Genomic DNA, 113,348 nt, shown 5'->3' on the forward strand with positions numbered 1-113,348 from the left:
CGCGAGCGCCGCCTCCAGGTCGGCGACCCGACGCCGCAACGCGTCACGCTCGGCACGCACCCGGTGTTGCTCTGCACGCAACAGCTCCATCTCGGCACCGCCGGCTGCCTGGGCCGCCACGGCATCGGCGAGCTGCCGGCGCTCGTCCTCCAGCCCCGCCACCCGCTGCCGTTCCGCGTACAGCTGCGTCGCCACCGCGTCGGCCTGAGTCCTCGCCACCTGGGCGTCGTGGTGCGCCGCGGCCAGCCGGTCCTCGAGCTCCTGCACCTTCCAGGCGCGGGGATTGCCCGCCCGCAGCGCGGCTCGCTGCATGCCCGTGATGCGGCTGCGGGCCTCCGCCGAGAGGGGACGGCCCATGGTCCTGCCGACGTCGTCCATCAAGGTGGCGACGAAGTGGTCCGGGGCGACGGTGTGGCCGCTCAGGTAACGGCTGACGCTGCTCGCGCTGTGGTGCCGCAGGACCGAGTAGCGGCGCACGGACAGGCCGAGGGCCAGGAACAGCTGACGCAGCTCGACCGCGAGGGCCCGGCGCTCGTCCGCGATGTCGTCCGCGATGGCCTGCAGTCCGAACCTCGAAGCGGCCCCTTGTGCCGCGTCTTCGAGCGGGAGCAGTTCCCCGGACAGCGCGTCGCCGGGCTCCTCGTCACCGGATCCGGCGCCCGGCCCCCGCGTTCCGAGTGCGTCGGCGATGTCGGGTTCTTCGTCCACGCGTGCATGCTCCCCAGCGTCGCTCCGGCAGTGTTCCAAAGCATCCGCAACGCGTAGCCCTTCGCGCAACACGTCCGCGCCGTCCCAGAGTTGAGTGACGCATTCACGGCCACGGAAGGTGACGACGATGACCCGCAGGCAATCCCTCAAAGCAGCGCTCGCCGTGTTCGCCGCTGCCGTCTCCGGCGCGGTACGCGCCGTCGTGTCGTGGCTCCTGCAGCAGGGCTCCGACGGCTCGTGAGGACGGCCCGGCACGGCCGTCCCGGTCGGCGCCTCGGGCCCGGACCCAAAATCGGGTGCTGTGTGCCGGACGGCCCGTCAGGATGAGGGTCATGAGTGGCGAGAAGCACCTGGAAGGGCGACAGGACGGGGAAGACTCGGGGCGCCCGCTCGCCCTGGTCACGGGCGCGGGGCGTACGGCGGGAATCGCGGCGTCCGTGGTCGTGGATCTGGCCCGGGACGGCTGGGACGTGGCCTTCACGTACTGGACCCCGTACGACGCGCGGATGCAGTGGGGCACGGAGCCCGAGGCGCCCGAAGAGCTGCGCAAGCAGGTGGAGGCCCTCGGGGCGAGGACGTACGCGATCGAGGCCGACCTGAGCGATCCGGCGGTGCCGGCCCGGCTCTTCGACGGCGTCGAGCGAGAGCTGGGGAACGTCACCGCCTTGGTGCTCTGCCACTGCGAGTCCGTCGACTCGGGCCTGCTGGACACCACGGTGGAGAGCTTCGACCTGCATTTCGCGGTCAACGCGCGGGCGACCTGGCTGCTGATCCGGGAGTACGGACTGCGGTTCCGCGGGCGGCACGGCAGCGGGCGGATCGTCAGCCTGACGAGCGACCACACCGCGGGCAACCTGCCCTACGGTGCGAGCAAGGGCGCGATGGACCGGATCACGCTGGCCGCCACCCGTGAACTCGCCCATCTGGGAGTGACCTGCAACGCGATCAACCCCGGCCCGACCGACACCGGCTGGATGACCGAGGAGCAGAAGACGGACACGGCCCGCTTCACGCCCCTGGGGCGCCTCGGTGTGCCACAGGACTGCGCGAACCTGGTCACGTTCCTCTGCTCGGCAGAGGGCGGGTGGATCAACGGCCAGCTCCTCCGGAGCAACGGCGGTCTCGGCATGTGAGGCTCCCTCGCGAGGAGGGCGGGTGGAGCGGCGGCGAGCCGCCGCTGTCAGTGCCCGGTGGCAGGATCACCGGCATGACACCGTTGCTTCTCACCGACATCGAGCAGGCCGTCCGCAGCAGCTGGAGCGCCGAGACGTGCACTCCTGAGTTCCGTTCACGCTGGAGCGAGGACAACCCCGCCAGGGACCAGTGCGGCGTGACGGCCATGGTCCTCAACGACCTGCTGGGAGGCGAGCTGATCAGGGGGGAGGTCCACGTCGACGGGGAGCGTGTGGACTACCACTGGTGGAACCGCCTGGGGATGGGCATCGAGATCGACCTCACCCGTGAGCAGTTCGGGCCGGAGGAAGTCGTCACCGGCGGCGTCGTCATACCCCGCCCGCCCGTGACGGAGTGGCGCAGGCTGCGCGAGGAGTACGAGCTGCTTCGCGACCGGGTTCTGGAGAAGCTGAACAGGCGGCAGGCGACGGCCCCTGCCGCCGCGCCCCGGCATCCCTACTGACGGTCGGTCCTCGTGACGGGCGGGGCGTGGCCGGGCCAGGCGATGTCGTCCACCGCCAGAAACGGTTCGTCGGCCAGTGTGACAGGCGTGACTCCGGTGAACGCCTGGACGTTCCGGTGGAGATGGGACTGGTCGTAGTAGCCGGACTCGGCCGCTGCCAGGGCGGGGCTGTGGCCTGCGGCCAACCGGTGCGCCGCATGGTGGAAGCGGACCAGCTTCGCCGCCCGATGGGGCGTCAGCCCGATGTGCGACCGGAACCGGGACCACAGCCGCTTGCGGCTCCAGCCGACCTCGGCCGCCAGCGTCTCGACCTGTATGCGCCCGCAGCTCCGCATGATCCTGTCCCAGGCCCGGGCCACCTCGGGCGGCACGGACCGTCCCGGCCGTTCTGCCTCGCGCCGCCGGGCGAGCACGTCGTCCGTCAGCGCGAACCGGTCCTGCCACGAACGGGCCTCGCTCAGCCGCTCCAGGATCCGCTCCGCGTCCCGGCCCCACAGGTCGTCGAGGGCGACCACGGCGCCCTGAAGGTCTGCCGGGGAGGCGCCCAGCACCGAGTACGCGACGACCGGGGACAGGCGTACCTGCACCACTTCGACGTCCCGGCCGCTGACGCGCAGGTCCTCGAAGGCCAGCCCGGCCACGAGACTTCCCCGTCGGCGGCCGGTCGCGTCGTCGGCGACGATCCTGCCGGGCCCGAAGTCGAGCGCCAGGGTCACGGCCGGATGCGGGATCGCCCGCATGGCCTTCGGCACGGGACCGTGATCGTGGAATCCAGCCATGCTGACGCCCCTCGACCGGCTGGGCCGCGACGGCGGCACGACCTCGAAGACAGCGTGCTTGTACCCGGCAGACCGCATGACCTCATGCTACGAGCATCCCCTCCCCCGGCGGACCGATGTGAGACGCGGCGGCCGCCCGCGACATTCGTGCAAGACGGGCCCCGAACCGCCTCTCCAGGGTGGGCACATGGTCAAGAACCCGCGGACTCCGCTCCGCCTCCGATTCCACGATGCCCCGGCAGCGGGGAAGCCGGCCCCGGGGAACCCGGCCCCGTCCGCCGTCGACGGAGAACTCCACGTCGCACAGGACGGCCCGGCCGGCGCCCCGGCACTCGTCCTGATTCACGGGTTCGCCGCCTCGGGCAGGTTCTGGGACCCGCTGGTCCCGGCGCTGGCCGACAGCCGACGCGTCATCCGCGTCGACCTGCTCGGGCACGGCCGGTCCGCGAAGCCGGCGGGTGCCGACTACCGGATCCCCGAACAGGGGCGCCGGGTCGGCGAGGTGCTGGACCGGCTCGGTGTCCGCCACGCGGTCGTGGCCGGCCACTCCACCGGCGGCTCGGTCGCCACCGCACTCACCGAGCGACGGCCCGACCTGGTGACCGCCCTGGCCCTCATCAACACCGGTCCCCGTCTCGACGCCCACACTCCGCAGGGTCCGGTCAACCGGCTCCTGCCGATGCCCGTCGTCGGGCGACTGCTGTGGCGGCTGCGCACCGACTCCCTGATCCGCAGGGCGGCGGCCACCGCCGTCACCCGTGACGTCGCCATCCCTCAGGCGGTCGTCGACGACGTGCGCGGCATGACCCACCACGCGTTCACCGCCGCGTCGGGGGCGGCCGTCGACTACCTCCGGCAGCGGCCCCTGCCCGACCGGCTCGCCACGCTCGGCAAGCCCCTGTTGGTGATCTTCGGTGACCAGGACCGGCGATGGCGCTCCTCCTCCGCCGCCGACTACCGCGTCGTCCCCGGCGCCAGGATCGAGATGCTCGCCGGTGTCGGCCACTCACCCCCGCTGGAGGAGCCACTGCGGACCGCCGAGCTGCTCCTGGCGTTCGCCGCGGCCCACACACCGCACACGGCCCCGTGACCGGCAGGAAGGCGGGCCCGGTCATGACGAGACCGACGAAGACGGGAGATCGATGAACGCCACCGACCTCGCCGAGGCGAGCGCACAGTCCGCGCCGCCGTCGGACGCCGGTTCCCCGGCGGGAGAGGGTGTTTCCGGACTGCTGCGCCCTTACGGCCGGACCTTCGCCGCCGTGGTCGTCCTCCAGGTGATCGGCGCCGTCGCGGGCCTGGCGCCGCTGCTGGCGGTCGTCGAACTGGGCCGTGCGCTGCTGGCGCCCGGGCCGGTCGATCGCGGTCACGTCTGGACCGTCGTGATCGCGGGGGCGGCCGGCTTGGCGGTCCGACTGCTGTTCACGGCCGCGTCGTCCGGCATCGGGCACGTACTCGACGGACGGGTGCAACTGTCCTTGCGCCGGCAACTGGCGGCGCGGCTGGGACGGGTACCGCTCGGCTGGTTCTCCCGGCGCCGGACCGGTGAGCTGGCGAAGGTCGTCGGGGAAGACGTCGGCGCCGTACACCCGTTCATCGCCCACACACCCGGCGAACTCGTCTCCGCGTTCGTGGTGCCGCTGGTGTCCCTGGTCTACCTGCTCACCGTCGACTGGCGGCTGACGCTGATCACCCTGATACCGGTGGCCCTGGCCGTGGCGCTGGTTCCCTTGCTGATGACCCCGGCCCGGCAGCGCGAGCAGAGCGAGTTCGACGGGGCCATGGGACGGATCGCGCATTCCGTCGTCGAGTTCGTGCAGGGCATTTCGGTGGTCAAGGCGTTCGGCGGATCCGGGCGCGCCCACCGGAGATTCCTCACGGCCGCGGACGATTTCGTCGACACCTTCTCCCGGTGGGTGCGTGGTGTCTCCGGGATCGCCGCGGGCATGCAGCTGGCGCTGTCGCCGCCGTTCGTGCTGCTGGCCGTGCTGACCGGCGGTGCGGCTCTGATCACGAACGGTGGCATGGCCCCGGCCGACCTCCTGCCCTTCCTCCTGCTCGGACTTGGCCTGACCGCTCCCGTGGCGGCCCTCGGCCACGGCTTCGACGACATGCAGGCCGCCCGGCGCGCGGTCGGCCGGATCCGGGACGTACTGGAGGTGGAGTCGCTGCCGGAGCCCGAGCATCCGGTGGCACCGCAGGGCCATCGGGTGGAACTGCGGGGCGTCCGCTTCGGCTACGAAGCCGATCACGAGGTGCTGCGCGGGATCGACCTGGTGCTGGAGCCGGGCACGGTCACCGCGGTCGTCGGGCCTTCGGGCAGCGGGAAGTCGACGCTGGTTCAGCTGCTGCCGCGGTTCTTCGACCCGACCCACGGTTCGGTCACGCTGGGAGGTGTCGATCTGCGCGAGCTCGACAGCCGGGAGCTCTACCGCACGGTCTCCTTCGTCTTCCAGGACGTTCGCCTGCTGCGCGCGTCGGTCGCGGACAACATCGCGCTGGCGGTACCGCATGCCGGCCTCGACGACGTGGTCCGCGCCGCCCGGCTGGCGCACGTGCACGACCGGATTCTCGAACTGCCCCGCGGGTACGAGTCGGTGATCGGTGAAGACGCGGGACTGTCGGGCGGGGAGGCGCAGCGGATCGCGCTGGCGCGCGCGCTGCTCGCCGACACCCCCGTTCTGGTGCTGGACGAGGCGACCGCCTTCGCCGACCCGCAGACCGAACGGGCGGTGCGCCGAACCCTGGCCTCGCTGGAGGGCGACCGGACGATTCTGCTCATCGCCCATCGCCCGGAGACGGTCGCCGGCGCCGACACCGTCGTGATGCTGGAGAACGGGTCGGTCGTCGAGCGCGGCAGCCCCGCCGAACTGTCGGCGCGGAACGGGAGGTTCGCCGCGTTCTGGCACGCCCACCGGCCGGCGGTCGCCGACCGGACCGAAACCCACGCCGGCGCGTCACGAGGAGACGAGACCCGATGATTCGCATGCTGCTGCGCGTGCTGGGCCGCGAGTACGCCCGGCCGCTGCGTCGCACCGTGGCCCTGATGACGACGACCGCGATCGCCGAGGGACTGTCCTACGCGCTGCTCGTACCGGTGCTGAACGCGCTGTTCGGGAGTACGCCCGGGGATGCCTGGCCCTGGCTGGCCGCGTTCGGAGCCGCCGTCGCCGCCTACGCGGCGCTGCGGTACATCAGCGATCTGTCCGGTTTCCGCGTGGGGGCCGCGCTGCTGCGGGGTCTGTACCACCGTCTCGGCGATCATCTGGCCCGACTGCCCGTCGGGTGGTACGAGTCGGGTCGCGTCGGGGAGGTGTCCGTGCTGGCCAGCCGTGGCGTGCTGCAGGCGATGAGCGTGATCGCGCATCTGCTGGCACCCTTCGTCTCCGCCTGCGTCACTCCCCTGACGATCACCGTCGTGATCCTGGCCTTCAACTGGCAGCTGGGACTGGCGGCGTTGGCCGCCGCCCCGGTCGTGGCGGCGATACAGATCCGGACGGCACGCTCGACGGCGGCGGGCGACGCGGAACGCACCGAACGCGACCAGGAGGCCACCGCACGGGTCGTCGAATACCTGCAGGCCCAGCCGGTGCTGCGAGCCGGCGGCCGGACCGCCGAACGCTTCCGGTTGCTCGACGACTCGTTGCGGGACGTCGAGCGCGCGTCCCGGCGTTCGACCCGGTCGGCGCTGCCCGGCGTCCTGGGCTTGACGCTCACGGTGCAGGCGATGTTCACGGTGTTGCTGGTTCTCGGCACCCACCTGGCGCTCGGCGGGAGCATCGGCGCCGCGGAGACGTTGACGATCCTGGTGCTGGCCGCGCGCTGTGCCGATCCGCTGCTGTCGCTGTCGGACATCGGTGGCAGCCTGCGCGGTGCCCGCACCGTGCTGGCGGGGCTGGACACGGTGCTGCGCACCGAGCCGCTGCCGGAGGCTGCCGAACCGGTCCAGCCGGTGGGCCGCGACGTGCGGTTCGAGTCCGTCACCTTCCACCGCGGTGGGCGCACGGTGATCGACGACGTGTCGTTGTCCGTGCCCGAGGGACAGCGGCTGGCCGTGGTCGGGCCGTCGGGTGCCGGCAAGAGCACACTGCTGCAGTTGCTCGCACGCTTCCACGACGTGGACACGGGCGCGGTGCGTGTGGGTGGCGTGGACGTACGCGCCATCGACCCGGAGGTGCTGATGGCGCAGATCGCCATCGTCTTCCAGGACGTCTGGCTCTTCGACGGGACGATCGAGGAGAACGTGCGCCTCGGCCGTCCCGATGCCGGCGCGGCCGAGGTGCGGGCGGCGGCGACCGCGGCGCGGCTGGACGAGGTGATCGAGCGACTGCCCGGCGGATGGGCGACGAACGTCGGCGAGGGCGGCGCACTGCTGTCGGGGGGTGAGCGCCAGCGCGTCTCGATCGCGCGAGCGCTGCTGAAGAATGCGCCCATCGTGCTGTTGGACGAGGTGACCTCCGCTCTGGACCCGGTGAACGAGGCGGCCGTCCACGAGGGCATCGAGCGGCTGATGGCCGGACGGACGGTGGTGATGGTCGCGCATCGGATGCGGACCGTCCGACGCGCCGACCGCGTCGTCTTCCTGGACGGCGGCCGGATCGTGGAGGACGGCAGCCACGACGAACTGCTCCAGGCCGGTGGCCGCTACGCCGAGTACTGGGACCTCTCCCTGACACCGGCGGCGAGTGACTGAGCCGGTGTCCTGATCCGGTGCCGCTGCCGTCCGCCGTACGGCGGACGCCACGAGCGGCCGGTCGGCCCACAGGTGACAGTGAGAACCATGAACCGTCACCGACGTCCGCCCCGCCGGGCCCCGTGGATCGCCGGCGGCGCCGCCGTGCTGGTCCTCGGCGGCCTCGGCGTGTGGACGTTGGTCGCCCCGGACGGCGAAGAGCCCGCCCCGATACCGTCGCCCTCGACCGACCTGTCGCTGCCGACGTTGGCCCCGCTACCGCCCCTGTCCCTTTCGCCGACCGCGTCAAGTACGGCACACCCCAGGCCGACCCGCACTCCCCTGGAGCCCCCGCAGCCTGAAACGCCCGGTCACCGGCAACCGGCGCCGCCGAGCGATCGTCCGCCGCGCCCCCGGACGCCACCCGCTCCGCCGGCCGCGCGGACGCCCGGGACGACACCCGAACGTCCCGCTCCCACCAGGACGGCGCCCGAACGTCCCGCGGCCACGAAGACGGCACCCGAACGTCTTTCTGCCACCAAGACGACGCCAAGACATCCCACTGCCACCAAGAGGACGCCCGAACCGGCACCGAGACCGCCCCACGCCCGCGCCACGACCACACCACCCGTGCTGCGGCCGCCCAGAACCACGCCCGAACCCCACCCACCGCCCAAGGCGACTCCCAAACCACCCACACACACCAAGAAGGCACCCGAACCGGCACCGTCACGGTCTCGTGCGCCGGACAAGCGGATGCCGACGGCGACGCCGACGCCGACGCCGACCCCGAGGTTCACCTCGACCCCTGTGCCGGAACCGAGCAGCAGCGGACCGGCGACCACGACGTGGTACACGTCGTCGGCCGCGGTGGCCGCCGCTCGGCGGATGGCTGCCGCGAAGGTGGTGGGTGACCCGGCCTGCTCGATGGCGGCCGTCGGCCGGCCTGACCCGGACCTGATTCCACGGGCCGCTCGTATCGGCGTCGGAACGAGCGGAGCGTACACCTGCCTCATCGCCCCTTCGGAGCGATGATGGAGGGGAGGTGCTGAACGATGGCGCGCATACTCGTCGCCGGTGATCAACTGGTCGTACGCCTGGTGTGGTGGGAACGGGCCGCCGCCCGCCGGAGCGGTGTGCGTGTGCCGCTGGCGGCGGTGCGCCGGGTGACGGTCGAACCCGACTGGTGGCGCGCCCTGCGGGGAACCCAGCAGCGCGGCATCACCGTTCCCGGCGCCGTGTGCCTCGGGGTGCGCGGCCATCAGGCCGGTGAGGACTTCGTCGCCGTACGGCCCGGCAGACCCGTGGTGTGCGTCGAACTCCGGGCCTCCGCTCCCTTCCGGCTCCTCGCCGTCTCATCTCGCTCCGCTGCGGAGGCCGATGCTACGGCGCGGAGGCTCCGTGGGGCGGCACCGGAGATCGACACGTCCACGCCGTGGCGGCAGCCCCTCCCCGTGCCCGGCGAATCGGAGTGAGCGCGGCCCGGTCTCATCGCGCGCAACCGACGTCCAGCACTTCGACCACGTCACCGTGAGTGGTGTACACCAGCCAGCACCAGTCACCGAACGCCGCGGCCAGGTCGGAGACCTGCGCTGCCGGCACCGTCGCCACGGTGTCGATGAGGGTGATGATCTCCTCGTGCATGGCGTCCGGGACGTCGAACAGCACGCTGGCAGCCAATTGACGCAGTTCGATCTTCACGTCGCCCCCAAACGGCAGGAGCGGCACTCCGGCGAAGCTGTGCACCCCGGTGGGCCCATGAATGACTGCGCCGGAGTTCCCTCGACCAAGATAAGTCGACCAGCCGTCCTCCGGGCGAAGTCCGTGATATTCGCCTGACACATTCTGCCGGAGCCGTTCGCCACCGGCAGAGTTGTGTCCGCCCTCCCTCCCAACGACCTTCCGTCGGCGCTCCGTTGAGCTACTGACGGCCCGTGGAAGCCCGCTCCCGACAGACTTTGAACTTATTCATGACAAAGTATGGACGCGCCCGTGAGAAGTCCCTAGCGTATCGGCGAAAGCGCAGGAGTACTCGCCTCCCCGCGCACCCGCGGAGAGGCGCGCAGCTCGACCGGAGTGCGATCCGGCGGCCTCCGGTCCCGTTCTGGAGGACCGATGCATCAACGGCTGTTCCAGCGTGCCCGAAGACGGCTCACCCCCCTGCTCGTCGGAGCCTTCCTCGCCGGGGGCGTGTGGGCGGCGCCGCCGTCCGCCGCGGCCCCCGACGACATCCCGCCCCAGGAACCCGGCGTCACCCTGCGGGTCTTCGACACCCAGGTGCCGCTCAGCAAGCTGTGCACGCTCAAGCCGGGCCAGACGCCCAACCACGACAAGCTGATGCCGACCGTCGACTGGTCCACGGCCGGCGACTTCGGCGGCTTCGCCGACAACTTCGTCGCCGAGGTCTCCGGCTACCTCGTCGTCCCCGAAGACGGGACGTACACCTTCCGCCTCACCAGCGACGACGGCTCACGGCTCACCGTCGACGACCGCACGGTCATCGATCACGACGGACTGCACGCAGCGGAACCCAAGGACGGCACCGTCCAACTCACCGCCGGACGGCACCCGTTCCGCATCGACTACTTCGAGCGGGGCGGCGAGCAGCGCCTCTCGCTCGCCTGGCGGCCGCCGGGCGCGGACGCCTTCGGCATCGTGCCGAGCGAGGCCCTGAGCACCGACGCCGGTGTCGTCCGGGTCACCGCTCCGGGACGCAAGGAGTGCGAGGGCGGAGCGGACAGCCCGGGCGACGGCCTGCCGCTGACCGGCGTGCGCCCCGATCTCGACCTCACCGACCTGCGCCCGGACGGCTTCGAGCCCCAGGTCACCGGCATGGACTGGCTGCCCGACGGACGCCTGGCGATCAGCACCTGGGGCGGGTCCCAGACCACGGCGGGTGAGGTGTACCTCCTGGACCACGTCACCGGAGACACCAGTCGCGAAAAGGTGACGGTGAAGAAGGTGGCGAGCGGGCTGCGCGAGCCGATGGGCATCAAGTACGTCGACGGTTCGCTCTACGTCTCGCAGAAGCACGAGCTGACCGAACTCGTCGACAAGAACCGGGACTTCGTCACCGACGAGTACCGTACGGTCGCCACCTGGCCGTACAGCGGCAACTTCCACGAGTTCGCCTTCGGGCTGCTCTACCGGGACGGCCACTTCTACGTGAACCTGTCCGTCGCCATCAACTACGGCGGCGCGACCACCACTCCGCAGCCGGCGCCGGGCCGCGGCACCACGTACAAGATCAACAAGAAGACGGGCAGGATCCACCCGGTCGCGGGCGGCCTGCGCACCCCGAACGGCATCGGCTGGGGCCCCGGCGGCACCATCTTCACCACCGACAACCAAGGGGGCTGGCTGCCCGCCTCGAAGCTCGTCCAGATCAAGCAGGACCGCTTCTTCAACCACTACACCGAGCCGGCGGGCCCGTTCGACGACCGTTCCGTCACCCAGCCGGTGCTGTGGCTGCCCCAGAACGAGATCGCCAACTCCCCCAGCACACCGCTGTACTTGACCAAGGGACGCTTCGCCGGACAGATGCTGCTCGGGGACGTCACCTACGGCGGACTCCAGCGCGCGTACCTGGAGAAGGTCAAGGGGCAGTACCAGGGCGCCGTGTTCCGCTACACGCAGGGACTCGAAGCCGGCGTCAACCGGATCACCATGGGCCCCGACGGCGCGATCTACGCGGGCGGCCTCGGCGCCGACGGCAACTGGGGCCAGGAAGGCAAGCTGAAGTTCGGGCTGCAGAAGCTCACGCCGAACGGCGGCAACACCTTCGACATCAAGGAGATGCGGGCCGTCCCCGGCGGCTTCGACCTTGAGTACACCCAGCCGCTGTCGCAGGCCACCGCGGAGCAACTGGCCTCCCGCTACCAGGCCGAGCAGTGGCGCTACACCCCGACGCGGGACTACGGAGGGCCGAAGATCGCGGAGGAGCGGCTCGCCGTTCGCTCGGCGACGCTCGCCGACGACGGGCGCACGGTCCGGCTGCGCCTCGACGGGCTCGAGCCCGGCCGCGTCGTGCACCTGCGTTCACCGCGGCCGTTCGCGTCCGCGTCCGGCGAGGCGCTGTGGAGCACCGAGGCCTGGTACACGCTCAACGCGCTGCCGGGGAAGCAGCCCCCGCCCGCCACGCTGTACGAGGCCGAGGAGGCGCGGCTCACCGGGACGGCCGGTGTCAACACCGACCACTCGGGCTACTCGGGCAGCGGCTTCGTCGACCGCTACAACACCGAGGGCAAGGTCGCGACGACCTTCGACGTGACCGTCCCCGAGGCCGGCGACTACGACGTCAACCTGCGCTACTCCAACGGGCCCAATCCCTACCAGGGCACCAAGTCCCTGTCGCTGTACGTCAACGGGGAGAAGCTGAGACAGACGAAACTCGCCTCGACCGGCACGTGGGAAGCCTGGTCGACGCAGACCGAGCGCGTGACTCTGCGCGAGGGGACGAACACCATCGCGTACCGGTACGATCCGGGCGACTCCGGCCACGTCAATCTCGACCTGATCACCGTGCGCCCGCACGGCACCGCCGTCGCCCTCTTCGACGGCACCGCCGGTTCCCAGGAGCAGTGGCAGCACACGGACGGACGGCCGGTCGAGTGGCCGCTCACCGCCGAGGAGTCCATGGAGGTGTGCTGCGGTGACATCCGCACCAAGGACGCCTACCAGGACTTCAAGCTGCACGTGGAGTTCCGGGTCCCGCTCCTGCCCGACGACGTGACCGGCCAGGATCGGGGCAACAGCGGAATCTATCTCCAGGACCGGTACGAGCTGCAGATCCTCGATTCGTACGGTGACCCGACGCTCGACACGAACGAGGCCGGGGCGATCTACCTGAAGAAGGCTCCGGACGTCAATGCGGCCACGGCGCCGGAGACCTGGCAGACGTACGACATCACCTTCCGCGCGGCGCGATTCGACGACAGCGGCAACAAGACCGCCGATGCGCGGGTGACCGTGGTGTGGAACGGCCGGAAGATCCACGACGACGTCGTGATCGACGGCCCGACCGGCGCGGGCGCGCCCGAGGGCCCGTCGGCCGGGGCCATCCGCCTCCAGGACCACGGGAACAAGGTCCGGTTCCGTGACATCCGGGTGCAGCCGCTGAGCTGAGCCCGGCGGACGGTTTCCGGGAAAACCGTGGGCGCGTCTACGGCACTGTAGGCGCGCCCACGGAGGTCATCGGCGTGACAGGGGTCACATGTCCGCGGCGTCGTCCTGCCGGACGTCGGCGAACTCCCACCAGGCGAGAGGCAGCCAGTCGCCGTTGACGAAACCGTCGACGGAGCCACCGGTGCCGCGGATGGCGACACGGGTCCCCACCGGATACGTGGTCCCGGACAGGCCCGGTACCGGGACGAGCAGTGTGCCGAGACGTCGCGACAAGATTCTGCACCTTCCGGAATGCGTGTGACAGGACCCCAGCGGCCCTGGTGCAAATCCTCTCATCATGGACGAGTCTGGAGTATGAGGTGCAACACAGAAAACTGCTGTACCCGACTGTGAGCGATCAGGCACGTCTAGTGGAGGTGCTGGAGCATGAGGGCCGTCGTGTACAAGGGACCGTTCGAAGTGGCGGTCGAGCAAGTGGAGGATCCCCGGATCCAGCACCCGAGCGATGTGATCGTCCGTGTCACGTCCACCGCCATCTGCGGCTCCGACCTGCACATGTACGAGGGACGCACCGCCGCCGAGCCGGGCATCGTGTTCGGCCACGAGAACCTCGGAGTCATCGAGGAGACCGGTGACGGTGTGACGTCGCTCAGCCGCGGGGACCGGGTCGTCATGCCCTTCAACGTCGCCTGCGGCTTCTGCAAGAACTGCACGGCGGGTTACACGGGGTTCTGTCTGACGGTGAACCCGGGGTTCGCCGGCGGTGCCTACGGTTATGTGGCGATGGGCCCGTTCACCGGCGGCCAGGCCGAGTACGTACGGGTGCCGTACGCCGACTTCAACTGCCTGAAGCTGCCCGAGGGCACCGAGATGGAGACCGACTTCGTCCTGCTCGCCGACATCTTCCCGACCGGCTACCACGGCAACGAGCTGGCGGACGTACGGCCCGGTGAGAGCGTCGCCGTGTACGGCGGCGGCCCGGTCGGTCTGATGGCGGCCTACTCGGCGATGCTGCGCGGTGCGAGCAAGGTGTTCGTGGTGGACCGGGTGGCCGAGCGCCTGCAGAAGGCCGCGGAGATCGGTGCCGTGCCCATCGACTTCACCGCGGGCAACGCGGCGGAGCAGATCAAGGAGCAGACCGCGGGCCAGGGCACGGACAAGGGCATCGACGCCGTCGGCTACCAGGCGCAGGCCCAGGCACGCGGTGAGGATCGCGAGGAGCCGGCGACCGTCCTGAACTCGCTCGTCGAGACGGTACGGCCGACGGGCGCCCTCGGCGTGCCGGGGCTGTACGTCCCGAGTGATCCCGGCGGACCGGACGAGCAGGCCAGGCAGGGCATGCTGGTGGTCGCCATCGGCCGTCTCTTCGAGAAGGGACTGCGCATGGGCACCGGGCAGTGCAACGTCAAGCGGTACAACCGTCAGCTCCGGGACCTGATCATCGAGGGCCGTGCGAAGCCCAGCTTCGTCGTGTCGCACGAGCTGCCCCTCGACCAGGCTCCGACGGCGTACGAGAAGTTCGACAAGCGGGTCGAGGGCTACACCAAGGTCGTACTCCACCCGCACGCATGACGCCATGGCCCCGGCGCGGATGCGGCACGGGCGCTGAGGCAGGCCGGAGGCGGACGTGTCGGTGAGTCGCATCGGCCTGGTCGTGCACGGCGGACGTGCGGAGGCCGTCCAGGCCGCGCACGTCGTACGGGCGTGGTGCCACGAACACACGGTCCGGTGCAAGGACATCGACGTGTGGAACGACGGCGGACGGCACAGCGCCCGCGAGGAGATGGCGGCGGCAGGCGACCCGGACCTCATCGTCACCCTGGGCGGTGACGGCACGTTCCTGCGCGGTGCCCGGCTCGCCGCCGCCGTCGACGCACTGGTCCTCGGGGTCGACCTCGGGCGGGTGGGCTTCCTGACGGAGGTTCCCGCCGCGGGGGTGCGCGCCGCGCTGGACGCCGTGGGCGAGGACCGGATGGAGGTCGAGCAGCGCATGCTGCTCACCATGCGGTCCTCGCGCCGCCTGGTCGTGCCCTCCGACATGGAGTCGCTGATGCGCTATGGGCGCGGGCCTCTCCTGCCGCCGCCGCATGTGCGTACGGACTGCGAAGCCGGCCATGAGTGGGGCATCCCGCTGGATGTGGCCGCGCTGAACGACGTGGTGCTGGAAAAGCTGGTCAGGGACCGGCAGGTGTCGGTCGGGGTCTATCTCGCCGGCCGTCTGCTGGCCTCGTACTCCGCCGACGCACTGCTCGTCGCCACGCCCACCGGCTCGACCGCCTACAGTTTCGCGGCCGGCGGGCCCGTGGTCTCGCCGAGGGCCGACGCCGTGATCTTCACACCGGTGGCACCCCACATGACGTTCAACCGCTCCGTCGTGGCCGCCCCGGACGAACCCGTCGGGCTGCGTGTCCTCGAACGCTCGGGCAGGGCCGCCATCAGCATCGACGGCCAACTGCGCGGCGTCCTCGACCCGGGTGACTGGATCGGCGTCTACCCGGCCCCGCGCAGACTTCGCGCCGTACGCCTGGGACCCATGGACTTCTACGGCCGGCTGCGCGAACGGATGCACCTGACCGACGCTCCCGCCGCCATCGCGGACGGCACCCCGGCGCCGCTGTGGCCCGTCACCACCCCTCCCCCGCGGGACCTCGCCCATCTCGCCATGCCCGAGCGGCCCGGCCTCGGCCCAGGCGACCAGACGCGGTGATCCCCGGCTCGTGGCAGCCGCCGCCCGCACCGGCGAACCAGCCCCGACCGCGAGGCCCGCACATGACCGGAGCACACGACGATGAAACTCTCGTTCCTGGACCCTCTGTTCGCCGAGCCGGGCCCCTGGGCCAGCGTGTGCGTCGACACGTCCCAGGACGTCGACGATCCCGGCAGGGCGATCGACCTGCGCCGGCGACACCTGCGGGACGCCCTGTTCGAGCAGGGCGCCGACGCCGGCACCGTCTCCGCGCTGGACGCCGCGGTGGGAACCGACCACGAGGTGCCCGGCCGGCACGGGCAGGCCCTGTTCGCCGCGCACGGCCGCCTCGTCCTGGCGGCGGCGCTGCCCGAGCCTCCCGCACGGGACACGGCCCGGTTCGGCGCGCTCCCGGACGCCATGCCGCCGGCCGTGCAGCGCGCGCCCGACATCCCGTACATGGCCGTCCTGCTGTTCCACGACGAGCGTGCGCCCCGTGACGACGAGCCGGGCGAGGACCGGCCACCGGACCACATCTGCGCCATCGCCGAGACGGGTCACTGGCCGCTCGCCCGGGTCAGTCCGGGTCCGCGGCTCAGCCACCAGGTGCCGGTGGACGAATGGCCGCAGACGGCCCGGCGCATCGCACAGGAACTGGGCGACCTCGCCGCTCGTCACCGGACCGAGGTGCTCGTCCTGGGCCGGCACGAGGACGACGGCTGGGCGGCCGGAGTGCTGGTCAACCGGATGCCGATCCATCTGCACAACCGCGTGGCGCTCGTCGACAGCGACAGTGGTGCGGCGGACGGCACGGCACCCGGCCGCGCCCTGCTGGAAGCGGAAGCGGGCCGGGTCCTGGAGCGGCGGCTGAGCGACGAGGACCAGCGCCAGGTGGACACCTTCCAGGCCCAGCGGGCCCGCCACCCCCACAGGTCGGAAGGCATCACGGCTGCCGTCACCGCACTGCAGCGCGCCCAGGCCCGGTCCCTGCTGCTCACCCGCTCCCCCGCACTGCCCGACGAGCTGTGGACGGCCGAGGAGCCGCCCTGGATCGCGCTGTCGTACGAGGAGCTCACGGCCTTCGGCGTGACGTCGGCCCATCCGGAACCCGCCTCGGCCGTCCTGTTGTACGCCGCCGTCCGTACGGGTGCCGAACTGATCGTCCTGCCCGGCGACCACGTGTCCCCGGCGGACGGGGTGGCGGTCCTGCTGCGCTACCGCGACGCCGCCGACATGGCACCGGCATGAGGAGCCGTTTCGTCGCCGTTTCGTCCGTGCCTGGCATGGAACCTGGCTGGGCAGCGAGAACAGAGAAGGGAAAGACCATGCCCGCCACACGCCCACCCGATTTCGAACACGCCATCCATACCGCGAACATCTGGCTGAAAGCGGTGTCGGAGGCCCTGGGAACGGAGGACCGTCACTTCGCCCACCGGGTCCTGCGCGCCTGGCTGCACACGTTCCGTGACAGGCTCACCGTCGACGTGACCGCCCACTTCGCCGCACAGCTTCCGGAACTGCTGCGGGGCGTCTACTACGACGGCTGGAACCCGAGCGCCGTGCCGATCAAGTACGACCGCGACGGCTACGTGAACCGCTTCGCCCAGGAGGCCAAGGTCAAGGCCGAGGACGTCCCGGAGATCGCCTCCGTCGTCACCGCCGTCGTACGCCGGCAGGTCTCCCCCGGGACGGTGGAGTCGGCTGTCGAGCAGATCCCCCACGAGATCCGCGGCCTGCTCCTCCAGCCGGCCACGTGACCGTCCCGGTCAGACCGTGACCATCCCTGTCGGACCGTGACCGTCCTGGTCACACGGCGTTGCAGATGCGCTCGGCCTCGGCGCGGGCCGTGGCGCGCGCGACATCGGCGTCCGCGAGTGCCTGGCGCTGGGAGGCGTCGGGATGGCCGCCGTCGGCGATCTGGGCCAGGTACTCGCTCTTCATCGCCTCGAACTCGCTTTCCGCCCTGTCGGCCGCCGCCTGGGCGGCGTCGCAGTCGGCGGGTGTGGCCAGCGGCGCAGCCGTGGCCGCCGCGGGCAGACCCAGGACCGTCGCGGCGCAGGCGGCCGCCGCGAGGGTACGGATGGACATCATGAGAGAACCTCCGGGCTGGGAGCCGGGTGCCCCGGCTACGACGTCAGGGTGACCCATCGGCTGCTGTCGCCGGTGTCGGTGCACTGCTGGTAGGGGTTCGGGGAGCCCTGCCGCTCGCCGCAGCTCCACGTGGAGCCGGCGGCGTCCACGGTCGCGGCCGCGCCGCCGCCCGTGTCGTTCCAGACCCGGGTGTAGGCGCCCGCGACCTGGAGGGCGGCCGAGCAGTCCCCGGCCCGGCCGGCCGACACCGCGAGTCCCGAGGCGGCGTCGGTGCCGCACACCACGCCGGCCGCCGTGCCCTCGCCGTTGTCGGCGGACATCGCCGGCGGGGGCGTGAGGGCCAGTGCGGCGGTTGCGGCCAGTGCCGGCAGTGCGGTGTTCCTCAACACATGCATGCGCTCTCCCTCGTCCGTGCCGGTGCCTTGGTGGAGACGCCGCCGTGGTGGTTCGACCGGCGGACACGATGTTCCGGGATGTGGATGCCGTAACCCTGTGCTGGGACTACCTGGCACCACCATCTCCGAAAGAGCACGACGCCGCCACTCGAACGGACGCCTCCTCGTCGCCGCACGCCCCGCGGCCAGCGAGGGTGGTGCGAGGGGGCCGGCCGAGCCGTTGGAGAGGACTGATCCCTTGCTGAGGATCGCCGTCGACCTGAACCGCTGTCAGGGGTACGCGCAGTGCGCCTTCCTGGCACCCGAGGTCTTCGCCATGCACGGCGAGGAGTCGTTGCTGTACAGCCCGGAGGCCGACGAGGAACAGCGCGAGAAGGTGATGCAGGCCGCGGCGGCATGTCCCGTGCAGGCCATCCTCGTCGACACGGTGGACGCACCGGCCGAGGCGGTGTCCGGTGCTCGGTGACGGTTCCCTGGAACGGTTCAGGCGCGAGGGGCGCATCGTCGTCGTGGGTGCCTCGCTGGCGGGACTGCGGGCCGCGGAGACCCTGCGCGACCAGGGCTTCGCCGGCTCCCTGACGATGATCGGAGCCGAGCCCCACGAGCCGTACGACCGCCCGCCGCTGTCCAAGCAGGTGCTGCTGGGCAGGGCGAGCGCCGACCGTACCGCCCTGCCCAGACGCCGGTCCGTCGATGCGAACTGGCGGCTCGGCGTCCCGGCCACCGGACTGGACATGGCCGCCAAGCGGGTGCGGCTGGCCGACGGGGACGAGGTGCCGTACGACCGGCTGCTGATCTCCACCGGCGTGCGCTCGCGGCCGTGGCCGCACGAGGACCAGGCCGAACTCGACGGCGTCTTCGTGCTGCGGACCCGCGACGACGGCGCCGCGCTCGCGCGCAGGCTGGCCGAGGGGCCGAGGCGGGTCCTGGTCATCGGGGCCGGCTTCACCGGCTCGGAGATCGCCTCCGCCTGCTGCGAACGCGGCCTCGCCGTCACCGTCGCCGAGCGGGGCGCGTCGCCCCTGGTCGGCGCACTCGGCGGGGTGGTCGGCGCGGTCGCCGCCGAACTCCAGCGCGAGCACGGCGTGGACCTGCGGTGCGGGGTCATGGTGACCGCGCTGGAGGGTGATGCCTCGGGGCGGGTGCGCGCCGCGCAGCTGTCCGACGGCTCCACCGTGGAGGCCGACGTGGTGATCGTCTCGCTGGGCGCCACCCGCAACACCGAATGGCTCGCCGGGTCCGGACTGGCGGCGGGTCCCCGCGGCATCGCCTGTGACGCCGGCTGCCGGGCCTTCGACATCCGTGGCATCGTGACCGACGACGTCTACGCGGCGGGCGATGTCGCCCGCTGCCCGCACCCCCTGTTCGGCTACCAGTTCCTGTCCCTGGAGCACTGGGGCAACGCCGTCTCCCAGGCCGGGATCGCGGCACACAACATGCTCAGCGAGAGCACCGACCGGCTCCCCCACATGGACGTACCGGCCTTCTGGTCCGCGCAGTTCGGGGTCAACATCAAGTCGGTCGGGGCTCCGTCGCTGGGGACGGAGATCCTCGTCGCGCAGGGGTCGCTGAAGGAGCACCGCTTCGTCGGCGTGTACGGGTACCAGGGGCGTGTCATCGGCGCGGTCGCCTTCGACCAGGCCCGGTGGCTGCCGTTCTACCAGGAGCTGATCGAGAGGACCGCGCCGTTTCCGCCGCCGTTCCCCACGGTCGACCGGCGCTCGGACGGGCAGCGGCCGGTCGACGCGGACTTCCCCGACCCGTCGGTCCCCACCCACGGTCCCACCGTGACCCTCAGCGGGTACTCGCCGGCCGACCGGCGGATGACGTTCACCCCCGCGCACTGACCCCCGCACGGCCCCGAGGACTCGCCATGACGCAATCCCCGCTGCACCGCATCCTGGACTTCGCCAACCGAGCCGATCCGTACCCGGTCTACGAGGAGCTGCGGAAGACGCCGGTGTACCACGAGGACGACGGGCCGTACGTCATCAGCACCTACTACGAGATCCGCAGTCTCCTCCACGATCCCCGGATCAGCTCCGACGCCCGCAACCTGTCCTCGGCCACCCGTGACCCGCTGGCCGGGCCCGACCAGGAGGACATGGCCCTGCCGCCGAGCTTCCTGCGGCTCGACCCGCCCGAGCACGACCGGCTGCGCCGCATGACGAACCGGCACTTCGGCCCGCCGCACTCCCCGCACCGGGTCGACGGGATGCGCGCGGAGCTGCACGGCATCGTCTCCGGCCTCGTCGACGGCATCGGCGACCCGGGGCGGATCGACCTGGTGGAGCAGTTCTCGTACCCGTTCCCGGTGACCGTGATCTGCCGGCTGCTCGGGGTGCCGCGCGAGGACGAGGCGCGCTTCCACACCTGGGCGGACACCATCGCCGCGAGCCTGGACCCCGACCCGGACGCGGATCCCGCCGAGCGGGGCAGGGGCGCCCACGACGCCCGTACGCAGCTCGGCATGTACCTGGCCGGTCTGATCGAGGAGCGCCGCAGGAATCCCGGCGACGACATGCTCTCCGAGCTGGCCACGGCCAAGGGCCCGGACGGCACGATGAGCACGATGGAACTGCTCAGCACGGCGGCGCTGCTGCTGATCGCGGGGCACGAGACCACCGTCAACCTCGTCACCAACGGAATGCTGACCCTGCTGCGCCACCCGGAGGTCCTGCAGCGACTGCGCGCGGACCCGCGGCTGGCCGTGCCGGTCGTCGAGGAGCTGCTGCGCTTCGAGCCGCCGGTGCAACTGCTGCCCCAGCGCACCACTCTCGCCGACGTCGAGGTCCACGGCGTGAACATCCCCAAGGGCGCGTCCCTCTGGCTGGTCCTGGCGTCCGGCAACCGCGACCCCCGGCGCTTCGGCGACCCGGACCGCTTCGACCCGGACCGCGAGGACATCCAGCACCTCGGCTTCGGCAGCGGCATCCACAGCTGCTTCGGCGCACCGCTCGCCCGGCTGGAGGCCCAGCTGGCCCTGTCGGAACTGGCCCGGAGGCTGGAGAACCCACGTCTGCTGGAGGACCCGCCGCCGTACCGGCGGAACGCCGTGCTGCGCGGGCCGCGGCATCTGCACATCGCCTGCGACGGGATCCGTGCCTGAGACCGGGCCGGGCGGGCACGCGCAGGGCCATCGGGGTGGCCTCCGGCCGTGTCGGGCGGCCGGAGGCGGCCGTACTGGCCATGCTGGACAAGAAACGGCACCCACCCTTCCGGCGACAAGGAGCACGGCATGCCGACGGACCCGGTCGGACGATTCCTGGCGGCCCTGGGCCCGGACCACCGGGAGGCCGTCCGCGCCAAGCCGCGCGAGGAGCAGGAGCGGCTCGCGCAGGCATGGGAACGGGAACTGGCGACGGACGACGAACTCGACACTCTCGACGAGTTGTCCCCGCCGTCCGCGGAGGCCGAGGCCGCCCGCCGCGTCCTGGACCGCCAGACCGGCTAGGGGTCACTGCACGACGGCCGTGGGGGAAGGGGCCGGTGCCGGTCAGTGCTGTGGCGCGGGATTGTCCGGGTCCACGTGTTTGGGGCGGTTCTCGAAGACCTTGGCGATCACCCATCGCTGCCCCCGCCGGCCGGCCTGTCTGCCGGGGTGGATCCGAAGGTCGTAGTCGTCCGTGAGGTAGGCGGGCTCGAGCGCCCCCGCGTGGAAGACGGCCTCGGTCCGGCCCTCGTCCCCGCGGAACCTGCGGGAGCAGTTGCCGGTGATGCGGGGGCTGTCCTCGAAGACGTCGGGCATCACGCTGTCGCAGAGCCCGGTCATGAAGTCCGGCGACGGCGGCCTCTTCCCCTCCACCAGCACGATCACATGGACCAGCGGCTTGTTGAGGCGTTCGGTCTGGGCGGAGTGCCGGCGTCCGTTGGGCGCGGGGACCGGGTCCAGGTGCCGGCCGCAGCGCGGGCAGCCGAGGCCGAGGGCGGCGGGTCGCGCATGTCTCCTGCAGACGGTGACGGCGCAGACGTCGCAGCGTCCGCCCATCGGGTTGCTGATCGATACGCCACCGCCGTGGTCGCCCAGCAGGTGGTGGGCGCTCACCCAGGACACACCGCACCCCGGTGCCTCGCAGGCGCAGAAGACCGCGTTCAGGCGGGTGTCGAACAGCTGCCTGGGGCCGAGCTGTTCCTCGGGAGCGGCCTCACTCGTCGTCCGTGCCCCGATGTAGATCAACTCGCCGGCCAGCCGCTGCACCTCCGGCAGGCCGGGGTAGACATCGAGGACCATCAGCAGACGTCCCAGAGCCGATCGGTAGCGTTTCTCCGTCGTGAGGGCGGTCGCCTCGTCGAGCAGTTGCCGCGTCCATCTCGTCACCATGGGGCTTGCTCCTTGCTGCGGGGGCTCACAGGGAATCCGGCGGTGGAGCGGGAGGAGGTATGTACAACGCGCGGGTGAGAGCGTCACCGAGGTCCGGGGTGAGCGGTGTCGGCGCGGTGCCGTCCACGCCGTCCGGCGACGGGGCGGGACCCGGCAGGGTGGCGGTGTGCAGCCTGCTCGCGGTCGTCGGGGATGCGGGGGTCAGGCCGAGGCGGACGGCGAGTTCACCGCCGTGGAGCCGGACCGCGGCCTCCAGCAGCAGGGCGTAGTCGTCGGCCGCCGCACGGGTGCGGGACCGGCCGGCGAGCAGCAGGGCGAGGCCGATCAGGACGGCGGGCCACCACCATCCGGCGACCGGAAGGTACAGCAGGGCCCACGCGGTGAGCGTGTTGCCGCGGTACAGCGACTGACGTGCCGCGGTGATCTCCGTGCGGGTGGTGTCGGGCAGGGTGAGCCACAGGTACGGCCACACCGTGGCAAGGTCGAGCTGGTGCACCCGGTCCAGGCGGGCGGAGACGCCGTGGATGCGGTCGCCGCTCCAGGTGGGCCGGTCGGGGCGCTCCGCCGCGATTCTGGTCATGGCGAGGTGGGCCGCCCACCGCTCGGCCGGATCGCTGCGCTCGCCGCGGCCGCGGGCCGCCCGGGCCTGGGCCGTCAGCCGGTCGTAGCGGCCGGCAGCCGTCGTCCAGCGGTCCCGGCGGCGGTCGACGCGCAGTTGGGCCAGGGCACGCAGCGGGCGTGGCCAGGTGCGCCAGGCGGCTGCCAGGCACCCGCGTTCGACGAGTGACCCCAGCGCCTGCGCGGCCAGCCCCACCCCGGCCGACGAGGCCAGGACGGCGCCGAGGACCACGATCTGGCCGCCGGTGGTGCGCAGCGTACGGGCTTCGGCCGTCGCGGAGATCCGGTGGGTGAGGTGGTTCAGGTCGAAGGGGTGGCCGTGGCCGAGCAGCACCGCCGTGCCCAGGACGGCGAGGTAGAGGGCGCCCGGCAGGACGAGGAGGGACAGCCAGCGTTCGGCGAGCTTCTTCCCGAGTTCCGAGAGCAGGCCGCCCATGGTCACAGACGGTCCCGTCGCAGCGGTCGGCCGGTGATGGCGCAGCGTGCCAGGGGCATGGTGGGGTGCGGAGCCCAGAAGCGCGCGCACCGGCGCGCCGGGCACAGGTAGACGATGTCGGCCGGCCCCGGCGCCCCGCCGCGGGACAGACCGGTCACCTGGTGCGGTCCGGGGCCGCCGGGCGGCTCACCGCCCGTGAGGCCGCGGGAGGAGCCCGGCGCGTCGTGGAGCCCGTGAACGCCCCGGGCGTCGCCGTCCGCCTGGAGCAGCAGGTGCAGGTCCTCCAGTGCCCCGTCGACGTCGCCGCCCGAGCGCACGGCCGCCACGACCCGCTCCAGGGGCGCGTCGTCGCCGAGCTGCCCGTCGAGGAGCTGGGCGCGGAGCGGCTCCAGGTTCTGGCAGACGTACGCCACGGCGTTCGCTCTGCGAACGGTCGTCTGGTCGAGGTCCCTCACGCGCCCTCCCTATAGTGATGCAGCACACCTGTGGCTCCAACTGTGCAGTGTGGCAGGGGTATTCGGAAACGAGGTACCGGATGCGGTGGAATTCGTTCACCGGCGGTCACGATCGAAAAGAAGCGGAGTTCTGGTCCCGGCGCGGGAGCGAGGCGTGGGAGAGGTTCCACCGGACCGGCGCCACGGACGACCTGGAGGAGGCCGTCGGCGCCTACCGCACGGCGGTGGCGCGCATGCCCCGGCGGCACGAGGACCGGGCGAGCGTCCTGTACGACCTGCAAGCCGCGCTGCACGCGCGCAGCGAGCTGACCGGCGCCGGGCCGGCCGATCTCGACGACGCGGTCGCCGCCGGGCGCGAGGCCGTGGCCCTGGAACCCGCGAACGCCGGCTTCCTCGCGGCCCTCGGTGCCGTCCTGGCGGAGCGCTTCGGCCGGACCGGGGAGCCCGCCGATCTGGAAGAGGCCGTCGCACTGGGCCGCAGGGCCGTCACGCTCCCGCCCGCCGGCCCGTTCGACGTCGAGGCCGCGCTGACGAACCTGGGCTCGGCGCTGCACCGGCGATTCCAGTGGACGGGGTCCATGGCGGACCTGGAGGAGTCGATCGACCTGGAACGCACGGCGCTCGCCGTGAGCCGGCCCGGGTCCGGCGGGCGCAAGGGGAGCCTGAGCAACCTCAGCGGCCGGCTGGTCTCGCTCTACCACCGCACCGGCCGGCCCCAGGTCCTGGAGGAGGCCGTCGCCCTCGCCCGGCGAGCCGTCGGGGCGGGACCGGCCGGCCACGCCCACCAGCTCGCCTGCCTGACCAGTCTGGGCAACGCCCTGCATCTGCGGTACGAACGGTACGGTGCACACGCGGACCTGGACGAGTCGATCGCGCTGGCGCGCCAGGCCCTCGCCCTGACACCGGGTCACCCCGCGGCGCGGGCACCGTTCCTGGTCAATCTCGCGAACCGGCTGGTACTCCGTTACGAACAGGGCGGTGCCGACGCGGACATCGAGGAGGCGCTCGCCCTGGGCCGCGAGGCGGTCGCCGTGACACCCCACAGCGACCCGGAGGGCCCGGGATACCTCGCCCACCTGGTGAACGCCCTGGCCATGGTGTCCATGCAGAGCCGCAGCACGGCCTTCCTCGACGAGGCGGTCGCCCTCGCCCGCGCCGCCGCCGCGGCGTCCTCCCCCGCCCGGCCCGAGGTCACGGGTGCCTACCGCACGACCCTCCTCCACGCCCTCCAGAGCCGCTTCCAGCAAGCGGGCGGCCTGGCCGACCTGGACGAGGCGATCACCGTCGGCCGCGACGCCGTCACGCTCTTCCCCGAGGGCACCCTCGGCGCGGTACGGCACGGCGTGGCCCTGGCGGAGGCACTGTTCGTACGGTTCCGGGACACCGCCTCTACGGACGACCTGGAAGAGGCGATCGCCCTCTCCCGGGCGGGCCTGGCGGCCGCCTCCGGCGCGCCCGCGGACCGGGCGCGTGCGCTCGCGTTCCTCGGCATGCTGCTGTGGAGCCGTCACGAGCGCACGCACGACGAGTCCGACCTGGACGAAGCGGTCCGGTTCTGCCGCGAGGCGGTGGAGTCCGCCGTCCACGAGGACGAGTCGGCGGTGCCCCTGGCCAACCTCGCGGCCGCGCTGGTCACGCGTTTCCGGCGGACCGACGCGACGTCCGACATCGACGACGCCGTCGACGCGGCCTCCCGCGCCGTCCGCAGCACCTCCTGGCGCGACACCGAACTCCCGCGCTACCTGTCGAATCTCTCCTACGCCCTCACCCTGCGGTTCCGGCGGACCGGCCGGAGAGCGGACCTGGACGAGGCCGTCGCCGTCGGCCGGGACGGTGTGACGCTGGCTCCCGCCCACCATCCCGAGCGCTCGAAGGTCCTCGGCAACCACGGCGTCGCGCTCAGGACCAGGTACGAACGCTTCGGAGACCCGGCCGACCTCGACGCGGCCGTCGCCGCCCTCACGGAGGCGGCTGGTGCCGATTCCGCACCCGCCTCCCATCGCATCGGCGCGGCACGGGCAGCGGCCGATCTCGTCGCCCCGACGGACCCGGCCCGGGCCGCGGACCTCCTCGAAGCCGCGGTGCTGCTGCTCCCGCAGGTCAGCCCCCGCCGCCTCGCACGCGGCGACCAGCAGCACGCGCTCGGCGAGGCCCGCCGGCTGGCGAGCGACGCCGCGGCCCTCGTCCTCGCCGCCGCACACCGGGCCGGCAGCGGCCCGGACCCGGCCGCGCGCGCACTGCGCCTGCTGGAGGCGGGGCGGACCGTCCTGATCGGCCAGGCCCTCGAAGCCCGGGACGATCTGTCGGAACTCCGCGGGCGGCACCCCGGACTCGCCGACCGCTTCCTCCGCCTGCGCGACCTGCTCGACCAGCCCACACCCGGACTCCTCGTACCGTCGCCCGCCGAGGGCGGATCCTCGCTGCCCGGCCACTGCGCGGCCCCGGCGCCGGGAGCGCACGCCGGAGTGCCGCACGCGCGCGCCGCGGCGAACAGGCCCGCGCTCGCCGCCGAGTTCGCCGCCACGCTCGCCGAGATCCGCGGCAAGGACGGATTCGCCTCCTTCGGCCTGCCGCCCGCCGAGGAGGACCTGGTGAGCGTGGCGGAGCACGGCCCGCTGGCGGTGCTCAACGTCAGCACCTACGGCAGTCACGCGCTCCTGCTCACCCGCGACGGCGTGTCCGCGCTCCCGCTCCCCGCGCTCGGTTTCGAGAGCGTGACCGCCCGGACGGACGCCTTCCTCGGCGCCCTGCACGCGGCGGTGGCGGGCGGCGACGGCACCGAGCGGCGCGCCGCCCAGGCACGCCTGCGTGAGGTACTGGAGTGGCTGTGGGACGCGGCAGCCGGACCGGTCCTGGACCGGCTGGGCCTTCGGCACCGGCCGGCCGGTGAGGCGGGGACCTGGCCACGGCTGTGGTGGGTGCCGAGCGGCCTGCTCAGCCTGCTGCCGCTGCACGCCGCCGGGCACCGGACCGGGGCCGCGGACAGCGACGCGCCGCGGACGGTGATGGACCGGGTGGTCTCCTCGTACACGCCCAGCGTCCGTGCGCTCCACCACGCCCGCCGGCGCGTCCCCGCCGCGGACCCGTCACCGGCCGGCATCCCCCGCGCCCTGGGCGTCGCGATGCCCGTCACCCCCGGGCTGCCCGGTGGCGGCCGCCTGCACCACGCGAGCGACGAGGTGGCCGCGCTGCGCGGGCATCTGCCCGGGCTCGTGGTCCTCGACGGCGGTGAGGACCCGGCGGTGCCGGTCAAGGCAGAGGTGCTGACACGGCTGCGGGACTGTCCCGTCGCGCACTTCGCCTGCCACGGGCACAGCGACGCCACGGACCCGTCCCTCAGCCGCCTGCTGCTCCAGGACCACGAGCGCGACCCGCTCACCGTCGCCGCCCTCGCTCCGGTCGTCCTCGACCACGCCCAACTCGCCTATCTCTCGGCCTGCCGCACCGCCTCCGTCGTCCACGGGGCCTTCCTCGACGAGGCCATCCACCTCGCCTCGGCGTTCCAGATCGCCGGCTTCCCGCAGGTCGTCGGCACCCTCTGGGAGGTCGACGACCGGCTCTGCGTCACCATCGCCGACCGCTTCTACGCCCACCTGCGCACCGCGGAGGGCGGCCTCGACACCCGTCGCGCGGCGCACGCGCTGCACCGCGCCCTCGTCGCCGTGCGCGACGGGCACGACCTGCCGGGTCCCGTCACCCGTGCGGGAAATCCGTTCCTGTGGGCGGCCCACATCCACGTCGGGGCGTGAACACGCGAGGCCGTCAGGGCCGAAAGGGGAGATCGCGATGCTGTTCGAACGCTTCCGGAGGAAACCGGCCGGGAGAACACCCACGCCGCCACCGGCGCACGAGCCGGAGGAGCGGCGGTGGAGCACGGTGCGGGACGGGCCCGACAGCGACGGGATGGTCACGCTCTCCGGCAAGGGCTGGGCAGGCGACCTGTGGCGCGAGAGGCCCGTACGCGTGCCCTGGCGCGTCGACGTCGGCGAGTTCCTCGGCCGGCGGCCGCTGCCCTACCTCTGGCCGGACGACGCCGAGTACCGGGCGTACGTCGACGCCGACGAGGATCCGGGGCGGCTGCTGAGGACCGGCTGGATCGACGCCTTCCTCCACCACCCCGACGACAGGGTCGTCGTCCAGTGCCTGCAGATCTTCACCGGCGAGAACGCGGTGAACCTCACCAGCATCGCCGACATCCTCGGCCACGCCTCGGCGCCGCAGGTGAAGCAGGAGGCCGCGAAGGCGGTCTGGCGCGCCGGCGACGCGGGCGTGCACTGGGTCTTCAACGTGCTGCTCTCCCGGGGGCTCATCCCCTCCGACTACGACGCGCTGTCGGTGCACGAGGCGATCGGGCATCTGCGCAGGGCCTGTCCCGCGGAGAGGATGCGGACACTCGAATCGGAACTCGGCGGTTCCGACGAGGAGGACTGAGGTGCCCGTCCGCTCCGTGCGCGTGCGGACGGAGCGGACGGGCACCCGGCCGGTCCCTAACGCTGCAGGACCGCCTGCATGACACTGCGTGCGATGGGCGCTCCGAGGCGGCCACCGGAGATGTCCTCGCGCGAGATGTCCATGTCGGTCGGGTCGATGAAGACGGCCACGGCGACGGAGGATCCGTCCTGCTTCTTGCCGTAGGAGACGAACCAGCCGTACGGCACCTGCTGGGCCACGTCGACGCCGCGCTGCGCGGTACCGGTCTTGCCGCCGACCGTGATGCCGTCGATCTGGGCCCGGCGGGCGCTGCCCTCCTTGGCGGTGAACTCCATCATCTGCTGGACCTTCTGAGCGGTGGCGGCGGAGACCGCCTGGCTCATCATCGCGGGCTGCGTCTTGTCCAGGGTGCTGAGGTCCGGGCCGCGGACCTCGTCGACGATGTAGGGCTGCATCAGCTTGCCGTCGTTGGCCAGCGCGGCGGTGACCATGGCCATCTGCATGGGCGTGCTGGTGAGGCTGCCCTGTCCCATACCGGTCAGCGCCGTACCCGGCTTGTCGAGGTTGTCCGGGTAGAGGCTCTTGGTGGCGAGCAGGTCGCCGAAGTCGTCGGAGTAGACGTCCTCGTTGAAGCCGAACTTCTCGGCCGTCTCCCGCAGCTTCTCCTGACCGAGTTTGGCCGCCGCGTCGAGGAAGACGTTGTTGCACGAGTACTGCATGGCCGTCTTCATCGACGCCTTGCCGCAGATCGCGTCGCCGGCCTCACTGCCGATCCTGTTGGTGGACTGCGGCAGGGGGTAGGGGGAGACGGCGTCCGAGGGTGCGTCGATGTCGGTGACGATCCCGTGCTCCAGCGCCGCCGCCGCGGTGAGGATCTTGAAGGTCGACCCCGGAGGGTACGTCTCGCGCAGGGCGCGGTTGGCCAGCGGCTTGCGCTTGTCCTTGTCGAGCGCGACGAACTTGTCGGACTCCTTGAACGTGTTGCCGGCGAACACCGACGGGTCGTAGGAGGGGGCCGTCACCAGGGCCAGCACCTTCCCCGTCCGCGGGTCCAGGGCGACCACGGCGCCCCGCGCACCCTTCAGATCGGTCAGCCCGTCGTAGGCGGCCTTCTGCGCCTTCGGGTCGATGGTCGTGACCACCGACCCGGGACGCCGCCCCTCTCCGGTGACGACGTCGGCGAACCGCTGGAAGGCCAGCCGGTCGTCCTGCCCGGTCAGGATGCCATCGTACGTCCGCTCCAGCAGGGTCATGCCCTGTGCCTGCGACGCGTACCCCGTCACGGGCGCGTACATGGGCCCGTCGACGTAGGTCCGCTTGTACTTGAGGTCGGTGCTCGGGGCTTCGGCGGAGCCGGTGACGGCCCGGCCGCCCACGATGATGTCCCCGCGGGGAGCGGCGAACCGCTCGATCTGGACCCGTCGGTTGTTCTGGTCGGTGGCGAGTTCCGGGGCCTTGAAGTGCTGCAGCCAGTTCGCACGCAGCAGCAGACCGAGCATCAGCAGCCCGCAGAAGATCGCCACAGCCCTCAGCGGCCTGTTCACCGGCGTCCTCCGCGAGCAGACGGAACCTCAACTGCCCTGGCCGGCACGGCTTCCGGTCTGCTGAGTCCGACGGATATGGAGAGGCGTCGTAGCAACATGTGCACACCCTAGACGACCGGTGAGTGCCCCTCCGCCGCCCCGGCGGTCGGCCACCGGCCGGGACCCGTGCCTCGAGTCGGTTCCTCGAAGGCCGCGGTCCGGCTAGTCCAGGCCGATGTGGACGGGGCCCGCGGTGGCCGACACTCCCCGGAGCAGGCCAAAGGGGACGCGGAAGACACGGCCGGGGGCCGCGGGCCGGGCGAGTGTGCGCCGGGTGAGGATCCGTCCGTCCTGGCGGACGGTCACGACGGGGAAGCGGACGAACTCCTCCGTCCACAGCAGCAGGCGGCCTCGTGGGGGCGCCGGGTCACCGGGGCGCAGGATCTGCGGGGCGACCCAGCGGAAGGGGGCGTCGGCGAGGAGACGGACGCCGCCGGCCGGCTGTCCGCCGCCGTTCAGGTGGGCCATGACGTGCCGGGCGACGTGTCTGCCGTCGAGGGCGGCCACGTCGGCGGTGTCGACCGGGTGCAGCAGGTTTCCGGCGGCGAAGACGCCGGGCCGGCTGGTGCGCAGCGCGGTGTCGGTCAGGGGGCCGAGGGTGCCCGGGTCGAGGGTGATGCCGGCGGTGCGGGCGAGTTCGTGGTCGGGGACCCAGTCGCCGGTGAAGACGACGGTGTCGCAGGCGACGGTGCGGCGGCGGCCGGTGTCGAGGTGTTCGATCTCGACGGCCTGGCAGCGGCCTTTGCCGAGGACGCGGGTGATGCGGGTGCGGGTGGCGACGGGGACGCGCAGCAGGGCGCGTCCGGCCGCGGTGAGGGCTGCGTGGGACTCCGCTTTCGGGTAACGGCTGATCATGAGCGCGGGGGTGCAGCCGGCCGCGCGGAGGGTGACGGCCGCGGACCAGCTGACGGGTTCGGCGCCGACGATGACGGCCCGTTCGCCGACGGGCCGGTGGTGGAGGTGGACGAGGTTCTGGAGCAGGCCGGTGGTGTAGACGCCCTGGGGGCGGTCGCCGGGGATGCGGCGTGCGGCACGGGGCCGTTCCCGGGCGCCGGTGGCGAGGACCACGCAGCGCGCGCGGATCTGCCGGCGGCCCTCAGGGCCGGTGATGTCGACGGTGCGGTCGCCGGCCCAGCCGGTGACCATGGTGCGGGTGCGGATCTCCGCCCCGGCCCGGGTGGCCTGCCGGACCAGGTGGCGGGCGTAGGCGGGGCCGGACATGACACGGCGCAGGTCGCGCAGACCGTAGCCGGTGTGGTCGCTGTGGCGTGGGATGCCGCCGGCGGTCTCCTCCCGGTCGACGACCAGGACGTGTCCGGCGCCGAGTCGGGCGAGTTCGGTGGCGGCGGTCAGGCCCGCGGGTCCGCCGCCGATGACGAGGACGTCGGGCGTGATCAGGGGCGGCTGGGTCATGGGCGGTCCTTCGGCCGGCTGCTGCAGACGTCGTGGGCGTGGTGCCGTTCGCGCAGGGCCGCGACGGTCGCGCCGCACAGGGAGCCCTGGCAGCGGCCGTTCATGGCGCGGGTGCGCCGGCGCAGTCCCTCCAGGCTGCGCGCGGGCACGGGGGCGTGGCAGGCGTCGCGGATCTCGCCCTCGGTGACCCGTTCGCAGAAGCAGACGATGGTGCCGTAGGCGGGGTCGCGGGCGATGAGGCCGGCGTCCTGGTAGGGGCGCGGGAAGGCTTCTCCGATGTTGGGCATCCGCGGGGGGTCGGGCAGGTCGTCGCGGGCGGTCAGGGCGAGGCCGGCCTCCTCCAGGAGGGCGCGGGCGTGTTCGGCGATGGCGAGTCCCGCGCTCAGGCCGGTGGACCGGATGCCGCCGGCGAGGAGGTAGCGCCGGTGCGGGTCGGCCTCGATGAGGTAGTCGGGGTGGTCGGTCGCGGCGCGCAGGCCCGCGTAGCCGGCGGTGACCTCCTCGGCCGTCAGACACGGCATGAGGCGTTCGCCCTTGGCGAGGAGGAACTCGTAGCCGTCTTCGGAGGTGGCGGTGTCGGTGCGGTCGGTGAGGTCCTCGGCGGTCGGACCGAGCATGACGTTGCCGTAGACGGTCGGGGCGATCAGGACGCCCTTGCCGCGGGAGGTCGGCACCGGAAGGACGATCCTGTCGGCCAGGGGCCGGGCGAGTTTGTCGAAGACCAGCAGCTCGCCCCGGCGGGGTGTGACGGTGAAACGGTCGTGGCCGAAGAGGCGGTCGATGCGGTCGGCTCCGAGGCCGGCGGCGTTGACGGTCCAGCGGGCCCGTACGTCACCGGCCGACGTGTGCAGGGTGGTCGTCCCCTCCCCTTGCTCGACGGCGGTGACCCGGTGGTTGAGGAGGAGGGTGGTGCCGCGCTGCCGGGCGTCGGTGGCCAGGGCGAGGTTGGTGGTCCAGGTGCAGATGATGGACTCGCCGGGGACGGTCAGTCCGCCCAGCACGCCCTCCGCGAGGTCGGGCAGGTCGCGGTAGACCTCCTCGGGTCCGATGACGCGGCAGAGCCCGTAGCCGTTGGCCTCGGCCTTGTCCTTCAGGCCGGGCAGGGCCCGGAGTTCTTCGTCGTTCCAGGCCACCAGCACGGCGCCGGTGTGTTCGACGGGGATGCCGGTGGCTTCGGCGTAGGCGTTGAGCAGGTGGTGTCCGCGGGCGACGAGCCGGGATTCGAGGGTGCCGGGCCGGGCGTCGAAGCCGGTGTGGAGGATCGCGGTGTTGGCCTTGCTCGTTCCGTCGCCCACGTCGTCGCGGGCTTCGAGGAGCGCCACGGAGACGTCGCAGCCGGACAGTTCGCGTGCGATCGCCGCCCCGACGATGCCCGCGCCGATCACGGCGACGTCGAAGACGCCCTGGTCCGGTCGTCCGGGGCCGGCGGTCATGAGTGCGCCCCCTCGGTGACGCGGGCCGCGGCGGCCTTCGCCCACCTGGCTCGGAACTCCTCGGCCCTGTCCTTGGACCAGCGGGGTTCGTGAACGGCGGCCGGCTGCCAGTCGCCGACCGCCTCTTTCAGCCCGAGCGTGGGGTCGAGGGCGCAGCGGGCCAGGGCTGCCGCGCCCAGGGCGGTGGCGTGGGCGTGGGGGTAGACGTCGACGGGGATCTGGGCGATGTCGGCCTGGGCCTGCATGAGAGCGGCGGAGCGGGTCAGCCCGCCGTCCGCGCGCAGCCGGGTCAGGGGGCGGCCGAGGTCGTGGGCGACCCGTGCGCCCAGCTCGGCGACCTGCGCGGCGATGCCCTGGAGCACGGCCAGAACTAGGTGTCCGCGGCGGGTGGCGAGGGTCATGCCGGTGAAGGACGCGGTGGCCTCCGGGTCCCACCAGGGGGCCGCGAGGCCGGCGAGGGCCGGTACGCACAGGACGCCTTCGCTGTCCGCGGCGGCCGACCGGTCCAGGTCGGAGGCGCTGTGCAGGAGGCCGAGGTCCTGGAGCCAGCGCACCGCGGAGGCGGCGGTGTAGACCTGGCCGTCGACGCAGTAGGGGGTCTGCCCGGCCGCCTGCCAGGCCACCGAGGTCGTCAGTCCGGCGCTGGAGCGCACAGGGTTCAGACCGGTGTTCGCCAGCAGGAACGCACCGGTGCCGTACGTGCACTTGGCGGTGCCCTGTTCCAGGCAGCCCTCCGCGACCAGGGCCGCCTGCTGGTCGACGACCAGCCCGGCCACCGGCGTCTCGCGGCCGAACGCCCGGGTGGTGCCCACGATCTCGTCGCAGGCGGCGATGCGGGGCAGCCGCTCCGCGCCGAGTCCGAACAGGTCCGCGAGCTCCGGGTCCCAGGCGGCGGTGTCCAGGTCCAGGAGCAGCGAGCGGCTGGCGGTGGCGGCGTCGGTGACGAACTCGCCCGTCAGGTGGTGCACCAGCCATGTGTCGGTGGTGGTCACCACTCCGTCGCGGGTGAGATTCCGGCGCAGCCAGGCCATCTTGGGCGCGGAGAAGTACGGGTCGAGGACGAGTCCGGTGCGCCGGGCGATGTCCTGGGCGTCGTCGGCGAGTTCCCGGCAGATGGTCTCCGCGCGCCTGTCCTGCCACACGATCGCCGGTGTCAGGGGTCTTCCGGTGGCCGGGTCCCAGGCCAGGACCGTCTCGCCCTGGTTGGCCAGGGCGACGCCCGCGACCGGACGGCCCGCCGCGCTCAGGGCGCGGCGGCCGGCGCCGAGGACGGAGTCGAGCAGTTCGTACGGGTCCTGTTCGACGCCTCCCCCGGTGAGGTAGGTGGGGCGGACGGTCTCCTCCGCGACGGCGACGGTTCCCTCGTCGTCGTCGACGACGAGGGCCTTGGTGCCGGAGGTGCCCTGGTCGATGGCGAGGACGGCGGTCATCGTGCACTCCCTCCCGTTGAGACGTCGGCGGGCCGGTCGGCGGCGTCGATCACGCACAGAACCATGGCGTACATCCGCCTGGCTCGGAAGGAGGCCTCGGGCCGGCTACCAGACGACGGGCAGGGACCTCGGTCCGCGGATCAGTCCCTGGCGCTGGAACTCGACCTCTTCGGCGGGTACGGCGAGGCGCAGCCCGGGGAAACGGCCGAGGACGGTCCCGATCATGACCTCCGCCTCCATGCGGGCCATGAGCGCGGCCAGGCAGAAGTGCGGTCCGTGCCCGAAGGCGAGATGCCCGGGACCGTCCCGGTCGAAGTCCAGCACATCGGGGTCGGGGAAGACGCCGGGATCGCGGTTGGCGGCGACGTAGGCGTTGTAGACGGCGTCGCCCTTGCGGATGATGTGGCCGCCGATCTCCACGTCCTCGGTGGCGATGCGCGGAATGCCGACTCCGTTGCGGTGGGGAACGTAGCGGAAGAGCTCCTCGACGGCCCTGGGCAGCAGGTGCGGTTCGCGGCGCAGCCGCTCGGCGTGCTCCGGGTGGGTGAGCAGCGCGTACATCATGGAACCGCTGTTGTTGCGCACCGCGTGACCGCCGCTGACGTAGATGGCCATGGCGAGGGAGACGGCCTCGTCGTCGCTGATCTCGCCGGCGGCGGTGGCCTGCGCCAGCACCCCCGCCAGGTCGTCACGGGGTTCGGCCCGGCGCCTGTCGAGGAGATCGACGACCCGGCCGCGTGTCACCTCCCGCGCCGCCCGGTTCCGTTCCTCCTCGTCCGCTTTGGACAGCAGCGCCTCGGAGTTGCCTGCCCAGCTGCGCCAGTCGTCCTCGTCGGCGCCGAGGAAGTAGCAGTCGACGGCGATGGGCAGGGGGGTGTGCAGATGTTCCATGAGGTCGCCCGGTGGGCCGGTCTCCTCCATGGCGTCGAGCAGTCGGTGCGCGGTGCGCTCGGCCAGGGGGCGCAGCCTGTCCATGCTCCGGGCGGTGAACGCCCGGGCCACGACCCGGCGCAGCCGGCTGTGCCGGGGCGGGTCGGTGTACTGCAGCCCCGCCGTCTGGGACGCCACGGGATGCGGGGCCATGCTGGTCACCCCGCACCCGACGACCTGCTCCCGGGAGAAGCGGGGGTCGGAGGTGACGAAGCGGACGTCCTCGTAGCGGGTGACGAGCCATGCGTCGCCGGATCCGTAGGGCAGCGTGATGCGGGTGACCGGCTCTTCGCGCAGGACCTCGTCCAGGAAGGGGTCGGGGTCGAGGGCGGGCACGTCGTCGACGGCCCACGGTCTCACTTCGGGTGGAGGCAGCGCGGACGCGGGCTCGGAGCAGGTCATCTCGCATCACTCCCGAATGTCTCGAATGCCGAGGCGAATGTCTCGCACACCGAGGGCGCACAGTGCTCGGCCGGGGACACCGGCACCCGCAATACCCTGCGGCCCGTCGCTCCTCGCTCGCGCTCTTCACCTTCCCTGACACCTTGTCGTAGCTTGTCCCGGCCTCCGGCGCGCCGCACGCCGGGTGCGTCCGGCCGAGGTCGCTCACGTGCCGACTGCGGTGGTGGCCGTGCGCGCCTTGGCCACCGGGCCCCCGCACTGGCATCATGACCAAGTGGAACCCTGCTCCGAAACAACCACGGGACGTCGTTCCGTTCGGCAGATCCGGCAGTGGAGGGAGCGGCAGGTGAAGGACAGCGGCGAGGGCACGGGGCAGGCGGCCCGGTCCAAGCGAGCGGACGCCCGGCGCAACGAGAAGACGCTGCTCGACGCGGCCGCCGCGGTATTCGTCACGTCGGGCGTGGAAGCGCCGGTACGTGACATCGCGGCCAAGGCCGGCGTCGGGATGGGCACCATCTACCGCCACTTCCCGACCCGGGCGGATCTCATCATCGCCGTCTACCGGCACCAGGTGGAGGCCTGCGCGGAGGCCGGTCCCGCCCTGCTGGCGAGCAGCGCCACTCCGCACGCCGCGCTGGGGCGGTGGATCGACCTCTTCGTCGATTTCCTGGTCACCAAGCACGGACTCGCCGCGGTGCTGCAGTCCGACAACGCCGGTTTCGAGACCCTGCACGCCTACTTCCTCGACCGCCTCGTGCCCGTGTGCGCCCAGCTGCTCGACGCCGCGGCCGATTCCGGCGAGATCCGGTCCGGCCTGGACGCCTACGAGCTCATGCGCGGTGTCGGCAACCTCTGCATCGGCGCGGAGAGCGATCCGCACTACGACGCGCGCCGGCTGGTCGGGCTGCTCGTCGCAGGGCTGCGCCGAACGGACTGACCGGAGGAAGCCGGCGGGCAGCCGCCGGCGGTGGACGGGCACCGTCAGTAGACGATGGACACGATCCGGCACGCGGCTTCGGCGAGCCGGCGCTCCCCCTCGACGCGGGCACGGGCGAGGGCGGTGGCGGGGTCGACACCTCGCGTGCACAGCCGCCAGGCGGTCTCCGTGTCCAGCGCCAGCGTCGCCGCCGGCCGGCCACCGGGCGGTACGGCCAGCGACCAGCCGTGCTCGGTGGCGGTGACGGTCCACGTCCCCTCCGCCGTCCCGGCGACGGTCACCCGTATCTGGGTTCCGGCCGGTGCCGTCGTCCGCCGCAGGGTGTGGGGCAGGGCCCGCATGAAGGTGTCCAGGACCACGGCCGCGGCGGGCGTTCGCAGGTCGGTGTCGCGGCCGACGGCATGGCGGATCTGCTGCCGGTGCGTCCAGTACTCGGTGAACTCCCGGGCGATGTCCAGCCAGGCCGGAGCCGGGTCGGCTCCCGCCCACGACACGCCCAGCGCCGGCGCGTCGAGGTCGGCGGTGGCGAATCGGCCGGCGAGCTGTGTTCCGGCCGACTCGAGGGCGTCGATCAGCGAGGCGGGGCTGTCGTCGGCGTGCAGGTCGACCCATTCCTGATTGGTGCGGTGGATGAACGCCTCAAGGGTCTCCCCCGGGGCGGGGGCACCCCGGTGCCTGCCTTCGGTGCTGCCGAGCCGGCCGTAGTAGTCACCGAGGACGTGGGCGGCGAGGTCGTGCACGGTCCAGCGCGGCACTGCCGTCCTGCCCCAGTCGGCCGGACGCAGACCGCGCAGGGTGTCGAGGAGCGCCCCCAGCTCGGGAGCGAACAGCGGGCGGGCGTCGATCGGGTCACCCAGCCAGGAGGTGCCGGAAGCACTTCGGAAGCGGAAACTCATGGTCGAAGCCTGTCAGCCGGCGGCGTCCGCCTACCAGGAATATCCGCCCGCGCCGATCGGAACGCGCCGCGCCCGGACGGGCCGCCCGTCGGCACCGGGCCGGATCGCGTGGCCCTCACACGACGGGCTCGCCGACACCCAGCAGGTTCCCCTCACTGTCACGGAACCAGGCCCCGCGCTCACCGCGTGCGCCCTTGCTCGGGTAGTTCCCCTCGATCTCGGCGATCCCGTCCCTCGTCCGGAGCCCGGGCACATCGACGTCTTCGAAGACCACCCCGCGCCCTCTGAGCTCCGACACGGTCGTCTCGATGTCGTCGACCTCCCACGCCATCTGGGTGAAGGCGCCGGAGGAGGCTCCCGTCGAGCGGAACACCACGAACTCCGCGCCCCCGCACCGGTACAGCAGCCCCCCGGGCCGCTCGTCGACGGGCTCCAGTCCGAGCTTCTCGGAGTAGAAGCGCCGGGCCCGCTCCAGGTCCCGGGCCGGGAGCCTGGTCGCCACGCGAGACCGGGCCAGGGTCTTGCTCTCGTCTTCGTTCACGTCTCCACTGTGCCGCGAGCGGTGGCCAACGGCGCGGAGGCGACGGGCGCGCCCCGCCGGCTTCCCCGGAGGAGTCCCGGGAGCCGGCGGACGCCGTACGACCACGTCACCCGTTCCCACCCGCTCGGAACCCTCTGGCTAGGGTTGGCCCGGCAGCACATCGCGAACCGGATCAAGGAGCACACGTGAGCGAGTCGGCGTCCATCGCCCTGCAGCAGGAGATCGCCCGGGAACTCCAGGTGGCGGAGACCTTCGACGCCGAGCGGGAGATCGAACGCCGTGTGGCCTTCCTCACCGAGCGGCTGACCTCCACCGGCCTTCGTTCCCTCGTGCTCGGCATCAGCGGTGGCGTGGACTCCACCACCGCCGGGCGGCTGTGCCAGCTCGCCGTCGAGCGGGCCAGGGCAGCGGGGCACGAGGCGCGCTTCCATGCGATGCGGCTGCCCTACGGGGTCCAGGCCGACGAGCACGACGCCCAGCTCGCGCTCTCCTTCGTCCGGGCCGACCAGGTGCTGACGGTGGACATCAAGCCCGCGAGCGACGCCGCGCTCGATGCCGCACTGGCCGCCGGCGTGAGCTTCCGCGACGCGCGGCACCAGGACTTCGTGCACGGCAACATCAAGGCACGGCAGCGCATGATCGCCCAGTACGCGGTGGCCGGCGCGCACGACGGCCTGGTCGTCGGCACCGACCACGCCGCCGAGGCGGTCTCCGGCTTCTTCACCAAGTTCGGCGACGGTGCCGCCGACCTCGTACCGCTCACGGGCCTGACCAAGCGCCGGGTGCGTGCCGTCGCCGAGGCGCTGGGTGCGCCGGCCGAGCTGGTGCGCAAGACCCCGACGGCCGACCTGGAGACGCTCGACCCGGGCAAGGCCGACGAGGACGCGCTCGGGGTCACCTACGAGGAGATCGACGACTTCCTGGAGGGCAGGCCGGTGGACGAGCGGACGTTCAAGACGATCGTCGACCGCTACCAGCTCACCGAGCACAAGCGCCGGCTGCCCGTCGCGCCCTGACCGGCCCGCCGCCGCGGGAGCGGGGGGTTGACCTTGTCGCAACGGCAACGTTTCTACTGGTGCCATGCGAATCGGAGAGCTCGCCGGCCTGGCCGGCATCACCACCCGCGCCGTGCGCCACTACCACCGCATCGGCCTGCTGCCGGAGCCCCCGCGACAGCCCAACGGATACCGCGAGTACTCGCTGCGTGACGCCGTCGAGCTCGCCCGCGTCCGCCGGCTGAGCGAGCTCGGCCTGAGCCTGGAGGAGATCAAGGGCGTCCTGGCGGACGACGCCGGCAAGGACCTCGTCGAGATCCTCACCGAGCTGGACGCCGACCTGGCCCGCCAGGAGGAGGCCATCCGGGAGCGCCGGGCCCGCCTGGGCCGGTTGCTCGAGCAGGCCGAGCGGACCGGGCGGCTGCACGCCGACGCTCCGGTCTCGCCCGAGCTCGCCGCTCTCTTCGACGACATGGCCCGCGTTTCGGCCCGGCTGCCCGGGCCGGAGCCCGCGATGGCGGCCAAGGAGCGGGAACTGCTCGCCTTTCTGGAGACCTGCTCGCCGGGCGGGGGCCGCGGCTGGCTCGACGCCATGGTGCACAGTCTCAGCGCCGACCCCGAGGCGATGCGGCGCGCCTACGAGGTCTACGCCCGGCTGGACGAGCTGGCCGAGGCCGGCGAGGACGACCCTCGGGTGGAGAGCACCGCCCGGGCCGTCGTCGACAGCATTCCGGCAGAGGCGGTGCAGGCGATGACGGTCCCGGACGACGCGGGCGGGACCGACGGTTTCGCGGAGGCCTTCTTCGCGGACTTCGCCCCCGCCCAGGCCGCCGCCGTGCGCCGGGCCATGGCGCTGCTGTGGGAGCGTGCCGGATGAAGGCGTTGAGACGGGCGGTGCGCTGGTCCTTCGCGGCTCTCGTACCCGGGGAACTCGTGGTCGTCCTCTGCGTGGGCAGCGGGGTGCGGATCGCCCCGGGCGCCCGGTCGGCGATGGAGCTGGTCCTGCTCGCGCTCGCGGCCGCCGCGGCCGTGCTGCTGTTCCTGGACCACCGGCGGCATCGCCGGGACGGGCTCGCCCCCTGGCCCGCCTTCCTCGCCGCCGTCGCCGACACCGTACCGGCGCCGGTGCGCAGGCTCACCGCCCACGAGGTGTTCCTGTCCACCAGCTTCCTGCGCTGGGTGTTCCGCCGGGGACCGCACGGCGTACGCGACGGCGACCTGCCCGTCCCGTACGCCCCGGGGCAGACGGCGGTCATGTACGGGTTCTTGTTCGTCTGCGTCGTCGAGACCGTGGCCCTCGCCTTCCTGATCCCCTGGCCGGTGGTACACGCCGTCACCCTCGTGCTCGACGTCTGGGGCTGCTACTTCGTCGTCGCCCTGCACGCCTCCTGCGTGGTGCGCCCGCATGTGATCGGGGCCGACGGATCGCTGCGTCTGCGCTACGGCGCCCTGCTCGACATCCGTGTCCCCGCCGACCGCATCGCCTCCGTCCGCCTGGACCGGAAGTTCCCGGACGGCAAGCTGGCCGCCGTGGACGACAAGGGCGTCGCCGACCTGGCCGTGGCCGGCCAGACGACGGTCACCGTCGAGCTCACCGAACCGGTGCGGTACGTACGGGCCCTGGGCAGGCCCGCCGAGGCCCGTACCTTCCGCTTCTACGCGGAGGACGCGGCGGCCGCGGTCGCGGCGCTGAGGGCGGGCGGCCCGTCCGCGGGTGCGGACGGGACCACCGGTACGGACCGGACGACCCGCACGGACCGGGCCACCGGTACCCCCGGCTGCCCGGTCACCGGGCCCGCAGGCGACCGGTGACCGGGTCCCGCCGGCCACCGCAGGCGGCCGGTGTCCGGGGTACCACCGGCCACCGCAGGCTCGCCGGGCGGCTCGGTCGGCCGTCGTCAGGCGGCTGACGGGCCGGTGGAGCCGCGTCGTACGCCGACCACCGCCACCACGGCGCCCACGACGCACAGCACGCCGGCGACGAGCACCGAGGTGTGCACGCCGTTCATGAAGGCCTGGTGGCTGCCCTCGACGACGGCGGTCCTGAGCTGGGCGGGCATCTCCCCCGAGACCGGGGCGACGCCCATGGCCACCGCGTCCCCGGCCTCGTTCAGGCCGGCTGCCGCGGGCGCGGGCACACCGGCGGTGGTCAGTTCTCCGGTGAGGGTCGAGCCGACCCGGCTGCTGATCAGCGACACCAGCACGGAGGTGCCGAGCGCGCCGCCGATCTGCAGGGCGGTCGCCTGCAGGCCGCCCGCCACACCGCCGTCCCTGACCGGAGCGTTGCCGACGATGGCGTCGGAGGAGGACGACATCACCATGCCGACGCCGAGGCCCAGCGCGATGAACGGCGGCCACATCGTGACGTAGGAGGAGTCGGGGCTCCAGGCGAGCATGACGAAGCAGGCGACGGCCTGGAGGGCCATGCCGAGCGGCATGGTGAGGCGCGGTCCGAACCTGTCCGTGAGCGCGGCGCCGAGCGGGGACGCCACGACCGAGGCGAGGCTCAGGGGCAGGGTGCGCACACCGGCTTCGACGGGCGTGAACCCGCGCACGTTCTGCAGGTAGAGCATCACGAAGAAGATCACGCCCAGCAGCACGAAGAAGTTCAGGGCGGTGATGACCGTGCCGATGGTCAGTGCCCGGCTGCGGAACAGGCGCATGGGCAGCAACGGGGCCGCGACCCGGTTCTCGTGGAGGCCGAAGACGAGCAGGACCACCACGCCGGCCGCCATGGCGCCCAGGGTGCCGCCCGAAGTCCAGCCCCACGTCTCGCCCTTGACGACACCGAACACGACGGCGAGCAGCCCGAGGGCCAGCAGCACGACCCCGACGATGTCGAACCTCTCGTTCGCCGCGGCGTCGTTCTTGCTCTGCGGCAGGACGCTCATGCTGAAGACGAGCGCGATGACGCCGATGGGAGCGTTGATGTAGAAGACGGATTCCCAGTTGACGTGCTGGACGAGCAGTCCGCCGACGATCGGACCGAGGGCGGTGGAGACCGAGGAGACCATGGCCCAGATGCCGACCGCCATGCCGAACTTCCTCGGCGGGAAGACGGCACGCAGCATGCCGAGGGTGTTGGGCATCAGCAGCGCGCCGAAGAAGCCCTGCAGCGCCCGGAAGGCGATGACGCCCTCGATGGATCCGGCCAGTCCGATGGCGACGGACGCGGCGGTGAATCCGGCGACACCGATCAGGTAGAAGGTGCGGCGCCCGAACCGGTCACCGAGCTTGCCGCCGAGGATCAGCGCGGCGGCGAGGGCCAGCAGGTAGGAGTTGGTGACCCACTGCAGGTCGGAGGTGGAGGCGCCCAGGTCCCGGCCGATCTCGGGGTTGGCGATCGAGACGACCGAACCGTCGAGGCCGACCATGAACAGGCCGAAGGCGACGGCGATCAGCGTCAGCCAGGGGTTGGCCCGTGGTCCGCGCGGCCGGGCCGCGGGCGGGGCGTGGTGCGGCGGGGCGGAGGAGTCGGTGGTGGCGGAGGGCATGACTGTGCCTGTCCTTCGTGTGTCTGGGGCGGACGTACTGTCCGGGGAGGAGGAGCGCTGGACGGGACCGGCCCTGTCCGGGGGACATGGCGGAACCGGCGGCCGGCCCGCGGGGGGGTCGGAACACCGGGCGCGAGTGGTCCGCCACGAGCGGCACCGGACCCCTGTGGGTCCGGTGCTCGTGGTCAGTGGCGGGACTGAAGGTGCCGGCCGAGTGCCGACAGCGCGTGCAGGGCCGAGCCGAGGGCGCCCAGTTCGCCCTCCGTCATGGCCCGCAGTGCCCGGGTGAGATGGGCGCCCATCAGGTGTTCCACCTCGGCGATCTGCTGCCGGGCGGTCCCCGTGAGGTGCAGGTGCGCGACCCTCTTGTCGGCCGGGTCCTGGCGGCGCTCCAGCAGCCCCTGCCCGGTCAGCTGGGTGACCAGCGCGCTGACGTTGTTCGGCTTCATCAGCAGGGCTTCGGCCGCCGCGCGCACGGTGACGCCGTCGTTGTCCTCGACGTGCCGCAGCAGTGCGAGCTGGGCCTCGGGGGGTTTGGGGTGCGCGTAGTCCTGCGCGACCTGCCGGTCGAGAGCCCGAGCCAGCCCCGGCAGGCACGCCACGAGCCCTGCGGCCACGTGGTCGATGTCCTGGACGGACGCGGTGTTCTCGGGCATGGCCCCAGCATGCCTATAGAGAAATACCTATGTCAAGGCACCTATCTGGCGCACCGGTACTCCGTCTCGCCCCGGGCCTTGGGCGACAGGCGGTAGGAGCCGGCCAGATCCCGCACCTCCACCGAGAGGACCGCCCCGGCCGCGTCGCGCACCGGGAGGTGTGCGGAGAGCAGGGCCAGGATGCTCTCGGACAGCCGCGCCTTGAGCGATTCGGAACGCCCCGGCATGAGACCGACCTCCACGTGCACGAACGTGCTCTCCTCGATCGTCCCGTTCCCGGCGTACGTCTCGGCCGGACGCAGGAACGTCTTGCACACGCCCGTCGAACCCGCCATGTCGACTACGAGCGGATGCAGTTCCTTCAGGAGAGCCACCCGGTCGAAGACATCGGCCAGGTGTGAGGAGTAGTCGATGGTGAGGTGCGGCATGAGGACCCTTCGCGCGGCCTAGTTTCTTCAGGCAACCATTTTCCACCTGCGCGGTCGCGCATCGCGCCACGGTCTCCCGGCGGTCGCCTGTCGGGTGGTTCGCGAACGGGGTAGTCGGTCCTCATCGACGGGAACACCGCCCTGCGGCTGCCCATGGAGGGAGCGCGACGGAGATGCCCCCAGGTGGAGCGCGATGGAGATGAAGGACCGAGGAGACGTCAGAGCCGAAGTCGCCGGAGAACACCGGTCGCTCGAACAGGCCATCGCCCGGATCAGGACGCTGCCGGCCGACGACCCTGGACGCAGGGTCTGCCTGAAGCGCATCGCCGTGACCCTGGCGGGTCATGTGGTCGCGGTGGAGCAGGTCCTGCATCCGGCCGTGCACAGCCACGTCCCCGAGGGCGACCGGCTCGCGCGGCAGAGCCTCACGGACCTGGTGCGCGCGGAGGAAGTGATGAAGGACCTGGAGTTCACCGACACGGAGAGCGGGGAGTTCGATACGCTCCTGCGCCGTTTGACCACCTGGCTGCGCCGCCACTCAGACTGCGAGGAGGCGTTCCTCCTGCCGCACCTCAGCGGTGCCGCGCCGCGCCCGGCGCTGGACGAGCTCAAGGACGACCTCCACACGGTGGAGGCCGACGCCGCCGCGCTGCGCGAGGCCGTGGCGCACGGCCGCCGCCCGGACGTGATCGACCGGGTCCACACGGCCCTCACCGAGCGGTACCACAGTGCGTCGGCGCCCGATCGGCGGCCGGCACGCTCCCCGGCGCCGGACGGGCCGGAGGACTGGCCGGCCCTGTAGCGGATGTCCGCTCCGGCGCGGGCGGGCCGCTCGCTCTCACGTGCGGGGGCGTGCGGGCTGAGCCGCGCATCCGCGCCCGGCGGGCCGGTTCAGCGGCCGCGGCGGGGAAACTCGAACGGCAGGAGCCGGCGCTCTTCACCGGCACCAGGCAAGGACGAGGACGAAGGAGCACGTGGTGGTCGCTCACGAACGTCTGACCGAGGAAGTCGCATCACGCGCGCATCTGTCCAAAGCGGACGATGCCGCACACACCGTGAGGGTCGTCGTGGCCGGACTGGCCCACCGGCTGGACATGCCGCTGCGGCAGCGGCTGCGCCAGGCCATGCCCGGGCCCGAGCGCGACGCCGCCTACGCCATCGTCCCTCCGGCTCATGACACGCCCGCCGGACTGCTGGAAGAGGTAGCACGCAATCTGCAGACCCCGCAGGAGAGGGCGGACCGTCTGACGCACGCGGTCCTGTCCGTGATCGCCGACGAGGATCCCGCCCTCGGCCGCGCCCTCAGGGAAGGACTCGCGCCCTCGTACGCCGAACTGTTCACCGCCCCGGAGTCCTCGCCCGAACGCCTGTCCGCGGCCGGGGACGCCCCCGCACCGCTCAGCAACGAGGAAGTGAGGACCGAACTACGGCGCCGTCCGCAGTGGAGCGGCGACAGCCACCGGCTGACCCGGACGGTCGGCCTGCCCGCCGACCGCACGGCGCCGCTGCTGCGGCAGGTCGAGAAGGACGCCCGGGAACTGCGCCACAAGGTGGACCACACCACCACCGGTGACGGCATCACCTTCACCCTCAGGACCCGTTCCGTCGACGCGGTCACCAGAGCCGACCTGGAGATGGCCGACCGCATCGACGCCGCGGTCGACGCCGTCGGCTCCGGCGGGCACCCCGGGTAGTGCGGCCCGGCCCCGCGTCACCTCGTCGGGCGTGTCACCTCGTCGGGCGGTGGCCGAGCGCCTCCACGATCTCGGTCACGTTGGCGTACGTGCCACTGTCCGGCAGGGCCGCCGCCTCGTCCAGCACGGAATCCGGCGCATGGTGCGCCCTCAGGACGTCCAGCACCGTCTCCCGGTCGGCCGGGAACGCCGTGCGTTCCAGGTGGCGCGCGAGTTCACGGAGCAGGGAGTCGGCCTCCTCCTGTGCGCGGGCCCTCTCCCGCTCCTCGCCGGGCGGCGGCACCGGTCCGCCGGTGTCGACGCGGATGTCGTCGTCCGCGGGCGGTTCGGGATCGTGCTCCTCCTCGACATGGGTCGGCCGGCCGGAGCGCAGACGCCCCTCCAGCTCGTGCTTCATCTCGTCGTCCGTACGCGGACTGACCTGGTTGCTGCCTCGCTCCACGTCCCACACCTCGCTTTCTCCGGCTGCCCCAGTACCCCGGGGCGGACCGCTCATTCGTCGGCGTGCGGGGACGAACGAACGGTCCGCCGTGAGTCCCGGCGCGGCCGGGGTCACTCCTTGCCCTGCCCGGCCTTCTTCTTCAGCCGCCGGCGCTGCCGGGCGGTGACGTCCTTCCGGCCGCTCTGCCGCAGATACGCTTCCTTGCGCTGTGTGTTGTCCATGGTCATACGGTTCCACCGCTGCTCACGGTCCAGTCCGGCCGTCCGGGTCTGCGACCCCACGGCCCGTGGGTGCGGCGCGGGCCGCGCGGAGCAGGGCCGCGCCGGCCAGGAAGACGGCGAGGGCCGCGGCCGGAAGCCCCAGCGGGCCGTGGTCGGCCGGTCCGGCGACGGCCACCCCGAGCAGACCCAGTACGGCGGCGGCGTAGCCGAGGGTGGTCACGGTGGCGCGCAACCGGGGCCTGCCGAGCGCCCTCGGTGTCCACCGGCTGCGGGAAGCGGCGGCGCCGCGCCGCGGGCCGCGCCTCTCGATCCGGCCGAAGACGGCCACGAACGCGCCGAGCACGACGCTGAGCACGGCCAGCCACGGCAGCTTCCACAGCAGCCACGCCTCCGTGGCTCCGGGTGGCCGGGGCAGCGGGAACAGACCGGTGGCGTACACGGTCACCGCGACGACGACGAACGCGCTCATGTGCCACAGCAGCACGGTCATGATGACCGTGTTCACCGCGATCACGGCCATCCACGGCCCCAGCCGTCGCAGCCTCCTCTCCCCGGCGTCGCGCAGCAGCAGCGCCAGCCCGAGCTGAGCCGTGGCCAACGCGAGCAGCGCGAGCGTCGGCGGAGAGAGGTTGCGGAACGACGTGCCGGGAACGTCGACCATGCTGACCGGATACGGGCCGGCCACCGTCAGCAGCACCGCCGCCGCAGCACCGCCCGTGAACAGCGGCACGGCCACCCCGGGCCGGACCGGCAGCGTCCCGTCCTGCCAGGCGAATCCGGTCTGGTGCACCGCCAGCCAGGCGAACAGGTAGTTCCCCAGCTGCAGCGCCGCCGCGTCGAACGCCAGCCGGGCGACATCTCCGGCGGCGACCAGTACGACCAGGACCAGCGGCACGGCCAGCCCCGCCCGCCGGTGCAGGCGGTGCATCAGCGGCGTCAGGAAGACCACCACGAGGTAGACCAGCAGGAACCACAGCGGAATCGAGGCCAGCCACACCGCGCGGCCCACCTGGGCGGGATCGACGCCGGCCGTCCGGGCGATCAGCGCGGCGGCGGCGAGCGTCACCAGCAGCGCGGTCGTGGGCCGTACGAGCCGCGCGCTGCGGTCGAGCAGCCAGTCGTCCACGGCTTTCCCGGCACGGGTGTGCGAGGCCAGTGAGGCGGCGTTGGCGAACCCGCCCACGATGAAGAACACCGGCATCACCTGGACCAGCCAGGTGATCGGACGGCCCCAGGACAGCACTTCCAGGGCGCTGAAGCCGTCCACGCCCCCGTTCGCGCCGGTGACCACGATGACCATCCAGTGGCCGAGCACCACGATGACGATGGCGACGGCCCGCAGCAGGTCGACATGGCGTTCCCGCCGTGGCGGTGTGCGCTCCGCGAGCTCGCGCAGGCCGGGCATCTGGTCATCATACGAACGTTCGTCGGCCGCCGAGACCGGTCACCACGTCGCGCCTACTCTGGACGGTGTCCAGATGCCTTGGCGGCAGGATAGGCATAGTGTCCGCATATGGGTGATGTTCGGTGTGGCGGGTGCCGTGCAGCCCTGCCGGGGCCGGCCTCCGTCCTGCGGGGTCGGGCGGACATCTGATGGACGCGGCCATGGCCGCCGTGGTGCGGGAGAGCGGTGCCTTCGGGGGGCTGCTGTACGTGCTGCCGCCGGGCGGGGACGCTCTGTGGCTGGAGCTGGTGGCGGGGGTGCCGCAGGAGATCGCCCTTCCCTGGAGGCGGGTGGCGCTGACCGATCCGATGCCGGTGGCGGACGCCGTGCGCGAGCGGCGGCTGGTGTGGGTCGGCGGTCAGGAGGAGATGGCGCGCCGGTACCCGCGGCCCGCGCTCGTCCTGCCGTACGACTTCGCGCTGTCGGCCGCGCCGGTCGCTTCCGGTACCGCGGTCCACGGCGGGCTGGTGCTCCTGTGGCCCGGGACCCACTCGTCGCAGCTGAGCTCCGACGAACGGGAGGCCATCGAGGCGGGCTGCCGCCGCCTGGGCGGCCTCCTGCGCCAGGCGATGGAGCGCGGCGACCCGCTGCCGACCGTGGGCCGGCCGCGGACGCTGCCACCGCCGGCCGGGCGCGCCCCCTCCCCCGCCGAGGCCGCCGCCGTCACCGCCTTTCTCGACCGGCTGCCGGGCGGGTCCTGCGCGCTGGACCTGAACGGCCGCATCACCTTCATCACCCCGGCCGCCGCCGACCTCGTCGGTGCCGATCCGGCCGCCCTGCTGGGCGCCCGGCCCTGGGAGGCGTTGCCCTGGATGGACGTCCCCCATGTCGAGGACCGCTACCGGGGAGCGCTCATCAGCCGCCGGCCGCAGGCCTTCACCGTGCTGCGCCCTCCGGACGTGTGGCTGTCCTTCGAGTTGTACCCGGACTCCTCCGGCATCAGCGTCCGCATCACCCGCAGCGACGAGAGCGCTCATGCGCCGCCGTCCGTGCCGCCCGCCGGTCCCAGCCGCGCCACCGTGCTCTACCACCTGATGCATCTGGCCGCCACGCTGACCGAGGCCGTGGGCGTGCAGGACGTGGTCGCGCAGGCCGCCGACCAGCTCATGCCCGCCCTCGGCGCGCAGGGCATGGTGCTGATGACCGCCCAGGACGGACGCCTGAAGATTCTCGGCCACCGGGGCTACAGCCCGGAACTCATGGCCCGCTACGACGCCATCCCGCTGAGCCCGGACATTCCCGGGGCCAGGGTGCTGGCCACCGGCGAAGCGGACTTCTTCGCGACCATCGACGACCTCCTGCGCGCCTACCCGCACACCGTGCACGAGGACGGGATGGCCGCATGGGCCGTACTGCCCCTGATCGCCTCCGGCCGGCCCATCGGCTCCCTCCTCCTCGCCTACGACCGGCCCCGCACGTTCCCCCCGGGCGAACGCGCCGTTCTCACCTCACTGGCGGGCCTGGTCGGACAGGCCCTGGACCGGGCCCGTCTCTACGACAGCAAGCACCACCTCGCCCACCGGCTGCAGTCCGCCCTGCTGCCGCACACCCTGCCCCACGTGCCCGGACTGAAGGTCGCCGCGCGCTACCTGCCCGCTGCCCGCGGCCTGGGCATCGGCGGCGACTTCTACGACCTCATCCGCCTCGACGAGCACACGGTCGCCGCCGCCATCGGCGACGTCCAGGGTCACAACGTGGACGCCGCCGCCCTCATGGGCCAGGTCCGCACCGCCGTCCACGCCCACGCCACGGTGGGCGCGTCCCCGGACGACGTCCTGGCCGGCACCAACCGTCTGCTCACCGACCTCGACCCCGGCCTGTTCACCAGTTGCCTCTACGTCCACCTCGATCTCGCCGGCCGACGCGCCTGCCTGGCCACCGCCGGCCACCCGCCGCCCCTGCTGCGCCACGCCGACGGACGCACCGAGCCCCTCCACGTCCCACCCGGCCTGCTGCTCGGCATCGAACCGGACGCCCGCTACCCGACGCTGGAATTCCCCCTGCCCCCGGGCTGCGTACTCCTGCTCTACACCGACGGTCTCGTGGAAGCCCCCGGGGTCGACATCGACGACGCCACCGCCGCCCTCGCCGGACTTCTGGAGCACCCGGAGCCGACCGACCTCGATGCCATGGCCGACACCCTCATCCGGCACGCCCCCACCCCCGGCGACGACATCGCCCTGCTGCTGATCAGCCCGCGGCCGACCGGGCCGTCTCAGTAGGCACGTGCCACGACCGGCGATGTTCCCCGGCCTTTGCCATGGCGCGCACGGCAGGGCGGGCGACGGACCGTGCGCCAACAAATTGGCGGTGTCCGGGGCGGGTGCGGGCGTCAGGCGATCACGGCCTCCCAGGTGTCGACGGCGTAGTGGACCGTCATGCCGTGACGGCCGTACAGCCGGGGAGCGCCCGTCGCGTTCGCGGTGTCCACGCCGAGCCCCACCGTGTCGCGTCCCCGGGCGGCGAACCCGGCGAAGGCGTGCCGGAGCAGGAAACCGCCCAGGCCCCGGCCGCGGGCCTCGCTCAGGACGCCGATCGAGCGGATCCAGCCCATGGCCTCGCGGTCGTCCCGGGCCAGCAGGAAACCGGCGTCACCGAGGTCGTCCGTGGCGGCGATCCACACCAGGGACCAGTCCAGCCGCTCGGCGTGGATGTCGCTCAGCCACTGGTGGTATCCGCGGGGCTGGAAGTCGAAGTGGGCGGCGAACGCCGACTGGTACAGCTCGTGCACCCGGACGCGGTCCGCCTCGGTGGTACAGGCCCGCACCCGCACCCCCGCCGGGGCCTCGGGCGGAAGGTCCGCCGCCGGGTCCAGGGGGCGGTGAAGGACGTGGTGGCGCCGGACGGTGCTCCAGCCCCGTGCCGCGAGCAGGGCGGTGTCGGTGGTGGGCCGGATGTTGAGGTGGAGGTGGACGACGGCCCGCTCGGCACCGTTCTCACGGGCCTTGGCCAGCGCGCGGGCTTCCATCGCCGTCAGGACGCGCAGCCCGGTCTGCTGGTGGTCCGGCAGCACGTAGTGGTCGATGTCGACGCGCTCGCCGCCGGACTCGTCCCACAGCAGTCCGTACGCCACCAGCCTGCCGTCGTCGAAGGCCACCCACGAGTCGCGTTCCAGGTCCGTCCCCCGGCGCTTCAGGTCGGCTTCGACGAGGTGCCGGTCGGTCTCGGGCCGGCCGATCTCGATCCGGTCGACCTCGTTGAGGAGTTCGGTGACGGCGGGGGCGTCGTCCAACGTGGCCGGCCGCAGGAAAGCTGGGGACATGGGCGCAAGCCTGGGGGCGCCGGCGGGCGGCCGCAACGGGTTTTCCGTGGCCGCCGCCCGCCGACGCCCCCGGGCGCCTCAGTCCTCCGCGATCGTCTCAGTCCTCCGCGATCAGGGCCGGCGTCGACCTGGTGAGCACCTCGCCCCGGAAGAAGGCCGGGCTGCGCCAGCGCATGACACCCATGATCACGAGACCGAGGGCGAGCAGGCCCACGCCGATCACGAAGACCGAGCCGACCCCGAGGACGGACGATCCGCTGCCGTAGGCGGGGTCCCACATGTCGGCCAGGGTCTTGGCGAACACGGCGGCGAGCAGCACGCCGCCGACGACCGGGAAGAGTCCCTTGAACAGCAGGTCGCGTCCGGACTTCAGCAGGTCGGCGCGGAAGTACCAGGCGCAGGCGAAGGCCGTCAGCGCGTAGTAGAAGCAGATCATCAGCCCGAGCGCGTAGATGGTGTCGACCAGCACGTGCTCGCTGACCAGCGTCATCACCGTGTAGAACACACCGGTGGCGATGCCCGCGGTCACCGTGGCGCGGCCCGGCGTCCGAAAGCGCGGATGGACCTTGGCGTAGGAGGCGGGCAGCGCCTCGTACGTCGACATGGCCAGGACGGTGCGGGCGACCGGGATGAACGTCGTCTGCAGGCTGGCCGCGGCCGACGCGAGGACCGCGACGAACAGCAGGATGCCGAGCGCCGGGCCCATCACCGGACCGGCGAGGGCGGCGAAGACGTTGTCGGAGGTGTCGGGATTGGCGAGGCCGAGGCCCTGGTCACCGGAGCCCACGACCATCTGCGCCGCGATACCCGTGGCCAGGTAGGAGCCGACGAGCACGACCATGGCGACGAGGGCGGCACGGCCCGGCGTACGGCTGCTGCCGCTGGTCTCCTCGTTCGCCGTCAGACAGGCGTCCCAGCCCCAGTACATGAAGATCGACAGCGACAGGCCGGCCGTGAACGCGGCGAACGACTGGACGGCGAACGGATTCAGCCACGACCAGGAGAACTGGGCCGAGGTCGGGAACTCGGCGCTGCCGGCCTTGGCGAAGGCCATCGCCACGAACACGGCCAGGACCAGGAGCTGGAGCGCCACGAGCGTGTACTGCACGCCCTTGGTCGCCGTCATGCCGCGGTAGCTGATCACCGTGGCGATCGCGATCAGGGCGAGGCAGGTGACGATGTGGACGGCCTTGTTCCCGTCCAGCGCGGCCACCGATTCGCTCCCGGTGATCTCGCCCGCCAGCAGCCAGAAGTACGAGGTCGCCACGCCGGCCAGGTTCGACAGCACGATGATCGTGGCGATCACCAGACCCCAGCCGCACATCCAGCCCACGCGGGGCCCGAAGGCCTTCACCGTCCAGGTGAACGAGGTACCGCAGTCCGGCATCGCCTTGTTCAGCTCGCGGTAGGCGAAGGCGACGAGCAGCATCGGCAGGAAGCCGGCGAGGAACACCGCCGGCATCTGCAGGCCGACCTCGCCCGCGGTGGAGCCGAGCGTGGAGGTGAGGCAGTAGACAGGGGCCACGGTGGAGACGCCGATGACCGCGCTGCCCAGCAGACCTACGGAGTTCCCGCTCAGGCCCTTGTCGCGCATGCCTTCGGCGGAGGCCCCGTCGCCTGTGTCTGTGGCCTGGGGCCGTACGTCCAGCTGAGTCATGAACGAGACGTTAAATCCTGCGGTTTCCGTGGTGAGGGTTCCCTGAGGTAACCCGCCCACCAACCCCTCCCCCACCCATTCAAGGGCCGTGGAGGGGCCAGTGCCTGCATTCCGAAGAAGAACGAGCGAGGTAGCCGAGGTTTCCAAAGAGCGAGCACAAGGTGTCCGATATTCGGTAATCGCAGCTCCGCCCGTTTTGGAATGTCCGAGACTTACCGTGTGATCTGCGTCACACTCGCCGACGTGATCGCGGACAGAAGCCGACCGCAAGGCTTTCTACGGTCGTTCCATGACTCAGACACAGAAGATCCTTGTCACCGGCGCCACCGGCACCGTCGGCCGCCAGGTCGTCGCCGAACTCCTCACCCGCGGCCACGCGGTCCGCGCCCTCACCCGGGACGCGGCACGTGCCGTCCTCCCGGACGGCGTCGAGATCGTCGAGGGCGATCTGACCGAACCGGACAGCCTGGCCCCTGCCTTCGAGGGCGTCACCGGCCTCCATCTGATCACCTTCGGCGGTCCCTACTTCGCCCCGCTGGAGAGCGGCCCGCGGATCCTGGAGCTGGCCCGCGCGGGCGGCGTACGCCGGGTCACCGTGCTGCACGGCGGCGGGCCGTCCCTGCTGGAGGACGCCGTACGCGCCGACGACGGCGTCGACTGGACCGTGCTCATACCGGTCGAGTTCATGGCCAACGCCCTGGAGTGGGCGGACTCGATCACGGCCTCGGACGAAGTCCATGCGCCGTTCGTCTCCCGGCTGAGCGCCATGGTCCACGAGGGGGACATCGGCGCCGTCGCCGCAGTCGCGCTCACCGAGGAGGGCCACGGCGGCCGGGAGTACGTGATCACGGGTCCCGAGCTGCTCACCGTCGCCGACAAGGTGGCGGCGATCGCCGGCGCCCGTGGCCGGGAGATCTCCCTGGTGGAGCTGACCGAGGAGCAGGCTGTCGCGCAGTGGCGGGCGGCGGGCCACTCGGAGGAGGTGATCGACTTCCTGCTGGAGGCGTACGGGAACACCCCGGAGGTGGGCCGCACGGTCGTCGACACCGTCGAGAAGGTCACCGGCCGGCCGGCCCGCACCTTCGCCCAGTGGGCCGCGGAACACGCGGACGCGTTCGCCCCGGCGGCCCGCGCGGAACAGCTCACCGCGTAGAACACGGGCCGGACGCGGAGGCAGCGCCCGTCACCCGTCGCGAGCGCCCCGCGTCCGGCCCCGCCCGGCGCAACCGGCCGCCCACACAAGCGGCACCGGCCGCCGACGACAACCCCCGTCGACCGGCGCGAACGTCCGTCGTGCATGATCGGTGAGGCCCCTCGACCTTCAGGGCGGGGAGGCGTCTCACCGAACGTGAAGGAGATGGCTTTGTCCATCTGGGAGTCACTGGCGGTCCTCGCCGCCGGCATCGGCGCCGGCACCATCAACACGATCGTCGGCTCGGGGACACTGATCACGTTCCCGGTACTGCTCGGCATCGGGCTGCCGCCGGTGACGGCCACCGTGTCCAACGCCCTGGGACTGATCCCCGGGTCCGTCAGCGGCGCCATAGGCTACCGGGAGGAGCTCAAGGGCCAGCGCCGTCTCGTCCTCAGGCTCGGTGTCGCCGCCGCGGCCGGAGGACTCGGCGGAGCCGTGCTGCTGCTGACGCTCCCCTCGACCGCCTTCGAGACGATCGTCCCCGTCCTCGTCGCGCTCGCGCTGGTCCTGGTCGTGCTCCAGCCCCGCATCTCCGCGGTCGTCCAGCGACGCCGTGCGCGGACGGGCACGGTCACGAGGACCGACGGCGGCCCCGTCCTCTTCGGCGGGCTGCTGCTCGCCAGCGTCTACGGCGGCTACTTCACTGCGGCCCAGGGGATCATCTACCTCTCCCTGATGGGCATGCTGCTCGATGACACCCTCCAGCGCCTGAACGCCGTCAAGAACGTCCTCGCCGCCATCGTCAACAGCATCGCGGCGCTCTTCTTCCTCTTCGTCGCCGACTTCGACTGGACCGCCGTCCTCCTCATCGCCGTCGGCTCCGCGGTCGGCGGCCAGCTCGGTGCGAAGGTCGGCCGCCGGCTCCCGCCGGTCGCCCTGCGGATCTTCATCGTCGTCGTCGGCACCCTCGCCATCGTCCAGCTGCTCCTGCCCTGATGCGGCCCTGTCCGCCCGCCCTGCCGGCCGCGGAGGGCCTGAAACCGACCCGCCGAGGGGTGCGTCCTGAAGGGCGACGACGAGCAGATGGGAAGCGATGGTGGAGCGCATGGCCCGGGGCACCGCGACGATGCGAGCCACGGTGCGCCGGTGGACACGGCGCCGGGCCGGCACACGGCCGGCGGACGCGCGGGGCCGGTCGGCCTGGACCCGGGGACGGGTGCTCGCCGCGGCGGCCGTCCTGACGGCCGCCCTGCTGACGTTCCACCGCGCGGTTCCCGACTCCCTGGGCGGGCCGGCCAGTCTGCTGGAATCCTTCCTGCCCTGGCTCGGTCTGGTCGTCGTGGCCCTGCTCGCCCTTGGCCTGCTGCGCCGGTCGGCCCTCGCGCTGGTGGCCCTGCTCCTGCCGGTGGCTGCCTGGACGTATCTCTTCGGCGGGCTGCTCCTGCCCGCTCCGGAGCCCGGCGCCGACGACCTGGTCGTGGTGCAGCACAACGTCAGCGACGAGAACACCGACCCGGCGGGCACGGCCCGCGCCCTGGCCGGCGCCGGCCCCGACCTGATCGCACTCCAGGAGCTGGTGCCCCCCGCACTCGCGGTCTACGAGAAGACCCTCGCCCCCGACTACCCGTACCGGACGGTGCAGGGCACGGTCGGACTCTGGTCGAAGCATCCCCTCACCGATGCGGGGCCGCTGGACATCAGGCCCCGGGACATCACGGAGGACTGGAGCCGCGGACTGCGGGCCGTGGCGCACACGCCGCACGGTGAGATCGCGGCGTACGTCGTCCACCTGCCCTCGGTCCGGATGGGGGCCGGCGGCCTCGCGTCCTCCCGGCGCGACGAGAGCGCCCGGCTGCTGGGACAGGCCGTCGCGGCCGAGGAGCTGAGCAGGGTGATCCTGGCGGGCGACCTCAACGGCACGGTCGACGACCGCGGGCTCGATCCGCTGACCGGACGTCTGAACGTGGCCGAGCGCGGCGTCGCCTTCAGCTTCCCCGCCGCCTTCCCGCTGGCCCGGATCGACCAGGTCATGGCCCGCTCGGCGACCGTCACCCGGATCCGCACCCTGCCCGCCACCGGCAGCGACCACCTCCCGGTCGCCGCCCGCATCACCCCGGACCGAAGCCCCGCCCAGGACGGACCCACGAAGGACACGGGCGACGCCGGGCCATGACCTCTGAGGTCATCGACCGCGGCGCGGCCGGGCAGCAGGATGGTGAACGTCGAGAGCCCGACCGGCCGGAAGGAACACCATGTCCGCCTACGTGATAGCCCACCTGCAGGAAGCCACCCCGCACCCGGAGATCGCCGAGTACATCGCGCGCATCACCGCCACCTTCGAGCCGTACGGCGGCCGCTTCCTCGTGCACGGCGCACGGCACGAGGTGGTGGAAGGCGACTGGCCCGGCGACGTCGTCATGATCGGCTTCCCCTCGCTCGCCGAGGCACGGGCCTGGTGGGATTCGGCCGAGTACCAGGAGATCGCGCCGCTGCGCTCGCGGCACATCGAGGGGGACATCATCCTGGTGCCCGGCGTGGCCGACGACTACGACGCGAGGGCCACCGCCGAGGCGATGCGGGAAGCGCTCGGCCGGTGACGGTACGCCTCTGCGAGAACCGGAGTCCGCCCGCCTACTCCGCGCCGCGGCCGGCTTCCCGGGCCACACGCTCCAGCCGGCCGCGATACTCCTCCCACCACTCGGAGTCGCCCTGCGCCATGCTGTCGTTGCCCCGGTTCATCCCCACGGCGCCGTCGGCGAGTTCCCGGATGATGTCGGCGTGCCCGGCGTGCCGCTGCGTATCGGCGATCACCCGCACGACGGCGTGATGCAACGTCACCTCGTTCCTGTCGCCCGGCCACCACGGCACCCTGCCGACCGTCTCCAGCGCCAGCGCCTCGATCGTCGCGTCGGCGTGCGCCCACGCCCGGCGGTACAGCCCCACGATGTCGTCCCGTGACTCCTCGGCCGTGGCCCACATGTCGGCGTTGGACTCGGCACCCTCTGCGCGCCAGGGCAGCGGCTCGCCGGAGGGCCGTCCGAAGGTGTCGCCGAGGTAGCCCAGCTCCACGCCGGCCACGTGCTTCACCAGGCCCAGGAGATTGGTGCCGGTCGGTGTCCGCGGGCGGCGGACCTCGTACTCGGAGAGCCCGTCGAGCTTCCACAGCAGGGCATCGCGGGCGGACTGCAGATAGCGGTGAAGATCGGCCTTGGGATCCGGTGCGGTCATGGAGCCAGTCTGCCGGTCGCGCGATCTTTGTCCACCGCCTTTCCGCATCCGGCGCGGAAACCCCGCGCCGGTGTCCCGGCGTCGCCGCAAGTGCGGCGGTGTGCCTACGGTTTGACGTCGTAGAGGACGTTGAAGGGGTCGTCCGCCGTGGACCGGACCACGTCGCTGAAGCCCGCCTCGACGCACAGATCGCGCACGACCGCCTCGGGCATGCCGCATGTTCCGAGGGCGGCGCCACCGTTCGCGAGGGACGTGGTCATGCAGTAGAACATGCTGAACCCGTAGAACATCGACGCGACGGGGCCCACGTTGTCCTCGGGGCGGTCCTTGCAGTTGACCTCGAGCATCAGGTAGTCGCCGTCGTCCTTGACCGCGGCCCTGATGGCGGCGAGGAGCCGCTTCGGGTCCACGGCGTCGTGGATGACGTCGAAGGTGGTGACGAGGTCGTAGCGTCCGGGAAGCCCCTGGGCGGCGTCGGCCGTCTCGAAGGTCACCCGGTCGGCGACACCGGCCTCCTCCGCGTTCGCCCGGGCGCGTTCCAGCTGGGCCGGGAAGTTGTCGAACCCCGTGAAACGGGACCGCGGGAACCTCTCGGCGAGCACGATCAGGGCACGGCCCGCCCCGCATCCCACGTCGGCGACCTCGATGCCCCGCTCCAGTCCTGCGACGACATGCGGGAAGGTGCTCAGCCAGTCGTCGACCATCGCGCTCTCGAACCAGCTGCCGGTGAACCGGCTCATGCCGTCCCACAGGATGTCCGGGTAGTCGCTCTGCCGTACGCCTCCCCCGGTCCGGAACGCCTCGATCAGGCGTTCGTAGGGCGCCAGCGCGGCGGGCATCATCTGGTACACGCCGCCGAGGAACATGGGGCCCGACTCGTCGGCCAGCGCGGGGGCGTGCTCGGGGGGAAGCGTGAAGCGGCCGGGCTCCGGTTCCTCGAGGTAGCCGGCGGCGGTGAGGCCGCGCAACCACTCGCGCACGTAACGCTCGTTCAGGTCCAGCCGGTCCGCGAGTTCCCGGCTGCCGGCGGGGCCGGTGGCCGCGAGTTCCCCGAACAGGCCCAGCCGGTCGCCGAGGTGGCACAGGCCGCAGGCCATCATCCCGCTGATGTCCCCGAGCGCCTTCTCCATGAAGGCTTCGACCTTCGCTTCGTCCAGTGCGCGCTGCGCCGCCACGATGTCCCTCCCGGCCGAGCGCGATCGCGGGGTGCGACCGGCCCGGACAGCAAACCACCGGGCGCCTGTCCCGGGTGGCCCGCCACGGCGGGCTGGGGCGCTCGGGCCGGTTCACCTCACCCGATCCGCGTACCGACGGCCCGTCGCGCTCGGCCGGCCGTGTGCCGTCACGGCGGTTTCATTCTGTATATACGAGATATGCGAGTTGCCCTAGATCGTCTTAATCTGTCGGAGGAGAGGTCCGGATAGTCGACGGCCGGTCGAGCCGGCGGAAGGTGAGCTTCCATGGCTGAGCGCCCAAAAAAGTCCGGCTTGATCGGGGAACTGTCGGCCGAATTCGCCGGCACGATGGTTCTCATTCTCTTCGGCTGCGGCGTGGTGGCCCAGGTGGTCGCGGGTGGGGCCCTCACCGACCCGGCGGGCGGCCTCGGAGACCACGACAGCATCTCCTGGGCCTGGGGGCTCGGAGTCACCCTGGGCGTCTACGTGGCGGCGCGGCTGAGCGGCGCCCACATCAACCCCGCGGTGACCGTCGCCCTCGCCGCCTTCAAGGGGTTCCCGTGGAGCAAGGTGGCGCCTTACGCGGTGGCCCAGACGGCCGGCGCCTTCGTGGCGGCCCTCATCGTCCGCTGGAACTACACCGAGGCGCTGGCGAAGGCCGACCCCGGCCATACCTTCAAGACGCAGTTCGTGTTCTCCACGCTCCCCGCCAACGGCAACACCAATCTCCCGGTCTACGAGTGGGGTGCCTTTCGCGACCAGGTCATCGGCACCGCCATCCTGCTGCTGCTGATCTTCGCCATCACCGACCTGCTGAACACACCGCCGGGTGCGAACCTGGCGCCCTTCATCATCGGCCTGATCGTGGTCGCGATCGGCATGGCCTGGGGGACCAACGCGGGCTACGCGATCAACCCGGCCCGCGACTTCGGGCCACGGCTGGCCAGCTTCATCACGGGGTACGACGGAGCATGGCGAGATCAGTACGGAAACCTCTACTTCTGGGTGCCGATCGCCGGCCCGCTGATCGGCGGCCTGCTCGGCGCGGCCCTGTACAAGGTTCTCATCGGCCGGTTCCTGCCGAAGGCGGAGCCCGAGCCACCGGGGCGCGTCCCGGCACCGAAGGGCTGACACCGGCCGGACAGGCGAGGAGAGGCGGCGCACATGGCGGACTTCGTCGGTGCGGTGGACCAAGGAACCACCAGTACCCGATTCATGATCTTCGACCACGACGGCAACGAGGTGGCGAAGCACCAGCTGGAGCACGCCCAGATCCTCCCCCGTTCCGGATGGGTGGAGCACGATCCGGTGGAGATCTGGGAGCGCACCAACTCGGTCATGCAGAACGCCCTGCGCTACAGCGGGCTGGCGGGGACCGATCTGGCGGCCATCGGCATCACCAACCAGCGGGAGACCACCGTGGTCTGGGACCCGCGCACCGGCCGCCCCTACTACAACGCCATCGTGTGGCAGGACACCCGCACCGACGCCATCGCCGCGAACCTCGAGCGCTCGGGCCGGGGCGACGTCATCCGGCGCAAGGCCGGACTGCCGCCGGCGACCTACTTCTCCGGCGGCAAGATCCAGTGGATCCTCGACAACGTCGACGGTGTCCGCGAAGCGGCCGAACAAGGCCACGCCCTCTTCGGCAACACCGACGCCTGGGTGCTGTGGAACCTGACCGGTGGTCCCGACGGCGGCATCCACGCCACCGACGTGACCAACGCGAGCCGCACGATGCTGATGGACCTGGAGACCCTCGACTGGGACGACGAACTGCTGGGCTTCTTCGGCATCCCCCGCTCGATGCTGCCCACCATCAACCCCTCGTCGCACCCCGAGGCATACGGTGTCGCCAGGACCTCCCGGCCGCTGCGTGCCGCCGTCCCCATCGGCGGGGTCCTGGGCGACCAGCAGGCGGCCACCGTGGGCCAGGTCTGCTTCACACCCGGCGAGGCGAAGAACACCTACGGCACCGGCAACTTCCTGGTGCTCAACACCGGCACACAACTGGTCCGCTCCCAGCACGGGCTTCTCACCACCGTGGCCTACCGGTTCGGCGACAGTCCGGTGGTCTACGCGCTGGAGGGCTCCATCGCGGTGACCGGGTCGGCCGTGCAGTGGCTGCGCGACCAGATGAAGATCATCAAGAGCGCGCCGGAGAGCGAGGACCTCGCCCGGACCGTCGAGGACAACGGCGGCATGTACTTCGTCCCCGCCTTCTCGGGCCTGTTCGCGCCCTACTGGCGCTCCGACGCCCGAGGGGCGATCGTCGGCCTCGCCCGGTACAACGACAACGCGCACCTGGCACGAGCGACCCTGGAGGCCATCTGCTACCAGAGTCGCGATGTCGTCGAGGCGATGGAACAGGACTCCGGGGTCCACCTCGACGTGCTCAAGGTCGACGGCGGGGTCACCTCCAACGACCTCTGCATGCAGATCCAGGCGGACATCCTGGGTGTCCCGGTCAGCCGCCCCGTCGTCGCCGAGACCACCGCACTCGGCGCCGCCTACGCGGCCGGACTGGCCACGGGATTCTGGCAGGACACCGAAGAACTGCGCAGCCACTGGAAGGAGTCCAAGCGCTGGGAACCCCAGTGGTCCGACGACCGGCGCGCCGAAGGCTACGCCGGATGGAAGATGGCGGTGGAGCGTACGCTCGACTGGGTCAAGATCCCCTGACCCGGCCCGTGGGTCACGTCCAGGACCCGTCACGCCGGCGCCGGGGCGCCGTCACTGCACCGGAGAGCACTCCATGAAGATCCACCTCACCAGCGTCTTCGTCGACGACCAGGCCAAGGCCCTGCGCTTCTACACCGATGTGCTGGGATTCGTGAAGAAGCACGACGTCCCGCTGGGTGCGGACCGGTGGCTGACCGTGGTCTCGCCGGAGGACCCCGACGGCACCGAGCTGCTGCTCGAACCCTCCGGCCATCCCGCGGTGCAGCCGTACCGTACGGCGCTGGTCCGGGACGGCATCCCCGCCGCCTCCTTCGCCGTGGACGACGTCCGGGCGGAGTTCGACCGGCTGCGCGGGCTCGGGGTGCGCTTCACCCAGGAGCCGGTGGAGACGGGCTCGGTCACCACCGCGGTTCTGGACGACACCTGCGGCAACCTGATCCAGATCGTGCACAGCGCGTAGGACTCCGACCCGGCGCGCCTAGCCGGCCGTGCCGCGGGGCGCGTGGAAGCGTTCCGCGTGCTCGGCCACCCACTGCGCGAACGTGCGCGCCGGACGGCCGGTCACCCGCTCGACGGTGTCGACGACGGTCGTGGAGGCTTCCGTGGGAGCGGCGTACCAGCCGATGACGTACTCGGCGTCCGCCCGGGACACGCCGGTGGCCATCAGCCTGTCGACGGCCTGTTCGTGCGTGATCGGGACGAAGGCGATGTCACGGCCGACCACCCGGGACAGCATCGCGATCCGTTCGCGCGGGGTCAGCGCCTCGGGCCCGGTCAGGTTGTACGCGCGCCCGGCATGACCGTCGTCGAGCAGGGCGGTCGCGGCCACCGCGGCGATGTCGGCCTCGTGGACGAGGGCGCTCGGGAAGTCGTACGGCTCGCGCACGACCGACTCGGTCCGCACCGACTCGGCCCAGGTCAGCGTGTTGGACATGAACTCCTGCGGTTCCAGGCGGGTCCACTCCACACCCGAGTCCGCCACGGCCTGCTCGACCGGACCCACCCAGCCGCCCCACACCAGGGTGATGCGCCGGACACCCGCGTCGACGGCCCGCCGCACCAGTTCGGGCCCGGCCTCGGCGAGTCCCGCCGTCACGGTGATGTGCAGCCGGCTGACGCCCTTCAGGGCGGTGTCCAGCCTCTCCGGTGCGGTGTGCGTGCCCTCCACCACCTCCACCTCGGCCGGAAACCTGCCCGCGGCCCCCTGCGGATCCCGGGTCAGTGCCCGGACGCTCTCACCTCGGCGGACCAGCTCCGCCACCACGTGCCTGCCGGTGTTCCCCGTGGCACCCGTCACCAGTGTCGTCACAGTCGGACTCCCTTCGTCGCCGACGACCCTAGAAACGCAACCGCACTTGAGGTCAACAGACATCCGCTCCCGCCGCGGCCCGCGACCGGCGGCGCGGGGGCCTCGGCGCGCGAGGGCGTGTCCCACGGGCCGGTCCCGGTCTGCCCGGCGGCGTGCGGCAGGATGGGGGCATGAGCGTAGTCAAGATCAACGTGCTGACCGTCCCGGCCGAGCAGCGGGAGACTCTGGAGAAGCGATTCGCCTCCCGTGCGCATGCCGTGGAGAACTCCGACGGGTTCGAGTGGTTCGAACTCCTCCGCCCGGTGGAGGGCACCGACACCTACCTCGTCTACACCCGGTGGCGTGACGAGGAGTCCTTCAACGCCTGGATGGAGGGCCCCATGAAGGAGGCCCACCAGGGCCGCGGCGGGGACGGCGGCGAGCGCCCGGCGCCCGCGGCCAGCGGCTCGACTCTCTGGTCGTTCGAGGTGGTGCAGCAGGCGGCGCCGAAGAACGCCTAGGGCGCCGGCCCTCTGGCCAACGCGCGTAGACCCCGCACTATCTGCACCACCGCACACCACCTGCACAGTCACCTCACGCCGACGAGGGCAACCACTGGGACGTCACCTAGTACAACTGCGGTGGCTGCTGAGCACGAACCGCGGGAAGCATGGGTGAACCCCGGCCTCACGGAGGCCGGGGTTCCTCGTCGGGCGTCACCGGAAAGTCGGTTCTCGTTCACCCCAACAGCGGGGACTTGTGGAACGCTGAGGCGCGGTCTTGGAGGGGGGCGTTCCAGGCGGCGCGGCATGAGCCAGGACCGCGGTGAACCGGCGTCCCAGGGCGACGAGTTCGGCGGGAGCATGACAGACGGAGGACGGGCGAGGCAGCGAGCGATGCCGGGGGCGGTGGTCGCCGCCGGAGTGGTCGGGGCGCTGGCCGCCGCCGCGCTCGCGCTGCGGCCCACGGAAGGCTTACTGCATCCCGGCAAGGGGCCGCTGGGCCAGTGGGGCATCGTCGCGATCGGGTCGTCCGTCGTCTGGACGGCGGGCGTCATGGCGGTCGTCGGCCGCATCCGCCTCCGCTTCAACGACTACCGCGCCGTACTGCCGCCGGGCGAGGAGCGGCTGCGGGAGATCGCCGCGCCGCTGCTGCTCGTCGGGGCGGGAGTCGTCGGCGTCCTGACTGTGGTCCTGCACCGGTTCTCCCGCGGCGCACGGTCCGCCGCACCGCCGATCGTCCCGACGCAGGCTCCCACCCAGCCGGAGCCGAGCAAGCCGCAGCCCGGGGACGGTTCAAGGGATGCGGCGCCCCCTTGGTCTCTGCCCCTGTCCGTCCTACTCGGCCTGCTGGCCGTGCTCGTCGTCGTGGTCGTCGCGGTGGCCGTCGTGCGGCGGCTGCGGCGGCTCGGCCTCAGGGTGCCGCAGCGTCCCGCCCTCGCGGGCACGGTGACGGAGGAGGACGACGCGCGTCTGCTCCTCTCCGCCGTCCGGTCGGGGCGCCGCGCTTTGTCCGACACGGGTGACGGTGACCCCCGTGCCGCCGTCATCGCATGCTACGCCGGGATGGAGGACGCCCTCGCGGCCTCCGGTCTGCCGCGACACGCCTCCGACAGCCCCGCCGATCTGCTCACCCGCGCAGTCGAGGCGGGCCTCGCCTCGGGCCCGGCCGCACCGCGCCTCACTGCCCTGTTCCGTGAGGCCCGCTACTCCTCCCACCCGATGGACACCTCGCACCGCGACGCCGCGGCCGACGCCCTGGAGGAGATCGCCTCGCTGCTCCAGACCCGGGAGGGCACCTCGTGAACCGGCCGGCCCAAGAGACTCCGGGCGCCGACATGCTCACCCTGGGACGGCTCGGGCTGCTCGGCAGCGCGGTCGCCGGCTCCGGCGTCCTGCTCGTTCTGCTCCTCGACGGCCCCCGGGCGGCCGGCGCCCTCCTGGCCCTGCTCGTCGCCGTGGTGCTGATCGTCGCCCGGTACGTCGCAGGAGCGGGTGCGCTCGACTCCGGGCGCCGGGAGGAGGACCGGCTGCTGTGGACGCGGGCGCCGGGCATGGGCGAGTGGCGGCGCAACGTGCGGACCGCCACGGGGCCCGACGGAGCCCTCTACTACCGTGCGGTGCTCCGGCCCGAGTTGCGCCACCTGTACGCCGCCGTGCTCGCCGAGCACCACCATGTCTCCCTCGATCACCAGCCCGAGCGCGCGGCCGAGTTGATCGGCCCCGAACTGTGGCCCTGGCTCGGGCCCGTGCCACCCCGGACCGGGCCGGACGGCGAGGTACCCCTCGACGTGCTGCGCCACCTCGTCGACCGGCTCGAAACGCTCGGCGCACCCGGCACCCCGCACTCACACCTGCGCACCGGTAAGGAACAAGCGACGTGACGACTGACCCCACGCCCCGCCTCCGCACCGCCGAGCAGGTCGGCGAGCAGGCCGGCGCCGTACTGCGCGAGATGGGACGCGCCGTGGTCGGCAAGCCCGACGCCCTCGAACTGGTGATGCTGGGAGTGCTGGCCGGCGGCCACGTCCTCGTCGAGGACCTGCCAGGTCTTGGCAAGACCCTCCTCGCACGGTCCTTCGCCACCACGCTCGGCCTCGACTTCCGCCGCATCCAGTTCACCCCCGACCTGCTGCCGTCCGACGTCACGGGAACGCCGCTGTACGACCAGCGCACCGGTGAGATGGTCTTCCACCCCGGCCCGGTCTTCACGAACCTCCTCCTCGCCGACGAGATCAACCGGACGCCGCCCAAGACACAGGCCGCGCTGCTGGAGGCGATGGCCGAGTCGCAGGTGACCGTGGACGGCGAGACGCGACCGCTCGCCGACCCGTTCCTGGTCGTCGCGACCGCCAACCCGGTGGAGCACGAAGGCACGTACTCCCTGCCCGAGGCCCAGCTCGACCGGTTCCAACTCCGTGTGCGAATGGGCTACCTGACCGCCCGCGAGGAACTGGCCATGCTGCGGGCCCGGATCGACCGGGCCGCGCCCGAGGCCGTTCTCGACCGTCTGGCGGGGCCGGAAGACGTCTTGGCGTGGCGGGCCGTAGTGGAGCGCGTGGAGATCGACGACGACCTGCTGGAGTACGCCGTCGCGCTCGTCGCCGCGACCCGAGACCACCCCCAGATCAGCATCGGCGCCTCACCGCGCGGCGGACTCGCCCTGGTCCAGCTCGCGCGCGCCCGCGCCGTGCTGGACGGCCGCGACTACGTCGTCCCGGAGGACATCAAGGCCCTCGCGGTACCCGCGCTGGCCCACCGGGTGTCGCTGCGGCCCGAGCTGTGGGTGCGTGAGGTGTCCACGGACGACGTGCTCCACGAGATCGTCGGCAGTATCGGTACACCGACGACGCGGCGTACGGCAGCCGCCGTGTCCTCGTGACCGCGCCCGCGCCCGCTCCCGCGCCGCCGCCGAACGCCGCCGTGGTCCGCGCGCTGGAGGGCCGCACCCCCCCGGCCCAGCCGCCACCCCCACCACCCGGCGGCCCGCGCCCCGGCGAGCGGACACTGCGCCTGCTGACCGTCGCCGTCGTCGCCCTGTGCGCCGCGCTGCTCACCGGGCACGCGTGGCTGCTGGCGCTCGCCGCGGTGCCGCTGGTGCTGCTCGCACTGGCGCTGCCCCGCACATACCCCCGACGCATCGAAACGTCGACAACGGTCGAACCGAGCCGCTGCTTCGAGGGCGACACCGTCACCGTCCGCGTCTCGGTGGCCCACGACGCAGGTGCCGTCCGCCTCGACCCCGGCGTCACGCTGGGCCCCGGCCTGCGGCTCGACGAGGTCGTGGTCGGCCCGTCCGCGGTGACGCTGCGCCACACCGCGCTGCACTGGGGCCGCTGGTCGCTCGGACCGGTGGACCTCGACGTGTACGACGCCGGGGGCACCGTGCGCCGCACCGTGCGCGTGGAGGCGGCCGAGGTGGCCGTGTTCCCGCTCGCCACGCAGGCGACGTTCACGCCGATCCCGGCGCGGCTGCCGCAGCGGCTCGGCGAGCACGCCTCACCCCAGCCCGGCGAAGGCGTCGAGGCCACCGGAGTGGGCCCCTGGGTGCCCGGGGAGCGCCAGCGGCGCATCCACTGGCCGTCGACGACCCGGCGCGGGTCCGTGCAGTTGCACCGCTTCGCGGCCGAGCGGGCCGCCGACACGGTGATGCTGCTCGACGCCTTCTCAGACGTCGTCGACCCGGCGACGGGAGTGTCGTCCCTGGACGAGACCGTACGGGCCGCCGCCGGCCTCGCCCGCGCCTACCTCCGCACCCACGACCGGGTGGGGGTCGTCTCGACCGGCGGCACCACACGCTGGCTGACACCGGGCACCGGGGACGCGGCGTTCTACCGCATCGTGGAGAGCGTCCTCGACGTCCGCAAGGACCGACGGTTCGACGGCCCCGGGATGGAGCGGGTGCCGCCGCCCGCGCTGCCCGAGGGAGCCCTCGTGTACGTGTTCACCCCGTTGAGCGACGCACGGATGCTCAAGGTGCTGCGGGATGTGCAGGCGCGTGGACACCGGCCGGTCGTCGTGGAGATCCCGAGCGGACACCCACGGGTCGGTCCCGGGGACCTGGCGGGCGAGTTGGGCCTGCGCCTGTGGCATGCCGAACGTGACGCGATGCGCTACGCCCTGCGGGACAGCGGGGTCCCTGTCCTACGACACGTCGTCGGCGAGCCTCTCGACCTGGCGCTGGCGCCGCTGCTGTCGGGACGGGTCGGTGGAAGGGGACGCGCGGGATGACGGTGCTCGATGCCCGGGTCGGCTTCCGGGAGTACCTGGTGTACTGGGCCGGCACCCTGCCGGTCCGGGTGTTCGGAGCGGGGGCTGTCGTCTTGGCCTGGCGGCCGTGGGCCACGATGAGCGGTGTGCCGGCTTCGGTCGGGCTCGGCTGCGCTGTCGTGTTCGCGCTATGGGCGGCGCCGCCGCTGGACCGACGGCCGACGCTGGAGTCCGCACGGTGGTCCTACCTCGTGCCGCGTTACCGGACGACTGTGCTGGCGGGTGGAGTCGTGGTGATCGCGGCGTTCGGGGAGCCGGCCTGGTGGGAGCGCGCCTGCGTGGCCGGACTGCTGGTCGCCTACCTGGTGACGAGTGAGACGTGGCCCTGGAGGTGGGGGCGCGGGGCCGCCCGCGTCTGTGCCGAGGCGATCGCTGCCGGCGCCGGGGCCGGTGTGGTGCTGGCAGCGGCGGCGGTTCCGGTGACCGGGCCTGGGGCCGGGATGGGGCGGGTGATCGCTGCTGGGGTGGTGATGGGCCTGATGGTGGTCGGTGGTGGAGTGGTGGGAGCTCGGTGGCGGCGAAGCCTGCATGAGTGACAGCGCGCACTCATGAGCTGTGGGATGGTCGGGTGCCGAGTGAGGTATCAGCGTCCTGGTGCGTTGCCGGAACGGCTGAGGTCCTGCCTTACCATCGCATCTAGGCGGTTTCGTTTGGATCAGTCAGTCGTTGGTCCGGGTGTGCCGTTGACTGGTGCGCAGTGGCGCGGATCGAGCCGTTGCTCCCGGACCGGACGCCGCAACGGGGTGGCCGCCGGCGGGACCACCGTGAGGTGATCGACGCGATCGCCTTCAAGTTGCAGACCGGCACCCGGTGGGTGCACCTGCCGGAGAAGTACGGCAACTGGCGGGGCGTCTACGACCGGCTGACTGACCACGAAGATCCACCTCGTGGCCGACGGCCGGTGCCGGCCACTGGCGTTCGTCCTCACCGCCGGCCAAGCCGGAGATGCACCCGTCCAAACGGACGTCATGGCACGCCTGCGCGTTCCCCGGCCTTTTGGACGGCCCCGCACCCGGCCGGACCTGGTCCTGGCCGACAAGGCGTACTCCTCCCGCGCGAACCGCGACCACCTCCGCAGACGCGGCATCCGCGCGGTGATCCCGGAACGGGCCGACCAGCAGGCCAACCGGCGGCAGCGCGGACAGGCGGGCGGCAGACCGCCGGCCTTCGACCGCGGGGCATACAAGCAGCGCAACACCGTCGAGCGGTGCATCAACCGCCTGAAGCAGTGGCGCGGCATCGCCCCCCGCTACGAGAAGACCGCGACCGTCTCCCTCGCCGGACTTCACATCGCGGGCATCTTCCTCTGGTCCGCCCGCTGATCCGAACGAAACCGCCTTGGGCTGCTCAGCTCCTGAGCGATGGGGAAGGCGGCCCGTGCTCGACGCGGCCGCCGACCACCACGGTCTCCGCGACGGTGCCGGGGATGTCCTCGGGCGCCGAGCGCAGGATGTCCCGGGACAGGACGACGAAGTCGGCCGCCTTGCCGACCGTCAGCGAGCCCCGGTCGTGTTCCAGGAAGTTGGCGTACGCCGACCCCATGGTGTAGCCGTGCACCGCGGTCTCCACGCTGATCGTCTCCTGGGGCGTCCAGGGCTCGCCTCCGCCCAGCGGACGCCGGGTGACGGCGGTGTAGATGCCGGCCATCGGGTCCATCTCGGCCACGTTCCAGTCGCTGGACAGGGCGAGCACGGCCCCCGCGGTGTGCAGGCTGCGCAGCGGCCACGCCTTGTGCCAGCGGCCGGCACCGACGTTCTCCGCCCAGTCCTTGCCGGGGCCCGCGACGTCGGGGGCCGCGTGCCGGGGCTGCATGCACGCGACCACGCCCAGTTCGGCGAAGCGCGGCGTGTCCTCGGGGTCGAGGCACTCGACGTGGACGACCTGGTGCCGGGCGTCGCGCGGCCCGTTGACCGTGCGGGCGTGCTCGACAGCGTCGAGGACGGTCCTGATGCCGCGGTCACCGGTGGCGTGGACGAAGCACTGGAATCCGCGTGCGTCCAGCTTCGCCAGCAGGGCCGCGAACTCCTCGGGCGGGTAGAAGGTGTCCCCGCGGTGGTGGCGGCAGCCCGCGTAGGGTTCGAGCAGGGCCGCCGTGCGCGGTTCGACGACGTCGTCGATGTAGAGCTTGAGGGGACCGACGCGCAGCCGGTCGTCCGAGTGCGCGCGGGCCGCGGCGGCGAAGTCGTCGAGGTCGGCGTCCGTGGTGCCGCGCGGATGGAACAGTGCCGCGACGATCCGGGACCTGAGCCGGCCCTCGGTACGGGCACGGACGAACAGCGCTAGGTCGTCGAGCGAGTTCTGCGGTTCGACGATGGTGGTGATGCCGAAGGCGATCGCGTCGTCCAGGGACGCGGTGAGCCGTCCGTACTGCCGGTCGGCCGAGGCCCACGGCAGGCCGAGCCGCTGCAGGGCGCGGTGCCCGTCGCGGGAGAGGCCCTTGACGGCGAAGTCCTTGACGAAGCCGGTCGGTTCGCCGGTGGCCGGGTCGGTGACCGCCTCGCCGAAGGGAAGCCGGGTGTGATGCCGGTCGATGCCGAGCCGCCGCAGGGCCGCGGTGTTCAGCCACGCGGTGTGGACGTCGTAGCTCAGGACGAAGGCGGGGACGTCGCCCGTGACCGGATCGAGGTCGGCGGTGGCGGGCATGCGGCCGCCGGGGATCGCCGAGTAGTCGAAGGCCTCTCCCTCGATCCAGGGTGCGTCGGGGTGGGCGGTGTGCCAGGTGCGGATGCGGTCGTGGATCTCGTCCAGGGTGTGGGCGCCGGCGAGTTGGACGCAGGCGTCGTCCGAGCCGAGCCGGACGTGGTTGTGCGCGTCGATGAACCCGGGAAGGACGAGCTTGCCGCCGGCGTCGATCACCCGTGTGTCCGGTCCCGTCCATGCCGCCGCGTCGTCGTCGGTGCCGAGCCAGGCGATCCGGCCGCCGGACACCGCCATGGCGCGGGCCTCGGGGAGCGCGGGGTCGACGGTGTGGATGCGGGCGTTGCGCAGCAGGAGGTCTGCGGGGTGTGCTGCCGGGGTCATGTGAGGAAACTCCAGTGGTGGGGCGGTGGTTCGGGGCGCGGTAGTCCGGGGCGGGGTGTTTGCGCGCGGAGCGGAGTGCGGGCCGCGGTGGCGGTTCACCCGAAGGGGGTGTGCGGGGCGACCGTGCGCCGGGCGAGGAGCCAGTACACGCCGCCGGAGACGAGGGAGCCGAGGAGGGTCAGGTCGGCTCCGCCCAGCGGGGCCACCAGCGGCCCGGTCCACAGCTCCGAGTCGCAGGTGAGCGCGGCGAAGGCCATGCCGGCGAGCAGAGCCGCCGTACCGGCGGGGTGGTGGCCGGACCGGTACCAGTAGCCGCCGTCCCGTCCCGCGTGCAGAGCCGGCGCGTCGTAGCGGCAGCGGCGCATCAGCATGTCCGTGAGGAAGACTCCGCCCCAGGGCGCGAACACGATGATGAGCAGGGAGAGGAAGGACAGCAGCGAGCTGGTGAAGTCGGTGAGGAAGAGCGCGTACAGCGACCCTCCCGCGGTGACGGCGGCGCTGATGACGATGGCCCGGGAACGGCTCCAGGGGATGCCGAGCACCTGGAGGTTCAGGCTCGACGAGTAGAGCGTGATGATGGAGTTGGTCACGGAGCCGCCGAGGACGAGGGCGAGGAACAGCGGCTGGAACCAGCCCGGCAGCAGTGCCTCGGTGCCCGCCACGGCGTCGGTCATGTCCGTCTGGGTGGCCGCGGCCACGCCGGCGACGCCCAGGGCGACGGACGAGACGAAGCCTCCCAGGGCCCCGTACCAGGTGAGCGAACGCAGTGAGGTCGTTCTCGGCAGGTAGCGGGTGTAGTCGGCGGGCATGGGGACGTAGCTGAACGGACCGGCCAGCATGACCACGAAGGCCAGGCTCCACCCCGAGGCGCCGGGTGCGGCGGTCGTGCCGGTGCCGGTGTCGGCGCCGGGGAGCAGGAAGACCAGGAGGACCGCGAAGCCGGCGGCGAGGACGTAGGCGATCCAGCGCTCGGCGAACTGGACCGTGGCGTGCCCCCAGAGTGCGACGGCGAACGTCAGGGCGAGCGTCACGGCGAGCGCGAGGGCCCGCCCGACGTCGTCCGACGCCCACCCGAGGTCGGCGAAGAAGGCCTCCAGAGCGAGGGCGCCGACGACCGTGTTGACGATGGTGTAGCCGATGCCGACCACCCAGTTGAGCATCCCGGCCGGCCAGTTGCCGCGCACGCCGAACGCGGCGCGGGAGACGACCAGGGTGGCGGTGCCGGTGCGGACGCCGCTCAGCCCCGCCGCGCTGATGGCGAAGAACGACAGGCCCCCGGCGACGACGACGGCGGTCGCCTGCCAGAAGGACAGGCCGAAGGCGACGGCCAGGGCACCGTTGATGACGTACGTGAACGTGAGGTTGGAGCCGAACCAGAGCCAGAAGAGGTCCTTCGCGCCGCCGTGCCGCTCCTCGGCGGGAATGGGGTCGATGCCGTGCTTCTCCACCTGGAAGACCTGGTCGGTGGAGGCGCTTCCGTCGGCTGGTCTCACGCTCGTGTCCCGCTGAGCCATACGGCCCACCCCTCATCCGTGTGCGTCACCGGGCGGCCCCGATAGTTTGAACGCCGTTCTAGAGTTAGAACGGCATTCAAGATGCGCCCTGGATGTCCGGCCGTCAAGACCTCTGCCGAATCCGGCGGCTAAGGTCGTCCCCGGCCGCAGCGAGGAGGAGGCGTGACGTGGCAGCGACGGCGCGACGACGCGACGGGCTCGACGCCCAGGAGCGGATGCTGAAGGAGGCGATGGCGGCGATCGCCGAGGACGGGCTGGCCACGCTCACCATGTCCGCGCTCGCCAAGCGGCTCGGCACCAGCGGCGGGCACATCCTGTACTACTTCGGCAACAAGGACCGCCTGCTGCTGGAGGCGCTGCGCTGGAGCGAGAGCACACTGGCCGAGGAGCGCCGGGCCTTGCTCACGCGCCGGGTCGCCGCCGAGCGCAAACTCGACCTCTTCCTCCAGCTCTACCTTCCCGTCGGCCCGCGCGACCCGCGGTGGACCCTCTGGATCGAACTGTGGGCACGCACGGGGTCGAACGAGGACTTGCGCGCGGCCCAGGCCGAGATCGACGTCGGCTGGCAGGAGGACCTGGCGTCGCTCCTCGCCAAGGGTGTGCGCCAGGGCCGTTTCGCCGCCGGACTCGACACCGGCGCCGTGGCATCCCAACTGCTCGCACTGCTCGACGGGTTGAGCACCCGTGTCGTGCTCGGCCAGCACGGCGCCGATCGTGACGGCGCGCTGGACATGGCGCGCGCCGTGGCGGCACGGCTGGTGGAAAGAGCCTGACCGGAGGCCCGTCGGCGGGGCATGACCGGAGGCCACGTCGGCACGGCATGACCGGAGGTCCGTCGGCGGGGCCGGGCCACCGGGCGGCACGGCGGCGGGACGGTCCGCCGGTCCCGTTTCTAATGTCGAGCATTAGTATGGGTTCATGGCACGGAGGTCCGGACCCGAGACACGGGAGAAACTGATCCGCGCGGCGGAGGAGCTCTTCGCCGCGCAGGGCGTCCACGGCGCGCAGCTGCGGGACGTCGTGGCACTGGCGGGGCAGGGCAACCCGTCCGCCGTGCAGTACCACTTCGGCTCCCGCACGGGACTGCTCGACGCCGTCATGGCCGGCCGCCAGAGGCGCACCGAGCAGGTGCTCGGCCCACTCCTCGACGCCGCACCGGACGAGCTGCACGCGCTCGTCGGAGCACTGGTCACCGCGGAGGCGAGTGAGCTGCGCACCGACCGGGGCCGGCGCTGTCTGCGGATCTCCGCCCAGCTCAGTCATGAGAGCGGAGTCCGCACCCGCACCCCGCATCCCACGCTCGCCGGCACGGCCTACTGGCGCCTGATCGAGCGGATCGAGGCGTGCCTGGCCGGCGACGGACTGCCCGAGCCCCTGCTCCTGGAGCGCCTGGACCTGGCGCTGACGGTGGTGGGCGCGGCCATGGCGGACCGGGCCCGGCAGTACCTGGACGGCAGCGAACCCCTCACCGACGAGGCGCTCTTCCTCGCCGATCTGGTCGGGACCACCACCGCACTCCTCCGAGCCGCACGGCCCGGAGCCTCCGAACACCCCTGAAAGGACTTCTCATGAACGATCTCACCGGCAGGACCGTGCTCGTCACCGGCGGCGCCCGCGGGCTGGGCGCGGAGGCCGCCCGGCAGGCGGTGGCCGCCGGCGCGAACGTGGTGGTCACCGACGTGCTCGACGAGGACGGCAAGGCCACCGCCGAGGCACTGGGCGAGCGGGCACGCTTCGTCCACCACGACGTGACCAGCGAGGAGGAGTGGGCGGCGGCCGTCTCGTACGCCGTGACGGAGTTCGGCGCCCTGCACGGCCTGGTGAACAACGCGGGCATCTCCACCGGCAGCCTGCTGGAGGCCGAGTCCGTCGAGCACTTCCGCAAGGTCCTCGACACCAACCTGACCGGCGTCTTCATCGGCATGAAGGCCGTCATACCGGCGATGAAGGAGGCGGGCGGCGGCTCGATCGTCAACATCTCCTCCGCCGCCGGCCTGATGGGCCTGGCCCTGACGGCCGGTTACGGCGCCTCCAAGTGGGGCGTGCGCGGGCTGACGAAGATCGGTGCCGTGGAGCTCGGCACCGCGAAGATCCGCGTGAACTCCGTCCACCCGGGCATGACGTACACGCCGATGACCGCCGCCGTCGGCATCGAGCGCGGCGAGGGCAGGTACCCCAACACTCCGATGGGCCGGGTCGGCGAGGCGCACGAGATCGCCGGCGCGGTCGTCTTCCTGCTTTCGGACGCCGCCTCGTACGTGACGGGGGCGGAACTGGCCGTGGACGGCGGCTGGACCACGGGTCCGACGGTGAAGTACGTCATGGGCCAGTAGGCCTGCCCGGCTGCCCCGCCCCGCCCTGCCCCGGGGACCGGCATGGTCCGTTCGGGTGCATCTGGTCCCTGTGCACCGCCACCGTATGCACCGCCAGGTGACACGGGGCACCCCTGTGGCCCGCGGGACGTTCTCACATGGCAGGCAGCAAGGACGCCTGCCGGCGCGGGCCGGCAGCGGAGAGGAAGACCTTGATGAAGCACCAGAAGGTGGGCGATCTGATGAGCGACGCGGTGGTCCGCGTCCAGGGCGGGACGCCGTTCAAGGAAATCGCCCACCTGCTGCAGGAGTACGACATCACCGCGGTGCCCGTCGTCGACGAGGAGGACCGGCCGGTGGGGGTCGTGTCGGAGGCCGACCTCCTGCAGAAGATGTGGGGCGGCGAACCGGACCCGTCCCCCGGGCACGGGGAGGAGTCCCTGCCCATCGGTGCCAAGGCGTTCGCCACGGACGCGGCGGGGCTGATGACCTCGCCCGCCGTCTGCGCCCGGGAGGAGTGGAGCGTCGTCGACGCCGCCCGGGCGATGGCCCGGTACGGCATCAAGAGGCTCCTGGTGGTGGATGACGGAGGACGGCTGATCGGCGTCGTCAGCCGGAGCGACCTGCTGCGGGTGTTCCTGCGCAAGGACCGGGCGATCCGTACCGAGATCATCGAGGAGGCGCTGGTCAAGACCCTCGGGCTGGCACCGTCGTCGGTGCAGGTGGACGTGGCGCACGGGCATGTCGTCCTCAGCGGCCGGCTGCCGGAGCACGTGTCCGCCCCCGTACTGGAGGAGCTGTGCCGGCGCGTCGACGGCGTGGTCGCCGTGGAGTTCAGACCGGCGGGAGAGGCCGACGCCCACGGCTCCGCGTCCGGCGGCCACTGACCGCCCCGGGCGCGAGCTGCCGCGCCGTCGATCGGTGCCGGCACCGGCACCGATCGACGGCGCGGCTCACGAGCGCCCCGTCCGCCGTTCCGCCTCTCCTCGGCCCGAGTCCGGGGCCGGGGCTGAGGCCGGGGCCGGGGCTGAGGCCGGGTTCGGGGCTGAGGCCGGGTTCGGGGCTGAGGCCAGGTCCGAGGGTGCGGCCAGGCCCGAGGCTGAGGCATGGTCTGGGGCTGAGGCCAGGTCCGGGGCTGAGGCCGGGTTCGGGGCTGAGGCCGGGTTCGGGGCTGAGGCCGGGTCCGAGGGTGCGGCCAGGCCCGAGGCTGAGGCCAGGCCCGAGGCTGAGGCCGGGTCCGGTGCCGGGTCCGGGTCCGGGGCCGGTGCCGGAGCCGGGGCCGGGGCGGGAGCCGGGGCCGGGGCCCGATTCCCCGCCTCGTCGCGCAGTCCTGACAGCTTGTCCGGGTTCGTGACGAGATAGACGCCCGACACTCGCCCGTCCTCCGGGGTCAGGTCAACGACCATGACGGCGTACGGAGAGTCGCCGGTGAAGACCACCGCGGCGGGGTCCCCGTTCACGCTGCGGTACCGGACGTCCAGGCCCTCCGGCGGCCGGGACGCGTAGCCCGTCAGGGTGCGTGCGACCTTGTCGCGGCCGTGGATCGGGCGCAGGGCCGCGCGCGCCTTGCCGCCGCCGTCCGTCCACAGCGTCACCTCGGGGGCCAGGATCTCCATCAGGGCGGCCACGTCGCCGCCGAGCGCGGCGGCCACGAACCGCTCGGTGACCTGCTGCTGGACCTGCGGGCGGGTACGGAAGCGGGGGCGCCGGGCGTGGACGTGCGCGCGGGCCCGGCGGGAGAGCTGGCGCACGGCGGCAGGGGTGCGGTCGAGGATGCCGGCGATCTCCGTGTGGGCGTAGCCGAACACCTCGTTCAGGACGAACACCGCCCGCTCCAGGGGGCTCAGGGTCTCCAGGACCACGAGCAGCGCCATCGACACGGATTCGGTGCGCAGCGCCCTCTCCGCGGTGCCGGCCTCGTCCGTGGTGATCAGCGGCTCGGGCAGCCACGGTCCCATGTAGGTCTCACGGCGCCGCCTGATGCCGGCCCGCCGGGCGAGCGCGTGGTTGACCGCGACGCGCACGAGGTAGGCGCGCGGGTTGCCGATGCCGGCGGCCGGCTCGCGGCGCCTCCTGTCCGCCCACGACAGCCAGGACTCCTGGAGCACGTCCTCGGTGTCCGCGACACTGCCGAGCATGTTGTAGACGATCGAGAACAGCAGCTCGCGGTGGTCGACGAACACCCGTGTCGCCGCGTCCAGCGCGCTGTCCGCCACCGGGTTCTCCGGTCCCTCGGGCATGGCACACCTCCTGTCTCGGGCACTCCCCCTGAGATGCGGGACACCGCGAGGAGTGTGACATCCGCCCGCAGACTGTGCTCCACATCACATTCGGGCCGCCGGTGTCACACTCGACGGCCCACGGCACCTCCAGAGCGGCGACGCCGGAACAACGGCACGACCGATCCGGGAGGAGAACCACATGAAGCTCGTCGTCTTCGGGGCATCCGGACCCACCGGCCGGCTGACCACCGAACAGGCCCTCGCGCAGGGGCACACCGTCACGGCCGTCACACGCCGGCCCGACGCCTTCCCGCTGGAGCATCCGCTGCTGCACGTGACGGGCGCGGACGTGCACGACCCGGAGGCGGTCGAGCATGCCGTGGCGGGACAGGACGCGGTCGTCTCGACGCTCGGGGTGCCCTACGGCCGCGCCCCCGTGACGGTGTACTCGGACGGCGTCACGCACATCGCGCGGGCCATGACCCGGCACGGCGTGCGGCGCCTGGTCTGTGTGACGTCGACCGTGCTCTTCGACGTGCCCGCGCCGGGCGAGGGACTGCTCTTCCGCAAGGTGCTGGAGCCCTTCATCACCCGCTTCGTGGGCCGCACGGTGTACGACGACATGCGGCGCATGGAAGCGGTGCTCGCCGGCAGCGGCCACGACTGGACGGTGGTCCGCCCCGCCGGCCTCTTCGACACCGAGGCCGTCAGCGACTACCGGCTCGCCGAGGCGCGGCTGCCCGGCCGGTACACCGCGCGGTCCGACCTGGCGAGCGCGCTGCTGCGCCACGCGGTGGGCGACCTGCGCGGCCGCCATCTGCGCACGTTCGTCGACGTGCGCACCACTCAAGGCGTTCCCGGTCTGTTCGCCGTCCTCAGGAAGGAGGCGTTCGGGTAGGGCCCGGCGGGCCCCGCCCCTCGCGTATCGGCAGAACAACCGATGTGCCGGACCGGCTCCGGCGTGCACAGTCGTCTCGGCCCCGGCTGGTGACCGCGTTCCGACGTCTCGCCGGCCCGGGCGCACACCCGCGTGTACGAAGGGACCCACTCGTGTCTACCCACCCGGACCTGGTCTTCCTCAACGGTTCCGTGCTCACCGTCGACCCCCGTTTCACCGTCGCATCGGCCCTGGCCGTCACCGGCGGCCTGATCAGCGCTGTCGGCGACGACGAGGAGGTGTCGGCGAGCATCGGCCCCGGCACCCGGGTCGTCGACCTGAAGGGCGGCACGCTGCTCCCCGGCATCAACGACGCCCATCTGCACGGCTGCGCCTTCGGGATGACGACGCCTCCGCTGGCCCTCGACCTGAGTCACCCGGCCGTGACGTCCCTGGCCGACGTGGCGAAGAAGGTCGGGGAGGCGGCCGAACGCCTTCCGGCGGGTCAGTGGATCGTCGGGAACGGCTGGGACACCGGATACCTCGACGAGTGCGTGGCCGACCCGTCCCGTCAGCCGACCCGGTACGACCTCGATGCCGTGAGCCCGCATCACCCGGTCCTGCTGCACTCCTTCTCCGGCCACGCCAGCTGGGTCAACTCGGCGGCGCTGGCGCTCGCCGGCATCGACCGGCACACCGAGGTCCCGCCCGGATCGGTCATCGTCACCGACGAGGCCCAGGAGCCCACCGGGCTGCTGTACGAGGGGGCGCAGGAACTCGTCCAGCGGGTCCTGCCCGCCCTCTCCCCCGACGCACGCGCCGCCGCGGTCAAGTCGACGCTGGCCACGCTGGCCCGCCTCGGGATCACCAGTTACACCGAGCCCGGCCTCGGTCCCGGCGGCGACACCCTGAATCGCGGCGCCCTCGGCACCAGCACCTTCGACGTCTACCGGCAGCTGCTCGCGGACGGCGAACTGACCGCGCGGGTCAGCGTGCTGCTGCTGCCCACCGGCATGGCGGGCACCGCCGAGCAGTTCATCGCGGCGCTGGACGGGATCGACACGGCGGTCACCGATCCCCGACGGCTCAACGTCATCGGAGTGAAGCTGTTCGCCGACGGGATCGTGCCCAACAAGACGGCCTGGATGCACGAGCCCTACACGGGCGGCGGTTGCGGCTCCCTGTGCGTGGGGGGCGACACGGACGACGACCGAGTCGCCGAACTCCGGGCGATGATCCGGCACGCGCACGCGGCCGGGTACCAGCTGGGGGTCCACGTCACGGGTGACCGCGGGATCGACACCGTCGTCGACGCCTTCGCCTCGGCGATGGCCGAGCACCCGCGCCGCGACCCGCGGCACTACGTGATCCACGGTGACTTCCTCGGCGCGCGCAGCATGAAGACCCTCGCGGAGCACGGGTTCGGGGTCTGCATGAACCCCACGATCAAGTGGACCGTGGCCGACATGGAGGTGGAGTTCGTCGGGGCCGAACGCGCCGCCTACGCCTGGCCCTACCGGGACGCCGTCACCGCCGGTGTCACCGTGACCAGCGGTTCGGACGCCCCCGTGACCTTCCCCGACTGGCGTCAGGGCATCGCGACGATGCTGCTGCGCGAGGCGAAGGCCAGCGGCCGGGTCAGCGGTCCCGACCAGCGGATCGGACTCCCGGAGGCAGTGCGCACCTACACCATCGACCCCGCCTGGCAGGACTTCGCCGACGACTGGAAGGGCAGCCTGGAGGTCGGCAAGGTCGCCGACCTGTGCGTCCTCGACGGGGACCTGCTGACAGCCGATCCCCACGACATCCCGCACATGCCGGTGCTGCTCACCGCCGTCGGCGGCGAGATCGTGCACGACGCGCTGAGCGACTGACCGCGAACGGCCGTTTGACTGCGAACAGCCGTTTGATCATCCTGGCGGCATGGGAACCGAGCGGAGCACGACCGATGTCCTGGACGCCGCCCTGCGGGTACGCCGGGCGGCGACGGAGACCTCGGGGCGGTCCGGCGGTGACGCCGGAGATGTGCTGGAGGCGTTGTCCGGCGTGATCGACTACGACCACGCCTCCCTGTCCCGCTGGGATCCGCTGCACCGGCGGCACGAGACGCTGGCGAGCAGCTATCCGCCCGACACCACGGCGTACATCGAGACACGGCTCCACGACGACCCGGTCTTCTCCTCGATCCGGCGCCGGGACGGGGGCCCGCTGTGGCTCCGGGACGTGCCGGGGCCCGTACGGCTGACCTCTCCCGGTTTCCGGGAGGAACTCCAGCCGCTGGGCATCGAGGACGGAGTGGCGCACTGCCTCTTCTCCCCGGACGGCAGGTACGTCGGCGTGCTGAACGTGAGCACGAGGCGGGTGCAGCAGCGGCGGCATCCGGCGCGGGCCGTGGTGCCGCTGCTCACGGAGTGCCTGGCGTGGGTCGCGGATCCGGTGACCGGAACGGGTGCGGACCCGGCGGCCGAGGCCGACGGGTCCGCGGCGGCGGTCTGCGCGGTGGCTCTGGCGGACGGCCCGCCGACCGCCCCGGCGCCGATCAGCGGGAGCGTTCCGCCCGAGCTGGCGGACGCCGACTCCCCGCTGACGAGGCTCGTACGGGACGCCGTGACCCGCCGCTCGCTTCCCGTGACGCTCCTGGTCCCGCTGGAGGGGAGGCTGCTCGAACTGCGGCTGACGCGCCGGAACGCGTCGACCGTCGTCGTCTGCCGCGAGGTCGCCTGCCACGCCGGGCTGTCCCCGCGCGAACTCCAGGTCCTGGCCGAGCTCACCCACGGCCGTACCAACCGGGAGATCGCGGAGCGACTGTTCGTCACCCCCCGGACCGTCGCGACCCACATCGAGCACATCCTCACCAAGCTCACGCTGCCCAACCGGGCCGCCGCCGCGGGCCGCGCCGCCTCCTGGGGCGTCGAGCCCCCGCCGTGATCGCGGGGTGCCGGCGGAAGGTATTCCAGGTTGTTCGTGTGCAGCGGCAACGCCGAATGGCTGCCGGCCCCGGCGAAGCCAGCGGTGACCCGGCCGACCGCGCCCTGGTGGGCGCCCGGCGGCGGTCAGCCGCACCGACCTGGTCGTCCGGTCGAAGAGCCTGACCCGGCCGTGCCACCCGGCCGCCGCGCTCCGTTCACACGGATGCCGCGAGTGCTCCCCCGTGCTCTCGTACCGCGATCCGGGCCAGCTTCGTCAGCATCATGCCGTTGCGGACCGCGACGAGGTAGTCCACGGGGAGACCGTGCATCCGGGTACCGGGCCCCCGCAGGGCGTGCCAGTCCAGGATGAACAGGGTGTGCTCGCCCCAGGGCAGCAGGTTCATGGCGATGCGGGCCGCGCCGAAGGGGTCGGCCTTCGCCTCCAGCTCCAGCCGGCGCCGCGGTTCGCAGATGCGGACGACGCAGGTGTCGTCGAGGGTCACGGGGCCGACCCCGACCCGGACCTGGAGGCGCGCGCCCACTTCGGGCCAGTGCGGGTCCGCCGCGAGGATCCGCTGGGTGCCCGACACCCATTCTCCGTAGCGGCGGCCGTCGGACAGCAGGTTCCAGACCTCGGCGGGTGAGCTCAGGATCAGACGGCGGTTCCTGGCCATGCTGAAACGCTCCTTCCGGAGGCCTGCGGACAGGGGGCGGTGCCGGCGGCGTGAGCGTCCCGTTCCGGACCGCTCACCTGCCCGGCGTGCTCCCGACACTAGCCGCGCGGTACGCCTCGGGCACCCGCAGCCGCTGGGCTGACCCGCCATGCGGGTCCCTGCGGCGGTTCAGTCGAATCGGGCGCGTTCGGCGGCCGCGACCACCTCCTCCCGTTCGGCCCGGCTCAGCAGGCCCTCGGCCAGCCACTGCCCGCTCAGCCGCCGCACCGCGCGGACCAGTTCGCCGTGCGAGGCGAAGGGTGACCGGGCCCAGAGCGCGTCCAGGAAGGTGCGCCCGCCGGCCGTGCGGCGGTTGGGGACGCCGGTCCTCTCGCCCCGGAAGACGATCTCCGGCTCCGACCGGCGGAAGTAGGCGTGGTACGGCGTGGTGTCACCGAGGTGGAACGGCGCCAGGGTCGTGCCGTCGAGGGTGAAGTGCAGGGGCTCGTTAGCCGGCCGGACCACGGCGGACAGATCGCCGCCGAGCGGGAGGCGGGAGTACAGCGAGACCTCGCGCAGTTCGCGTTCCCCGCTGTGGGCGGCGAGCAGCACGGGACCGTGGAAGAGGGACTGGACGTCCGGGTCGTCGGGCGCCTGCTCGACGCGCAGGCGCAGCGGCAGCGTCACGTCGACGACGTCGCCGGGCGACCACGTGCGGCGCAGGGAGAGGTAGGTGCCCGGCCTGGCCACCCCGCCCCGGCGGGATCCGTTGACCTCGACCGTGAACCCGTCCCCGGCCCACGACGGCACGCGCAGCCGCAGGTCGAAGCGGCCGCCCCGGCCGCCTATGGTGATGCGGCTGCTCCCCTCGTACGGGTAGCGGGTCTCCTGGGTGACGGTGAGACCGCGCTCCCGCCAGTGGAGGGTGGAGGCGAGGTACAGGTTGACGTAGAGCGCCCGGGCGTCGGCCGAGCGGAAGTACACCGACTCCTGGTACTTGGTGTGGTTCTCCATGCCGGTGCCGCCGCAGCAGGTGCCGGTGTTGCCGAACTCGCGTCGGGTGCCGGGGCCCTGGCCGACGAAGTAGGTCACGAGCGGGGACCGGGTGCTGTGGGTGTCCTGGCGTGAGCCGAGGATGTGGTTGTACAGACCGCGCTCGTAGAAGTCCATGTAGGCGGCGTCCGGCTCGTGCAGGAAGAGGTACCGGGTGAGCTTGAGCATGTTGTACGTGGCGCAGGTCTCGGCGTTGTTGTCGGCGAGGGTGGCGGCGATGGCGTCGCGGGCGCGGAACATCTCGCCCTGGCCGGTGCCGCCGAGGGCGTAGGTGTGGTGGCCCGTGACCATGTGCCAGAAGTTCTCCGCCGCCTCGCGGTACGGGGACGCCTCGGCCCGCGGGTCCTGGTCGTGGATGCGGAGGTAGCCGGAGAACTGCGGGATGTGCTGGTTGGCATGCTTGCCGTCGAGTGTGTCCCGGCCGTCCGCGCAGTCCTTGAGCAGCTGGGTGTTGTCGAAGCAGCGTGCCGTGGTGAGGTACTCGGGCTTGCCCGTGAGCGCGTGCAGGTCGGCCATCACCTCGTTCATGCCGCCGTACTCGCCAGCGATGTAGATCGACCACATGCGGTCCAGCTGTTCGCGCGGCAGGCGGGAGAGGCGGCTGTGCACCCAGTCGCCCATGCCGGTGACGATCGTCAGGGCCTGGGCGCTGCCGGCGAGGGTGTGGGCGTCCAGCAGTCCTCTCATGATCTTGTGGCAGGTGTAGTACGGGGCCCAGATGGTGGGGTAGGTCGTGTACTGCTCCAGGAGCTCGAACTGGGTTTCCGGGTAGGCGGCGAGGAAGCCCGGGTGGCTGCCGGCGCCGGACGCGGCCAGCGCCGCCTGGCACTCGCCGAGGCCGGTCACGAGGTCGTCCAGCTTGTCGCGGAAGAAGGCGTCGCCCGTGCTCGCGTACGCCTGGGCGATCAGGGTGAGGAAGTGCCCCGCGTAGTGCCCGCGCAGGTTTCCGTCCTCGGTCTCCCAGCCGCCGGGGGCCTGGGCGCCGCGGGTGTCGAGCCCGGCGTTGGCGCGGAACACGGCGAGGATCCGGTCGGCGGGGTAGGCGCGGGCGTACGCGAGCATCAGGTCGCGCTTGTCGCGGAAGACACCGGCTCCGAGTTCCACGGCGTTCAGGGGGAAGGGGTGGGCGTTCCACGTCGCGGGGGCGGGCAGGGACCCGGCGGGTGCTGCCGACGACGCCGCCGCGGACGCCGCCGCGGCGCGTGCCGGGCCGGCGAGGGGCAGGGCGGTCAGCGCGGGGGCCGCGGCCAGTGCGGTCGTGGTGGCCAGGAGTCGGCGGCGTGAGAGAGGGCTCTGCTCGGTCATCGTGCGGCTCTCCTTCGGTGTAGGGGGACCCGGACGGACGGCCTGGGACGTGGCCGTCCGTCCGGGCGTTCACGGGGGTGCTGCGGGGGGCTCGTGGGGCCGCTCACTCCGTCACGGTCACCGTCGCCAGTGCCTGCCGGTCGGTGCCCGCCACCGTGCCGGTGACCGGGAAGGTGCCCGGCTGTGCGTAGCTCTCGGGGTCGACGGGATCCCAGTCCACGGCGATCCGGCTGTCCTTGGAGCCGTCGTTGTAGGTGGCGGTGACCGTGGGCGGCAGCGGGGGCGGCGTGCCCGCGCGGGTGCGGACGGACTCCTCGGCGAGGCTGGTGATCTGCACGGCGTCGCTGACGCGCACCCACACCGTCGCCGTCACCGGCAGCGACGTCTGCCAGGCGATGCCCGTGACCTCGACGCCGGTGCCGCCCTGGGACACCTGCTCCTCGGTGATCTCCGGCCAGACGACCGGTGTGCGCAGCAGGGAACCGTCGGCGTACCGGAGGGTGACCTCGCCGGGGAGTGCGGGGACGGTGCCCCGGGGCGTCGGAACGTGTGTCTCGCGGACGGATTCGGCGGGTTCGGCGTTCACCTTCCACTCCTGGACGCCCAGGGACAGGCCGGGGTGGCCGGTGAGCAGCGCTCGGACCCGGGTGGTGGTGACCGGTTCGAAGGTGGTCGCGTTGTAGGTGTCGGCCTCGGTGCCGTAGTGGCTCGCGCCGTCGACGTCGCGCCAGCCCGACGCCGTCCCAGTACTGGATCTTCCAGGTGGCGGGCACCCCGACGCCGTCGGGGTCCCCGGGGGCGGCGTCGCGGAAGAAGTACATGTCGGAGCTGCTCACCCGCACCGGGTCGTCCCAGGTGTACTGCACCCACTGCGTGCCCTCCTCGGGCCAGCTGCCCCAGCGCGGGGTGTCGGCGGAGGACGCGGGTTCCTTGCCGTCGTTGACCGCGTCGACGGACTCCCAGCCCGAGGTGTGGGAGGCGGTGGGTTTCGCGAACGGTGCGAGGTTGAGTCCCAGGCGGCCTCGGAGAGGTACTGGGTGTAGCTGTTGGACCAGTTCTCCGGGTCACCCGGGTTGTCGGTGTACTTGCCGCTCCTGGAGACCTCGCCGGCCGAGACCCAGGGGCCGTACGAGTAGGCGGGGTCGCGCAGGTACTTGAGGTCCTCGGTGAACATGCCGACGGTGAGCGCGATGGCGTTGTTGTAGCCGAGGACGCCCTCCATGGAGGTGGGGAACTGGTAGTCGCTGCCCGGGATGTCCGCGTCGAGGTGGTTGTAGCGCAGCAGCCACCAGCGGTAGTAGACGGACTTCTCGATGTTGTCGTCGGGCAGGTCGGTGTACGGCAGGTTCTCCGCCCACCACCGGTTGTAGGCGCGTACGTGGGTGCGGAAGGCGGCTGCCGCCCCCTCGCCGCGCACCTTGCGGTACTCCGTCAGCGAGTGAGGCAGTTCCTCGGTGACGAAGCCCAGCTGCACCTTCGCGGTCGCGCCGGCGCCGGCGGGGACGGTGAGCGTGCGTGTCAGCGCGCCGCCGTCGGGCCGCATGCCGTCGCCGGACAGGCGGGGGTAGACGGTGGTGAGGTCGTTCTTCGCCGAGACGGTTCCGGTCAGTTCGCGGCCGTCCGCCGTCGTGGTGTAGGGGGAGGCGGCGGTGAGGGCGAAACTGCGCTCCGCCGTACCCGAGTTGGTGATGGTGAGGCTGGTGACGGCCACGTTCTCGTGGGTGATGAACTTCGTCTGGACCACCCGCAGGCCGCCGCTGCCGTCCTCGGGCAGGAAGGTGCTCCTCCAGTGACTCGGGGTCTGCATGCGGGCCCCGACGTCCTCCTTCAGAGCGACGCGGCGGCCGTTCTCGCTGAGGGTGAGGGTGTACGCGGAGCGGTCGTCGATGCTCTCCCAGTACGCCGCCTTCCCGGCGAAGCCGAGCTCGGCCGGGTCGTGTTCCTTCATGAACACCGAGCGGCCCCGGGTCATCAGCCAGTCGCCGGAGGGGTCGGCGCCGCGCCGGGCGAGCATGCGGTCCATGAAGAAGTCGGTGCCGTCACCGTGCTGGAGGTCGGCCTCGTACTGGGCCTTCAGGGTGTGGTGGGTGCGGAATCCCGCGGGGAGGCCGGGGACGGGGTCGGCGGTGCCGGCGTAGACCGGGTAGCCGATCGCGGAGTTGGGCCGGGTGGGATCGTCCGCGGCGGCCGGGGTGGCCTGCGCCGTCGTGAGCAGCAGGCCGGCGGCGACGGCCAGGGCGAGGCCCGCCCGGCGCGCTCTTCGGTGGTCGTGCACGCTGCCTCCAGGGGTGGGGTGTCAGGTGCGGGCCGGGCCGGTGGCGGGCAGCCACACACGCATGGTGGAGGGGCCGCGGCTGGCCCGGGCGTGGTACGGGGTCAGCAGGAGCTCCGCCTCCCGCAGGCGGGGTTCGGGGGCGTCCGCCGGCGCGGTGTACGGCCAGGGCGCGTCCGTGACGCCGTCGACGAGCCGGCCCGCGACGACGACGCTACCGTCGCCCTCGGCCGCGTCCTGGGGCGGCACGGTCCCGTCGACGGCGACCGCGTCCACGTCCCGGTCGTCGGGCAGGTCCACGGACTCCAGGCACAGCACCAGCGGACCGCGTTCGACGGCGAGTTGTCCGCGCAGGGCGTCCACGCGCCGGTCCGCCGTGGTCCAGCGTGGCTCCATGGGCAGGTGGAGCCGTATCTCGTCGCCGGGGGCGAAGGTACGGGTCACCTCGACGGTGCCGGGTGCGGCGGGGCGGCGGTGCCCGTCCGGTTCGGTGACGTGGGCGCCGTGCGCCCAGGCGGGGACGCGCAGGGTGAGGGTCCAGGGCCGGCCGGTGGCCCGCGTGACGCGGAGCGTGATCCCGCCGTCGTACGGGTAACCGGTGCGCATCTCGACGCCGACCCGCCCGGACCGCGGCAGTTCGGTGTCGAGGTCCGCGTCGGCGTACTGGTGGATCTGCAGTCCGTCCGGGTCGCGGGTGGCCACGCAGGTGCCCAGCGTGGCCAGGGTGCGGGCCACGTTGGTGGGGCAGCAGGACACCGCGAACCAGGGGGCGCGCAGGCCGGCGGCGGCCCGGGGGCTCTGCGCGGCCGCGTCCGGCTCGGCGCCACGGCGTCGCTGGTGGAGGGTGTTGGCGTAGAAGAAGGAACGTCCGTCGTCCGCGGGTGAGGCGGCGACGACGTTGTACAGGGTGCGTTCCACCAGATCGGCGTAGCGTGGGTGCCCGGTGGCCAGGAGGAGGCGCTGGGCCAGCATGACGGAGGCCACGCCCGCGCAGGTCTCGGCGTAGGCCCGGTCCGGGGGCAGGACGAAGTCGTCGCCGAACGACTCGTCCATGTGGTGCGAGCCCATGCCGCCGGTGAGGTGGGTCCGGCGGGCGACCGTCGCCTCCCACTGCCGTACGACCGCGGCGAGCAGTTCGTCGTCACCGCGTTCCACCGCCACGTCCACGGCACCCGCCGCGAGGTAGAGGGCCCGCACGGCGTGGCCCCGGAGGACGCCGGCCTCGCGGACGGGCGTGTCGTCCTGGAAGTAGGCGCGGCCGAAGGCGATGTCGGCGAGGGAGCGCCGGCCGCGCCGGTCGATGAAGAAGGCGGCCTGGTCGAGGTAGCGGGAGTCGCCGGTGAGCCGGGACAGTTCCACCAGGGCGGTCTCGATCTCGGGGTGGCCGCAGACCCGTTCGATGCCGCCCGGGCCGAAGACGTCGCGGACGTGGTCGGCGGCGCGCACGGCGATCCGGGTGAGGGCTCCCTCGCCGCGGGCGCGGGCCTGGGCGATGCCTGCCTGGATCAGGTGGCCGTAGCAGTACAGTTCGTGGCCCCATTCGAGGTCGCTGTACCGGGCGGCCTGTCCGGGGCCGCCGAAGGCGGTGTTCAGATAGCCGTCGCCCGTCTGGGCGCCGGCGATGACGGCGGTGACCTCGTCGACGACGGCGTCCAGGGCGGTGTCGTCGCGGCGGCCCGCCTCCCACGCCATGGCCTCCAGGAGCTTGTAGACGTCGGAGTCGGCGAAGACCGGGCCGCGCCGGTCACGGTGGGCACGGCCCTCGGCGGCGGCTCGGAAGTTGTCGATCCAGCCGCACTTGCGCACCCAGGCCAGGCAGTGGTCGAGCGTGGCGGTGGCGTTGACGTGCTGTCGGTGCGCCCAGAAGCCGCCGGTCAGGCGCACCTCGTCCAGACCGAGGGGGCGCAGCCGGCCGCGGCCGGGCAGCAGCGGGGCGGGGCGGGAGGGCAGGGGCATGCGGTGGGCCTTTCGCAGGGGGGCGGCGGACGTGCGCAGGGGAGCGGCTCGCCTGTGCGGAGGGCGGGAGGCGGGCCGGGGTCAGCCCTTGAGCGCGCCGGACATGAAGCCGCGTACGTAGTGCCGCTGGAGCAGCAGGAACAGCAGCAGGCACGGCACGGCGAGCACGGTGACACCGGCCTCGGTGGCGCCGTAGTCGATGGCGCCCATGCTCTGCTGGCGCAGCGTGGCGACGGCGAGCGGCAGCGGTGCCTTGGAGCTGTCGCTGATGAGGATCAGAGGGGCGATGAAGTCGTTCCAGGCGGCGAGGAAGGCGAACAGGCCGACGGTGATCAGTCCGGGCTTCACGGCCGGCGTCATGATGCGGGCCAGCGCCCGGAAGGTGCCGCAGCCGTCGACGAGGGCGGACTCCTCCAGTTCCCTGGGCACCGCCTCGAAGGAGATGCGCATCATGAAGGTGGCGAACGGCAGCTGGAACACGGCGAGGACGAGGCTCAGGCCGATCAGTGAGTTCTGCATTCCGGCCATGCCGAGCAGGACGTACAGCGGGATGAGCAGGGTCGCGTACGGGACCATCAGGATCGCCAGGGTCAGCAGGAACAGCAGGTTCTTGCCGGGGAAGTCGAAGCGGGCGAAGGCGTAGCCGCCGAGCAGGGACACGGTCAGGGTGACGGCGACGGTGAGCAGGGAGACGACGGCGCTGTTGGCGAGGTAGCGCCACAGTCCGGCGTCGTACTCCAGCAGGGCGCGGTAGTTTCCCAGGCCGTAGCCGGAGTCCTGGGAGGTGCCCGGGGCCGGTGCGACCGACGCCCAGGCGGACCACAGCAGCGGGAAGAGGAACAGGACGGCCAGGCCGCCTGCGAGGACGTAGTAAGGGGTGCGGACCGGGCCGGTGGGACGGCCGGGGCCGCGCGGTGCGCTCGGGGATGCCATGGCGGCGGTTCCTTCAGGATTCGTCGGAGCGGCGCAGACCGCGGAACTGGGCGGCGTTCAGGATCAGCAGGGCGAGCAGCACGAGGACGGAGAGGGCGGCGGCCGTGCCGAGGTCGAGGCGCTGGAACGCCTCGCGGTAGATGAGCTGCACGACGGTGACGGTGCTGTTGTCGGGGCCGCCCTTGGTGAGGACGAAGAACTGGTCGAAGGCGAGGAGCGATCCGGTGACCGACAGGACGAGGGTGAGGGCGAGGGAGGGGCGCAGCAGCGGCAGGGTGATGTGGCGGAAGGTCTGGCGGCGGCTCGCGCCGTCGATGCGGGCCGCCTCGTACACGTCGTGTCCGATGCTCTGGAGGCCGACCAGCAGGATGAGCATGTAGAACCCGGCGAACTTCCACACCACCAGGCCGACCGTCGACAGGAGTGCGGCCGTGGGGGTGCCGAGGAAGGAGACGGGTTCGTCGGTGAGGCCGAGACGCTGTGGCAGTGCGGCGATCGGTCCCGCCGAGGGGCTGTAGAAGCCCCAGAACAGCAGGGAGGCGGAGGCGAGGCCGAGCACGCTGGGCAGGAAGTAGGCGGTGCGCAGGAAGCCGACGCCGGGGCGGGCCTCCTGGACGAGGAGGGCCAGCAGGAGGGCGATGCCGATGAGCAGCACCGTGGTGACGGCGGTGTAGAGCAGGGTGAAGCGGACGGCCGGCCACAGCAGGTCGCCGTCGGCCAGTTCCGTGTAGTTGTCGGGGAGGTTGAGGCTCTGGTAGCCCGTGAGCAGGGGCCAGTCGCTGGCGGACATGCGGCCCACGAGCAGCAGCGGCAGCACGAAGAGGACGGCCACGAAGGCGGCGGTGGGCGTCGCGTAGCCGATCCCCTTCGCGGTGCGCGTCCGCCACCACGGCGGTCTGCGGCCGGGATCGGTCCGGGCGGCCGCCTTCGGTCCGGCGGCGCGGGCACGTGTCGGTGGGTCGGCGGCTCGGGTGGGCATACGGCTCCCTGGAGTGCGACGGCGTGCACGGAGCGGGCCGGGCGGGTCCGGCTATCGGTCGGCGGACACGGAGTGGATCGGGCAGGTCCGGGTCGCGGTACGGCGAACGCAGAACGGTCGGGCGGGTCCGGGTCGCAGTACGGCCGACGCCGAACGGTCAAAGCGGGTCCGGGCCGCAGTGCGGCGGCGTGCCGTGCGCGTCGCGCGGGGCGGCGGCGTGCCGTGCGCGTCGGGCGGTCCGCTCGGCGGACGCGCCGGTTCAGTCGGCCAACGACCGGCTGATCGCCTCGTTGTCGGCGCGGATGCGCCCCGCGTCGCCGTACACGGCGTCGCGCATCAGCTTCAGCCACGGCCCGTTCGGGTCGTTGAAGGTCTGGCCGAACTTCCTGGCGTACGGTGTCCGCCCCTTGGCGACGAGCTGGTTGACGGTGACCTGCCGGGGGTCGGCGGCCGCGTGCCTGTTGTCGGCGAGGTCGGTCCGGGCCACGACGTCGCCGTGCGCGGCGACCACGTCGACCTGGGCCTCGTCGCCGAGCGACCACTTCAGGAAGTCCCAGGCCTGGTCCGCCTTGTCGCTGGTGGCGGCGATGCCGATGGCGTCCCCGCCGACGAACGTGGACGTGCCGCCGTCGGGCCCGGGGATCGGGGCCACCCCGAAGTCGAGGTCGTCGGGCATCAGGCCGAGCGTGGTCGACGGCATCGGCATCACGCCGATGTTCCCCTTCGGGAAGCGGCCGGTCCAGGTGGCGCCGGTCTCCTCCTTTGCGCCGGCGGCCGCGATGCCGTCCTCGGCCCAGCCCCGGTAGACGTCGTAGACGGACCGTGCCGTCGGCGAGTCCAGGGCGGAGGAGGTGCCCTCGTCGTTCATGACCTGCTCCCCCGCCGCCCAGATCGACGGCCACCAGGTGAACACGCCGCAGCCGCCGCAGTTCCCGCCGAAGAACGTGCCGTCGACGCCGCCGCCGAGGGCGTCGACCGCGCGGGCGTGCCGGTCCCACTCGGCGAGGGTGGCCGGCGGCTCGCCGGGGTCGAGGCCCGCCTTCTCGTAGAGCGTCCTGTTGTAGAAGAGGACGGACAGGTCGAGGGTGTGGGGCACCACGTACCGCTTGCCGTCGTACGTGCCGGCCTTGATGTGGGACGGGGCGAGGTCGTCGGCGTACGGCAGTGCGTCGATGCGCCCAGACAGGTCGGCGAACAGGCCGGCGGCGGCGTAGTCCGGGGCGAACACCACGTCGGCGGCGAACAGGTCGGGCAGGTCCTTCGATCCGGCGGCCGTACCGACCTTGGCCTGGTAGTCGTCAGTGGGGATGACGGTCAGCTCCACCTTGTTCCGGTGGCCGGCGTTGTACGCCTTCACCAGGGCCTGGCTCTGCGCCTGGGTGGCCGCCCGGGTCCACATGGTCAGCGTCGTCCCGTCGTCGACGCCCCGGGTGCTGCCGGATCCGCCACCGGCTCCCCCGTCGCCTCCGGCGGCTCCCATGCCCTTGCCGCAGCCCGCGGCCAGGGTGGTCAGGACGGCGGCGGCGAGGGCCGCCAGGGCCATACGGCGGACCGGTCCGGGCGGTGAGGCGGCTCTCCTCATGGTGAACGCTCCCCTGATACGGCCGCGCACGGAGTGCGGCTCCGAAAGACTGGGAAAAGGCTTTCGGTTGGAACGTAGGGGGTGGCCATGTCACCGTCAATAGGTCTGCGACAGCGTGGAGTTGAAGAGGTGATGATCCGTCGCGCGACGACCGAAAACCTTTTCCGGGCGTCCGAAATCTCGACTACACTCGCCGCCATGAAGCCCGCCGATCCCCCGAAGCCGGCAAGCGGCCCGACCCGCGCCCGCGCCGCCACGCTGACCGACGTGGCGCGCCTCGCCGGGGTATCGGTGGCCACGGCGTCCAAGGCCCTCAACGGACGCAGTCAGGTGCGCGCCGAGACCCGGGTGCGGGTGCAGGAGGCGGCCGAGCGGCTGGCCTTCCGCCCCAACCCGCTCGCGCGCAGTCTCCTCGCCGGGCGCACCGGCACGGTCGGGCTGCTGACGAGCGACCTGGAGGGGCGCTTCAGCATCCCGATCCTGATGGGCGCCGAGGACGCGTTCGGCGCGGGCCGCGCCGCGGTGTTCCTCTGTGACGCGCGCGGCGACTCGATCCGTGAACAGCACCATGTGCAGGCCCTGCTGGAGCGCCGCGTCGACGGGCTCATCGTGGTCGGCTCCCGTACGGATCCGCGCCCGTCGCTCGGCCGCGGACTGCCGGTACCCGTCGTGTACGCCTACGCTCCCTCGTCCGACACGGACGAGGATCTGTCGATCGTCCCCGACAGCGTCGGCGCCGGGCGCATGGCCGTCGGGCACCTGCTCGCCTGCGGGCGCAGCCGCATCGCGCACATCACCGGGGACGTGAACTACCTGGCGGCCCGCGAACGCGCCGAGGGCGCGGCCCGGGCCATGGGCGAGGCGGGTCTGCACCTGCTCGAAGAGCCGCTGTACGGGAACTGGTCGGAGGGGTGGGGCAGGGCCGCGGCCACCATGCTCCTGGACCGCCACCCGGATCTCGACGCGCTGCTGTGCGGCAGCGACCAGATCGCGCGGGGCGCCCTCGACATCCTGCGGGAGCGGGGCCGCACGGTGCCGGACGAGGTGGCGGTCATGGGCTTCGACAACTGGCATGCCGTCACGGACGGCGCGCGCCCCTCGCTGACCAGCGTGGACCACAACCTCCAGGAGATCGGCCGGGTGGCGGCCCAGGCGCTGTTCCAGGCGATCGACGGCCGCATGCGGCGGGGCGTGGAGCTGCAGCCCGGGCGGGTGGTGATCCGGGCGTCGACGGTGGCCCTGGGCTGAGACCGCGGTGCCGTCGTCCCGTGCGCACTCGCCGCCGATCGCGTCACGGTGCGACCGGCTGCTCGTTCCGGTCCCCGGTGGGGTGGGGGCAGGAGGCCGCGACCACGAACGGCCACACCGACTGAGCGGTGGTCACGACGCGTTCGGCTACACCGGCGCCACCCTGCCGGTGCATCTCGATCAGGAACCAGGCTCCGCCGGCGGCCATCAGGGCCGTCACCGCGACCGAGGGCGCGAGCCGGAGGGCCCAGGGAGCGGCGTCGCCACCGCCCCCGGCGGCCAGGACCGGCCACACCGCCAGCAGGGTGAACCCGACGGCCACCACGGTGCCGTGACGCAGGGAGCCGCCGCTGCTCGGCGCCGGGATCAGCACCACGGCCAACGCCGACAGTCCGCCACCGGCCAACGCCAAACGTCCGGCGAGTGCGGCCGCCCGCAGGCCCCAGGCGGTCAGCAGGTGGCAGGCTCCCAGAGCGAGGAACGCCCCGGTCATCACCCAGAATCCCGAGGCTCCGTAGGCCCCCAGGACGCTGATGGTCTCGGTGGCCGGGTCGTAGACGGGCCCTTCGAGCAGCGCCGCGATCGTCCAGCCTCCGATCAGCAGGACGGGCGCGCACCCCGACGAGAGAAGGACCCATCTGGGAACAAGTCGCATCGATCAACCATAAAACGCCCGTCTTGCCCCCCGCCCGGCGCCGGGTCCGGGCGTTCGGTGTCTCCTGGACCGTCACCCGCCTGTCGCCAGCGCGCCCCCGAGGGAGGTCCGCTCGTAGACGACGTGCCGTCCGTACCGCCGGGAGGTGAGCAGTCCGGCTTCGCGCAGGACGGTGAGGTGTGAGGAGACCGAGGAGGGAGCGAGTTCGAGCCGGCGGGCGAGGGAGGTCGTGCTCGCGGGCGTGTCGAGTGCGGCGAGTACGGCGGCCCGGCCGCGCCCCAGCAGGCGTACGAGGGTGTCCGGGGTCCGTTCGGCGGGTTCGGACCACAGGTGGACGATGCCGCGGGCCGGATAGGCGAGAGTGGGCTGCCGGGGCGGCTCGAAGGTGCCGATCACCTTCGGCCAGATGAAGACGCTGGGCATGAGGACCAGTCCCTGTCCGTGCAGGTGCCGCTCGTGCTCGGCCCGCGCCGCGACGGTCAGCGTTCCGGCGTGCCAGGCGCAGCCGGCGCTGATCTCGGGGAGCAGTTCCCCCAGGCCGTGCTCGGCGAGCCGGCGGGAGCGGAAGGCGATGTCGGCCTCCAGCAGGGCGTGCAGGCGGGGCCAGTCCGGTTCGACGAGGTGGTGCCAGACCTGCTCCAGCAGGCCGGACAGGTCCCGGATCATCCGGTCCGGGTGCCCCAGCCAGGCCCGCTCGCGGGCGGCATCGAGTGCGCCCGGGGTGGCCGAGAGCGAGCGGACGGCGTCCGCGCGGACGGAGTCGGGGTCGGCGGCACGGACCGCGGCGATCTCCTGCTCGAAGGTGGCCGCCGGGCCGTTCGGGGGTGGGCAGAGCCACCCGGGTGTCGGACCGTGGAGCGGCATCAGCAGCCACAGGGGCGTGAGATCGAGGGCGGCCGCCCGCTCCCGGTTCCGGCGCAGCCACGGCCGCAGATAGGCCCTGCGGTCAGGGCGCTTGAGGGTGCGCGCAGCCTCCTGGGTCTCCCACAGCGGCGAGACGGCGAAGCGGCAGTTGAGGTAGTCGTCCTCGTCGAAGTGCAGGCGCGTCGGCATGTTCCCCCCATGACACGTCGGGCCGACGACGGGCGGGCCGGCCCGGGTCGGCTTCCACGGCCGCGGCCGCCCCGCCCGCCGGGACGAAGGCGCGGCCTCCCGTCTGCTTCCCAGCCCGCCATCTGTCATGCCTGGGTCATTCCGGCCATCGGAGGCGTCCGCCGGGGCGACGATTCGCCTCCGCCCGAATCTGTTGGCCTGCGGGTGCACGGCAGCCAGACTCACACCTCCCACAGGCCACCTCGGGCTGCTGCGGCCCCGGGACGCGACGGCAGGCGCTCTTCCGCCGTCCGGTGGCCGCCCGCACCGGCATCACTGACGAAGGGCATCGCATGAGCCGACTGTTGTCGCGCACACGCCTGGCCGCCGGCACGGCACTGGCCGGGGCGCTGATATCCGCGCTCCTCCCCGTCGGCGGCACGGCCCCGGCGACGGCCGCGGACGATCCCGTCCCGGTGCACGAGGGCATGCCCGACGACGGCTTCGCCGACGAGCACGAGGGCGAGCAGGACGACACGGTCGGCCCCGGCGGCACCCCTTCGGCCACCGCTCCGGCACCGGCCGATCCGGTGCCCGGCCGGCCGGGCGACTTCCGGCTCGCCGCGGGCTCCGACCTCACGGGGCTGGTGAACCGGCTGGACGCCGCGCTGCCCAAGCAGGGACTGACCGAGCTGATGGAGCAGGCCAACCGGTCCGCCGGCCGGGACGGCGACTGCGGCTCCACCGGCATCTACGGTCCCGACCTCCTGGTCACCGACCGGGTGTGCTGGGAGAACGACGACGCCACCTCCACGGAGTGGGTCCCGCAGGCGATCTCCGGCGTGTCCGACGCACAGGAGGACGAGGACTGGGGCACCTCGGACGCCGAGCCGATCGCGGTCGGCTCGTACGACGCGCGGAATCCCGGCCGCAGCGATCAGGCCTCGGGCCGGGAGGACTGCCTGGAGGCGAGCGCGTCCGACGCCTGCAACGAGAAGGGCGTCCGCGTCAGCTTCTTCAACCAGGCCACCAAGAAGTACCGGCACGTCCTGCTGGTCTGGCCGTACGTGAACTCCAAGGAGCACATCTCCTTCGACGCGCTGCACGCCCGGGAGGGCAGGTGCACCGGCACGGTCACCGCGAGCTGCAAGGCGCAGAACGGCATCCACGCCGGCGGCATGGTCTGGTACGGCAACCATCTGTATGTCGCGGACACGGCCAACGGTCTGCGCGTCTTCGACCTGCGCCGGATCATGGACCTCAACCCGGACGGCGACGCCGGGACCGACGACCCCACGCCGGACGGACTGGTCAGCGACGTGCAGGACAAGAAGCGTGTCGGCCGTCAGAGCAACGTCTGGTACGGCTACGGCTACCGCTATGTCATGCCGCAGGTCGCGACGCTGCGGTTCACCACGGCGCGGAACGCCGGCGACACGAGCAAGAACCAGTGCTACACCACCGGCCGCCCGAAGGCCTCGTACGTCTCCCTGGACCGTACCGGCACGGACCACATGGTGCTGGGCGAGTACTGCAACTTCAACGGCGGCACGAGTCCGGGCCGGGTGGGCACCTACCCCATGACGGCACTCACCGCGGCCGTGGAGGGCGCGCCCGGCACGGTCGCGGACGCCGACCTGGCCTACGGGCTGCCGACCGGAGGATCGTTCGACGGCGAGCCGTTGTGGCACAAGATCCAGGGGGCCCTGCGGTACGAGGGCAAGTGGTACTTCCACCGCAGCAACGCCTACGACAACGGCCGCCTGCTGCAGGCCACCCCGCGCACGGTCGACGGCACCGACCGGCTGGTCGGCACCGAGAAGGCGCTCCAGAGCTCCTTCGGACCGGAGGACCTGTACATGGCGCACGGGCGGGGCGACGGCCGGCCTCCCCGGCTGTGGTCGCTGAGCGAGCACGCGCCGAGCGCCTGCGGTCTCTGCGAACGGGAGGTGTACAGCTACGACATGGGTGAGGTGGTCGCCGGCTTCGGCTCCTGACCCTCCCCCTTTCCGCTTTCGCCGTTTCGCCGTTTCGCCTGCGTCCTGCGGGAGACCCCGGACAAGGACAGGACAACCCTGACGCGTCTGGGGCTCGCGGTCCCCCGCGGGAGCCCGCCGCCGGGTCGCCCGGCCCGTCGGCGGCGCAAGCGGGCGAACCCGCCCCAGGGCGCCTCCTCGCCCGAGGAAGGCGGACATCAGGTATGCGATTCCACGACCGCCGGGAAGCCGGCCAGGAGCTCGCCGCCCGGCTCACCGAGTGGGCGGCCGGCGGAGATCTCGTCCGCCCCGTCGTCCTGGCGCTGCCCAGAGGCGGGGTTCCGGTGGCGGCTCCGGTCGCCCAGGCCCTGTCCGCACCGCTGGATGTGCTGGTCGCCCGGAAGATCGGCCTTCCCGGACAGCCGGAGCTGGGGGTCGGTGCGATCGTGGGCGACGATCCGCCGCTGTTCGACGGGCGTACGTTCCAGATGCTGGGCCTCGACGAGGACAGCCTCGGCCCGCAGGTCGCCCGCGAGCGGACCGAACTGCACCGCCGTGAGGTGCTGTACCGGGGCGACCGGCCCGCGACCGACGTCACGGACCGGACCGTGATCGTCATCGACGACGGTCTCGCCACCGGCGTCACCGCACGCGCCGCCCTGCGCCACCTGCGCCGGCGGAACCCGGGCCGCCTGATACTGGCCGTCCCCGTCGGCGCTCCCGACTCCGTCGCCGCGATGAGCCAGGAGGCCGATGACGTCCTCTGCCTCTACCAGCCGCCGGAGTTCCGCGCGGTCGGCGAGTGGTACGTGAACTTCGACCAGACCGGCGACGACGAGGTGATCGACACCCTGCGGCGGCACAGCGCCCCGGCACCGGAGCGCTGAGGGCGCTGAGGGCGGTGCCGGGGGGCGGGGTCCGGGCCTGACGGGCGAGCCGTTGCTCTGCCTCGCAGACCGGCTACTACGGCCGGGTCACCGACCGCAACTGCTCGTCGCACCAGTCGCCGGCCAGCGCCACGGCCTCGTCGAGGGCGCCCGGTTCCTCGAAGAGATGAGTGGCCCCGGCCACCACACGGACGGCGTGCGGCGGCTCCAGTCGGCGGGCAGCCTCCTGGGTCACCCGCAGCAGGGCCGGCTCCTGGCCGCCCGCGATGAACAGCACCGGTATCCGGACCCGCTCGATGGCGTCCGCCTCCGGGTCGGGCCGTGCGCCGCACAGCACCACGGTCAGCACGCGGTCCGGCAGGTCCGCCGCGGCCTCGAGCACGGCGTTCGCCTGGGTGCCGGCCCCGAACAGGACGACCGGCAGTTTCCGTGTGGACGGTTGAATCTTTACCCAGTCGACCGCGGCCACGATGCGGCGGGGCAGCATGCCCGCGTCGAAGCGCCGTGCGCCCGTGTCCCCTTCGTCCTCCCTCTCGCTGAGCAGATCCACCAGGAGCGTGGCGAAGCCGGCCGTGTGCAGCTGAGCGGCGATGGACCGGCTCCGGGGGTTGTGCCGGACGGTGTCGACACCGTGCGGCAGCAGGACCACTGCCCGGGCCGACGCCGGAACGGCGAGGTCACCGTCGAGCGTCACGTGGTCGGCGGGCACCGACACCGTGTCGGAGATCATGGGCATCACCTGCTCTGGAGGTCACTGACTTCCCGGACGTACGTGTCCGATGTCCGGCGAGTACCCGCCGGAGGGGAACCGGATCGCCTCGGCTGCGGCGGATCACGCGGTCCGGCGGGCACCCGCGGCGTCCGCCCCCGTTTCCGCCGTTCCCGGGGCGGGAACCCGGGGCCGGCCCCGCAGAGGGGAAGCCCGTGCCGGCGATCAGGAAGGCGAGAGCCGTGAACCAGCCCCAGAACCCCGCACACCAGCATCCGCGGCCCGAGTTCCCCGCCCAGGACCAGCCTCATCCGGGCTGGACCGGGCCCATGGACCCGCCGCCGGACCACGGCGAGCAGTCCTACCGGGGCAGCGGCCGCCTCGACGGCCGCAAGGCGGTGATCACCGGCGGGGACTCCGGAATCGGACGGGCGGTGGCGCTGGCCTTCGCCCGCGAGGGAGCCGACGTGCTCTTCACCCACCTCGACGAGGAGAAGGAGGAGGCGCGCGAGACGGCCCGGTGGGTCGAGGACGCCGGCCGCCGTGCGGTCCCGGTCTCCTGCGACATCCGCGAAGAGGCCAACTGCCGGTCCCTCGTCGAGCGGGCCGTGGCCGAGTTCGGCCGCATCGACGTCCTGGTGAACAACGCGGCCTACCAGATGTCGCAGCCCGAGGGCATCGAAGCGATCTCCACGGAGCAGTTCGACCGCGTGCTGCGCACGAACCTCTACGGGATGTTCTGGCTGTCGAAGTTCGCCCTGCCGCACATTCCCGAGGGCGGCAGCATCATCAACTCCACCTCCGTGCAGGCCTACAAGCCCAGCCCCCACCTGCTCGACTACGCGATGACGAAGGGGGCGATCGTCACCTTCACCCACGGGCTGGCCCAGATGCTGGCCGACCGGGGCGTCCGCGTCAACGCGGTCGCGCCGGGACCGGTGTGGACGCCGTTGATCCCCGCGACGCTGCCGGACACGGTCGAGTTCGGCAAGCAGGCGCCGCTCGGCCGACCGGCCCAGCCAGCGGAGATGGCACCCGCCTACGTCTTCCTGGCCTCCCCGGAGGCGTCCTTCATCACCGCCGAGATCGTCAACGCGACGGGCGGCACCCCGCTGCCGTGATCACACCGGGGCGCCGGGAAAGGCGCCCCATTGGGTGGGTTATGTCCCGCTTCGGCAGGGGTACTCCGGGACGCATGGCCGGTATCGACCTCAGCAGCAGCGCATTCAGCGACCACACCCTCATCGCCCGGCGGTACGCGTACGAGGGAGAGAACGTCTCGCCCCCACTGACCTGGAGCGGCGTGCCGGACGACGCTGCCGAACTCGTGCTGTTGTGCGAGGACCCGGACGCCCCGTCCGGCACCTTCGTGCACTGGATCGTGGTCGGCATCGATGCCCGCAGCGACGGCGTCGCCGCGGGGCAGAGCCCACCCGGCGGCACCGAACTCGTCAACGGCTACGGCGAACAGGGGTGGGGCGGGCCGCATCCCCCTCCGGGGGACGAGGCACACCGGTACTTCTTCCGTCTCTACGCCCTGGCTCAGCTGTGCGTCCTGCCCGACGCGCCAACCGCCGACCAGGTGCACCAGGCGGTGGACGACCACCAGCTCGCGAGCGGCACCCTGGTGGGCCTCTACCAGCGCTGACACGGCCCGCCGGAGCCGGCCGGTCTCCTCAGGTCCGGTTCTGTTTCCGGTGGTCCATGGCCGCCTTGCGGCTGCTGGCCAGGTGCTGCATCACCAGGGCCTCGACCCGCGGCACGTCCCGTTCCGCGATGGCGTCGTAGAGCGCCTCGTGCTCCCGTGCGACGGCCAGCAGGTCGTCGTGCTGGCCGAGGAGCCAGCGCAGTCTGCTGCGCAGGACGCGTTCGAGCTCGGTCAGCAGTTCGTTGGCGGCCAGCGAGGTGACGGTCTGGTGGAAGTCCGCCGCCGCACGCCGCGCGCGCACCGCGTCACCGGCGCGCGCGGCGTCGAGTTCCGCGTCCACGTCGGCGCGCAGCCGCTCCAGCCCGGCCCGCGTGTGCCGCTGCGCGGCCAGCCGGAACGCCAGTGCCTCCAGAGCCGAGCGCACCTCGTCGAGGTCGGCGACGTCGCTGGGGGTGAACTCCCGCACGACCGCCCAGGTCCGTGGCCGCGGTGTCACCAGGCCCTCGGCGACCAGCACCTTCAGCGCCTCCCGTACGGGCAGCCGGCTCACGCCCAGCGCCTCGGCCAGTTCCCGTTCGACCAGCCGGCTGCCGGGCCGCCGCACTCCGTCGAGGATCTCGTCACGCAACTGCCGCGTCACCCGCTCCGACTCGGGTGCGAAGTCCCCTGACGCAGTCATCCCCGTCCTTCTTCTGTCGTCGACTCCCCGCGGTGCACCGTGGATTCCCCGTACGGTGCACCGTGAGCCGCGGGATCAGCGGCACAGCGACCTTAGCGAACGGCGTCTTCGGCGGCACACGCGGCGACGCGGTGCGCGGGGCCGCCGACGCCGCCCGGTCCGGGGCGTCCCTGCGGTGTCAGCCCGCCGCCGGCGGCCAGTTGACGATCCGCTTGGGCCGCGGCGGGGCGTAGGTGCGCACCTTGGACGTGGACAGGCCGAGGCGGACCAGTGACTCGGCGATCGTCACGGCGGCGGTCACCCCGTCGATGACGGGCACACCGGTGCGCTCGACGACGACGTCCGCGAGGCCGGCCATGCCTCCGCAGCCCAGGCAGATCACCTCGGCCCGGTCGTCCCGCACGGCGCGCAGGGCCTCTTCGGCGATGGCGTCGACGGCGGCCTTCTCGTCGCGCTCCAGGTCGAGCACGGCCAGTCCGCTGGCGCGCACGGAGGCGCAGCGGGCGCTGAGCCCGGCGACGTGGAGGCGTTCCTCGATCAGCGGGACCGTGCGGTCGAGGGTGGTGACGACGGAGTAGCGGCGGCCGAGGAACTGGGCGGTGCTCGCGGCGGCCTCGGTGATGTCGACGACGGGGACGTCGAGCAGTTCCTGCAGCCCTTCGCGGCCGTGTTCGCCGTATCCGGCCTGGATCACCGCGTCGAAGGGCCCGGGGTGGGCGCGGACGGCCTCCATCACGGCGACGGCGGCGAGGTAGCTCTCGTAGTTCCCCTCCACCGACTCCGCGCCGAACGCGGGGGTCAGCGGGACGATCTCGGTTCCCGGGGAGGCCACGCGGGCCGCCTGTGCGCCGATGGAGTCGGTGATGGACTGGGTGGTGTTGACGTTGACGACGAGGATGCGCATGGGTGGACCTTCGGCTCTGACGGGCGGTCTATTCGGCGTCCACGGCGATGGCTTCGCCGTCGACGTCGCGGATCGGGGTGGCACGGTCGGCGACGACCGTGTAGAGCCCGGCGGCGAGGACGGCTCCGACGAACCAGGAGAAGCCCGCCACCTCCTCGAACGCCGGCACCAGGGCGACCACGACGGCGATCGCCGCGCTGGGGAGGAAGGCGGCGACGGCACGCGGGTTGTAGCCGCGGCGGTAGTGGTACTCGCCCTGCGCGTCCTGCGTGTACAGCTCGGGGACGTTGACGCGGGCCCTGCGCAGCAGCCAGTAGTCCGCCATGATGACCCCGAACAGAGGGCCGAGCAGCGCGCCGAGGCCGCCCAGGAAGTAGTTGACCACGATCGGGTTGTTGTAGAGGTTCCAGGGCGTGATGACCAGGCCGAGGACGGCGCTCACGAGGGCGGCCCGCCGGAAGTTCAGCCGGCGCGGGAAGAGGTTGACGAGCGCGTAGATGGGCGCGACGAAGTTGGCCAGCAGGTTCACCGCCACCGTGAGGGCGATGAGCGCGAGGGATGCGACCGCCAGCAGGAACATGTTCGGGATCGTCCTGACGATGTCCGTGGGGCTGGTGATGACGCGGCCGTCGAGCTTGAACTGGGCGCCGCTGAGGACGGCCACGATGACGGCGAAGAAGAGCATGTTCACCGGGATGCCGACGACGTTGCCGCGGACGATGGAGGCCCGGCTCCGGGCGGACCTGGTGAAGTCGCAGAAGTTCAGCACGAACGTCCCGTAGATCACCACCCACAGCGCGGCGGCCTGCAGGATCTGCAGCCACATGGCGCCGCCGGTGAGCGGTGCGTCGACCGACAGGGAGATCGAGCCGTCGGCGCGGACGAACATCCACACGGCGAGGGCGCACATCGTGATCAGCGTGGTCGGTGCGGCGAACGCCATGTAGCGCCGGATCATCTGCATCCCGTAACTCACGATGAGCACCTGCAGCGCCCACAGGGCGAGGAAGGTGATCCAGCCGAGCGTGGACTGGCCGAGCAGGGAGTTGGTGTCCAGGCGGCTCAGCCCGGGGAACATCGCCACCAGCAGGGCGCTGAGGACCACGGCGGCGAGGTAGGTCTGGATGCCGAACCAGGCGATGGCGACGGCACCGCGCACCCCGGCCGGGATCCTGGCCCCGTTGATGCCGAAGGCGATGCGGCTCATGACCGGGAAGGGGACGCCGGTCTTGTGCCCCATGAACCCGGACAGGGTCAGCAGGAGGAAGAGCAGGACGGAGGCGACGGCGAAGGCGGCGAGGATGCCCCACACGCTCAGTCCGAGCGCGAAGAGACCGATGGCGAAGGCGTAGTTGCCGAGACTGTGCACGTCGTTGGCCCAGAGGGTGAAGACGTTGTAGGCGCCCCAGCGGCGCCCCTCTCGCTTCGTCGGGGCGAGGTCGTACGTGTAGAGGCCGGGGCTGACGGCGGCTCGGGTCTCCACGGGCGACTGGTCATCCAGGGCAGTCATGGGGGCTCCTGGGGTCGGGGGACGGGAAACAGAAGGTTCCACATATCGGAAATTCATTTCCGGTGCGCAGAACGTAGGTTTCGCCGATCGACGGAGTCAAGGGTCCTGCCAGGTCCTTCACCAGGCCTTTCACCGGCTCGGGGCGGCCCGGTTTCGCGGCATGCGGAAGCACCGCCCGGCCCCTTCGGGCACGGCCGGACGGCACTCCTCGCACGGGCGTGACGGTCCCCTCTCGGACTGTGGTGCGGATACGGACGTCGTGTCAGACGAGGCGGCCGTCGCGGGCCACGACGGTGCCGCCGTGCACCACCAGGTCCCGCTGCGGCATGTCGACCACCACCTGCGGCACGCACTCGCCCCGCACGAGGACGAAGTCGGCCGGGCTGCCGGGCGTGAGGCCGGCCCGGGGCAGACCCATGACGTCGGAGCCGCCGTGGGTGGCGGCCTCGTAGCAGGAGGACAGTTCCTCGTCCAGACGCATGTCCGTCACCCAGCCGAGGAGGTGCGCGCGGTGCATCATGTCCGCGTTGCCGAAGGGACTCCAGGCGTCGCGCACTCCGTCGGAGCCCAGGCCGACCTTGACCCCGTACTCGCGCAGCCGGGCGACGGGCAGGACGAGGTCGCGGCTGGGCGCCACCGTGGTCAGGGAGATGTCGAGGTCACCCAATTCCTCGGCCAGTGCTCCCAGTTCGGCATCGGACAGCCCGGGCAGGCAGAAGACATGGCTGACGGTGACCCTGCCCTGGAGGGACAGCGCCCGCGTGCGGTCGATGATGCCGCGCAGCACCGTCACACCCTTGGCGTCGGTGTCGTGGAGATGGATGTCCACGCCGGTGCCGTGACGGTCCGCCAGCCCGAAGACGAGGTCGAGCTGCTCCTCGAGGGCGTTGTCGAAACTGATCGGGTCGATGCCGCCGATGCAGTCCACGAGGCCGCTGCGCGCGGCCTCTTCGAGCAGGGCGGCCGTCCCCGGGGTGCGGACGACGCCGTGCTGCGGGAAGGCGACGATCTGCACGTCGAGCGCGTGCCGCAGCCGCTCGCGCGCCTCGGCGACGCCTTCCACGCCGGCCAGTCCGTAGGCGGGAGCGACATCGGCGTGCGCCCGCATGGCACGGGTCCCCCGCGTCACGGCGTGCGCCATGAGTCCGTAGGCCCGTTCCCCGACGCTCCGGCTCTGGCTGTCGAACAGTTCGACGTCCTGTGCCACGAAGTCCGCGATGGTGTCGGCGGGCCTGCGTGACACCCACGGGCCGCCCCATGACGTCTTGTCCGGGTGGATGTGCGCGTCGACCAGGGAGGGCAGGGCGATGCGGCCACCGCCGTCGATGACTTCGGCGCCCCCGGGGGCGGGACGGTCACTGATACGCCCGTCGACGACGGTGAGGTCCACGGGCTTGCGGGCCCCGAAGGGCCGTACGTTCCGGAAGACCACCGCCTGGCGGGGACGCTTGCGGGCGTCGGCCGCGGCCGGGGCCGTGCCGGCGGACAGCATCGTGCCGGTGGCGGCCACGGTGGCGGCGGTCGCGAGCACGGCGCGCCGGGACGGCGTGGAGGGCGCGGGCGTCATGGTGTACTCCTTCGGCGAGGGGGAGGAAAGGGAGGGGAGCCCGCCGGGGCCGGGTGCGCGGGCCACGGGGCGCCGGGGTGCGAGCGGGTGTTCAGCAGATCCGGCCGGCGCGCACGACACGCACGGGCCGCGACAGGGCAGAGACGTCGCTCAGCGGGTCGGAGTCGAGGACGACGAGGTCACCCGCGTACCCGGGCGCCGGCCGGCCGACGACTCGGGAGAGTCCGAGCAGCCGCGCCGCCTCGGTGGTGGCCGTGCGGATCGCGTCCAGCGGCGACAGCCCGGCGGCGTGCATGAGCTCGACCTCACGTCCGATGGGGGTCACCTCACCGCCGGACGAGTCCGTGCCCGCGGCCAGGGGCACACCTGCCTCGTGGGCGGCCCGGACGGCGTCCTTGAGGACCGGCAGATAGATGCGGCCCCGCTCGGCGAGCACCGAGTCGGGCGACTCCGCCAGCCCCGCGATGGCGGTGAGGGTGGGCGTGAAGTACGTCCCCCTGCCGCGCATCTCGTGCAGGGTGCGCTCGCCGACGAAGACGCCGTGCTCCAGGGACCGGATGCCGGCCCGGACCGCGTCGTGGCAGCCCTGCTCGCTGTAGCTGTGGCAGAGCACGCCCTTGCCGCCGCGCCGGGCCGCCGCCACGACCTCCGCCAGTTGCTCGTAGGAGTACACCTGGGTCAGCGGGTCCTGGTCGGGCAGCCCGGCCCGCTCGTTGACACGCGTCTTGATCACGTCGGCACCCCGGGCGAGGTTCACCTCGACCACGTGTCTCAGGGCCTCGGCGGAACGCACTCCGCCCTTCAGGCCCGCGAGAGCAGCCAGGTCGGGGTCGGCGAGCACCGAGTCGCCCATGTCGGGCGTGACGAACACCCCGGCGGCCCTCAGCCGGGGCGCCTGACCGGGGAGCCGGCGGGCGAGTTCCCGTACGGCGATGTCCTGGTAGAAGGTGGTGGACCCGCTCCGTGCGCTGGTGGCTCCCTTGGTCACCGCCTCACGCGCCTCGGCGACGGTGCCGAGGTGGATGTGGGCGTCGACCAGGCCCGGCAGCACCCAGTGGCCCTCGGCGTCCAGACGGGGAAGGTCCGCGGGGACGGCTCCCTGGCGGCGCGGGCCCGCCCGGTCCACCTTGCCCGAGCGGATCACGACGACCGCGTCCTCGGTGACCTCGCCCGTGGCCGGGTCGAGCAGCGTGCCGCCCTCGATCACGAGGTCGCCGTACGGGGCCCCCTCGCGCGCCGGGTCCGCCGGGCGTGCGGCGGCGGGGGCCGCGGTGGACAGGACGGCCGCGGTTCCCGCGAGAGCCGCGGCACCGGCGAGCACACCGCGCCGCGTGAACCGGCTCGGGGGTGGAGGGGCGGGCTCAAGACACATGACGACTCCGCTGTCCGGGGGAGATGCAACCAGGGGAGGTGCAACTGGCCCCCGTTTTGTATCCCAAATTTGCCCAGCCCAACAAGGGTCACGCTCTCCACGCTTCGACAAACCTGCCTGACATGCGGTTTCTCCGGACAAGATCTCCACGAGAGCGCAGCAGAGAACACCCGAGATGCGGTATCCCAAATGGTCTTCGCGCGGTGGCCGGGCCGGTCAGGCCACGGCGATTCCGGGCCCGTGGGCGGGCACGAGGTTGCCCGCCTTGCGGGCACCCACGTCGTTCACTGACGCCATTCACCCTTCACGACCAGGATCCATAGAGTCCAAGACTTGCCGTCGGTGTCTTCCATCGATCTCACCTATGGCTCTGGAGCTCGCTTTCGCGGCCGGCGGCGCGTGTCCGGATGTGACAGGGAATCGTCATTGCGGCCACAGGAGGCCGCGGCGAGGATGAGGGCATGCCCCTTGCACACCGTGTCGTCATCGCGGTCTTCCCGGACGTCGATCTCCTCGACGTCACCGGCCCGGCCGAGGTCTTCTCGCTGGCCAACCGGGAGACCGCGGGCCGCGCCGGCTACCGGGTCCGCCTCGCCGGGCCGGTCGCCGGCGAGGTCCGGACGTCGGCCGGTGTGCGCCTGGTCACCGACGTGGCGTTCGACGACGTCGGCGAGGAGGTGGACACCCTGCTGGTGCCCGGCGCGGTCGACATGACCGGCGACGGGCCCGTGGCCCGTATCGACGGCGAGGTCGTCGCATGGGTGAAGGAGACCGCTCCGCACGCACGGCGGGTCGCGTCGGTGTGTGTGGGCGCGCACCTGCTGGCGGCGGCGGGGCTGCTGGACGGCAGGATCGCCACCACCCACTGGTCGACGGCCGCCCAGCTCGCCGCCGACCACCCCGCCGTCACGGTCGACCCCGACCCGATCTTCGTCCGTACCGACCGCGGCCGGCTGTGGACCGGGGCCGGGATCAGCGCCTGCCTGGATCTCGCCCTGGCCCTGGTCGCGGAGGACGTGGGTGAGCAGACCGCGCTGGCGGTGGCCAGGCAGCTGGTGATGTACCTCAAGCGGCAGGGCGGTCAGAGCCAGTTCTCCGTGCCGCTCAGCCGCCCCGCCGCCGGCCGGCGGGACATCGACGAACTGCGGCTGTGGATCGCCGACCACCTGGACGCGGACCTGTCCGCGTCCGCCCTGGCCGCCCGGATGTGCCTCAGTGAGCGGCACTTCGCCCGCGTCTTCGCCCAGGAGACGGGCAGCACTCCGGCCGCCTACGTCGAAGCGGCCCGCGTAGAGGTGGCCCGGCGCCTGCTGGAGACCACCGACTGCCCGCTCGACCAGGTGGCGGCCGCCACCGGACTCGGTTCGGCGCAGACCCTGCACCGGGCGTTCCGGCGGCAGCTCGCCACCACTCCGGCGGCCTACCGCCGCCGCTTCCGCACGCAGGCCGGCTGACCTGCACGACCCACGGATCGTCCCCTCCCGGCGTGCCCGCGAGGCGGACGGCTCCGCCATGCCCCACCAACCCGATGAAAGGTCCCGAGATGAGCACGCATGCCCCGTCCACGACCCTGCGCGACGTGATCGGACTGGACAACCGGCCGCCCCGGCTGAGCGAGTCCGTCCTGGTCATGATCGACTTCCAGAACACGTACCGCACCGGCGTCATGGCCCTGGACGGTGCCGAGGAGGCCCTCGCGGCGGGCGCCCGCCTGCTGGCGCGGGCCCGGACCGCGGGCACCCCCGTCGTCCACGTCGTCAACGACGGCGGCGAGAACACCCCTTACGACATCCGCGCCCACATCGGGGCCATCAGCGACGAGGTCGCCCCGGCCGACGGCGAACCGGTCGTCGTCAAGCAGTTCCCCAACGCCTTCCACGCGACGGGCCTGGAGGACACCCTGCGCGAACTGGGCCACGCCCCCGGCAACGGCAAGGACCTCGTACTGGCCGGGTTCATGACCCACATGTGCGTCGCCTTCACCGCCCAGGGCGCCTTCAACCTCGGCTACCGGCCCACCGTCGTCGCCGAGGCCACCGCCACCCGCGACCTCGCCGCCCCCGACGGCACCGTCCTGCCCGCCGGAGACCTCCAGACCAGTGCCCTGACCACCATCACCGACCTCTTCGGCCTCGTCGTACCCGCCGGCGACGCCCTCCCCGACTGAGCGGGCTCCCCGTCGGACGTGCCGCGCGGATGATCAGGAGCGCCGCCGGGCCCGGCATGCCGTGCAGAACTCGCGGCAGATCCAGCAGCCTGCGGCGGCGACACCCGCCAGCACCGTGGCACCGACGACGAAGGGCGTGATCATGCCGTCAGCATGACAGACGTCCGCGGCCCCCTCCCCCCTGCCCCTGGCCCCTGGCCCCTGCCCAGGGCCTTGCGGCCGGGGGCCGCACCGCCCGGCGACAACACTGCTTTGCATGATCATGCGTGATGATGCATACTCTTCCTATGTCAAAGGTCCTCACCTCCCTTCCCGCCGGCGAGCGCGTCGGCATCGCCTTCTCGGGCGGCCTCGACACCTCGGTCGCGGTCGCGTGGATGCGCGACAAGGGCGCCATCCCGTGCACCTACACCGCCGACATCGGTCAGTACGACGAGCCCGACATCGCCTCGGTGCCCGGCCGCGCGAAGACCTACGGCGCCGAGATCGCACGCCTGATCGACTGCCGGGCGGCGCTGGTCGAGGAGGGCCTGGCCGCACTCACCTGCGGGGCGTTCCACATCCGCTCCGGCGGGCGCGCCTACTTCAACACCACCCCGCTCGGCCGCGCCGTCACCGGCACCCTGCTGGTCCGGGCGATGCTCGAGGACGACGTCCAGATCTGGGGCGACGGCTCGACCTTCAAGGGCAACGACATCGAGCGGTTCTACCGGTACGGCCTGCTGGCCAACCCGCACCTGCGGATCTACAAGCCGTGGCTCGACGCGGACTTCGTGACCGAGCTGGGCGGCCGCAAGGAGATGTCGGAGTGGCTGCTCGCCCACGACCTGCCCTACCGCGACAGCACGGAGAAGGCGTACTCCACCGACGCCAACATCTGGGGCGCCACCCACGAGGCCAAGACGCTGGAGCACCTGGACACCGGCGTGGAGACCGTCGAGCCGATCATGGGCGTCCGGTTCTGGGACCCCGAGGTCGAGATCGCCACCGAGGACGTGACGATCGGCTTCGACCAGGGCCGCCCGGTGACGATCAACGGCAAGGAGTTCGCCTCCGCCGTCGACCTCGTGATGGAGGCCAACGCCATCGGCGGCCGGCACGGCCTGGGCATGTCGGACCAGATCGAGAACCGGATCATCGAGGCCAAGAGCCGCGGCATCTACGAGGCCCCGGGCATGGCCCTGCTCCACGCCGCGTACGAGCGGCTGGTCAACGCGATCCACAACGAGGACACCCTCGCCCAGTACCACAACGAGGGACGGCGCCTGGGCCGGCTGATGTACGAGGGCCGCTGGCTCGACCCGCAGGCCCTGATGATCCGGGAGTCGCTGCAGCGCTGGGTCGGCGCGGCCGTCACCGGTGAGGTGACACTGCGGCTGCGGCGCGGCGAGGACTACTCGATCCTCGACACCACGGGCCCGGCGTTCAGCTACCACCCGGACAAGCTGTCCATGGAGCGCACCGAGGACTCGGCGTTCGGCCCGGTGGACCGGATCGGCCAGCTCACCATGCGGAACCTGGACATCGCCGACTCGCGCGCCAAGCTGGAGCAGTACGCGGGGCTCGGCCTGATCGGCACCGCCGGTCCCGCGATCGGTGCCGCCCAGGCGGCCGCGACGGGGCTGATCGGCGCCATGCCGGAGGGCGGGGCCGAGGCCATCGCCTCCCGCGGCGAGGTCACCGGTGACGACGAGATGCTGGACCGCGCCGCCATGGAGTTCGGCACCGACTGACCGGCCCGTCGGCCGGACGGCCCGGCACCGCGCCCCGGACGGAGTGCACCACCACGGAAGGCCGGCTCGACGCCTCTGGCGTCGAGCCGGCCTTCCGTATGTTTCCGCGTCTCCCAGAGGCTGCCGGGAGGACACCAACCGGCCGGAAACGTAAGCATCTTGACGTAAATTCAGCTGATCATGCGGTGATACGATCACCGCGTTTGCGGAGCGGTCGGATGGGTGAAAGACGGCATCCCCGACTTCAGGGACGGCCCGGGCGGCAACCCCGGTGCGGGCGGTCCGCCGGACCGCCCGCATGACGGGAATTCAGCAAGCTGGCGTCAGTCGCCCGAAGAGAGTCTTATGACGGAATACCTAGGGAACCCATTGGTCTGGGCCCTTCTCGTCGCCCTCGTTGCCGCCGCCGCGCTCGTCGTCCGCCAGCGCAAGGCAGTGCGGGCCCTGCGGCAGGAGACCCAGGGCCTCAGGGACCACTACGCGGAGCTGGAGAACGATTACGGAAAGTCGGTGCAGGCGGCCCAGGAGCGGGCCGAGGACGAGACGAAGACCGTACTGAAGTCCGCCATGCGGACGCTTCAGGGTCTTGCCGCCGAGCAGCAGCTGGTGCTCTCCCGGCTGCAGAGCAAGTACGGCGACTCGGCCATCCTGCAGGACCTGCTGGAGATCGACCACACGAACTCGCAGTTCGGCCGGCGCGCCCAGTCGATCGCGGTGCTGTGCGACGGCTGGCTCGGCGGCCGGCGCGACACCGCGTCGGTGTACGACGTGGTGCGCAGCGCCCAGGGACGGATCCGGCACTTCCGCCGGGTGGAGATCCTCTCCCAGGTCGACTTCGGCATCACCAGCCGGGCCGTCGAGCCCGTCGCCCTGGCCCTCGCCGAGCTGCTCGACAACGCCACCAGCTATTCCAGCCCGGACACCGTCGTCGAGATCAACATCCGGACCGTCCCCAAGGGCATCTGCGTCGTCGTGGACGACGCCGGTGTCGGCATGAGCGACGAGGAGCGCGCCCGCGCCGAGAAGCTGCTCTCCAGCGAGCGTGCCTCGGGTGTCGCGGGGCTCGGCAACCCGCCGCAGTTCGGCTTCGCGGTCATCGGCGTCCTGTGCGAACGCTTCGGCTTCGAGGTGTCGGTGGACTCCTCCTCCCCCTACGGAGGTGTCCGTGCGGTCGTTCTGCTGCCGCACGAGCTGCTGACCGCCATGCCGGAGAAGAAGGCGCCGGCCCCGGCCGTCCGGGCGGCGGCCGTGCCCGTCACGGACGGCGGGCCCGAGGCCGCCGCGCTCGCCGCGGCCCCCACCGCCGACGGCCTGCCCCGGCGGCGGCGCAAGCGGCCCATGGCGATCGTGCCCGGCAACGCCTCGGCCCCGCGGGCCGCGGGCCGCTCCGATTCCGAGCAGGCGCAGATCATGGGGGCCTTCCAACGGGGAACTCAGTCCGGCCGGGCGACGCAGCCGGAGGCCGGCGACCAGACGAGCAGCACACCTGGTGCAAGCAGCGAAGGACATGAGGACTCGTGAAAGACGATCTGTCATGGATGCTCGACAGCGCCCTGGAGATTCCCGGGGCCCTGCACGCGGTCCTGATATCCGCCGACGGACTGCTGATGGCCCGGACGAAGGACTTCGACAAGGACGACGCCGACCGGGTCGCCGCCGCGATGAGCGGCGTGCAGTCGCTCAGCCGCACCCTGGGGTTCTTCTGTGAGGACCCCGCCCAGCGGTGGCGGCAGACCCTCGTCGAGTTCGACGGCGGGTGGGTGTTCCTGATATCCGCCGGCGAGGGCGCCTACCTCGGTGTCTCCGCCTCCCCCGAGGTGGACATGGCGGACATCACCTTCCGGATGCAGCAGCTCGTCTCCCAACTGGGCAAGAGGCTGACGACGCCGCCGCGCGAGAATCTCGGCGCCCGCTCATGACGGGCCAGGACGGCTGGGAGCCGGAGGCCGCCGAATTAGTACGGCCGTACGTCATCACCAAGGGGCGCGAGCTGCCCGACGACGAGCAGCTCTCCCTCATCACCCTGGTCACCGTGTCACCGGACGACACACGGCGGCCCACCCGGCTGTCCCCGGAGGAGCAGAGCCTGCTGGACATCTGCTCCGCCGGCTATCTCTCGGTCGCCGAGCTCGCCGGACACACCCGGTTCCCGCTCGGCGTCGTACGGATCCTGGTGGCATCGCTCACGGAGGCCGGCCACCTCGTCACGCGCCCGCCGGTGGCCCGTGCCCGCCTCGCCGACAAGGAGATCCTGGAGGAGGTGCTCAATGGTCTCCGCGCCAAGTTTGGATGAGCAGGCCTACGTGCGCGGCGGGGCGACCCAGACCGCGGTGAAGATCCTCGTCGTCGGCCACTTCGCGGTGGGCAAGACCACCTTCATCGGGTCCATCTCCGAGATCGAGCCGCTGTCCACCGAGGAGACGATGACCCAGGCCGCCGAGTCGGTCGACGACCTCAAGGGGGTCCAGGGCAAGACGACCACCACGGTCGCCATGGACTTCGGGCGTCTCACCATCAGCGACCGGGTCGTGCTCTACCTGTTCGGGACGCCGGGCCAGCAGCGGTTCGTACAGATGTGGGAGGACATGGCCCGCGGGGCGCTCGGGGCGCTCGTGCTGGTCGACCCCGAGCGGCTGGCGGACTCCTTCCCCGTGATCGACCTGATCGAGCACTACGGACTCGACTATGCCATCGCCGTCAACCACTTCGACGGTGCGCCGCCCCGCGACGAACGGGCGCTGCGCGAGGCGCTGGACCTGCTCGACGACACCCCCGTCGTCACCTGCGACGCCCGCGACGAGAAGTCCTCGGCGGCCGCACTGACCACTCTCGTCCGCCACTTGCTGGACCACACGCGCTAGGAACAGAAGCAGACATGGACGCTCACGACACCGCTCCGGTGCCTCCCCCCGGGTGCCCGGCCCACGGCTCCGGCGGTCGCGTGCCGCTGTACGGGCCGGAGTTCGCCGCGGCCCCGCAGGAGTACTACGAGTACCTGCGCCACTACGGGCCCGCCGCGCCCGTCGAACTCGCTCCGGGTGTGGAGGCGACGCTGGTCACCGACTACGCGGCGGCCCTCCAGATGCTCCAGGACTCCGGGGCCTTCCGCAAGGACGCACGTCGCTGGCGGGCCTTCAACGAGGGCAAGGTGGGCCCGGACAGCCCGGTCGCACCGCTGCTGGCCTACCGGCCCAACTGCATGTTCGCCGACGGTGCCGACCATCTGCGGCTGCGGCAGGCGGTCACCGACAGCATGGCGCGCGTGGACACCCGCCGGCTGAGCCGCAGCACCGAGCAGATCTCCGGCTACCTCATCTCCCAGTTCAGCGCCCGTGGTTCGGCCGACCTGCTCGGCGACTACGCCAAGCAGCTGCCGCTGTTCGTGTTCAACGAACTCTTCGGCTGCCCGGCCGGCATCGGCGACCGGGTGCTGTTCGGCATCTCCGGCATGTTCGACGGGATCAACGCCGACAAGGCGACCGAGGTGCTGTTCCAGGCCGTGGGAGAGCTGGTCGCGCTGAAGCGGACCCGGCCCGGGGACGACGTCACCTCGTGGCTGATGCAGCATCAGGCCGGGCTGAGCGACGAGGAGATGGTGCACCAGCTCGCCCTGCTGCTGGGTGCCGGTGCGGAGCCGCTGCGCAACCTCATCGGCAACACGCTGCACCGGCTGCTCACCCATGACCGGTACGCCCGCGAGGGCGGTCTGATCGACGAGGCCCTGGACGACACGCTGTGGGAGAACCCGCCCATGTCGAACTACGCGCCGCACTACCCGGCCGCCGACATGGAGTTCGCCGGACAGCAGTTGCAGGCGGGCGACCTGGTGCTGGTCAGCTTCGCCGCGGCCAACACCGGGCCGGCGCTCAAGGCCTCGCGGCAGGCCGGCAGCAACCGCGCGCACCTGGCATGGAGCGCGGGCCCGCACGCCTGCCCGTCCAAGGAACCGGCCCGGCAGATCACGGTCACCGCCATCGAGAACCTGCTCAACGAACTGCCCGACCTCGAACTGGCCGTTCCCGAGGACAGCCTGACCTGGCGGCCGGGCCCCTTCAACCGTGCCCTGGCCACGCTGCCGGCCCGCTTCACCCCGGTCCAGCCCGCGCGGCGGCCCGGAGCGCAGCCGGGCCCCGCGGCGACCTCGCAGGCGGAGGCAGCCGGCACCGCACGCACCGGCGAACGCGGGGGCCTGTGGAGCCAGTTCCTCAACTGGCTCACAAGGTGACGTGTGTAACACCCACCCAACCAGCCCCTACCGCATGAAGGTTCAACAGCAGGGGTAGTCAGCAACGCGGTATTCCACTTGCTGACGAAGAAAGGGAGGTGCCATGGACCACATATCCACGGACACCGCTTTCCCGCCGGTGAACCCCCCGATACCCGCCCTGGCAGGCGGGTATCTTTCTGTGCGCCCGCGGCACGGGGTGGGCCGGTGAGCGGCGGCCCCACCCACGGCGGGAGGGCGGGCACACCGACCCTCGGCTCCTTCACGAGCGGCCAGTTGCGAAGACTCGGCGCGGTCGCGGGGCTGTCCGCGGCCGACGTCGAGACCTACGCCCACGTGCTGACCGAGTCCCTGGGCCCGGTCGGCGAACGGCCGCTGGATCTCCCGCCGCCCACCCGCACCTTCCTGTCCGACGACCACACGCCCGTGGAGTTCTCGCTCTCCTTCCAGCCGGGCGCGGCACCCTCCCTGAGGGTCCTTCTGGAACCGGGCTGCGGCGCAGACAGCCTGGCCCTCAGTGGCCGTGCCGGACTCGAGACCGTCCGTGCGATGGCCAGGCGCTGGCACTTCGCCACCGACCCGCTCGACGAGGTCCTCGATCTCTTCCTGCCTCCCTCCCCGCAGGGACCGCTGGCCCTGTGGTGCGCTCTGGAGCTGCGGCACGGTGGCGTGCCCGCGGTCAAGATCTATCTGAACCCGGCCGCGTCCGGCGCGCAGTACGCGGCCGCGACGGTGCGCGAGGCCCTGCACCGGCTGGGCCACCGGCGGGCCTTCGCGGCGCTGCCCGAGGCCGACGGGTACCCGTTCCTCGCGCTGGACCTGGGCGACTGGGACACCCCCCGGGTGAAGCTCTACCTGCGCCACGACAACCTCACGGCCGTACGGGCCGGGCGGCTGTCCCGCATGGACTCCGGTCCCCACCCCGCGGCGGTCGAGGAGTTCTTCCTCACGGCCGCGGGCG

At 72.3% G+C, this 113,348-nt stretch carries 101 protein-coding genes and 3 pseudogenes (1 of these 104 cut by a window edge); 60 read left to right on the forward strand and 44 right to left on the reverse strand.

All coding sequences use genetic code 11. From position 1 onward, the window contains the following. Positions 1–1,040: 1,040 nt before the first annotated feature. Both H0H10_RS21770 and H0H10_RS21775 read left to right on the forward strand, forming a co-directional pair. A complete protein-coding gene (locus H0H10_RS21770) occupies positions 1,041–1,841 on the forward strand; it encodes an SDR family oxidoreductase (protein ID WP_188182699.1) in 801 nt (266 codons plus the stop codon). A 74-nt stretch (positions 1,842–1,915) separates the two neighbouring features. Continuing rightward, positions 1,916–2,344 carry a YunG family protein gene (locus H0H10_RS21775; protein ID WP_188182700.1) on the forward strand — a complete coding sequence of 143 codons (429 nt, stop codon included), beginning with the start codon at positions 1,916–1,918 and terminating at the stop codon, positions 2,342–2,344. On the opposite strand, the gene H0H10_RS21780 is transcribed toward H0H10_RS21775, so the two are convergent. Further along, positions 2,338–3,201, reverse strand: a complete 864-nt coding sequence (locus H0H10_RS21780) for an AraC family transcriptional regulator (protein WP_188182701.1) — start codon at positions 3,199–3,201, stop codon at positions 2,338–2,340. The two genes, H0H10_RS21775 and H0H10_RS21780, sit on opposite strands and share 7 nt — an antisense overlap. Positions 3,202–3,310: 109 nt before the next feature. Here H0H10_RS21780 and H0H10_RS21785 point away from each other — a divergent pair, with 109 nt between their 5' ends. The 4 genes from H0H10_RS21785 (at position 3,311) to H0H10_RS21800 (ending at position 9,270) form a co-directional block, all read left to right on the forward strand. Beyond that, a complete protein-coding gene (locus H0H10_RS21785) occupies positions 3,311–4,213 on the forward strand; it encodes an alpha/beta fold hydrolase (protein ID WP_188182702.1) in 903 nt (300 codons plus the stop codon). Between the two features lie 52 nt (positions 4,214–4,265). After that, positions 4,266–6,104, forward strand: a complete 1,839-nt coding sequence (locus H0H10_RS21790) for an ABC transporter ATP-binding protein (RefSeq protein WP_188182703.1) — start codon at positions 4,266–4,268, stop codon at positions 6,102–6,104. Further along, positions 6,101–7,816: an ABC transporter ATP-binding protein gene (locus H0H10_RS21795; RefSeq protein WP_188182704.1), complete on the forward strand. Its 1,716-nt coding sequence runs from the start codon at positions 6,101–6,103 to the stop codon at positions 7,814–7,816. The genes H0H10_RS21790 and H0H10_RS21795 overlap by 4 nt, the downstream gene beginning before the upstream one ends. Positions 7,817–8,850: 1,034 nt before the next feature. Beyond that, complete coding sequence (locus H0H10_RS21800; RefSeq protein ID WP_188182705.1) at positions 8,851–9,270, forward strand: hypothetical protein; 420 nt, start codon at positions 8,851–8,853, stop codon at positions 9,268–9,270. 13 nt (positions 9,271–9,283) lie between these two features. Here the strand turns inward: H0H10_RS21800 and H0H10_RS21805 are convergent, their stop codons facing one another. Then, positions 9,284–9,496 carry a hypothetical protein gene (locus tag H0H10_RS21805; protein WP_188182706.1) on the reverse strand — a complete coding sequence of 71 codons (213 nt, stop codon included), beginning with the start codon at positions 9,494–9,496 and terminating at the stop codon, positions 9,284–9,286. A 414-nt stretch (positions 9,497–9,910) separates the two neighbouring features. Here H0H10_RS21805 and H0H10_RS21810 point away from each other — a divergent pair, with 414 nt between their 5' ends. Then, positions 9,911–12,919, forward strand: coding sequence for a 3-keto-alpha-glucoside-1,2-lyase-like domain-containing protein (locus H0H10_RS21810; RefSeq protein WP_188182707.1), 3,009 nt, complete (start codon positions 9,911–9,913; stop codon positions 12,917–12,919). Positions 12,920–13,003: 84 nt separating this feature from the next. On the opposite strand, the gene H0H10_RS21815 is transcribed toward H0H10_RS21810, so the two are convergent. Beyond that, positions 13,004–13,195, reverse strand: a complete 192-nt coding sequence (locus H0H10_RS21815; RefSeq protein ID WP_188182960.1) for a hypothetical protein — start codon at positions 13,193–13,195, stop codon at positions 13,004–13,006. A 150-nt stretch (positions 13,196–13,345) separates the two neighbouring features. Here H0H10_RS21815 and H0H10_RS21820 point away from each other — a divergent pair, with 150 nt between their 5' ends. The 4 genes from H0H10_RS21820 (at position 13,346) to H0H10_RS21835 (ending at position 17,362) form a co-directional block, all read left to right on the forward strand. Then, positions 13,346–14,491 carry a glutathione-independent formaldehyde dehydrogenase gene (locus tag H0H10_RS21820; RefSeq protein WP_188182708.1) on the forward strand — a complete coding sequence of 382 codons (1,146 nt, stop codon included), beginning with the start codon at positions 13,346–13,348 and terminating at the stop codon, positions 14,489–14,491. Positions 14,492–14,546: 55 nt separating this feature from the next. Further along, complete coding sequence (locus H0H10_RS21825; RefSeq protein WP_188182709.1) at positions 14,547–15,626, forward strand: NAD(+)/NADH kinase; 1,080 nt, start codon at positions 14,547–14,549, stop codon at positions 15,624–15,626. 81 nt (positions 15,627–15,707) lie between these two features. After that, a complete protein-coding gene (locus tag H0H10_RS21830; protein ID WP_188182710.1) occupies positions 15,708–16,853 on the forward strand; it encodes a baeRF2 domain-containing protein in 1,146 nt (381 codons plus the stop codon). Between the two features lie 77 nt (positions 16,854–16,930). Further along, a complete protein-coding gene (locus tag H0H10_RS21835; RefSeq protein WP_188182711.1) occupies positions 16,931–17,362 on the forward strand; it encodes a DUF2267 domain-containing protein in 432 nt (143 codons plus the stop codon). A 49-nt stretch (positions 17,363–17,411) separates the two neighbouring features. On the opposite strand, the gene H0H10_RS21840 is transcribed toward H0H10_RS21835, so the two are convergent. Continuing rightward, positions 17,412–17,696: a hypothetical protein gene (locus H0H10_RS21840; RefSeq protein ID WP_188182712.1), complete on the reverse strand. Its 285-nt coding sequence runs from the start codon at positions 17,694–17,696 to the stop codon at positions 17,412–17,414. Positions 17,697–17,731: 35 nt separating this feature from the next. Beyond that, the gene (locus H0H10_RS21845; protein WP_188182713.1) at positions 17,732–18,091 is read right to left on the reverse strand and encodes a hypothetical protein; all 360 of its coding nucleotides are present in this window, start codon (positions 18,089–18,091) and stop codon (positions 17,732–17,734) included. Between the two features lie 241 nt (positions 18,092–18,332). On the opposite strand from H0H10_RS21845, the gene H0H10_RS21850 reads away from it, so the two are divergent. The 4 genes from H0H10_RS21850 (at position 18,333) to H0H10_RS21865 (ending at position 21,545) form a co-directional block, all read left to right on the forward strand. Continuing rightward, positions 18,333–18,557 carry a ferredoxin gene (locus H0H10_RS21850; protein ID WP_188182961.1) on the forward strand — a complete coding sequence of 75 codons (225 nt, stop codon included), beginning with the start codon at positions 18,333–18,335 and terminating at the stop codon, positions 18,555–18,557. Continuing rightward, positions 18,547–19,938, forward strand: a complete 1,392-nt coding sequence (locus tag H0H10_RS21855) for an NAD(P)/FAD-dependent oxidoreductase (RefSeq protein WP_188182714.1) — start codon at positions 18,547–18,549, stop codon at positions 19,936–19,938. The genes H0H10_RS21850 and H0H10_RS21855 overlap by 11 nt, the downstream gene beginning before the upstream one ends. A gap of 26 nt (positions 19,939–19,964) precedes the next feature. Then, positions 19,965–21,200: a cytochrome P450 gene (locus H0H10_RS21860; RefSeq protein WP_188182715.1), complete on the forward strand. Its 1,236-nt coding sequence runs from the start codon at positions 19,965–19,967 to the stop codon at positions 21,198–21,200. Positions 21,201–21,329: 129 nt separating this feature from the next. Then, on the forward strand, positions 21,330–21,545 hold the full coding sequence (locus H0H10_RS21865; protein WP_188182716.1) for a hypothetical protein: 216 nt from the start codon (positions 21,330–21,332) through the stop codon (positions 21,543–21,545). A 42-nt stretch (positions 21,546–21,587) separates the two neighbouring features. On the opposite strand, the gene H0H10_RS21870 is transcribed toward H0H10_RS21865, so the two are convergent. The 3 genes from H0H10_RS21870 to H0H10_RS21880 are packed head-to-tail and all read right to left on the reverse strand — an operon-like array spanning position 21,588 to position 23,921. Continuing rightward, positions 21,588–22,412, reverse strand: coding sequence for a hypothetical protein (locus tag H0H10_RS21870; protein WP_188182717.1), 825 nt, complete (start codon positions 22,410–22,412; stop codon positions 21,588–21,590). 25 nt (positions 22,413–22,437) lie between these two features. Next, the gene (locus H0H10_RS21875; protein WP_188182718.1) at positions 22,438–23,466 is read right to left on the reverse strand and encodes a hypothetical protein; all 1,029 of its coding nucleotides are present in this window, start codon (positions 23,464–23,466) and stop codon (positions 22,438–22,440) included. A 2-nt stretch (positions 23,467–23,468) separates the two neighbouring features. Continuing rightward, a complete protein-coding gene (locus H0H10_RS21880; RefSeq protein WP_188182719.1) occupies positions 23,469–23,921 on the reverse strand; it encodes a hypothetical protein in 453 nt (150 codons plus the stop codon). Positions 23,922–24,001: 80 nt separating this feature from the next. On the opposite strand from H0H10_RS21880, the gene H0H10_RS21885 reads away from it, so the two are divergent. Both H0H10_RS21885 and H0H10_RS21890 read left to right on the forward strand, forming a co-directional pair. Continuing rightward, positions 24,002–27,670, forward strand: a complete 3,669-nt coding sequence (locus H0H10_RS21885) for a CHAT domain-containing protein (protein WP_188182720.1) — start codon at positions 24,002–24,004, stop codon at positions 27,668–27,670. Between the two features lie 37 nt (positions 27,671–27,707). Beyond that, the gene (locus tag H0H10_RS21890) at positions 27,708–28,352 is read left to right on the forward strand and encodes a hypothetical protein (RefSeq protein WP_188182721.1); all 645 of its coding nucleotides are present in this window, start codon (positions 27,708–27,710) and stop codon (positions 28,350–28,352) included. 56 nt (positions 28,353–28,408) lie between these two features. Here H0H10_RS21890 and H0H10_RS21895 read toward each other — a convergent pair whose 3' ends face one another. From H0H10_RS21895 to H0H10_RS21915, 5 genes are all read right to left on the reverse strand, one after another. Then, a complete protein-coding gene (locus tag H0H10_RS21895; protein WP_188182722.1) occupies positions 28,409–29,896 on the reverse strand; it encodes a peptidoglycan D,D-transpeptidase FtsI family protein in 1,488 nt (495 codons plus the stop codon). 201 nt (positions 29,897–30,097) lie between these two features. Then, positions 30,098–31,348, reverse strand: a complete 1,251-nt coding sequence (locus tag H0H10_RS21900) for an NAD(P)/FAD-dependent oxidoreductase (RefSeq protein WP_188182723.1) — start codon at positions 31,346–31,348, stop codon at positions 30,098–30,100. Next, positions 31,345–32,781 (reverse strand): NAD(P)/FAD-dependent oxidoreductase, encoded by a 1,437-nt coding sequence (locus H0H10_RS21905; protein ID WP_188182724.1) that lies wholly within the window; start codon positions 32,779–32,781, stop codon positions 31,345–31,347. The genes H0H10_RS21900 and H0H10_RS21905 overlap by 4 nt, the downstream gene beginning before the upstream one ends. Then, the gene (locus H0H10_RS21910) at positions 32,778–34,211 is read right to left on the reverse strand and encodes an FGGY family carbohydrate kinase (RefSeq protein WP_188182725.1); all 1,434 of its coding nucleotides are present in this window, start codon (positions 34,209–34,211) and stop codon (positions 32,778–32,780) included. Before H0H10_RS21910 ends, H0H10_RS21905 begins: the two co-directional genes overlap by 4 nt. Positions 34,212–34,316: 105 nt before the next feature. Further along, positions 34,317–35,543 (reverse strand): cytochrome P450, encoded by a 1,227-nt coding sequence (locus H0H10_RS21915; RefSeq protein WP_188182726.1) that lies wholly within the window; start codon positions 35,541–35,543, stop codon positions 34,317–34,319. 346 nt (positions 35,544–35,889) lie between these two features. On the opposite strand from H0H10_RS21915, the gene H0H10_RS21920 reads away from it, so the two are divergent. Further along, positions 35,890–36,480 (forward strand): TetR/AcrR family transcriptional regulator, encoded by a 591-nt coding sequence (locus H0H10_RS21920; RefSeq protein WP_188182727.1) that lies wholly within the window; start codon positions 35,890–35,892, stop codon positions 36,478–36,480. 44 nt (positions 36,481–36,524) lie between these two features. Here H0H10_RS21920 and H0H10_RS21925 read toward each other — a convergent pair whose 3' ends face one another. Both H0H10_RS21925 and H0H10_RS21930 read right to left on the reverse strand, forming a co-directional pair. Then, positions 36,525–37,376, reverse strand: coding sequence for a maleylpyruvate isomerase family mycothiol-dependent enzyme (locus H0H10_RS21925; RefSeq protein ID WP_188182728.1), 852 nt, complete (start codon positions 37,374–37,376; stop codon positions 36,525–36,527). A 115-nt stretch (positions 37,377–37,491) separates the two neighbouring features. After that, positions 37,492–37,917 (reverse strand): VOC family protein, encoded by a 426-nt coding sequence (locus H0H10_RS21930; protein ID WP_188182729.1) that lies wholly within the window; start codon positions 37,915–37,917, stop codon positions 37,492–37,494. Positions 37,918–38,102: 185 nt separating this feature from the next. Here H0H10_RS21930 and nadE point away from each other — a divergent pair, with 185 nt between their 5' ends. The 3 genes from nadE to H0H10_RS21945 all read left to right on the forward strand — a co-directional run bounded on the left by nadE (position 38,103) and on the right by H0H10_RS21945 (position 40,724). Further along, positions 38,103–38,933: an NAD(+) synthase gene (gene nadE, locus H0H10_RS21935; protein ID WP_309141867.1), complete on the forward strand. Its 831-nt coding sequence runs from the start codon at positions 38,103–38,105 to the stop codon at positions 38,931–38,933. A gap of 64 nt (positions 38,934–38,997) precedes the next feature. Beyond that, positions 38,998–39,789 (forward strand): MerR family transcriptional regulator, encoded by a 792-nt coding sequence (locus H0H10_RS21940; RefSeq protein WP_188182730.1) that lies wholly within the window; start codon positions 38,998–39,000, stop codon positions 39,787–39,789. Beyond that, on the forward strand, positions 39,786–40,724 hold the full coding sequence (locus H0H10_RS21945; protein WP_223180201.1) for a hypothetical protein: 939 nt from the start codon (positions 39,786–39,788) through the stop codon (positions 40,722–40,724). The genes H0H10_RS21940 and H0H10_RS21945 overlap by 4 nt, the downstream gene beginning before the upstream one ends. Before the next feature lie 86 nt (positions 40,725–40,810). Here H0H10_RS21945 and H0H10_RS21950 read toward each other — a convergent pair whose 3' ends face one another. From H0H10_RS21950 to H0H10_RS21960, 3 genes are all read right to left on the reverse strand, one after another. Beyond that, positions 40,811–42,406 carry an MFS transporter gene (locus tag H0H10_RS21950; protein ID WP_188182731.1) on the reverse strand — a complete coding sequence of 532 codons (1,596 nt, stop codon included), beginning with the start codon at positions 42,404–42,406 and terminating at the stop codon, positions 40,811–40,813. Between the two features lie 185 nt (positions 42,407–42,591). Continuing rightward, positions 42,592–43,062 carry a MarR family winged helix-turn-helix transcriptional regulator gene (locus tag H0H10_RS21955; RefSeq protein WP_188182732.1) on the reverse strand — a complete coding sequence of 157 codons (471 nt, stop codon included), beginning with the start codon at positions 43,060–43,062 and terminating at the stop codon, positions 42,592–42,594. Positions 43,063–43,103: 41 nt separating this feature from the next. Further along, positions 43,104–43,490, reverse strand: coding sequence for a 5-carboxymethyl-2-hydroxymuconate Delta-isomerase (locus H0H10_RS21960; protein WP_188182733.1), 387 nt, complete (start codon positions 43,488–43,490; stop codon positions 43,104–43,106). 193 nt (positions 43,491–43,683) lie between these two features. Between H0H10_RS21960 and H0H10_RS21965 the strand changes: the two genes are divergently transcribed. Together H0H10_RS21965 and H0H10_RS21970 are read left to right on the forward strand one after the other, a co-directional pair. Further along, positions 43,684–44,292, forward strand: a complete 609-nt coding sequence (locus H0H10_RS21965; protein ID WP_188182734.1) for a hemerythrin domain-containing protein — start codon at positions 43,684–43,686, stop codon at positions 44,290–44,292. Between the two features lie 175 nt (positions 44,293–44,467). Further along, a complete protein-coding gene (locus tag H0H10_RS21970; RefSeq protein ID WP_188182735.1) occupies positions 44,468–45,184 on the forward strand; it encodes a 4a-hydroxytetrahydrobiopterin dehydratase in 717 nt (238 codons plus the stop codon). A gap of 34 nt (positions 45,185–45,218) precedes the next feature. Here the strand turns inward: H0H10_RS21970 and H0H10_RS21975 are convergent, their stop codons facing one another. Then, positions 45,219–45,626: a DUF2795 domain-containing protein gene (locus tag H0H10_RS21975; protein WP_188182736.1), complete on the reverse strand. Its 408-nt coding sequence runs from the start codon at positions 45,624–45,626 to the stop codon at positions 45,219–45,221. Positions 45,627–45,869: 243 nt separating this feature from the next. Beyond that, positions 45,870–47,252 (reverse strand): acyltransferase family protein, encoded by a 1,383-nt coding sequence (locus H0H10_RS21980; protein WP_188182737.1) that lies wholly within the window; start codon positions 47,250–47,252, stop codon positions 45,870–45,872. 188 nt (positions 47,253–47,440) lie between these two features. On the opposite strand from H0H10_RS21980, the gene H0H10_RS21985 reads away from it, so the two are divergent. Next, complete coding sequence (locus tag H0H10_RS21985) at positions 47,441–49,513, forward strand: SpoIIE family protein phosphatase (protein ID WP_188182738.1); 2,073 nt, start codon at positions 47,441–47,443, stop codon at positions 49,511–49,513. A 110-nt stretch (positions 49,514–49,623) separates the two neighbouring features. Here the strand turns inward: H0H10_RS21985 and H0H10_RS21990 are convergent, their stop codons facing one another. Next, positions 49,624–50,553, reverse strand: coding sequence for a GNAT family N-acetyltransferase (locus H0H10_RS21990; protein ID WP_188182739.1), 930 nt, complete (start codon positions 50,551–50,553; stop codon positions 49,624–49,626). 97 nt (positions 50,554–50,650) lie between these two features. After that, positions 50,651–52,210, reverse strand: a complete 1,560-nt coding sequence (locus H0H10_RS21995; protein ID WP_188182740.1) for an APC family permease — start codon at positions 52,208–52,210, stop codon at positions 50,651–50,653. A gap of 289 nt (positions 52,211–52,499) precedes the next feature. Here H0H10_RS21995 and H0H10_RS22000 point away from each other — a divergent pair, with 289 nt between their 5' ends. The 4 genes from H0H10_RS22000 (at position 52,500) to H0H10_RS22015 (ending at position 55,942) form a co-directional block, all read left to right on the forward strand. Next, complete coding sequence (locus H0H10_RS22000; protein ID WP_188182741.1) at positions 52,500–53,363, forward strand: NmrA family NAD(P)-binding protein; 864 nt, start codon at positions 52,500–52,502, stop codon at positions 53,361–53,363. Between the two features lie 204 nt (positions 53,364–53,567). Next, a complete protein-coding gene (locus tag H0H10_RS22005; protein WP_188182742.1) occupies positions 53,568–54,341 on the forward strand; it encodes a sulfite exporter TauE/SafE family protein in 774 nt (257 codons plus the stop codon). A gap of 109 nt (positions 54,342–54,450) precedes the next feature. Then, on the forward strand, positions 54,451–55,518 hold the full coding sequence (locus tag H0H10_RS22010; RefSeq protein ID WP_223180203.1) for an endonuclease/exonuclease/phosphatase family protein: 1,068 nt from the start codon (positions 54,451–54,453) through the stop codon (positions 55,516–55,518). A gap of 79 nt (positions 55,519–55,597) precedes the next feature. Then, on the forward strand, positions 55,598–55,942 hold the full coding sequence (locus tag H0H10_RS22015; protein ID WP_188182744.1) for a DUF1330 domain-containing protein: 345 nt from the start codon (positions 55,598–55,600) through the stop codon (positions 55,940–55,942). Between the two features lie 34 nt (positions 55,943–55,976). Here H0H10_RS22015 and H0H10_RS22020 read toward each other — a convergent pair whose 3' ends face one another. Then, a complete protein-coding gene (locus H0H10_RS22020) occupies positions 55,977–56,573 on the reverse strand; it encodes a DinB family protein (protein ID WP_188182745.1) in 597 nt (198 codons plus the stop codon). A 104-nt stretch (positions 56,574–56,677) separates the two neighbouring features. Continuing rightward, positions 56,678–57,748: a class I SAM-dependent methyltransferase gene (locus H0H10_RS40770; protein WP_188182746.1), complete on the reverse strand. Its 1,071-nt coding sequence runs from the start codon at positions 57,746–57,748 to the stop codon at positions 56,678–56,680. A 285-nt stretch (positions 57,749–58,033) separates the two neighbouring features. Here H0H10_RS40770 and H0H10_RS22030 point away from each other — a divergent pair, with 285 nt between their 5' ends. From H0H10_RS22030 to H0H10_RS22040, 3 genes are all read left to right on the forward strand, one after another. Beyond that, positions 58,034–58,879, forward strand: coding sequence for an MIP/aquaporin family protein (locus H0H10_RS22030; protein ID WP_188182747.1), 846 nt, complete (start codon positions 58,034–58,036; stop codon positions 58,877–58,879). Positions 58,880–58,912: 33 nt separating this feature from the next. Beyond that, the gene (gene glpK / locus H0H10_RS22035; protein WP_188182748.1) at positions 58,913–60,430 is read left to right on the forward strand and encodes a glycerol kinase GlpK; all 1,518 of its coding nucleotides are present in this window, start codon (positions 58,913–58,915) and stop codon (positions 60,428–60,430) included. 73 nt (positions 60,431–60,503) lie between these two features. Next, positions 60,504–60,890 carry a VOC family protein gene (locus tag H0H10_RS22040; protein WP_188182749.1) on the forward strand — a complete coding sequence of 129 codons (387 nt, stop codon included), beginning with the start codon at positions 60,504–60,506 and terminating at the stop codon, positions 60,888–60,890. A gap of 18 nt (positions 60,891–60,908) precedes the next feature. Here H0H10_RS22040 and H0H10_RS22045 read toward each other — a convergent pair whose 3' ends face one another. After that, positions 60,909–61,739 (reverse strand): NmrA family NAD(P)-binding protein, encoded by an 831-nt coding sequence (locus H0H10_RS22045; RefSeq protein ID WP_188182750.1) that lies wholly within the window; start codon positions 61,737–61,739, stop codon positions 60,909–60,911. Positions 61,740–61,909: 170 nt separating this feature from the next. Here H0H10_RS22045 and H0H10_RS22050 point away from each other — a divergent pair, with 170 nt between their 5' ends. The 8 genes and pseudogenes from H0H10_RS22050 to H0H10_RS22080 all read left to right on the forward strand — a co-directional run. Continuing rightward, entirely contained in the window at positions 61,910–62,239 is a 330-nt protein-coding gene (locus tag H0H10_RS22050) for an antibiotic biosynthesis monooxygenase family protein (protein WP_188182751.1), read from the forward strand. A 288-nt stretch (positions 62,240–62,527) separates the two neighbouring features. Next, positions 62,528–63,523, forward strand: coding sequence for a DUF4129 domain-containing protein (locus H0H10_RS22055; protein WP_188182752.1), 996 nt, complete (start codon positions 62,528–62,530; stop codon positions 63,521–63,523). A 32-nt stretch (positions 63,524–63,555) separates the two neighbouring features. Then, the gene (locus H0H10_RS22060) at positions 63,556–64,101 is read left to right on the forward strand and encodes a hypothetical protein (protein ID WP_223180204.1); all 546 of its coding nucleotides are present in this window, start codon (positions 63,556–63,558) and stop codon (positions 64,099–64,101) included. Next, positions 64,098–65,099 carry an AAA family ATPase gene (locus H0H10_RS22065; RefSeq protein WP_188182754.1) on the forward strand — a complete coding sequence of 334 codons (1,002 nt, stop codon included), beginning with the start codon at positions 64,098–64,100 and terminating at the stop codon, positions 65,097–65,099. The genes H0H10_RS22060 and H0H10_RS22065 overlap by 4 nt, the downstream gene beginning before the upstream one ends. Then, on the forward strand, positions 65,096–66,448 hold the full coding sequence (locus tag H0H10_RS22070) for a DUF58 domain-containing protein (protein ID WP_188182755.1): 1,353 nt from the start codon (positions 65,096–65,098) through the stop codon (positions 66,446–66,448). The genes H0H10_RS22065 and H0H10_RS22070 overlap by 4 nt, the downstream gene beginning before the upstream one ends. Further along, complete coding sequence (locus tag H0H10_RS22075; RefSeq protein ID WP_188182756.1) at positions 66,445–67,023, forward strand: hypothetical protein; 579 nt, start codon at positions 66,445–66,447, stop codon at positions 67,021–67,023. The genes H0H10_RS22070 and H0H10_RS22075 overlap by 4 nt, the downstream gene beginning before the upstream one ends. A 161-nt stretch (positions 67,024–67,184) precedes the next feature. Then, positions 67,185–67,298: pseudogene (locus tag H0H10_RS40145) on the forward strand (transposase); the annotation flags it as partial. Between the two features lie 55 nt (positions 67,299–67,353). Continuing rightward, positions 67,354–67,809 (forward strand): annotated as a pseudogene (locus H0H10_RS22080) (IS5 family transposase); the annotation flags it as partial. 25 nt (positions 67,810–67,834) lie between these two features. Here the strand turns inward: H0H10_RS22080 and H0H10_RS22085 are convergent. Further along, the gene (locus H0H10_RS22085; RefSeq protein WP_188182757.1) at positions 67,835–69,508 is read right to left on the reverse strand and encodes an amidohydrolase; all 1,674 of its coding nucleotides are present in this window, start codon (positions 69,506–69,508) and stop codon (positions 67,835–67,837) included. Between the two features lie 95 nt (positions 69,509–69,603). Beyond that, on the reverse strand, positions 69,604–71,001 hold the full coding sequence (locus tag H0H10_RS22090) for a purine-cytosine permease family protein (protein WP_309141868.1): 1,398 nt from the start codon (positions 70,999–71,001) through the stop codon (positions 69,604–69,606). Positions 71,002–71,189: 188 nt separating this feature from the next. Here H0H10_RS22090 and H0H10_RS22095 point away from each other — a divergent pair, with 188 nt between their 5' ends. The 4 genes from H0H10_RS22095 (at position 71,190) to H0H10_RS22110 (ending at position 74,221) form a co-directional block, all read left to right on the forward strand. Beyond that, positions 71,190–71,795: a TetR/AcrR family transcriptional regulator gene (locus tag H0H10_RS22095; RefSeq protein WP_188182759.1), complete on the forward strand. Its 606-nt coding sequence runs from the start codon at positions 71,190–71,192 to the stop codon at positions 71,793–71,795. Positions 71,796–71,940: 145 nt separating this feature from the next. After that, positions 71,941–72,579 carry a TetR/AcrR family transcriptional regulator gene (locus H0H10_RS22100; protein WP_188182760.1) on the forward strand — a complete coding sequence of 213 codons (639 nt, stop codon included), beginning with the start codon at positions 71,941–71,943 and terminating at the stop codon, positions 72,577–72,579. Positions 72,580–72,590: 11 nt separating this feature from the next. Beyond that, positions 72,591–73,355: a glucose 1-dehydrogenase gene (locus tag H0H10_RS22105; protein WP_188182761.1), complete on the forward strand. Its 765-nt coding sequence runs from the start codon at positions 72,591–72,593 to the stop codon at positions 73,353–73,355. 194 nt (positions 73,356–73,549) lie between these two features. Beyond that, positions 73,550–74,221, forward strand: coding sequence for a CBS domain-containing protein (locus H0H10_RS22110; RefSeq protein WP_188182762.1), 672 nt, complete (start codon positions 73,550–73,552; stop codon positions 74,219–74,221). A 429-nt stretch (positions 74,222–74,650) separates the two neighbouring features. On the opposite strand, the pseudogene sigJ reads toward H0H10_RS22110, so the two are convergent. Beyond that, positions 74,651–75,574 (reverse strand): annotated as a pseudogene (sigJ, locus tag H0H10_RS22115) (RNA polymerase sigma factor SigJ); the annotation flags it as partial. A 181-nt stretch (positions 75,575–75,755) separates the two neighbouring features. Here sigJ and H0H10_RS22120 point away from each other — a divergent pair. The 3 genes from H0H10_RS22120 (at position 75,756) to H0H10_RS40150 (ending at position 79,361) form a co-directional block, all read left to right on the forward strand. Then, positions 75,756–76,454, forward strand: a complete 699-nt coding sequence (locus H0H10_RS22120) for an NAD(P)-dependent oxidoreductase (RefSeq protein ID WP_188182763.1) — start codon at positions 75,756–75,758, stop codon at positions 76,452–76,454. Between the two features lie 152 nt (positions 76,455–76,606). Then, on the forward strand, positions 76,607–78,307 hold the full coding sequence (locus H0H10_RS22125; RefSeq protein WP_188182764.1) for an amidohydrolase: 1,701 nt from the start codon (positions 76,607–76,609) through the stop codon (positions 78,305–78,307). 49 nt (positions 78,308–78,356) lie between these two features. Next, positions 78,357–79,361: a helix-turn-helix transcriptional regulator gene (locus H0H10_RS40150; protein ID WP_223180205.1), complete on the forward strand. Its 1,005-nt coding sequence runs from the start codon at positions 78,357–78,359 to the stop codon at positions 79,359–79,361. A gap of 196 nt (positions 79,362–79,557) precedes the next feature. Here the strand turns inward: H0H10_RS40150 and H0H10_RS22140 are convergent, their stop codons facing one another. The 8 genes from H0H10_RS22140 to H0H10_RS22175 all read right to left on the reverse strand — a co-directional run bounded on the left by H0H10_RS22140 (position 79,558) and on the right by H0H10_RS22175 (position 90,075). Next, complete coding sequence (locus H0H10_RS22140) at positions 79,558–80,016, reverse strand: SRPBCC family protein (protein ID WP_188182765.1); 459 nt, start codon at positions 80,014–80,016, stop codon at positions 79,558–79,560. Positions 80,017–80,184: 168 nt separating this feature from the next. Further along, entirely contained in the window at positions 80,185–82,353 is a 2,169-nt protein-coding gene (locus H0H10_RS22145) for a glycoside hydrolase family 127 protein (protein ID WP_188182766.1), read from the reverse strand. 103 nt (positions 82,354–82,456) lie between these two features. After that, a complete protein-coding gene (locus H0H10_RS22150) occupies positions 82,457–82,939 on the reverse strand; it encodes an Ig-like domain-containing protein (protein WP_188182767.1) in 483 nt (160 codons plus the stop codon). A gap of 246 nt (positions 82,940–83,185) precedes the next feature. Beyond that, entirely contained in the window at positions 83,186–84,628 is a 1,443-nt protein-coding gene (locus tag H0H10_RS22155; RefSeq protein WP_188182768.1) for a hypothetical protein, read from the reverse strand. Positions 84,629–84,649: 21 nt separating this feature from the next. Further along, positions 84,650–86,581 (reverse strand): glycoside hydrolase family 127 protein, encoded by a 1,932-nt coding sequence (locus tag H0H10_RS22160; RefSeq protein ID WP_188182769.1) that lies wholly within the window; start codon positions 86,579–86,581, stop codon positions 84,650–84,652. 81 nt (positions 86,582–86,662) lie between these two features. Continuing rightward, positions 86,663–87,514 carry a carbohydrate ABC transporter permease gene (locus tag H0H10_RS22165; RefSeq protein ID WP_188182770.1) on the reverse strand — a complete coding sequence of 284 codons (852 nt, stop codon included), beginning with the start codon at positions 87,512–87,514 and terminating at the stop codon, positions 86,663–86,665. A 13-nt stretch (positions 87,515–87,527) separates the two neighbouring features. Further along, positions 87,528–88,493, reverse strand: a complete 966-nt coding sequence (locus tag H0H10_RS22170; protein WP_188182771.1) for a carbohydrate ABC transporter permease — start codon at positions 88,491–88,493, stop codon at positions 87,528–87,530. A 259-nt stretch (positions 88,494–88,752) separates the two neighbouring features. After that, positions 88,753–90,075, reverse strand: coding sequence for an ABC transporter substrate-binding protein (locus H0H10_RS22175; protein WP_188182772.1), 1,323 nt, complete (start codon positions 90,073–90,075; stop codon positions 88,753–88,755). Between the two features lie 198 nt (positions 90,076–90,273). On the opposite strand from H0H10_RS22175, the gene H0H10_RS22180 reads away from it, so the two are divergent. Next, complete coding sequence (locus H0H10_RS22180) at positions 90,274–91,323, forward strand: LacI family DNA-binding transcriptional regulator (RefSeq protein WP_188182773.1); 1,050 nt, start codon at positions 90,274–90,276, stop codon at positions 91,321–91,323. A 43-nt stretch (positions 91,324–91,366) separates the two neighbouring features. On the opposite strand, the gene H0H10_RS22185 is transcribed toward H0H10_RS22180, so the two are convergent. Continuing rightward, positions 91,367–91,978, reverse strand: a complete 612-nt coding sequence (locus H0H10_RS22185) for a DUF998 domain-containing protein (RefSeq protein WP_188182774.1) — start codon at positions 91,976–91,978, stop codon at positions 91,367–91,369. Between the two features lie 72 nt (positions 91,979–92,050). Further along, positions 92,051–93,031, reverse strand: a complete 981-nt coding sequence (locus H0H10_RS22190; RefSeq protein ID WP_188182775.1) for an ArsR/SmtB family transcription factor — start codon at positions 93,029–93,031, stop codon at positions 92,051–92,053. A gap of 332 nt (positions 93,032–93,363) precedes the next feature. Here H0H10_RS22190 and H0H10_RS22195 point away from each other — a divergent pair, with 332 nt between their 5' ends. Both H0H10_RS22195 and H0H10_RS22200 read left to right on the forward strand, forming a co-directional pair. Then, the gene (locus H0H10_RS22195) at positions 93,364–95,007 is read left to right on the forward strand and encodes a hypothetical protein (RefSeq protein ID WP_188182776.1); all 1,644 of its coding nucleotides are present in this window, start codon (positions 93,364–93,366) and stop codon (positions 95,005–95,007) included. A gap of 203 nt (positions 95,008–95,210) precedes the next feature. Then, positions 95,211–95,873: a phosphoribosyltransferase gene (locus H0H10_RS22200; RefSeq protein WP_188182777.1), complete on the forward strand. Its 663-nt coding sequence runs from the start codon at positions 95,211–95,213 to the stop codon at positions 95,871–95,873. Between the two features lie 76 nt (positions 95,874–95,949). On the opposite strand, the gene H0H10_RS22205 is transcribed toward H0H10_RS22200, so the two are convergent. Then, positions 95,950–96,603 (reverse strand): dienelactone hydrolase family protein, encoded by a 654-nt coding sequence (locus tag H0H10_RS22205; RefSeq protein ID WP_188182778.1) that lies wholly within the window; start codon positions 96,601–96,603, stop codon positions 95,950–95,952. Between the two features lie 221 nt (positions 96,604–96,824). Between H0H10_RS22205 and H0H10_RS22210 the strand changes: the two genes are divergently transcribed. Further along, a complete protein-coding gene (locus tag H0H10_RS22210; protein WP_188182779.1) occupies positions 96,825–97,703 on the forward strand; it encodes an SDR family oxidoreductase in 879 nt (292 codons plus the stop codon). A gap of 74 nt (positions 97,704–97,777) precedes the next feature. Then, entirely contained in the window at positions 97,778–98,230 is a 453-nt protein-coding gene (locus H0H10_RS22215) for a YbhB/YbcL family Raf kinase inhibitor-like protein (RefSeq protein WP_188182780.1), read from the forward strand. A gap of 28 nt (positions 98,231–98,258) precedes the next feature. On the opposite strand, the gene H0H10_RS22220 is transcribed toward H0H10_RS22215, so the two are convergent. The 5 genes from H0H10_RS22220 to H0H10_RS22240 form a co-directional block, all read right to left on the reverse strand. Further along, on the reverse strand, positions 98,259–98,909 hold the full coding sequence (locus H0H10_RS22220) for a GntR family transcriptional regulator (protein WP_188182781.1): 651 nt from the start codon (positions 98,907–98,909) through the stop codon (positions 98,259–98,261). Between the two features lie 178 nt (positions 98,910–99,087). After that, entirely contained in the window at positions 99,088–99,813 is a 726-nt protein-coding gene (locus H0H10_RS22225) for an aspartate/glutamate racemase family protein (RefSeq protein WP_188182782.1), read from the reverse strand. A gap of 28 nt (positions 99,814–99,841) precedes the next feature. Beyond that, positions 99,842–101,323: an NCS1 family nucleobase:cation symporter-1 gene (locus H0H10_RS22230; RefSeq protein ID WP_188182783.1), complete on the reverse strand. Its 1,482-nt coding sequence runs from the start codon at positions 101,321–101,323 to the stop codon at positions 99,842–99,844. Positions 101,324–101,585: 262 nt separating this feature from the next. Further along, positions 101,586–102,890 carry an amidohydrolase family protein gene (locus H0H10_RS22235; RefSeq protein ID WP_188182784.1) on the reverse strand — a complete coding sequence of 435 codons (1,305 nt, stop codon included), beginning with the start codon at positions 102,888–102,890 and terminating at the stop codon, positions 101,586–101,588. Between the two features lie 91 nt (positions 102,891–102,981). Beyond that, positions 102,982–104,262: an amidohydrolase family protein gene (locus tag H0H10_RS22240; protein WP_188182785.1), complete on the reverse strand. Its 1,281-nt coding sequence runs from the start codon at positions 104,260–104,262 to the stop codon at positions 102,982–102,984. A gap of 461 nt (positions 104,263–104,723) precedes the next feature. Between H0H10_RS22240 and H0H10_RS22245 the strand changes: the two genes are divergently transcribed. The 9 genes from H0H10_RS22245 to H0H10_RS22285 form a co-directional block, all read left to right on the forward strand. After that, on the forward strand, positions 104,724–105,716 hold the full coding sequence (locus H0H10_RS22245) for a GlxA family transcriptional regulator (protein WP_188182786.1): 993 nt from the start codon (positions 104,724–104,726) through the stop codon (positions 105,714–105,716). Between the two features lie 89 nt (positions 105,717–105,805). Further along, the gene (locus tag H0H10_RS22250; protein ID WP_188182787.1) at positions 105,806–106,429 is read left to right on the forward strand and encodes an isochorismatase family protein; all 624 of its coding nucleotides are present in this window, start codon (positions 105,806–105,808) and stop codon (positions 106,427–106,429) included. Positions 106,430–106,716: 287 nt separating this feature from the next. Continuing rightward, complete coding sequence (argG, locus tag H0H10_RS22255) at positions 106,717–108,162, forward strand: argininosuccinate synthase (RefSeq protein ID WP_188182788.1); 1,446 nt, start codon at positions 106,717–106,719, stop codon at positions 108,160–108,162. Between the two features lie 345 nt (positions 108,163–108,507). Continuing rightward, on the forward strand, positions 108,508–109,683 hold the full coding sequence (locus H0H10_RS22260) for an ATP-binding protein (RefSeq protein WP_188182789.1): 1,176 nt from the start codon (positions 108,508–108,510) through the stop codon (positions 109,681–109,683). Continuing rightward, positions 109,680–110,081, forward strand: a complete 402-nt coding sequence (locus H0H10_RS22265) for a roadblock/LC7 domain-containing protein (RefSeq protein ID WP_188182790.1) — start codon at positions 109,680–109,682, stop codon at positions 110,079–110,081. The genes H0H10_RS22260 and H0H10_RS22265 overlap by 4 nt, the downstream gene beginning before the upstream one ends. Beyond that, positions 110,078–110,455 carry a DUF742 domain-containing protein gene (locus tag H0H10_RS22270; RefSeq protein ID WP_188182791.1) on the forward strand — a complete coding sequence of 126 codons (378 nt, stop codon included), beginning with the start codon at positions 110,078–110,080 and terminating at the stop codon, positions 110,453–110,455. The genes H0H10_RS22265 and H0H10_RS22270 overlap by 4 nt, the downstream gene beginning before the upstream one ends. Next, positions 110,430–111,023 carry a GTP-binding protein gene (locus H0H10_RS22275; RefSeq protein WP_188182792.1) on the forward strand — a complete coding sequence of 198 codons (594 nt, stop codon included), beginning with the start codon at positions 110,430–110,432 and terminating at the stop codon, positions 111,021–111,023. Before H0H10_RS22270 ends, H0H10_RS22275 begins: the two co-directional genes overlap by 26 nt. A gap of 14 nt (positions 111,024–111,037) precedes the next feature. Beyond that, entirely contained in the window at positions 111,038–112,387 is a 1,350-nt protein-coding gene (locus tag H0H10_RS22280) for a cytochrome P450 (protein WP_188182793.1), read from the forward strand. Between the two features lie 207 nt (positions 112,388–112,594). Next, positions 112,595–113,348, forward strand: the 5' portion of a protein-coding gene (locus H0H10_RS22285) for a tryptophan dimethylallyltransferase family protein (protein WP_188182794.1). Its footprint extends 377 nt past the window's final position; 754 of the gene's 1,131 nt are visible here — the first part of the coding sequence; it begins with the start codon at positions 112,595–112,597; the stop codon falls past the right edge of the window.

Origin of the sequence: Streptomyces griseicoloratus (assembly GCF_014534645.1) — a bacterium.
GTDB lineage: Bacteria > Actinomycetota > Actinomycetes > Streptomycetales > Streptomycetaceae > Streptomyces > Streptomyces griseicoloratus.

Excerpts from the sequence above, each read along its gene's own strand:
- H0H10_RS21770 (WP_188182699.1), top strand. The coding sequence starts at position 1,041 with ATGAGTGGCGAGAAGCACCTGGAAGGGCGACAGGACGGGGAAGACTCG.
- H0H10_RS21775 (WP_188182700.1), top strand. The coding sequence starts at position 1,916 with ATGACACCGTTGCTTCTCACCGACATCGAGCAGGCCGTCCGCAGCAGC.
- H0H10_RS21780 (WP_188182701.1), bottom strand. The coding sequence starts at position 3,201 with ATGCGGTCTGCCGGGTACAAGCACGCTGTCTTCGAGGTCGTGCCGCCG.
- H0H10_RS21785 (WP_188182702.1), top strand. The coding sequence starts at position 3,311 with ATGGTCAAGAACCCGCGGACTCCGCTCCGCCTCCGATTCCACGATGCC.
- H0H10_RS21790 (WP_188182703.1), top strand. The coding sequence starts at position 4,266 with ATGAACGCCACCGACCTCGCCGAGGCGAGCGCACAGTCCGCGCCGCCG.
- H0H10_RS21795 (WP_188182704.1), top strand. The coding sequence starts at position 6,101 with ATGATTCGCATGCTGCTGCGCGTGCTGGGCCGCGAGTACGCCCGGCCG.
- H0H10_RS21800 (WP_188182705.1), top strand. The coding sequence starts at position 8,851 with ATGGCGCGCATACTCGTCGCCGGTGATCAACTGGTCGTACGCCTGGTG.
- H0H10_RS21810 (WP_188182707.1), top strand. The coding sequence starts at position 9,911 with ATGCATCAACGGCTGTTCCAGCGTGCCCGAAGACGGCTCACCCCCCTG.
- H0H10_RS21820 (WP_188182708.1), top strand. The coding sequence starts at position 13,346 with ATGAGGGCCGTCGTGTACAAGGGACCGTTCGAAGTGGCGGTCGAGCAA.
- H0H10_RS21830 (WP_188182710.1), top strand. The coding sequence starts at position 15,708 with ATGAAACTCTCGTTCCTGGACCCTCTGTTCGCCGAGCCGGGCCCCTGG.
- H0H10_RS21835 (WP_188182711.1), top strand. The coding sequence starts at position 16,931 with ATGCCCGCCACACGCCCACCCGATTTCGAACACGCCATCCATACCGCG.
- H0H10_RS21840 (WP_188182712.1), bottom strand. The coding sequence starts at position 17,696 with ATGATGTCCATCCGTACCCTCGCGGCGGCCGCCTGCGCCGCGACGGTC.
- H0H10_RS21845 (WP_188182713.1), bottom strand. The coding sequence starts at position 18,091 with ATGCATGTGTTGAGGAACACCGCACTGCCGGCACTGGCCGCAACCGCC.
- H0H10_RS21860 (WP_188182715.1), top strand. The coding sequence starts at position 19,965 with ATGACGCAATCCCCGCTGCACCGCATCCTGGACTTCGCCAACCGAGCC.
- H0H10_RS21865 (WP_188182716.1), top strand. The coding sequence starts at position 21,330 with ATGCCGACGGACCCGGTCGGACGATTCCTGGCGGCCCTGGGCCCGGAC.
- H0H10_RS21870 (WP_188182717.1), bottom strand. The coding sequence starts at position 22,412 with ATGGTGACGAGATGGACGCGGCAACTGCTCGACGAGGCGACCGCCCTC.
- H0H10_RS21875 (WP_188182718.1), bottom strand. The coding sequence starts at position 23,466 with ATGGGCGGCCTGCTCTCGGAACTCGGGAAGAAGCTCGCCGAACGCTGG.
- H0H10_RS21885 (WP_188182720.1), top strand. The coding sequence starts at position 24,002 with ATGCGGTGGAATTCGTTCACCGGCGGTCACGATCGAAAAGAAGCGGAG.
- H0H10_RS21890 (WP_188182721.1), top strand. The coding sequence starts at position 27,708 with ATGCTGTTCGAACGCTTCCGGAGGAAACCGGCCGGGAGAACACCCACG.
- H0H10_RS21900 (WP_188182723.1), bottom strand. The coding sequence starts at position 31,348 with ATGACCCAGCCGCCCCTGATCACGCCCGACGTCCTCGTCATCGGCGGC.
- H0H10_RS21905 (WP_188182724.1), bottom strand. The coding sequence starts at position 32,781 with ATGACCGCCGGCCCCGGACGACCGGACCAGGGCGTCTTCGACGTCGCC.
- H0H10_RS21910 (WP_188182725.1), bottom strand. The coding sequence starts at position 34,211 with ATGACCGCCGTCCTCGCCATCGACCAGGGCACCTCCGGCACCAAGGCC.
- H0H10_RS21915 (WP_188182726.1), bottom strand. The coding sequence starts at position 35,543 with ATGACCTGCTCCGAGCCCGCGTCCGCGCTGCCTCCACCCGAAGTGAGA.
- H0H10_RS21925 (WP_188182728.1), bottom strand. The coding sequence starts at position 37,376 with ATGAGTTTCCGCTTCCGAAGTGCTTCCGGCACCTCCTGGCTGGGTGAC.
- H0H10_RS21940 (WP_188182730.1), top strand. The coding sequence starts at position 38,998 with ATGCGAATCGGAGAGCTCGCCGGCCTGGCCGGCATCACCACCCGCGCC.
- H0H10_RS21945 (WP_223180201.1), top strand. The coding sequence starts at position 39,786 with ATGAAGGCGTTGAGACGGGCGGTGCGCTGGTCCTTCGCGGCTCTCGTA.
- H0H10_RS21950 (WP_188182731.1), bottom strand. The coding sequence starts at position 42,406 with ATGCCCTCCGCCACCACCGACTCCTCCGCCCCGCCGCACCACGCCCCG.
- H0H10_RS21955 (WP_188182732.1), bottom strand. The coding sequence starts at position 43,062 with ATGCCCGAGAACACCGCGTCCGTCCAGGACATCGACCACGTGGCCGCA.
- H0H10_RS21960 (WP_188182733.1), bottom strand. The coding sequence starts at position 43,490 with ATGCCGCACCTCACCATCGACTACTCCTCACACCTGGCCGATGTCTTC.
- H0H10_RS21965 (WP_188182734.1), top strand. The coding sequence starts at position 43,684 with ATGGAGATGAAGGACCGAGGAGACGTCAGAGCCGAAGTCGCCGGAGAA.
- H0H10_RS21980 (WP_188182737.1), bottom strand. The coding sequence starts at position 47,252 with ATGCCCGGCCTGCGCGAGCTCGCGGAGCGCACACCGCCACGGCGGGAA.
- H0H10_RS21985 (WP_188182738.1), top strand. The coding sequence starts at position 47,441 with ATGGACGCGGCCATGGCCGCCGTGGTGCGGGAGAGCGGTGCCTTCGGG.
- H0H10_RS21990 (WP_188182739.1), bottom strand. The coding sequence starts at position 50,553 with ATGTCCCCAGCTTTCCTGCGGCCGGCCACGTTGGACGACGCCCCCGCC.
- H0H10_RS21995 (WP_188182740.1), bottom strand. The coding sequence starts at position 52,210 with ATGACTCAGCTGGACGTACGGCCCCAGGCCACAGACACAGGCGACGGG.
- H0H10_RS22000 (WP_188182741.1), top strand. The coding sequence starts at position 52,500 with ATGACTCAGACACAGAAGATCCTTGTCACCGGCGCCACCGGCACCGTC.
- H0H10_RS22005 (WP_188182742.1), top strand. The coding sequence starts at position 53,568 with ATGGCTTTGTCCATCTGGGAGTCACTGGCGGTCCTCGCCGCCGGCATC.
- H0H10_RS22010 (WP_223180203.1), top strand. The coding sequence starts at position 54,451 with ATGGCCCGGGGCACCGCGACGATGCGAGCCACGGTGCGCCGGTGGACA.
- H0H10_RS22015 (WP_188182744.1), top strand. The coding sequence starts at position 55,598 with ATGTCCGCCTACGTGATAGCCCACCTGCAGGAAGCCACCCCGCACCCG.
- H0H10_RS22020 (WP_188182745.1), bottom strand. The coding sequence starts at position 56,573 with ATGACCGCACCGGATCCCAAGGCCGATCTTCACCGCTATCTGCAGTCC.
- H0H10_RS22030 (WP_188182747.1), top strand. The coding sequence starts at position 58,034 with ATGGCTGAGCGCCCAAAAAAGTCCGGCTTGATCGGGGAACTGTCGGCC.
- glpK (WP_188182748.1), top strand. The coding sequence starts at position 58,913 with ATGGCGGACTTCGTCGGTGCGGTGGACCAAGGAACCACCAGTACCCGA.
- H0H10_RS22040 (WP_188182749.1), top strand. The coding sequence starts at position 60,504 with ATGAAGATCCACCTCACCAGCGTCTTCGTCGACGACCAGGCCAAGGCC.
- H0H10_RS22050 (WP_188182751.1), top strand. The coding sequence starts at position 61,910 with ATGAGCGTAGTCAAGATCAACGTGCTGACCGTCCCGGCCGAGCAGCGG.
- H0H10_RS22055 (WP_188182752.1), top strand. The coding sequence starts at position 62,528 with ATGAGCCAGGACCGCGGTGAACCGGCGTCCCAGGGCGACGAGTTCGGC.
- H0H10_RS22060 (WP_223180204.1), top strand. The coding sequence starts at position 63,556 with ATGCTCACCCTGGGACGGCTCGGGCTGCTCGGCAGCGCGGTCGCCGGC.
- H0H10_RS22075 (WP_188182756.1), top strand. The coding sequence starts at position 66,445 with ATGACGGTGCTCGATGCCCGGGTCGGCTTCCGGGAGTACCTGGTGTAC.
- H0H10_RS22085 (WP_188182757.1), bottom strand. The coding sequence starts at position 69,508 with ATGACCCCGGCAGCACACCCCGCAGACCTCCTGCTGCGCAACGCCCGC.
- H0H10_RS22100 (WP_188182760.1), top strand. The coding sequence starts at position 71,941 with ATGGCACGGAGGTCCGGACCCGAGACACGGGAGAAACTGATCCGCGCG.
- H0H10_RS22105 (WP_188182761.1), top strand. The coding sequence starts at position 72,591 with ATGAACGATCTCACCGGCAGGACCGTGCTCGTCACCGGCGGCGCCCGC.
- H0H10_RS22110 (WP_188182762.1), top strand. The coding sequence starts at position 73,550 with ATGAAGCACCAGAAGGTGGGCGATCTGATGAGCGACGCGGTGGTCCGC.
- H0H10_RS22120 (WP_188182763.1), top strand. The coding sequence starts at position 75,756 with ATGAAGCTCGTCGTCTTCGGGGCATCCGGACCCACCGGCCGGCTGACC.
- H0H10_RS40150 (WP_223180205.1), top strand. The coding sequence starts at position 78,357 with ATGGGAACCGAGCGGAGCACGACCGATGTCCTGGACGCCGCCCTGCGG.
- H0H10_RS22140 (WP_188182765.1), bottom strand. The coding sequence starts at position 80,016 with ATGGCCAGGAACCGCCGTCTGATCCTGAGCTCACCCGCCGAGGTCTGG.
- H0H10_RS22145 (WP_188182766.1), bottom strand. The coding sequence starts at position 82,353 with ATGACCGAGCAGAGCCCTCTCTCACGCCGCCGACTCCTGGCCACCACG.
- H0H10_RS22160 (WP_188182769.1), bottom strand. The coding sequence starts at position 86,581 with ATGCCCCTGCCCTCCCGCCCCGCCCCGCTGCTGCCCGGCCGCGGCCGG.
- H0H10_RS22165 (WP_188182770.1), bottom strand. The coding sequence starts at position 87,514 with ATGGCATCCCCGAGCGCACCGCGCGGCCCCGGCCGTCCCACCGGCCCG.
- H0H10_RS22170 (WP_188182771.1), bottom strand. The coding sequence starts at position 88,493 with ATGCCCACCCGAGCCGCCGACCCACCGACACGTGCCCGCGCCGCCGGA.
- H0H10_RS22175 (WP_188182772.1), bottom strand. The coding sequence starts at position 90,075 with ATGAGGAGAGCCGCCTCACCGCCCGGACCGGTCCGCCGTATGGCCCTG.
- H0H10_RS22180 (WP_188182773.1), top strand. The coding sequence starts at position 90,274 with ATGAAGCCCGCCGATCCCCCGAAGCCGGCAAGCGGCCCGACCCGCGCC.
- H0H10_RS22185 (WP_188182774.1), bottom strand. The coding sequence starts at position 91,978 with ATGCGACTTGTTCCCAGATGGGTCCTTCTCTCGTCGGGGTGCGCGCCC.
- H0H10_RS22190 (WP_188182775.1), bottom strand. The coding sequence starts at position 93,031 with ATGCCGACGCGCCTGCACTTCGACGAGGACGACTACCTCAACTGCCGC.
- H0H10_RS22195 (WP_188182776.1), top strand. The coding sequence starts at position 93,364 with ATGAGCCGACTGTTGTCGCGCACACGCCTGGCCGCCGGCACGGCACTG.
- H0H10_RS22200 (WP_188182777.1), top strand. The coding sequence starts at position 95,211 with ATGCGATTCCACGACCGCCGGGAAGCCGGCCAGGAGCTCGCCGCCCGG.
- H0H10_RS22205 (WP_188182778.1), bottom strand. The coding sequence starts at position 96,603 with ATGATCTCCGACACGGTGTCGGTGCCCGCCGACCACGTGACGCTCGAC.
- H0H10_RS22215 (WP_188182780.1), top strand. The coding sequence starts at position 97,778 with ATGGCCGGTATCGACCTCAGCAGCAGCGCATTCAGCGACCACACCCTC.
- H0H10_RS22220 (WP_188182781.1), bottom strand. The coding sequence starts at position 98,909 with ATGACTGCGTCAGGGGACTTCGCACCCGAGTCGGAGCGGGTGACGCGG.
- H0H10_RS22225 (WP_188182782.1), bottom strand. The coding sequence starts at position 99,813 with ATGCGCATCCTCGTCGTCAACGTCAACACCACCCAGTCCATCACCGAC.
- H0H10_RS22230 (WP_188182783.1), bottom strand. The coding sequence starts at position 101,323 with ATGACTGCCCTGGATGACCAGTCGCCCGTGGAGACCCGAGCCGCCGTC.
- H0H10_RS22235 (WP_188182784.1), bottom strand. The coding sequence starts at position 102,890 with ATGACGCCCGCGCCCTCCACGCCGTCCCGGCGCGCCGTGCTCGCGACC.
- H0H10_RS22240 (WP_188182785.1), bottom strand. The coding sequence starts at position 104,262 with ATGTGTCTTGAGCCCGCCCCTCCACCCCCGAGCCGGTTCACGCGGCGC.
- H0H10_RS22245 (WP_188182786.1), top strand. The coding sequence starts at position 104,724 with ATGCCCCTTGCACACCGTGTCGTCATCGCGGTCTTCCCGGACGTCGAT.
- H0H10_RS22250 (WP_188182787.1), top strand. The coding sequence starts at position 105,806 with ATGAGCACGCATGCCCCGTCCACGACCCTGCGCGACGTGATCGGACTG.
- argG (WP_188182788.1), top strand. The coding sequence starts at position 106,717 with ATGTCAAAGGTCCTCACCTCCCTTCCCGCCGGCGAGCGCGTCGGCATC.
- H0H10_RS22260 (WP_188182789.1), top strand. The coding sequence starts at position 108,508 with ATGACGGAATACCTAGGGAACCCATTGGTCTGGGCCCTTCTCGTCGCC.
- H0H10_RS22270 (WP_188182791.1), top strand. The coding sequence starts at position 110,078 with ATGACGGGCCAGGACGGCTGGGAGCCGGAGGCCGCCGAATTAGTACGG.
- H0H10_RS22275 (WP_188182792.1), top strand. The coding sequence starts at position 110,430 with ATGGTCTCCGCGCCAAGTTTGGATGAGCAGGCCTACGTGCGCGGCGGG.
- H0H10_RS22280 (WP_188182793.1), top strand. The coding sequence starts at position 111,038 with ATGGACGCTCACGACACCGCTCCGGTGCCTCCCCCCGGGTGCCCGGCC.